This window comes from Pseudomonas sp. IT-P176 (assembly GCF_949767245.1).
GTDB lineage: Bacteria > Pseudomonadota > Gammaproteobacteria > Pseudomonadales > Pseudomonadaceae > Aquipseudomonas.
Window position 1 is genome coordinate 1 of sequence record NZ_CATKPN010000112.1, and the last position, 115,343, is coordinate 115,343.

97 protein-coding genes (1 of these 97 running past the window's edge) are annotated in these 115,343 nt (G+C 59.6%); 43 read left to right on the forward strand and 54 right to left on the reverse strand.

From position 1 onward, the window contains the following. Window positions 1-133: 133 nt before the first annotated feature. Complete coding sequence (locus ACM6IP_RS25185; protein WP_414862528.1) at window positions 134-1,384, reverse strand: aspartate aminotransferase family protein; 1,251 nt, start codon at window positions 1,382-1,384, stop codon at window positions 134-136. Window positions 1,385-1,754: 370 nt separating this feature from the next. Between ACM6IP_RS25185 and ACM6IP_RS25190 the strand changes: the two genes are divergently transcribed. The 4 genes from ACM6IP_RS25190 (at window position 1,755) to ACM6IP_RS25205 (ending at window position 4,688) form a co-directional block, all read left to right on the forward strand. Beyond that, window positions 1,755-2,543 carry an ABC transporter substrate-binding protein gene (locus tag ACM6IP_RS25190; RefSeq protein WP_095168529.1) on the forward strand — a complete coding sequence of 263 codons (789 nt, stop codon included), beginning with the start codon at window positions 1,755-1,757 and terminating at the stop codon, window positions 2,541-2,543. A 63-nt stretch (window positions 2,544-2,606) separates the two neighbouring features. Further along, window positions 2,607-3,254: an amino acid ABC transporter permease gene (locus tag ACM6IP_RS25195; protein ID WP_159995468.1), complete on the forward strand. Its 648-nt coding sequence runs from the start codon at window positions 2,607-2,609 to the stop codon at window positions 3,252-3,254. A 10-nt stretch (window positions 3,255-3,264) separates the two neighbouring features. Next, a complete protein-coding gene (locus tag ACM6IP_RS25200; RefSeq protein ID WP_095168526.1) occupies window positions 3,265-3,924 on the forward strand; it encodes an amino acid ABC transporter permease in 660 nt (219 codons plus the stop codon). Next, complete coding sequence (locus tag ACM6IP_RS25205; protein ID WP_095168525.1) at window positions 3,921-4,688, forward strand: amino acid ABC transporter ATP-binding protein; 768 nt, start codon at window positions 3,921-3,923, stop codon at window positions 4,686-4,688. The genes ACM6IP_RS25200 and ACM6IP_RS25205 overlap by 4 nt, the downstream gene beginning before the upstream one ends. Window positions 4,689-4,779: 91 nt before the next feature. Here ACM6IP_RS25205 and ACM6IP_RS25210 read toward each other — a convergent pair whose 3' ends face one another. Then, entirely contained in the window at window positions 4,780-5,430 is a 651-nt protein-coding gene (locus tag ACM6IP_RS25210) for a histidine phosphatase family protein (RefSeq protein WP_414862529.1), read from the reverse strand. Window positions 5,431-5,544: 114 nt separating this feature from the next. On the opposite strand from ACM6IP_RS25210, the gene ACM6IP_RS25215 reads away from it, so the two are divergent. Together ACM6IP_RS25215 and ACM6IP_RS25220 are read left to right on the forward strand one after the other, a co-directional pair. Then, window positions 5,545-6,285, forward strand: a complete 741-nt coding sequence (locus tag ACM6IP_RS25215) for an AzlC family ABC transporter permease (protein WP_414862530.1) — start codon at window positions 5,545-5,547, stop codon at window positions 6,283-6,285. Continuing rightward, window positions 6,282-6,608, forward strand: coding sequence for an AzlD domain-containing protein (locus ACM6IP_RS25220; protein ID WP_095168521.1), 327 nt, complete (start codon window positions 6,282-6,284; stop codon window positions 6,606-6,608). The genes ACM6IP_RS25215 and ACM6IP_RS25220 overlap by 4 nt, the downstream gene beginning before the upstream one ends. 29 nt (window positions 6,609-6,637) lie before the next feature. On the opposite strand, the gene ACM6IP_RS25225 is transcribed toward ACM6IP_RS25220, so the two are convergent. The 6 genes from ACM6IP_RS25225 to ACM6IP_RS25250 all read right to left on the reverse strand — a co-directional run bounded on the left by ACM6IP_RS25225 (window position 6,638) and on the right by ACM6IP_RS25250 (window position 12,500). Beyond that, window positions 6,638-6,847: a hypothetical protein gene (locus ACM6IP_RS25225; RefSeq protein WP_095168520.1), complete on the reverse strand. Its 210-nt coding sequence runs from the start codon at window positions 6,845-6,847 to the stop codon at window positions 6,638-6,640. Between the two features lie 141 nt (window positions 6,848-6,988). After that, window positions 6,989-8,263 carry an OprD family porin gene (locus ACM6IP_RS25230; RefSeq protein WP_320334356.1) on the reverse strand — a complete coding sequence of 425 codons (1,275 nt, stop codon included), beginning with the start codon at window positions 8,261-8,263 and terminating at the stop codon, window positions 6,989-6,991. A 113-nt stretch (window positions 8,264-8,376) separates the two neighbouring features. Next, the gene (locus ACM6IP_RS25235) at window positions 8,377-9,765 is read right to left on the reverse strand and encodes a tripartite tricarboxylate transporter permease (protein ID WP_159995476.1); all 1,389 of its coding nucleotides are present in this window, start codon (window positions 9,763-9,765) and stop codon (window positions 8,377-8,379) included. After that, window positions 9,762-10,232, reverse strand: a complete 471-nt coding sequence (locus ACM6IP_RS25240) for a hypothetical protein (RefSeq protein WP_095168515.1) — start codon at window positions 10,230-10,232, stop codon at window positions 9,762-9,764. Before ACM6IP_RS25240 ends, ACM6IP_RS25235 begins: the two co-directional genes overlap by 4 nt. A 58-nt stretch (window positions 10,233-10,290) precedes the next feature. Next, window positions 10,291-11,208: a hydroxymethylglutaryl-CoA lyase gene (locus tag ACM6IP_RS25245; RefSeq protein WP_414862531.1), complete on the reverse strand. Its 918-nt coding sequence runs from the start codon at window positions 11,206-11,208 to the stop codon at window positions 10,291-10,293. A gap of 2 nt (window positions 11,209-11,210) precedes the next feature. Beyond that, window positions 11,211-12,500, reverse strand: a complete 1,290-nt coding sequence (locus ACM6IP_RS25250; protein WP_095168513.1) for a hydroxymethylglutaryl-CoA reductase, degradative — start codon at window positions 12,498-12,500, stop codon at window positions 11,211-11,213. Between the two features lie 135 nt (window positions 12,501-12,635). On the opposite strand from ACM6IP_RS25250, the gene ACM6IP_RS25255 reads away from it, so the two are divergent. Together ACM6IP_RS25255 and ACM6IP_RS25260 are read left to right on the forward strand one after the other, a co-directional pair. Beyond that, the gene (locus ACM6IP_RS25255; RefSeq protein WP_401131057.1) at window positions 12,636-14,006 is read left to right on the forward strand and encodes a PLP-dependent aminotransferase family protein; all 1,371 of its coding nucleotides are present in this window, start codon (window positions 12,636-12,638) and stop codon (window positions 14,004-14,006) included. Window positions 14,007-14,111: 105 nt separating this feature from the next. Next, a complete protein-coding gene (locus tag ACM6IP_RS25260) occupies window positions 14,112-14,474 on the forward strand; it encodes a hypothetical protein (RefSeq protein ID WP_414862532.1) in 363 nt (120 codons plus the stop codon). Window positions 14,475-14,502: 28 nt separating this feature from the next. Here ACM6IP_RS25260 and ACM6IP_RS25265 read toward each other — a convergent pair whose 3' ends face one another. From ACM6IP_RS25265 to ACM6IP_RS25275, 3 genes are all read right to left on the reverse strand, one after another. Next, a complete protein-coding gene (locus tag ACM6IP_RS25265; protein ID WP_095168509.1) occupies window positions 14,503-14,703 on the reverse strand; it encodes a hypothetical protein in 201 nt (66 codons plus the stop codon). A gap of 285 nt (window positions 14,704-14,988) precedes the next feature. After that, window positions 14,989-15,465: a hemerythrin domain-containing protein gene (locus tag ACM6IP_RS25270; protein ID WP_414862533.1), complete on the reverse strand. Its 477-nt coding sequence runs from the start codon at window positions 15,463-15,465 to the stop codon at window positions 14,989-14,991. 236 nt (window positions 15,466-15,701) lie between these two features. Continuing rightward, window positions 15,702-17,039, reverse strand: a complete 1,338-nt coding sequence (locus ACM6IP_RS25275; RefSeq protein WP_414862534.1) for an MFS transporter — start codon at window positions 17,037-17,039, stop codon at window positions 15,702-15,704. 252 nt (window positions 17,040-17,291) lie between these two features. On the opposite strand from ACM6IP_RS25275, the gene ACM6IP_RS25280 reads away from it, so the two are divergent. The 9 genes from ACM6IP_RS25280 to ACM6IP_RS25320 all read left to right on the forward strand — a co-directional run bounded on the left by ACM6IP_RS25280 (window position 17,292) and on the right by ACM6IP_RS25320 (window position 25,742). Further along, window positions 17,292-17,597 carry a hypothetical protein gene (locus ACM6IP_RS25280; RefSeq protein WP_414862535.1) on the forward strand — a complete coding sequence of 102 codons (306 nt, stop codon included), beginning with the start codon at window positions 17,292-17,294 and terminating at the stop codon, window positions 17,595-17,597. A 180-nt stretch (window positions 17,598-17,777) separates the two neighbouring features. Then, complete coding sequence (locus ACM6IP_RS25285) at window positions 17,778-17,957, forward strand: ribbon-helix-helix protein, CopG family (RefSeq protein WP_414862536.1); 180 nt, start codon at window positions 17,778-17,780, stop codon at window positions 17,955-17,957. A 643-nt stretch (window positions 17,958-18,600) separates the two neighbouring features. Next, window positions 18,601-18,834, forward strand: a complete 234-nt coding sequence (locus ACM6IP_RS25290; RefSeq protein ID WP_095168500.1) for a hypothetical protein — start codon at window positions 18,601-18,603, stop codon at window positions 18,832-18,834. A gap of 95 nt (window positions 18,835-18,929) precedes the next feature. Continuing rightward, on the forward strand, window positions 18,930-19,163 hold the full coding sequence (locus tag ACM6IP_RS25295) for a hypothetical protein (RefSeq protein ID WP_095168498.1): 234 nt from the start codon (window positions 18,930-18,932) through the stop codon (window positions 19,161-19,163). A 14-nt stretch (window positions 19,164-19,177) separates the two neighbouring features. Continuing rightward, window positions 19,178-19,876, forward strand: a complete 699-nt coding sequence (locus ACM6IP_RS25300; RefSeq protein WP_095168497.1) for an alpha/beta hydrolase — start codon at window positions 19,178-19,180, stop codon at window positions 19,874-19,876. A gap of 279 nt (window positions 19,877-20,155) precedes the next feature. After that, window positions 20,156-22,987, forward strand: coding sequence for a xanthine dehydrogenase family protein molybdopterin-binding subunit (locus tag ACM6IP_RS25305; protein WP_414862537.1), 2,832 nt, complete (start codon window positions 20,156-20,158; stop codon window positions 22,985-22,987). After that, window positions 22,980-23,519: a (2Fe-2S)-binding protein gene (locus ACM6IP_RS25310; RefSeq protein ID WP_414862538.1), complete on the forward strand. Its 540-nt coding sequence runs from the start codon at window positions 22,980-22,982 to the stop codon at window positions 23,517-23,519. Before ACM6IP_RS25305 ends, ACM6IP_RS25310 begins: the two co-directional genes overlap by 8 nt. Before the next feature lie 2 nt (window positions 23,520-23,521). Further along, window positions 23,522-24,769 (forward strand): c-type cytochrome, encoded by a 1,248-nt coding sequence (locus ACM6IP_RS25315; protein ID WP_414862539.1) that lies wholly within the window; start codon window positions 23,522-23,524, stop codon window positions 24,767-24,769. Window position 24,770: 1 nt separating this feature from the next. After that, the gene (locus ACM6IP_RS25320; RefSeq protein WP_095168491.1) at window positions 24,771-25,742 is read left to right on the forward strand and encodes an XdhC family protein; all 972 of its coding nucleotides are present in this window, start codon (window positions 24,771-24,773) and stop codon (window positions 25,740-25,742) included. Window positions 25,743-25,787: 45 nt separating this feature from the next. Here ACM6IP_RS25320 and ACM6IP_RS25325 read toward each other — a convergent pair whose 3' ends face one another. The 7 genes from ACM6IP_RS25325 to ACM6IP_RS25355 form a co-directional block, all read right to left on the reverse strand. Then, window positions 25,788-26,018 carry a hypothetical protein gene (locus ACM6IP_RS25325; RefSeq protein ID WP_095168489.1) on the reverse strand — a complete coding sequence of 77 codons (231 nt, stop codon included), beginning with the start codon at window positions 26,016-26,018 and terminating at the stop codon, window positions 25,788-25,790. A 249-nt stretch (window positions 26,019-26,267) separates the two neighbouring features. Continuing rightward, window positions 26,268-27,920, reverse strand: coding sequence for an ABC-F family ATP-binding cassette domain-containing protein (locus tag ACM6IP_RS25330; protein ID WP_414862540.1), 1,653 nt, complete (start codon window positions 27,918-27,920; stop codon window positions 26,268-26,270). A gap of 144 nt (window positions 27,921-28,064) precedes the next feature. Continuing rightward, on the reverse strand, window positions 28,065-29,102 hold the full coding sequence (locus ACM6IP_RS25335; protein WP_095168486.1) for a DNA topoisomerase IB: 1,038 nt from the start codon (window positions 29,100-29,102) through the stop codon (window positions 28,065-28,067). Between the two features lie 67 nt (window positions 29,103-29,169). After that, complete coding sequence (modC, locus tag ACM6IP_RS25340; RefSeq protein WP_414862541.1) at window positions 29,170-30,258, reverse strand: molybdenum ABC transporter ATP-binding protein; 1,089 nt, start codon at window positions 30,256-30,258, stop codon at window positions 29,170-29,172. A gap of 3 nt (window positions 30,259-30,261) precedes the next feature. Beyond that, on the reverse strand, window positions 30,262-30,942 hold the full coding sequence (modB, locus tag ACM6IP_RS25345; RefSeq protein WP_159995503.1) for a molybdate ABC transporter permease subunit: 681 nt from the start codon (window positions 30,940-30,942) through the stop codon (window positions 30,262-30,264). Beyond that, window positions 30,943-31,710 carry a molybdate ABC transporter substrate-binding protein gene (modA, locus tag ACM6IP_RS25350; RefSeq protein ID WP_095168480.1) on the reverse strand — a complete coding sequence of 256 codons (768 nt, stop codon included), beginning with the start codon at window positions 31,708-31,710 and terminating at the stop codon, window positions 30,943-30,945. 254 nt (window positions 31,711-31,964) lie between these two features. Beyond that, on the reverse strand, window positions 31,965-33,029 hold the full coding sequence (locus ACM6IP_RS25355; RefSeq protein ID WP_095168478.1) for an NAD(P)H-dependent flavin oxidoreductase: 1,065 nt from the start codon (window positions 33,027-33,029) through the stop codon (window positions 31,965-31,967). Between the two features lie 164 nt (window positions 33,030-33,193). Here ACM6IP_RS25355 and ACM6IP_RS25360 point away from each other — a divergent pair, with 164 nt between their 5' ends. Further along, window positions 33,194-33,652 carry a GyrI-like domain-containing protein gene (locus tag ACM6IP_RS25360; protein WP_414862542.1) on the forward strand — a complete coding sequence of 153 codons (459 nt, stop codon included), beginning with the start codon at window positions 33,194-33,196 and terminating at the stop codon, window positions 33,650-33,652. Here ACM6IP_RS25360 and ada read toward each other — a convergent pair. From ada to ACM6IP_RS25385, 5 genes are all read right to left on the reverse strand, one after another. Continuing rightward, entirely contained in the window at window positions 33,649-34,710 is a 1,062-nt protein-coding gene (gene ada, locus ACM6IP_RS25365; protein WP_414862543.1) for a bifunctional DNA-binding transcriptional regulator/O6-methylguanine-DNA methyltransferase Ada, read from the reverse strand. The two genes, ACM6IP_RS25360 and ada, sit on opposite strands and share 4 nt — an antisense overlap. A gap of 85 nt (window positions 34,711-34,795) precedes the next feature. Further along, on the reverse strand, window positions 34,796-35,473 hold the full coding sequence (alkB, locus tag ACM6IP_RS25370) for a DNA oxidative demethylase AlkB (RefSeq protein ID WP_414862544.1): 678 nt from the start codon (window positions 35,471-35,473) through the stop codon (window positions 34,796-34,798). After that, on the reverse strand, window positions 35,463-36,227 hold the full coding sequence (locus ACM6IP_RS25375; protein ID WP_414862545.1) for a 2OG-Fe(II) oxygenase: 765 nt from the start codon (window positions 36,225-36,227) through the stop codon (window positions 35,463-35,465). The genes alkB and ACM6IP_RS25375 overlap by 11 nt, the downstream gene beginning before the upstream one ends. Window positions 36,228-36,337: 110 nt before the next feature. Further along, window positions 36,338-36,508, reverse strand: a complete 171-nt coding sequence (locus ACM6IP_RS25380) for a hypothetical protein (RefSeq protein WP_095168470.1) — start codon at window positions 36,506-36,508, stop codon at window positions 36,338-36,340. Window positions 36,509-36,542: 34 nt separating this feature from the next. Then, complete coding sequence (locus ACM6IP_RS25385) at window positions 36,543-36,845, reverse strand: DUF1883 domain-containing protein (RefSeq protein ID WP_095168468.1); 303 nt, start codon at window positions 36,843-36,845, stop codon at window positions 36,543-36,545. Between the two features lie 209 nt (window positions 36,846-37,054). Here ACM6IP_RS25385 and ACM6IP_RS25390 point away from each other — a divergent pair, with 209 nt between their 5' ends. The 4 genes from ACM6IP_RS25390 to ACM6IP_RS25405 all read left to right on the forward strand — a co-directional run bounded on the left by ACM6IP_RS25390 (window position 37,055) and on the right by ACM6IP_RS25405 (window position 39,535). Then, the gene (locus ACM6IP_RS25390; RefSeq protein ID WP_414862546.1) at window positions 37,055-37,405 is read left to right on the forward strand and encodes a hypothetical protein; all 351 of its coding nucleotides are present in this window, start codon (window positions 37,055-37,057) and stop codon (window positions 37,403-37,405) included. Between the two features lie 240 nt (window positions 37,406-37,645). Further along, window positions 37,646-38,293 carry a c-type cytochrome gene (locus ACM6IP_RS25395; RefSeq protein ID WP_414862547.1) on the forward strand — a complete coding sequence of 216 codons (648 nt, stop codon included), beginning with the start codon at window positions 37,646-37,648 and terminating at the stop codon, window positions 38,291-38,293. Then, window positions 38,290-39,213 (forward strand): c-type cytochrome, encoded by a 924-nt coding sequence (locus ACM6IP_RS25400; RefSeq protein WP_414862548.1) that lies wholly within the window; start codon window positions 38,290-38,292, stop codon window positions 39,211-39,213. Before ACM6IP_RS25395 ends, ACM6IP_RS25400 begins: the two co-directional genes overlap by 4 nt. Before the next feature lie 91 nt (window positions 39,214-39,304). Continuing rightward, on the forward strand, window positions 39,305-39,535 hold the full coding sequence (locus ACM6IP_RS25405; protein WP_095168462.1) for a hypothetical protein: 231 nt from the start codon (window positions 39,305-39,307) through the stop codon (window positions 39,533-39,535). An 11-nt stretch (window positions 39,536-39,546) separates the two neighbouring features. Here ACM6IP_RS25405 and ACM6IP_RS25410 read toward each other — a convergent pair whose 3' ends face one another. Continuing rightward, the gene (locus tag ACM6IP_RS25410) at window positions 39,547-39,828 is read right to left on the reverse strand and encodes a hypothetical protein (protein ID WP_095168460.1); all 282 of its coding nucleotides are present in this window, start codon (window positions 39,826-39,828) and stop codon (window positions 39,547-39,549) included. A gap of 137 nt (window positions 39,829-39,965) precedes the next feature. Further along, window positions 39,966-40,154, reverse strand: coding sequence for a hypothetical protein (locus ACM6IP_RS25415; protein ID WP_159995516.1), 189 nt, complete (start codon window positions 40,152-40,154; stop codon window positions 39,966-39,968). A gap of 211 nt (window positions 40,155-40,365) precedes the next feature. Here ACM6IP_RS25415 and galU point away from each other — a divergent pair, with 211 nt between their 5' ends. After that, on the forward strand, window positions 40,366-41,205 hold the full coding sequence (galU, locus tag ACM6IP_RS25420; RefSeq protein ID WP_095108460.1) for a UTP--glucose-1-phosphate uridylyltransferase GalU: 840 nt from the start codon (window positions 40,366-40,368) through the stop codon (window positions 41,203-41,205). A 129-nt stretch (window positions 41,206-41,334) separates the two neighbouring features. Next, complete coding sequence (gene gorA, locus ACM6IP_RS25425) at window positions 41,335-42,693, forward strand: glutathione-disulfide reductase (protein ID WP_159995518.1); 1,359 nt, start codon at window positions 41,335-41,337, stop codon at window positions 42,691-42,693. On the opposite strand, the gene ACM6IP_RS25430 is transcribed toward gorA, so the two are convergent. Then, on the reverse strand, window positions 42,690-43,742 hold the full coding sequence (locus ACM6IP_RS25430) for a DNA-binding protein (protein WP_414862549.1): 1,053 nt from the start codon (window positions 43,740-43,742) through the stop codon (window positions 42,690-42,692). The two genes, gorA and ACM6IP_RS25430, sit on opposite strands and share 4 nt — an antisense overlap. 261 nt (window positions 43,743-44,003) lie before the next feature. On the opposite strand from ACM6IP_RS25430, the gene ahpC reads away from it, so the two are divergent. Both ahpC and ahpF read left to right on the forward strand, forming a co-directional pair. Then, entirely contained in the window at window positions 44,004-44,567 is a 564-nt protein-coding gene (gene ahpC / locus ACM6IP_RS25435) for an alkyl hydroperoxide reductase subunit C (RefSeq protein ID WP_095168453.1), read from the forward strand. Between the two features lie 121 nt (window positions 44,568-44,688). After that, entirely contained in the window at window positions 44,689-46,251 is a 1,563-nt protein-coding gene (gene ahpF, locus ACM6IP_RS25440; protein ID WP_414862550.1) for an alkyl hydroperoxide reductase subunit F, read from the forward strand. 493 nt (window positions 46,252-46,744) lie between these two features. Here the strand turns inward: ahpF and gloA are convergent, their stop codons facing one another. After that, a complete protein-coding gene (gene gloA, locus ACM6IP_RS25445) occupies window positions 46,745-47,272 on the reverse strand; it encodes a lactoylglutathione lyase (RefSeq protein WP_095168449.1) in 528 nt (175 codons plus the stop codon). Window positions 47,273-47,471: 199 nt separating this feature from the next. Here gloA and ACM6IP_RS25450 point away from each other — a divergent pair, with 199 nt between their 5' ends. After that, entirely contained in the window at window positions 47,472-48,032 is a 561-nt protein-coding gene (locus tag ACM6IP_RS25450) for a DUF4946 domain-containing protein (protein WP_414862551.1), read from the forward strand. Between the two features lie 197 nt (window positions 48,033-48,229). On the opposite strand, the gene ACM6IP_RS25455 is transcribed toward ACM6IP_RS25450, so the two are convergent. The 3 genes from ACM6IP_RS25455 to ACM6IP_RS25465 form a co-directional block, all read right to left on the reverse strand. Continuing rightward, window positions 48,230-48,592: a histone-like nucleoid-structuring protein, MvaT/MvaU family gene (locus ACM6IP_RS25455; protein WP_095168446.1), complete on the reverse strand. Its 363-nt coding sequence runs from the start codon at window positions 48,590-48,592 to the stop codon at window positions 48,230-48,232. A gap of 222 nt (window positions 48,593-48,814) precedes the next feature. Continuing rightward, complete coding sequence (locus ACM6IP_RS25460) at window positions 48,815-50,374, reverse strand: cyclic diguanylate phosphodiesterase (RefSeq protein WP_095168444.1); 1,560 nt, start codon at window positions 50,372-50,374, stop codon at window positions 48,815-48,817. Between the two features lie 115 nt (window positions 50,375-50,489). Further along, complete coding sequence (locus ACM6IP_RS25465) at window positions 50,490-51,362, reverse strand: LysR family transcriptional regulator (RefSeq protein ID WP_095168442.1); 873 nt, start codon at window positions 51,360-51,362, stop codon at window positions 50,490-50,492. A 78-nt stretch (window positions 51,363-51,440) separates the two neighbouring features. On the opposite strand from ACM6IP_RS25465, the gene ACM6IP_RS25470 reads away from it, so the two are divergent. Continuing rightward, window positions 51,441-52,382, forward strand: coding sequence for a DMT family transporter (locus tag ACM6IP_RS25470; protein ID WP_414862552.1), 942 nt, complete (start codon window positions 51,441-51,443; stop codon window positions 52,380-52,382). 247 nt (window positions 52,383-52,629) lie between these two features. After that, window positions 52,630-53,706 carry a 4-hydroxyphenylpyruvate dioxygenase gene (gene hppD / locus ACM6IP_RS25475; RefSeq protein WP_414862553.1) on the forward strand — a complete coding sequence of 359 codons (1,077 nt, stop codon included), beginning with the start codon at window positions 52,630-52,632 and terminating at the stop codon, window positions 53,704-53,706. A 63-nt stretch (window positions 53,707-53,769) separates the two neighbouring features. On the opposite strand, the gene rarD is transcribed toward hppD, so the two are convergent. From rarD to ACM6IP_RS25490, 3 genes are all read right to left on the reverse strand, one after another. Next, on the reverse strand, window positions 53,770-54,651 hold the full coding sequence (rarD, locus tag ACM6IP_RS25480) for an EamA family transporter RarD (protein ID WP_401129256.1): 882 nt from the start codon (window positions 54,649-54,651) through the stop codon (window positions 53,770-53,772). A 75-nt stretch (window positions 54,652-54,726) separates the two neighbouring features. Further along, complete coding sequence (locus tag ACM6IP_RS25485; RefSeq protein WP_159995534.1) at window positions 54,727-55,740, reverse strand: aldo/keto reductase; 1,014 nt, start codon at window positions 55,738-55,740, stop codon at window positions 54,727-54,729. Window positions 55,741-55,854: 114 nt separating this feature from the next. Continuing rightward, window positions 55,855-57,165 carry an MFS transporter gene (locus ACM6IP_RS25490; protein WP_095168434.1) on the reverse strand — a complete coding sequence of 437 codons (1,311 nt, stop codon included), beginning with the start codon at window positions 57,163-57,165 and terminating at the stop codon, window positions 55,855-55,857. A 166-nt stretch (window positions 57,166-57,331) separates the two neighbouring features. Here ACM6IP_RS25490 and ACM6IP_RS25495 point away from each other — a divergent pair, with 166 nt between their 5' ends. The 5 genes from ACM6IP_RS25495 to ACM6IP_RS25515 all read left to right on the forward strand — a co-directional run bounded on the left by ACM6IP_RS25495 (window position 57,332) and on the right by ACM6IP_RS25515 (window position 66,080). Continuing rightward, window positions 57,332-58,453, forward strand: coding sequence for a sugar diacid recognition domain-containing protein (locus ACM6IP_RS25495; protein WP_414862554.1), 1,122 nt, complete (start codon window positions 57,332-57,334; stop codon window positions 58,451-58,453). A 124-nt stretch (window positions 58,454-58,577) separates the two neighbouring features. After that, window positions 58,578-59,720, forward strand: coding sequence for a glycerate kinase (locus tag ACM6IP_RS25500; RefSeq protein WP_414862555.1), 1,143 nt, complete (start codon window positions 58,578-58,580; stop codon window positions 59,718-59,720). A gap of 198 nt (window positions 59,721-59,918) precedes the next feature. Then, on the forward strand, window positions 59,919-61,913 hold the full coding sequence (locus ACM6IP_RS25505) for a hypothetical protein (RefSeq protein ID WP_414862556.1): 1,995 nt from the start codon (window positions 59,919-59,921) through the stop codon (window positions 61,911-61,913). 233 nt (window positions 61,914-62,146) lie between these two features. Then, on the forward strand, window positions 62,147-64,354 hold the full coding sequence (locus tag ACM6IP_RS25510) for an autotransporter outer membrane beta-barrel domain-containing protein (protein WP_414862557.1): 2,208 nt from the start codon (window positions 62,147-62,149) through the stop codon (window positions 64,352-64,354). 229 nt (window positions 64,355-64,583) lie between these two features. Continuing rightward, window positions 64,584-66,080, forward strand: a complete 1,497-nt coding sequence (locus tag ACM6IP_RS25515) for a hypothetical protein (RefSeq protein ID WP_414862558.1) — start codon at window positions 64,584-64,586, stop codon at window positions 66,078-66,080. A gap of 36 nt (window positions 66,081-66,116) precedes the next feature. On the opposite strand, the gene ACM6IP_RS25520 is transcribed toward ACM6IP_RS25515, so the two are convergent. The 8 genes from ACM6IP_RS25520 to ACM6IP_RS25555 all read right to left on the reverse strand — a co-directional run bounded on the left by ACM6IP_RS25520 (window position 66,117) and on the right by ACM6IP_RS25555 (window position 78,870). Then, complete coding sequence (locus tag ACM6IP_RS25520; protein WP_414862559.1) at window positions 66,117-67,199, reverse strand: fimbrial protein; 1,083 nt, start codon at window positions 67,197-67,199, stop codon at window positions 66,117-66,119. A 73-nt stretch (window positions 67,200-67,272) separates the two neighbouring features. Beyond that, a complete protein-coding gene (locus ACM6IP_RS25525) occupies window positions 67,273-69,786 on the reverse strand; it encodes a fimbria/pilus outer membrane usher protein (RefSeq protein WP_414862560.1) in 2,514 nt (837 codons plus the stop codon). Between the two features lie 37 nt (window positions 69,787-69,823). Further along, window positions 69,824-70,579: a molecular chaperone gene (locus ACM6IP_RS25530; protein ID WP_095168422.1), complete on the reverse strand. Its 756-nt coding sequence runs from the start codon at window positions 70,577-70,579 to the stop codon at window positions 69,824-69,826. A 94-nt stretch (window positions 70,580-70,673) separates the two neighbouring features. Next, window positions 70,674-71,222: a fimbrial protein gene (locus tag ACM6IP_RS25535; RefSeq protein ID WP_159995552.1), complete on the reverse strand. Its 549-nt coding sequence runs from the start codon at window positions 71,220-71,222 to the stop codon at window positions 70,674-70,676. Between the two features lie 372 nt (window positions 71,223-71,594). Then, a complete protein-coding gene (locus tag ACM6IP_RS25540) occupies window positions 71,595-76,727 on the reverse strand; it encodes an RHS repeat-associated core domain-containing protein (RefSeq protein WP_414862561.1) in 5,133 nt (1,710 codons plus the stop codon). 54 nt (window positions 76,728-76,781) lie between these two features. Then, window positions 76,782-77,321 carry a hypothetical protein gene (locus tag ACM6IP_RS25545; RefSeq protein ID WP_414862562.1) on the reverse strand — a complete coding sequence of 180 codons (540 nt, stop codon included), beginning with the start codon at window positions 77,319-77,321 and terminating at the stop codon, window positions 76,782-76,784. A 262-nt stretch (window positions 77,322-77,583) separates the two neighbouring features. Then, a complete protein-coding gene (locus ACM6IP_RS25550) occupies window positions 77,584-78,129 on the reverse strand; it encodes a hypothetical protein (protein ID WP_414862563.1) in 546 nt (181 codons plus the stop codon). A 195-nt stretch (window positions 78,130-78,324) separates the two neighbouring features. Next, a complete protein-coding gene (locus tag ACM6IP_RS25555) occupies window positions 78,325-78,870 on the reverse strand; it encodes a hypothetical protein (protein WP_414862564.1) in 546 nt (181 codons plus the stop codon). Window positions 78,871-79,204: 334 nt separating this feature from the next. Between ACM6IP_RS25555 and ACM6IP_RS25560 the strand changes: the two genes are divergently transcribed. The 6 genes from ACM6IP_RS25560 (at window position 79,205) to ACM6IP_RS25585 (ending at window position 93,750) form a co-directional block, all read left to right on the forward strand. Further along, window positions 79,205-81,013, forward strand: a complete 1,809-nt coding sequence (locus ACM6IP_RS25560) for a hypothetical protein (protein ID WP_414862565.1) — start codon at window positions 79,205-79,207, stop codon at window positions 81,011-81,013. A gap of 50 nt (window positions 81,014-81,063) precedes the next feature. Continuing rightward, the gene (locus ACM6IP_RS25565) at window positions 81,064-83,466 is read left to right on the forward strand and encodes a hypothetical protein (protein WP_414862566.1); all 2,403 of its coding nucleotides are present in this window, start codon (window positions 81,064-81,066) and stop codon (window positions 83,464-83,466) included. A gap of 16 nt (window positions 83,467-83,482) precedes the next feature. Continuing rightward, complete coding sequence (locus ACM6IP_RS25570) at window positions 83,483-83,650, forward strand: hypothetical protein (RefSeq protein ID WP_414862567.1); 168 nt, start codon at window positions 83,483-83,485, stop codon at window positions 83,648-83,650. A gap of 51 nt (window positions 83,651-83,701) precedes the next feature. Next, complete coding sequence (locus tag ACM6IP_RS25575; protein WP_414862568.1) at window positions 83,702-86,077, forward strand: hypothetical protein; 2,376 nt, start codon at window positions 83,702-83,704, stop codon at window positions 86,075-86,077. A 17-nt stretch (window positions 86,078-86,094) separates the two neighbouring features. Continuing rightward, entirely contained in the window at window positions 86,095-89,016 is a 2,922-nt protein-coding gene (locus tag ACM6IP_RS25580; protein WP_414862569.1) for a hypothetical protein, read from the forward strand. 135 nt (window positions 89,017-89,151) lie between these two features. Further along, a complete protein-coding gene (locus tag ACM6IP_RS25585) occupies window positions 89,152-93,750 on the forward strand; it encodes an RHS repeat-associated core domain-containing protein (RefSeq protein WP_414862570.1) in 4,599 nt (1,532 codons plus the stop codon). Between the two features lie 59 nt (window positions 93,751-93,809). Here the strand turns inward: ACM6IP_RS25585 and ACM6IP_RS25590 are convergent, their stop codons facing one another. The 7 genes from ACM6IP_RS25590 to ACM6IP_RS25620 form a co-directional block, all read right to left on the reverse strand. Continuing rightward, on the reverse strand, window positions 93,810-94,544 hold the full coding sequence (locus ACM6IP_RS25590) for a response regulator (RefSeq protein WP_414862571.1): 735 nt from the start codon (window positions 94,542-94,544) through the stop codon (window positions 93,810-93,812). A 52-nt stretch (window positions 94,545-94,596) separates the two neighbouring features. Next, entirely contained in the window at window positions 94,597-94,881 is a 285-nt protein-coding gene (locus ACM6IP_RS25595) for a response regulator transcription factor (RefSeq protein ID WP_095168415.1), read from the reverse strand. A gap of 345 nt (window positions 94,882-95,226) precedes the next feature. Further along, a complete protein-coding gene (locus ACM6IP_RS25600) occupies window positions 95,227-96,219 on the reverse strand; it encodes a 2-hydroxyacid dehydrogenase (protein ID WP_414862572.1) in 993 nt (330 codons plus the stop codon). Between the two features lie 20 nt (window positions 96,220-96,239). After that, window positions 96,240-97,541, reverse strand: a complete 1,302-nt coding sequence (locus ACM6IP_RS25605) for an MFS transporter (protein ID WP_159995558.1) — start codon at window positions 97,539-97,541, stop codon at window positions 96,240-96,242. Window positions 97,542-97,654: 113 nt separating this feature from the next. Continuing rightward, complete coding sequence (locus tag ACM6IP_RS25610; RefSeq protein WP_414862573.1) at window positions 97,655-98,641, reverse strand: sugar kinase; 987 nt, start codon at window positions 98,639-98,641, stop codon at window positions 97,655-97,657. Then, window positions 98,634-99,428 (reverse strand): sugar phosphate isomerase/epimerase family protein, encoded by a 795-nt coding sequence (locus tag ACM6IP_RS25615; RefSeq protein ID WP_414862574.1) that lies wholly within the window; start codon window positions 99,426-99,428, stop codon window positions 98,634-98,636. The genes ACM6IP_RS25610 and ACM6IP_RS25615 overlap by 8 nt, the downstream gene beginning before the upstream one ends. A 106-nt stretch (window positions 99,429-99,534) precedes the next feature. Next, window positions 99,535-100,572 (reverse strand): LacI family DNA-binding transcriptional regulator, encoded by a 1,038-nt coding sequence (locus ACM6IP_RS25620; RefSeq protein WP_095168406.1) that lies wholly within the window; start codon window positions 100,570-100,572, stop codon window positions 99,535-99,537. 257 nt (window positions 100,573-100,829) lie between these two features. Between ACM6IP_RS25620 and ACM6IP_RS25625 the strand changes: the two genes are divergently transcribed. Then, on the forward strand, window positions 100,830-101,657 hold the full coding sequence (locus ACM6IP_RS25625) for a fibronectin type III domain-containing protein (RefSeq protein WP_414862575.1): 828 nt from the start codon (window positions 100,830-100,832) through the stop codon (window positions 101,655-101,657). Here ACM6IP_RS25625 and ACM6IP_RS25630 read toward each other — a convergent pair. The 3 genes from ACM6IP_RS25630 to ACM6IP_RS25640 all read right to left on the reverse strand — a co-directional run bounded on the left by ACM6IP_RS25630 (window position 101,654) and on the right by ACM6IP_RS25640 (window position 106,694). After that, window positions 101,654-102,298: a DUF1345 domain-containing protein gene (locus ACM6IP_RS25630; RefSeq protein WP_095168403.1), complete on the reverse strand. Its 645-nt coding sequence runs from the start codon at window positions 102,296-102,298 to the stop codon at window positions 101,654-101,656. The two genes, ACM6IP_RS25625 and ACM6IP_RS25630, sit on opposite strands and share 4 nt — an antisense overlap. A gap of 123 nt (window positions 102,299-102,421) precedes the next feature. Beyond that, the gene (locus ACM6IP_RS25635) at window positions 102,422-105,520 is read right to left on the reverse strand and encodes a multidrug efflux RND transporter permease subunit (RefSeq protein WP_414862576.1); all 3,099 of its coding nucleotides are present in this window, start codon (window positions 105,518-105,520) and stop codon (window positions 102,422-102,424) included. A 16-nt stretch (window positions 105,521-105,536) separates the two neighbouring features. Then, the gene (locus tag ACM6IP_RS25640; protein WP_320334394.1) at window positions 105,537-106,694 is read right to left on the reverse strand and encodes an efflux RND transporter periplasmic adaptor subunit; all 1,158 of its coding nucleotides are present in this window, start codon (window positions 106,692-106,694) and stop codon (window positions 105,537-105,539) included. Window positions 106,695-106,956: 262 nt separating this feature from the next. Between ACM6IP_RS25640 and ACM6IP_RS25645 the strand changes: the two genes are divergently transcribed. Both ACM6IP_RS25645 and ACM6IP_RS25650 read left to right on the forward strand, forming a co-directional pair. Continuing rightward, window positions 106,957-107,658, forward strand: a complete 702-nt coding sequence (locus ACM6IP_RS25645; protein WP_095168397.1) for a response regulator transcription factor — start codon at window positions 106,957-106,959, stop codon at window positions 107,656-107,658. 4 nt (window positions 107,659-107,662) lie between these two features. Beyond that, complete coding sequence (locus tag ACM6IP_RS25650) at window positions 107,663-108,964, forward strand: ATP-binding protein (protein ID WP_414862577.1); 1,302 nt, start codon at window positions 107,663-107,665, stop codon at window positions 108,962-108,964. A gap of 79 nt (window positions 108,965-109,043) precedes the next feature. On the opposite strand, the gene ACM6IP_RS25655 is transcribed toward ACM6IP_RS25650, so the two are convergent. The 3 genes from ACM6IP_RS25655 to ACM6IP_RS25665 all read right to left on the reverse strand — a co-directional run. Continuing rightward, window positions 109,044-110,147: an RHS repeat-associated core domain-containing protein gene (locus ACM6IP_RS25655; protein ID WP_414862578.1), complete on the reverse strand. Its 1,104-nt coding sequence runs from the start codon at window positions 110,145-110,147 to the stop codon at window positions 109,044-109,046. 153 nt (window positions 110,148-110,300) lie between these two features. Next, a complete protein-coding gene (locus tag ACM6IP_RS25660) occupies window positions 110,301-111,518 on the reverse strand; it encodes a glycosyltransferase (protein ID WP_414862579.1) in 1,218 nt (405 codons plus the stop codon). Beyond that, window positions 111,512-115,343, reverse strand: the 3' portion of a protein-coding gene (locus tag ACM6IP_RS25665) for a hypothetical protein (RefSeq protein WP_414862580.1). The gene runs 809 nt beyond the window's last position; only the last 3,832 of its 4,641 coding nucleotides appear in the window; its start codon lies off the right edge, out of view — the gene reads right to left on this strand; the stop codon is at window positions 111,512-111,514. The genes ACM6IP_RS25660 and ACM6IP_RS25665 overlap by 7 nt, the downstream gene beginning before the upstream one ends.

A 115,343-nucleotide genomic window follows, 5' to 3' on the forward strand; every position in this document is an offset into this window, starting at 1 on the left:
GCAGAAATGGATATGTACTCGGTCTAATCCAACACCCCAGAGGCCCAGAGGTCACGACCCAAACAGGTTCTCTCTCCACAGGTGCAATGTCACACCACAGTTGTGTAGATACCTATGCAGGGCCCAGCGCGTTTTAGCGAATGGCCGCCAGGCAGCTTTCGAAAATATCCAGGCCTGCTTCCAGGACGTCTGGCTCGATCGTCAGCGGTGGCAGCAGGCGGATGATGTGCCGGGATTTTCCGCTGGGCATTAGCAAAAGTCCCTGCAGCCTGGCGCTTTCCAGTAGCTGTGCCAATACCGCAGTGGCGGGCGCGCCTTCGGGTGTGAGTAGCTCAATGCCGCGCATGGCCCCGACACCCGTCAACTTACCGAGATAGGGCGACAGCTTGTCTTGCTGCCAGGCCTGATAGCGGTTGAGGATGGCCTGTTCCTGCGACTCGCCCCAGGCCGCCAGGTTGGCATCGGTCATCTGGTCCAGGGTGGCCAGCGCCGCTGCGCAGGCAATCGGGTTGCCGGAGTAAGTGCCGCCCAGTCCGCCTTTGGGCAAGGTGTCGAGCAGTGCTTTTTTACCGACCACCGCGCCCAGCGGCAGGCCGCCGGCAATGCTTTTGCCCAGCAAGATCAAATCCGGTTCGATGCCCAGGCGAGTGAAGGCAAAACGTTGCCCGGTACGCCCGAATCCAGACTGGATTTCATCGGCGATGAGCAGGATGCCGTGGTCATCGCAAAACTTGCGCAGTGCTAGTGCAAAGGGCGGCTCGAGCGCCAGGAACCCACCTTCGCCCTGCACCGGTTCGAGAATGAAGCAGGCCACTTCATTGACGTCGACCTCGACGCTGAACAGCCGGTCCAGGGCCTTGAGTGCTTCCTCAGTCGTGACCCCGTTGTCTTTACTAGGGTAGGGCAGGTGATAGACCGGGCCTGGCAAGGTGCCGACCCGCTGTTTGTAGGGCGCGACTTTGCCGTTCAGGTTCAGGGTGGCCAAGGTCCGTCCATGGAAGCCGCCATCAAAGGCTATGACCGCCGTACGACCGGTCGCCGCGCGGACGATTTTCAGCGCGTTTTCTGCCGCCTCCGCGCCGCTGTTGGTCAACATGCCGCTGACCGCATAAGACACCGGGATGAACCTGGCCAGGCGCTCCATGAACTGCTTGTACGGTTCGTGCGGCGCGGCGTTAAAGGCGTAGTGGGTCAGCCGGCTGGCTTGCGTGCACACCGCCTCGACAATCGGTGGGTTGCAATGGCCCAGGTTGAGCACGCCGATGCCACCGACGAAGTCGATGTAGCGCTTGCCGTCCGTGTCCCAGACATGGGCATTGAGACCGTGGCTCAAGGTGATGGGGTGGACAATGGCGATGGACTCGCTGATGGATGACGCGGTCATTGGGTGGCCCCTGGCTGCATGGATTTTCTCCAATGAAAGCGAGGATCGCCTGGCTACCACAAGCGAAAAGAAATGCCGCGGTCATTCCATAAACTCTTGAAGTATTTCGGCGCCGGATTTTTCAACCCGGCGCAACGCTGCGTCGACCTCGCATTCAGCAGCCACGGCGCTGTGCCATGGCGCGCGAGGCAGAGGTTTGCAGCGAGCGTTTCGCGCTCCACCCGGCATAGTGTCGGCCAACTCCGGCAATGTGTCAGGCAGGCTGACACCTTGCCTGGTGCATTCCAAAATTGCCTATGCAAGACTTTTCGTGAAGGCTGGGTGAACAACCCCTGAAAAATAAATAATAATTCTTCGAAGGTGCCAACCGATGCTAACCAGAAAGCTCAAAGGCTTGATTGTCGCTTCCACCGTGGCGGCCGCGGCGCTACTTTCCACCTCCTCTGTTCTGGCTGACGATCTGCAGAAGATCCAGGAGGCCAAGGAGATCCGGATCGCCATGAGCGGTCAGTACTCCCCCTTCAGCTTTGCCAATGAACAGAACCAGATTGTCGGCTTCGACGCCTCCATCAGCGAGGCCCTGGCCGAGCGCATGGGGGTCAAGGTGACAATCGTCACCACGCCATTCGACGGGATCATCGCCGGTCTCCTGGCGAAGAAATACGACGCCATCATCGCCTCCATGACCATTACCCCGGAACGCCAGAAGGCCGTGGATTTTGTCGGGCCCTATTACCATGCGGGCCGCACGATCGTGGTCAAGGAAGACTCACCCATCAAGAGCCTGGATGACCTCAAGGATGTGACCGTCGGCGTCACGCTCGGCGATGCCCACGACAAGTGGGCCCGGGCGCGTGGCAACCTCAAGGTCAGGACCTACAAAGGGCTGCCGGAAATGCTGGTCGACCTCGAGGCCGGGCGGATCAACGCGCTGGTGATGGACAGTGTTCCGGTGCTGGTGGCCGTCAAGGAAACCGGGCAGAAGGTGCGCATCATTACCCCGCCCGAGAGCGACGGTGGCATTGAAGGCATGGGCATTGCGCTGCGCAAGAACAACCCTGAGCTCAAGGCGACGATGCAGCAGGCCTTGCAGGACATGCTCGCCGACGGCACCTACGAAAAGATCTCGATGAAGTGGATTGGCAACGATATCCGTTGATTCATCGCAGGCCTGGCTCGACCTCGGGTCGGGCCAGTCAATCCGACTTTTCCGAGGGTTCCCATGGATCTGACACTCATACAGCGCACATTCCCGTTTTTCCTCGAAGCGGCGTGGATTACCGTGCAAATCTCGGTGTTGGCTCTGCTCCTGGGTTTGCTGGTGGCTTTCGTGCTGGTGGCTGCGCGGTTGTCCACGGTGTTCCTGTTCCGGTGCCTGGCAAGAATCTACGTCAGCGTTTTTCGCGGCACGCCGTGCCTGGTTCAATTGTTCATCATTTACTTCGGCGGGCCGCAGATCGGCCTTGAGCTGGAGCCGTTCGCCGCAGGGGTGATTGGCCTGGGCCTGAACATTGCGGCCTACATGGCCGAGTCCATTCGCGGCGCCATCAGCAACGTCGACCCGGGCCAGGAAGAAGCCGCTCGCTCCATTGGGTTCGGGCGCCGCCAGACGTTGTGGCTGGTCACGCTGCCCCAGGCTGCCAAGTTGATGATTCGCCCGCTGGGGGTCAACGCGGTCGCACTGATCAAAGGCTCGGCCCTGGTATCGACTATTTCGGTGGTTGAGCTTTCCTATACCGCGCAACGTTTTATCAGCTCGACCTACAAACCCTTTGAAATTTTCATGGTGTCAGCGTTGCTGTACATCGTGATGGTCTACTCGGTTCGATTTGTCGTCGACTATCTCGATAATCGTTTCGCGGCAAGGTGAGTACATACCCATGCAAGGTCTGGATCTAAGCATAGTTACACCTTATTCCGAATTGCTGGCGACGGGTCTGTGGTGGACGGTCGTGATGTTCGTCAGTTCCAGCATCTTGAGTTTGCTGGCGGGGATCGCCTTCGCGCTGATCGTGCTGTATGCGCCGAAACTGATGGCGCTGCCTGTGCGTTTCATTACCTGGCTACTGATGGGCACGCCACTGCTGCTGCAGTTGTACGTGATTTATTACGGCCTGGTGCAGGTCGGTATCGACATTCCCGCATTGGGGGCGGGCATCATTGGTTTAAGCCTGCACTTTGCGGTCTACAACGCCGACGTGATTCGCGCTGGCGTGGTGTCAGTGGACCCTGGGCAGATCGAAGGGGCTCGCTCCATTGGCCTGAGCCGTGGCCAGACCCAGCGTTACGTCATCGTCCCACAAGCGCTGCGCAGCACCATTGCCCCCCTGGGCAACAACCTGATTGTCCTGCTGAAGGACACGTCGCTGGTTTCCATCATCGGTATTGCCGAGTTGGTGTATAGCGCCCAGTTGGCCGTGAGTGAAACCTACAGCCCGTTTGAGTTCTATCTGACTGTTGCGGTTATTTACTATGCAGCCAATCTGGTTCTGGAAGTCGGCCTGCACCTTCTCGAAAAAAAGGTAGAGATGTCACGATGAACAGTGAAAAATTCATGGTTGAGGTCAAGGGTGCACGTAAGGCTTACGGCGCACTCGAAGTACTCAAGGGCATCGATCTTTCGGTCTCGCGCGGACAAATCGTCGCCATCATCGGCCCCAGTGGTTCGGGTAAAAGCACGTTGTTGCGGTCAATCAATCAGTTGGAAGTGCTTAACGATGGCGAGATCTGGCTGGAGGGTGAACAAGTCAATCGACCCTTGAAAGGCCGCGCTTATGAGCAGCATATCAACGCGGTGCGCCAGCAGATGGGCATGGTGTTCCAGCACTTCAACCTGTTTCCGCACCTGACCGTGTTTGAAAACATTGCCCTTGGCCCGATCAAGCTCAAGGGCCTTTCGAAAAAAGCCTCGCGTGAACTGGCAATGGAGTATTTGTCAAAAGTGGGCTTGGCCAACAAGTTCGATGAGTATCCTTCGCGGCTGTCGGGTGGTCAGAAGCAGCGCGTGGCGATTGCCAGGGCGCTGGCGATGCAGCCTAAGGTGATGCTCTTCGATGAGGCGACATCGGCACTCGACCCCGAGCTTGTCGAGGAGGTCAACCAGGTCATGAAGCAGCTCGCTGCCGAGCATATGACCATGTTGATCGTCACCCACGAAATGCGGTTTGCCGGCGAAGTGGCGGATCGGATTGTGTTTATGGACGGAGGGGTGGTAGTGGAGGAGGGCGCGCCGCAGGACATCCTGCAAAACCCCGTCCACGAGCGGACTCGGTCATTCCTGAAAAAGCATCTGCACGATCGGTAGCGTGTACGGGTTCTCTCTGTAGGAGCGGGCGCCCGCTTGCGGCTTGCTCGCGATGGACGTAAGGACGCCGCGTTGAGTCAGGCGTGGCGGGTCATCGTTGAAGGCCATCGCGAGCAAGCTCGCTCCTACAAAATACACCTGCGCTCGACCAGCGTTGTCCATCAAAGGTGAAGCAAACCGCTTCACCATTAACGATAGGATTGACCTGGTCGTAGGCATGAAACGAGCCCATGGCAGCGGCATCGATTCGCTGCGGCGCCAGCAGAATCAGCCAGCGTACGACTTGCATGAATTGCCCATGGCCGAATACCAGTACCGAGCCGGTCTTGCCCTGCAGTTGCTGTAGCGCTGTTTGCGCGCGCAGCACCAGGCCATGGAATGACTCTGTCCCGGGCCCGTTGCTGTGATCCGGATCACCCGCCTGCCAATACGCCTGAACCCATGGACGTCTTTGCGCCGCCGTTGTATTCATGCAGTCCACGGGCGAGAGGTAGGTGAATTCCTCGACCGGCCACACCTGCACCGGGGTCGCCGGGAATTTCCGGAGGGTGGGGGCCGCGGTATCCTGGGCTCGGGTAAACGGCGACATAACGATCAAGTCCGGTGCGGCCTCAATAGACTCGGCAATGGCCTGGGCCTGGGCTCTGCCGCGCTCGGTGAGGGGAATCAGGGCCGGGTCCGATGATGCTCCGCCAGCATTGGCGGCGCTCTCGCCATGTCTTATCCACGTTACGGTCAGCACCAGGTCCCACCTCTCACTCAATAATCCATCCGCACACGATAAATCCCCCGGCAAGGCTTTGTAAGCTTTATGGTCTCGATACCTGGCGGCGCGAACACAATAGAAGGAGTCCAAATGTCTTACCGCACAGCAAGGGAAGCGTTCATGCACGGTGTGCGGGCACTCATGCCATTGAGTCCCGGGGTCGTGCCCTTTGGTTTGTTGACGGGGGTCATGGCGATCAGCCTGGGCCTGTCGCCCGGCACGACCATGGGCATGACGCTGCTGTTCTACTCGGGATCGGCGCAGATGGTCGCGCTGCAATTGCTGCATACCGGTGTCATGCCGGTGGCGATTGTGGTCACGGCCCTGGTGATCAACTTGCGCTTCATCATGTACAGCGCGTCACTGGCGCCCCATCTGCATCATTTGCCTCGACGCTGGACCTGGCCATTGTCGTACATGCTTTCCGACCAGTCTTACGCCCTCTGCAGTCTCAAGCTGGCCTCCGGTGAACTCGGGCGGTTTGCCCAGTATTACTATGCCGGCACCGCCGTCGCGATGTGGCTGGTATGGCAGCTGTCGGTATTGGCGGGCATTTACCTGGGCGCCAATATCCCTGAAAGCTGGTCGCTGAGTTTTGCCATACCGCTGTCGTTTCTCGCGCTGCTGGTTCCCGGTATACGCAGTGCACCGAGTCTGGGTGCCGCCACGGTGGGCGGATTGATCGCGGTGTTTGCGGTGGATATGCCCTACAACCTGGGGCTGGTCAGTGCATCCATTGGTGGTGTGGTGGCGGGTGTGTTGCTCGAGAGTATGCGCAAGCGGTCATCGAGCGAAGCGCCGGTCGCTGATGCCGAGAGGCAACCACGATGAGCGACCTGAGCTTGTGGGGGCTGTTCCTGGCGGTTGGGCTGGGCACGTTCGTGATGCGTCTTTCCTTTGTCGAACTGTATGGCCGTTTGCGCATCCCGGCGCTGCTCAGGCGAGCCTTGCTCTACGTGCCGGCGAGTGTGCTGGCGGCCCTGGTGCTGCCCGCCGTGGTGTACCCCGGTGGCCAGGGTGAATTTGTCCTGGCTAATGCGCAGATCCCCGCGGCCATCCTGGCGGCCTGGGTCGCCTGGAAGACGCGCAACACGCTCCTGACATTGGCGGTCGGGATGGGGGCGTTGTGGTTGTTGAAGTATTTTGCCGGGTAGCGGCACCTGTGCCGGGGGCAGGCACTGGGTCACTCGGGCGTCATCAGCACCGCCAGCGTCAGGCTGATGAATTCCTCGTTGTGGTCGATGGTGTCCAGGGCGCTGCGCACGTGGTCGGCGACTTCGGCCGAACCGCTCAGTTCGACCCAGTTCGACAGCTCGAGGATGGCCGCTTCGAGGGCGAGCTGGTTTTCGTTGAGTTTGAAGAGCAAGGAAGGCAGCAGGTCGGAATTGGGCATGGTGAATCCTCCGTGGTGGTTTCAGCGTAGCAGCCACATCAGCGGGAGGAGGCCGGACGCGTGTGCGTCGGCAGGGGCGCAGCGCAATTTTTTGCGCTGCGCCGATTGCAGGCGTTGGCTTGCCGACGCAGGGGCCCGCGACTACAGGAACTTGATGGGGTAGTTGAAGATCAGGCGGTTCTCATCTATGTCGTAGTTGCTGAAGTCCCGGCGCAGGGTTGAATTGCGCCAGCGCACGGAGAGGTCCTTGAGCGGGCCGCTCTGGATGACATAGGCCAGCTCGGACTCTCTGCCCCATTCCTTGCCTTGGCGGGTGTTGGCGGTCTGGACATGGTCGCCGGACAGGTAGCGATTCATCATCGTCAGCCCTGGTACCCCCAGCGCCGCGAAATCGAAGTCGTGACGCAGTTGCCAGGAGCGCTCCCGGGCATTGTCATAGCTTGAGTTGTAGGTGTCGTTGGCCAAGGGGTAGCCGGCGGTGCCGTTGACCCGCATCCAGCCGGTCTCGCCGTAGACGCGCTGCAGGCCCAGGTAAAAGGTGTTGGCGCCGGTCTTGGCGGACAGCAGCAGTGACACGGTCTTGTTGTCCATCTCGCCGGCCTTGGCCGCGCCATCCTCGTCGCCCAGGAACAGCCCCAGGTTGCCCCCCAGTTTCCAACTTCCCAGCACCTGGCTATGCAGCACATTCAGGTATTGCTGCTGGTAGATATCCTCCAGTTGGGCATGCCACAGGCCCACCTGGGTGGCCTTGTCATTGAATTGGTATTCACCCCCGGCGAAGTTGAAGCGATCCGAGGTCGCGCTGGGCCGCCCGGCCATGAACATGCGCTCCATGCTGGCGTCGTTGCGCGGGCTGTTGCCGCGAAACTGCCCGGTGTAGAGGGTCAGGTCGGTAATTTCCCTTGAAGTCAGCTGTGCGCCGCGAAAGGTCTGGGGCAAGGAGCGGCCATCATCGGAGCGCAGGATCGGCAGCAGGGGCATCCATTCTCCGACCTTCAGTTCGGTGGCGGAGAACCTGGCTTTGAGCGCCACGCCGAGGCGGCCGAAATCGTCTGCGGGCCTGCCGCTGTCATGGGTCGGCAGCAATTGGGTGCCGGCAGTCCCGCGCCCGCCATCGAGCTTGAGCGAGTACAGGCCCAACACATCGACCCCAAGGCCGACTGCGCCGGCGGTATAGCCTGAGCGCATGTCGAGGATGAAACTTTGCGTCCACTCTTCGGCTTTGCCTTGCGGATAGGTCGGGTCGACAAAGTTGCGGTTGTGGTAGAAGTTGCGCAGGTTGAGGGTGGCGCTGGCGTCGTCGACAAAACCTTCGGCCGATGCCCCGGCCGCAGCGGTCGAGCACACAATCCCCAACGCTGCAGGTCGCAAGAGGGTGGCCAGGCGGGGTGCGCTTGAGCGTGCAAGGATCTTCATTATTGTTATTTCCTTTTTTTAAAGCGCAGGACTCCCCCGCAGGGCGAGGCCTGCGAAAAAACTGCGCTGTTTGAGTAGTGGTGGCTTACGACGGGACGAGGTGCCGCCAAGCCCTAGCTGTGCAACAGGGCAACCAGGGCCGGGACAGTGAGCACGGCGGTGTAGTAGCCCATGAACTGCACCCCGATGTTGAAGCCCAGGAAGCGTGAGAGAAAACCGCCCAGCAGGCCGATGGTGACGATCACCGCCAAGCCCAGGAGGCCGCCTTCCCAGATGCCGATCACCAGGATCAGGCCGACGAAGGTCGAGATCACTGCTTCGTGGCTGATCTTGCGCGACACATAGGACGCCGCCCTGTGGGCGTAATTCATGGTGAACGGGTAAGCGATCAGGATCGCCACCACCACCGCCAACATGCCGTAGCCGAGGAACTCCCAGGTGTTGAGCAGGGTGTGCAGGTTGTTGACCTGGCCCGTTGCGGTGTCGACGCTAAAACGCGGAGGCGCATTGAACAATGGCGCAGCCGGGCCCGCAGCGACGGGACTCAGGGGCAGTCCAAAGGCGATCAGCGGGATCAGTGCCTCGGCAAGGTAGGTGGATTCGGTCACCCCGTTGCGCGCGGTAATGACCGTGGTCAGGCGATGGTAGACGTGCTTGATCCGCGAGCCGACGACCTCGCCCATGATCACGGTCATGGCCACCGGGCTGAACACAAAGGTGGCGCTGGAGACGACCGCGGTAATCGCCGTCCACATGCTCTGTTTGCTGTCCAGCACCTTGAGGGGATTGGGGAAGAACCCGCCCCAGCTTTTGACGTCGGGCGACAGCGAGAACGTGCGCACTTCCTCACGGCGCATGGTCGCCCGCTCGGCCGGTGCGAGCATGGAGAACAGCGCGGCGATCAGCGGCCCGATGGCTATGCCCAGGAAGTAACTGACGCTGAGCTTGACCCCGTACTGCCCGGTAATGCTTTGCAGGCCGACAATCACCATGACGAAGGGGATCAGCGTCAGCACGGCCGCCAGGCGACCTTTGGAGAACCAGGCGATGGCGATTGCCGCCAGCAGGAACACCCAGGGGGCGGCATGCTTGATCATGTCACCGAAGGGCGCGAGCATCAGGGCGAACAGCACGGCCATCGGCACCGCGATCAACGCCGCAATCACTGCACCGGAAATCATCTTGCGCAGGGCAATGTGCGGAACGCCCAGGTTACGCAGGAAGTTGGCTTCGCGCATCAGTGGCGTGGCCATGGTGTCGCCCGGAATCCCCAGCAGCGCCGTGGGCACGGCATGGGTCATGTGCTTGGCCACCGCTCCCGCGAGGAAGAAGGTCAGCACCCCGGCGGCGGGCACGCCCAGCAGCACCACCAGCAAGGTCAAGGGGGCGAGGGTAGTGGTTTCATCGCTGCCGGAGATGAGTCCGATCCCGGCAAAAATCACTGCGCCGAGGATGCCCATGCCCAAGGCGATGAGAATCTGATCCAACAGGGGAGCGATCATGACCGACCCCCATGGCTGCGTACTGCGCTGATGGATGCGCCGGGGGCTGCCGGGACATCTGGCGCGGCAAGGCCTTTCTCGTAATCGGCAAACAACTCGTAGAGGTCCATTTCCCGCAGTTCCGCGATCGTCGCCGGCGGCAGGTCGGACAGGCGGCCGAGGGGGCCGTACTCGTTCTGCAATTCAATGAGGATTTTTGCTCGCCATGCCGGATCCGCCACGTGCTCGATCACATGCCGCTTGGGCTTGAACAGCCGCGCGCTGATAGCGCCACCGGCCAGGCAGCCAAGGATCCCCACCAGCATCGCGTAGGCGCGGGCCATCTGTGCCGACTCGACCCAGCCCACCAGCAGGTGTTGCGCGATGAAGAAGGTGCCGAGGCTGACGGTGGCGCCAATGCCAATGGCGTAGACCAGGTGACGGGCGTCGACCGTGTCGCCCCAGACTTCGTAGAGCTCTTGTTTCATGGAGGTTCTCCCACTGCCCTTGCGGGCTTTTATTGTTATGAACGTGAAGAGATGCGGCTTACTGGATGTGCAACCTGCCACGCTTCGCCAGCAGCGCGCGGGACACACGGGATGCGGTCTCCCGGCCGAGCTCGGCATTGATGAATTCACCGACTTCGATCAGCGCATCCAGATCGACGCCATGGCTCATGCCCAGGCCGTCCAGCAGGTAAATCACGTCCTCGGTCGCCACATTGCCGGTGGCCCCTGGCGAATACGGACAGCCACCCAGGCCGGCAACCGAGCTGTCGAATGTCCGGACTCCGCTTGCCAGTGCCGCATGGATATTGGCGATCGCCATGCCATAGGTGTCATGAAAGTGCCCGGCCAGCGCGCTGACCGGCACCACCTGGCTACAGGCTTCGATCAAGCGAGTTGTCGCCGCGGGCGTGCCGGTACCGATAGTGTCGCCCAGGCTGATCTCATAACAGCCCATGCCAAACAGTGCCGCGCTGACGGCCGCGACAGCCTCGGGTTTGACCTGGCCAGTGAAAGGGCAGCCCATGACACACGACACGTAGCCGCGGACCCGGATGCCGGCATCCCGGGCACGCACGATCACTTCCTGATAACGGCGCAGGCTTTGCTCGATAGAACAGTTGATGTTCTGCTGCGAGAACGCCTCTGAAGCCGCAGCAAACACTGCGACTTCGCGACAGCCTGCGGCGATGGCGGCTTCCAGCCCCTGGACGTTGGGCACCAGCGCGGTCCAGCTGACACCGGCGCGCGAAGGCAGGGCCTTGAGCACCTGGTCGGTGCCCGCCATCTGCGGTACCCAGCGCGTTGATACAAACGCGCCGGCTTCCAGGGTCCGCAAACCAGCGTCGGCCAGGCGCTCCAGCAACTGCACCCGGACCGACGCCGGCAAAGTGCGTCGCTCATTCTGCAGGCCGTCCCTGGCGCCGACTTCCACCAGGCGTACATGATCCAAGGGCATGCTCAGCACTGCCCACGCTTTTGTTCGAGCAGGCGCGCCGCGTTGTCGGCACGCACATCGCGGGACTCGACCATTTGCTTGACCAGCCAGCCGACTTCCTCGCCCTTGGCGCCTGCCGAGAGTGCAATGTTGCGGGCATGCAGGGCCATGTGGCCGCGTTGAATGCCCTCGGTGGACAACGCCCGCAACGCTCCCAGATTTTGCGCCAGGCCAACGGCGACGGCGATCTCTGCCAGCTCCTGGGCGGTCTTCACACCGAGGATGCGCAGCGACAGTTGTGCCAGCGGGTGAGTCTTCGTGGCGCCGCCGACCAGTCCGACCGGCATTGGCATTTCCAGGGTCCCGACCAGATGGCCCTGGCGGTCTTTTTCCCAGGTGGTCAGGGAGCCGTAATGGCCGTTACGGCACGCATAGGCGTGAGCCCCGGCTTCCACGGCGCGCCAGTCGTTGCCGGTGGCGACGATCAGCGGGTCGATGCCATTCATGATGCCTTTATTGTGGGTGGCGGCGCGGTAGGGATCGATCACGGCGAAGTTGTAGGCGTCGAGAATGCCTTCGATGACTTCCTCGCCCTGATAGGCGGCGGTTGTCAGCAGTTCGGGGGCAATGCGCACCTGAGCCCGGGCCAGGCGCAGGTCCGCCAGGTTGGAGAGAATCCGCAGGCGCACCTTGCCGCCGGTGATTTCTTCCAGCAATGGCGCCACCGCCTCGGCCATGGTGTTGACGGTGTTGGCCCCCATGGCATCGCGCACGTCGACAATCAGGTGTGCCACCAGCATCGGCCCGCGTGGGCTCTGGGCGAAGGTGTGCACTTCAATGTCGCGGCAGCCGCCACCGAGTTGGTTGAGCAGTTGGTCCTTGCGGTTGGCCAGCTCGATGATTTGCTCTTTGTGGCGCAACAGGCTCAGGCGGGCGTTGAACGGATCGGCGATGTCGACGATCTGCACCTGGGCGCGCATCAGCGGCAGCGAACTGGAGGTCTGGAATCCACCGGCCTCGCGGGCCAGCTTGGCCATGAACGATGCGGCGGCGACCACCGAAGGCTCTTCCACCACCAGCGGCACTATCACGTCGCGGCCATTGATCTGGAAATTGCTCGCCACGGCGTAGGGCAGTTCGAACTTGCCGATCACGTTTTCGATCATGCCGTCGGCGATGTCCAGGGGCAGGGCGCCGGCATCGCGCAGCAGGGTCACATCATCCTCGCCAAGCCCGAGCAGCTCTTGCAAATGCTCCAGGCGCGCGGCCGGCGACATGCTGCGGAACATGGGGAGACGGGAGTCGATACTCATGGAGGAGGCCTCTTGCAGTTATTGTTTTTAAGTTGCCGTCACCCTAAGCGCATGTGTTCCGGTAAAAAAGGTACAGTTTGGACAGACAGTACCTAAGCTGTACCCTCGGTGATCATTGATGGCGGATGAGCGACTATGGCGCGACTGACACTGGCCGAACAACTGAGCGCATCGCTGGTCGAGCAGATCGGCAATGGCACCTACCGCGAGGGGGATCGCTTGCCTTCGCTGCGCGAGTGCATGCGCTTGTTCGGTCATTCGAAAAATACGGTGATCAACGCCTATGAAGCGCTGGCCTCGCAAGGCTTGGTCGAGGCCCGGCATGGCCAGGGGTTTTTCGTCAAACAGGGCGCAACCAGCAGCAGCGAGCCGGAAGAACCCCTGCCGTTCACGCGGGCGATGGACACCATCTGGCTGATGCGCCAGCAGTTCGTGCGGGAACCGGGACACTCACCGCTGGGTGAGGGGTTTCCACCGGTGGAGTGGTTGATGGACATGCGCCTGGACAAGTTCACCCGGCAAATCATGCGCACCGGAGTCACCACGCTGTTTCGCTATGGCAACCGCCTGGGTAATGCCAGTCTGCGCCAGCACCTGGTGCAGAAGCTGGCGAGCTATTCGATCGGCGCCAGTGCGCGGCAGATTGTCACCACCCACGGCGCCAATCACGCACTGGACCTGATCATCCGCCGCTTCATTGCCCCGGGCGATGGCGTGCTGGTCGAGGACCCAGGCTACTACCCGCTGTTCGGCAAGCTGCAGTTGCAAGGCGCGCGGATGTTATCGGTGCCCAGGTTGGCGGATGGGCCGGACATGGACGTGCTGGAGCAACACCTGCTCCTGCACAAGCCCAAGTTGTTTTTCATCCAGTCGCTTGGGCACAACCCAACTGGCTCCGATATTTCCCCTGGCAAGGCTCATCGGCTGGTGCAGCTGGCGCAACAACACCAGTTTATTCTGGTGGACGACGACGCCCTGGCCGACTTCAAACCGGCGTCGGCGATCCGGGTGTCTGCGCTGGATCAGTTGCAACGCTCGTTGTACGTGGGCAGCTTTTCCAAGTCGGTATCGGCGGCATTGAGGGTTGGCTTTATCGCCGGCAGCAAAGAGATGATCGACGAACTGGGCGACCTGAAAATGCTCCTGCACACCAGCACTTCGGAGCTGTGTGAGCGCACCGTCGACGTGATCCTGACGGAAGGGCATTTCCTGCGGCATCTGATTCGACTCCAGGAACGCTTGAAAAACGCCACCGCTGCGGGCTTGCAGATGCTGGAGGAGATCGGCGCCGAGGTCTTCGTCTGCCCAGAGCAGAGCCTGTATCTGTGGGTCAGGTTCCCCCACATCGAGGACGCCCGGGAGTTGACTCGGCAACTGCTGCCCAAGGGCTTCATGATCGCCCCGGGGCACATTTTTTCCGCAGAGCAGTCGCGCATCAATCCATGGACCCGATTGAACGTTGCGTATCTGAATGATCCGTTGCTCAAGGCGGTGTTGCGGGGCTGAGTGCGGGCGGGCAGGTTTTTTTGTCGAGGGTGATGGCGTATTGATATTGCTGTCGGCATACTCTCGGGCGGCACTTCAGCGTGCCACCACGCCGTCGGGACAGGGATGTTTGCACTTGATAAAACAAAAAATCTTCGCGGCATTGATCTTGATGGCTGCCACGGCCTATACGGTTTTCAATCTATTCAGCATGCTGACTTTCGGCTAGTCGCGACCGGTACAGGCAATTTAGGGGAGCCTATGAAAGATGACCTGAGGAACCAGGCGCTGACCAATTGGCGCAGGTTGTTCCTGATGCCGCCAAGCCTGATCAACGCCGAGGATCGTTACGACAAACTGCTGCTCGCCGCCGACCACATGGAGCGCACCCAACTGATCAGCAGTGATGAGTGGCGCGCTTTAGTCCAGCAGGCGGGCACTTCCTTTGCCAGCACCGCGCAATGCATGGGGGGGTCGGATCAGGACTGAAAAGCACCTGATTGCTGACGCCTGTGCGTCAGTAGCTGGCGGCCTGGCCGAGCGTGTTGTCCTGTGCGCCGGCCATGAGGTGCAGCGGCATCGGTGGTTGCTCATCGGTGCAGGTAATTTCCAGATTGCCCACCACCTGGGGCGCGCGCTCACTCAGTCGGGTCGACTCTTGTTCCAGTTCCTTGGCCATTTTCGCGTGGTTCGCTGCGATTTCAGAAAGAGTTGACACGATACATCTCCGATGACTGACCAAGCGTTTCGCTGGTGTCCTTGAACGTTAGATTGAATTAGCCCTGCGCGTCAGAATTTCGACGTTGTGCGGCGCTAGTGCGGGCCTGTGCAATCCCTAAGCCAGACAGTATAGGGCTAACCCCATGACTTATCGCTACGCGACGAATGGTGGGGGAGTTGCGTTAAACAATTGTGACTGAATTGCATGCGACCCTATTAACTGTTCGCGCACAGAGGGGCAGTCTGGCCCAGCGCATGACGGCTGGGCCAGCACTGCCGGCGGTCAGGCGGCGATTTTGCCGGCGCTTAGGTCTTTTTTGTACTGGGCCTTCATGGCTTCCATCTGTTTACCCAGTTCTTCGAGTGTGGCCTTGCCCAAGAGCTTTTTCGCCTGGGGAAACATCTCGGTTTCTTCTTCCTCGATGTGATGCTCCAGCAGTTCCTTGACTACCTTGGCCCGACCGGCGAATTCCGGGGTGGTGGGGTCGGTCAGCTTGAGGTCGGGCAATACCAGGGAATCGACTGTGCGGTGTTCTTCCTTGGCTTCGTAGTACATTTCGTCCTGCTCCTTGCCCCCGGCTTTCTTGAACGCGGGGTACAGGATGTCCTCTTCCAGGCGGGTGTGGATGGCGATCTCCATTTCCAGCTTGGCCACCAGTTCGGTGCGTTTTTTCACGGCGCGATCGGTCGACTCACTGAGTTGGGTGAGAATGGCTTTGACGCGTTCGTGGTCAGCTTGCAACAGGTCAATGGCGTTCATGCAGGTCACCTCTTTGGTCACGGGGGCATTGCGGTAGGTCTGTGCCTAGCGCGCAAACTCCCAATAGAGGTTGCAGGGCCTGTGCCAGCGGGATGATTTAATTAGTCATGTAAAATCAAAGGTATATGTGTCGGCTGGGCGCGTGATGCCATGCAGCTTGCACGAAATAGTGGGTTTCGCCATGCAAATAGCCCACCTGTCGTCTGGGACTGGATGTTCGACACGCCCTACGTCAGTCAGTGTGACACTGGCGAGTGCGCGGGCACGGCCTGGGGTTGGCTGCGGATGATCAGCAACCCGGCGGTTGCGATCACCAGTGGCACGATCAGCGCACTGTAGTAGCCCGATGGGCCGCCATGTTCGAGAAACCAGCCGCCACTCGCCGAGCCAATGATGGCGCCGACCCGACCCAAGGCAATCGCCCAGCCGGTGGCGGTGGCCCGCAAGGCGGTGGGGTAGGCCTGGGCGACCATGTAGTTGAGCACGATCTGCTGCCCGCCGATGCCCAGGCCTGCGGCGCCGGCGAGGATGAACACCAGCGACCAGTTGGTGCCGCTGTTGGCCATGCCCCAACTGATGGCGATGCCGAACAGGAACAGCGCCAGCAGCAACAGGCGAGCGTTGATTTTCGGCAGGATGATAGCCAGCGGAATCGCGCAGACCACGAACACCGTGTTCACCGCCACAGTGCCCATGGGCGCCTGTTCGGCGGGGAGTCCGGTGGCCTTGAGCACGGTCGGCAACCAGGACAGGAACATGAACCAGGCGACCCAGTTGAACAGGTAGATGGTCCAGATGCCGCAGGTGGTGCGCGCCAGGCCGCCGCTGAACAATGAGTTGACGCTGGTCTTGACCTCGACTTCGGGCACGCTGAAGGTGCTGTCTGCCGGCGTTTGACGTCCGCTGATGGTGGCGACAATACGTTCGATCCGCGCGCGCTGGCTGCCAAGGCGATGGCGGGTGAGAAAGTGCAGCGACTCCGGCAGCCAGATCATCAGCACCGCCAGCAGCACCAGCGGGGTGATTCCACCGACCAGGAAAATCCCCTGCCAGCCAATCACCGGGAGCATTTTGGCCGCGAGCAATCCACCGAGAATCGCGCCGGCAGGCAGGCCGAGCAGGACGGTGGTCATGATGGTGCCGCGGTTTTTCGCCGGCCCGTATTCCGCCGCCAGCGACAGCACCACTGGGGTCGCACCGCCCATGCCGAGACCGGCGATAAAGCGCAGAACCAGGATCTGCTCGGTGGTTTGCGCGAATGCGGTTGCCAGGGTGGCGCAGCCAAAGAGCGCCACGGCGCCGATGATGGTCGGGCGCCGGCCCAGCTTGTCGCCGAGCAGCCCCAGCGACATGGCGCCCAGCACCATGCCGACGATGCCCGCGGTGAGAATCGGCGCCAGAGCCCCGGGACCTAGCCCAAAGGCCTGGATAATCGACGGCCCGGTGAAGGCAATGGCCTGGGTATCAAATCCATCGAGGATCGCCACCAGGAAGCACAGGGTGAAAATCCGCCACTGAAAGGCGCTGAGGCGCGAGTCATCGATCAGTTCGGGTATTGAGTAGTGACTGCTCATGGGGGGCTCCGAGTGCTTTCTAGTTGTAGTTTTTTCAGGCGCACCTGCTGAGCGTCACGCTAAAGCCCGAGGGGGCGGGCGTCTAATATCAAATGGGTGCAGTACCATACCCTGTGGGTATGATGCTGTTTTGGTTGAATAATGCCTGGTTACTCTACTTTGTCAGTTAGTAGCAAAGTTAGTGGGTGGAAATTAACCGCGAAGTCGCGCTACTGTTGGCAACTAGTGGGTGCTTGAGCCAGGAGTTGTTAGATGTATATAAGATCCAATGTGTACCAGGTGTTCATGCAGCAATACCCGGATGCGCATTTTGTGACGGTTTACCATGAAAACGGCCGTGTTTCGGAAATTGCCTCTGGCAAGCGCGAGGGCAAAGTCGAGGTGGTTTTTGTCGGGACCTACGAAGCCACTGGCTGCCTGGTGGTCGAAAGCCGTATCACTGAAGACCCTTGGGGCCTGCCGGAAACGCTCTGCAGCGCAGGTCCCATGCATTACTACAGCATGGGTGCCGAACGCGCGATGACTCACGCCAACAGTCCGATCTGCACCAAGCGTTGAAGCCACAGCGCGTCTGAGGGTGCGGGCACCGGTCCGGTGTTTCGCGCAGAAAGTTGGGCAATACCCGAGGTTTGGACTATGGTCCACTGGGCTTAAGAATATTGTATTTATCATTTAAACCAGGAACTGGAATTCCGCTCGCAGCCTTCACATCGCTGCGCAGGTCACAAGGATCGTAAAATGCCCAATAGAACTGCACGCCTGACCATATTGATTGACCAGCCGACCAAGAAAGAACTTGAAGATCTTGCTGCGCTCTCTGACCTGACCACTTCGCAAGTTATTCGTAAGCTCATAAAAGACTATCTGGAAGCGTCCAGCAGCCAGCAGGTAATAACACCTGGACATTCTATCCAGTAGTTCGTTGGGTTCGGCGTACAGCCGTGGCCGCGGTCTTGTCTTGACCGCCGAGCCGCTGCCCGGCGTTGCGTGTCCCTGGCATTTTTGACGATCGGCAATCCGTCTTTTACGTAAAAAAAGTGTGGTTATTTAAGCACTTAGCTAAAAATTATTTCATTTTTCTACATGTAAATATCTTGTTACAAGTCGTCAGGTCGGGTTAATATCGCCCCGCGTTCACCACCACGGTTTATGCATTTTTAAGCCCCAAGTTTCCATCAGCTACTTGGGCTTTTTTTTGCCTGAAATTTGACCTTCAAACCCGGTGGTTGATATTCCCAGGCTCCATAAGGCCAGGACAAAAGGTTATTAGACCGTCCCATGGGCCTCTGCTAAAAAAGTAGCTGCACGGCAGTCGCCCCGCACACAGTAGGTCGACTCGCGACGTGCACTGCATGTCCATTTGCTCAAATGGAAATCGCCCAACATTGTGCTGGGCAACGATCAATGAGTCCGATGCCACCCTTCGGGTCAATTGCTGCGCCTCTGGCCAACTGCTCGCGCAACGCGCAAAGGGCTCATTGATCACTTTCTCTCCCGTCGCCCTTCCTCAGCCAGCTCTCCCGTTAGAATGACCGCACTTGAACAGGTGGATGGGTCATTGATGCGCAGAGAAATTGGCTATTGGCACCGGGAAGGGCGCGAGCTGTTCTATTACCTGGAATTCGACCCGCAGACTGCGCAGTTCTTCCTTACCTGCGAGCACAGGCCCGCCGGTGCTGAGATGAGCATCAGGCGCGTACCCTTGAGCGAAGCCCGCGGCGAGCGGTACTACGAGGATGCCCTGTTGATCATCAAGGAAGAGTTGTTCCGCGATTTCCGAATCCAAGCGCAATGACACGCGTATCCAGCCGCGATCAAGTCGGGCGATTAAGGTGCTACAGTTTTCCCGTGCACCTTATCCAGTCGTACCCAGAGACGGAGGTCATTGTCATGTTACTCAACAAGCCGGAACAGCAACTGCGGCGCGACCTGCAAGGCATTGCATCGGACCTGCGCTGGTCAGCGGTGGACATCAAGGCCATTGCCGAGCGACTGCACCAGGCCGGCAACCCGGTGGATGCGCAGGCGTTGCTGAGGATGTGCGAGGTATTCGAGAAAACCGAGGCGCGGCTCGTCAGCTACGCCAATGAAGTCAAGGCTCACAAAATCAATCTGAGCACCTGAGCGGGGGTTACCTGATGAGCGCTAAACCGACGATTGTGCTGGTCCATGGTTTTTGGGGTGGTGCGGCACATTGGAACAAAGTCATTGGCGAGCTGTTGCGCCTGGGGCATACGCGGATTCGCGCGGTGGAACTGCCGCTGACGTCACTGGCCGACGATGCCGAGCGCACTCGCAAGATGATCGCGCAGGAGCCGGGACCGGTGTTGCTGGTGGGTCACTCCTACGGCGGCGCAGTGATTTCCCAGGCGGGCAACCAGCCGAATGTCGCCGGCCTGGTGTTTATCGCCGCCTTTGCCCCGCAGGCGGGTGAGAGCCCCGGCGGCATCACCCAGGAACACTTGCCAGAGGCTGCTGCCAACCTGGCCCCCGACAGCGATGGCTACCTGTGGGTCAAGCCCGAGCTGTATCACCAGAGCTTTTGCCAGGACCTACCGGCCAGCGAAGGCCTGGTCATGGGCATCACGCAGAAGGCCCCGTTGGCCAGTACCTTCGGCGACACCGTCACTGATCCGGCCTGGCAACACAAACCCTCGTGGTATCAGATTTCCAGCGAGGACCGGATGATCTCGCCGCAAAACCAGACGCGCATGGCGGCGCGTTTGAACGCCAAGGCAGTGATCACCCTCAAGGCCAGTCACGCCTCGCTGGCCTCGATGCCAGTCGAAGTAGCCGCGTTGATCGACCAGGCCGCCAGCACCATCAGTCAAGACTGAGACTTCCCCCGCAGGAGTGGTCCTCCGCTTGCGGTGCCTGCTTGCGGTGCCCGCTTGCGGCGGCCGACTGCTCCCCCATGTCCCACGCCCGGACAAATTTCAGCTTGCAACTACTATTACTTTTGCCCAGGCCGGACAAATTCGATAAAGTTAACCATTAGGTCAACTTTTTCGGTTTGTCGGCCCTTCGCATCTTCAGGAAGGGTTTCTGTATGACCTGAATTTTCCAGAACACCATAACGACATGGACGGATTTCATAGCCGTCCAGAGGATGATCCATGTCCAACCGTGACATATCCCGGCGCTCCTTCCTGCAGGGCGGGTTGATCGCTGGCGTCAGCGTGACGCTGACACCGCTCAGCTCCCAGGCGCTGGCTGCCTTGATGGAAAACAGCGTGACCGTGCCGTCCGAGCAATGGCTTGGCAATAACGGCAAGGCCCGCATGCGCAACGACTCGCTGTCCAAGGTCTGCGGCAGCAAGGTTTTTGCCCGCGACATCCGTGCCAAGGACATGCCGGGCTGGCCCCAGCAGCAGGGCCACGCGATGCTGCTCAAGACCATTCGTGCCGACCGCATCTATGAAGGGTTCGACCTGGCGCTGCTGGGCGCAGACCTGCAACCCGATCGCATCGTCACCGCCCAGGACCTGGAGCAGGACGGCATTGTCTTCCCGGAAGACCACGCCCCCGATCCGTTGCTGCCGACCGGCAAGGTACCGATGTTCATCGGCCACCCGGTGGCGATCCTGATCTGGAACGACTTCGAGCGTTTCCGCCAGGCCAAGAACAAGCTCAAGTTCAATGACAAAGCAATCCGCTACGGTGCCCAGGCGCCGCTTTATACCCGCGACCCCTATGGCAGCTTCCGCTACGTGCGGGTGGGCGGTGCGACTTCGGCCGACGAAGACGAATTCGCCAGCCTCAAGGACTCGATCCTGTTCCCGATGATTCGCGAACGCCGCCCGGTATGGAATGCCCAGCCCAACGTGCACGGCAACCTGACCGAGCGCGGGCTGTTTTATGCCGAACGCATGCAGCAGCAACTGCAAACCCCGCCGGACGGCTGGATGGTCTTTGACGAGCGCTACAAGACGCCGTCCATCGAGCCTGCGGCCCTGGAACCGGACAACGGCAACGGCTGGTACGACCCGGCGACCAAGACCCTGCATTTTGTGGTCGCGACCCAGTGCCCACTGGAAGCCGCCTCGGAAACCGCGAAGATGATCGCGCCGTCGCGTTTCGGCCTTGCCGCGCTGAACATGCACCCCGGTTACACCGTGGGTTATGGCTCCAAGGACCACAACATCTTTGTCTACTACGCGGCCCTGGCAGCGTTGTATGGCAACGGTGTGCCGGTGCGCCTGGCAAACGACCGCTACGAGCAGTTCCAGAGCGGGATCAAGCGCCACCCGTTCGACATCCGCTACCAACTGGCGGTCGACAAGCAGGATCACAGCTTCAAGATTTTCCGCGCCGACATGACCGTCGACGGTGGCGGTCGGATCAACTACAGCCCTTCAGTGGCGGCAGTCGGTGCCACGGCGGCGCAGTCGATCTATTACATGCCACAGAACGACCTGCAAGTGACTGCCTACCACTCGCGCGGCGTTGAAGCCGGTTCCATGCGCGGCTACGGCACCTTGCAGAGCATGGCCGCGACCGAAATGATGGTCGACGAAATCGCCGATCGCCTCGGCATCGATGCCATCGACCTGCGCAAGAAAAACGTGTTGCTCTCGGGCATGAAAAACACCCAGGGCGCAGTGCCGGCCGGGGCCTTGCGCCTGCACGAGATTCTCGAGAAGGCTGCCGGTTTCGACCTGTGGAAAAACCGCAAGGCCTTGAAACTGGCCGAAGACGCCAAGGACCCTGACAACTGGTACGGGATCGGCTTTGCCATCTGCCAGAAAGACTTCGGCACCGGTTCGGAAGCGCCGATGGCCAGCATCGAGTTCACCGCCCAAGGGCATATCACCCTGCGCCACATCGGCATCGAGATCGGCACTGGCATGTCCACCTCCCAGGCCCTGGTGGTCGCCGACTTCCTCGGCAGCCCGGCCAGCGAAGTGAAGACCGGTGAAACCGAGTGGGACGAGCTGCAGCTGACCAGCAGCGGCAACCCCTACATCATGAGCCAGGCCGAGCAGGATAGCGTGCTGCGCAACCCACGCTGGGTCGGCAAGATTGCCTCGGCATCGTCGGCCACCAACTCGGCCTACTACTTCAGCCACGCCACCCGCGAAGCGGCGCGCGTGCTGTTCAACCACGGCCTGTGGCCTGCCGCTGTGGAAATCTGGCGCCAGGGACCGTTTGGCGGCCAGGCCAACCCCTACGTGGTACGCCGTGAAGATGCCCATTGGGTCGACGGCAAGCTGACGGCCAACGGCATGGAACCGCTGCCATTGGCAGTACTGGCCAAGCGTGCCCATGAACGTGGGCTGGTGACGGGCGCCACGGTGCATGGTTTCAACCGCTGGAGCTGGGCCGAGGCCGAGTACAACATCAACGGTGTGCGCGAACGCCTGCCGCTCGATGCGCTGGCCGTGAAGTATGGCGATGGTGCGCCGCAGGCGATCAAGGCGCAGATGAAGACCGCTGGTTTCCACCTGCTGGACCGCCAGAACGTGGTGTACCCGGCCACGCAATTGAACAACGCCGCCGTTACCTATTACAGCCCGGTGGCGACCATCGTCGAGCTGAAAGTCAACAAAGGTTCGGGCGAGGTGCAAGTGCTCAACCATCACTCCTGGCTGGAATGCGGCCGGGTGCTGGTGCCGGAACTGGTCAAGGGCCAGCTCGAGGGCGGGATCGCCATGGGCATCGGCCACGCGTTGCTGGAAGAAATGCCGTTGTACGAAGGTGGGCCAGGGGAGGGTGACTGGAACTTCAACCGTTACCGTCTGCCGCGGGCCAAGGATGTCGCGGTGTGGAAACAGACCTCGGAGATCCTCCCGCCGTTGTCGCCGAGCGACCCCTCCAAGGGCATCGCCGAGGTGGTGATGATCCCGGTAGTGGGCGCCATCGCCAACGCCGTGGCCCACGCCATCGGCAAACGGGTCCGTGACCTGCCTATCACTCCAGCGCGCATCAAGGAGGCCCTCAATGGCTAACCGTCCGCTCCAAATGACCCTCAACGGTCAAACCGTCGGTCCCGTCGAGGTCCCTGATGATCTGCCGATGATCGACTACCTGCACGAATACCGAAACCTTACCGGCTCGCGCCTGGGTTGCGGCCAGGGCATCTGCCACGCCTGTGTGGTGATCGTCGACAACCCCGACGGCACCAGCGAGGAAGTGCGCACCTGCATCACCGGCGCGCACTACTTCGAGGGTAAGAAGATCCGCACTATCGAGGGCCATGCGAGCCGCGACGAGGCGGGCAAGGTCACTGAGCTGAACCCGATCCAGCAGCGCTTCGTCGACGAATTCGCGTTCCAGTGCAGCTACTGCGCGCCGGGGTTCGTCAACGCCGCGACAGTGCTGGTGGAGAAACTGCAGCGCCAGCCGATCAAGCAAAGCCAGCTGGAAGCGGTGATCGAGGACAGCCTCGGCCACCACATCTGCCGCTGCACCGGCTACGTGCGCTATTACAGCGCCACGCGCAACGTGCTCAACGATCTTGGCCTGGTCAAGGAGGGTTGAGCATGAACCGACTACTTAGCGGCGTTGCCAGTGCCGTGAGCCTAGCGGTTGCGCTGCTGGCCAGCCAAGCGGTCCTGGCAGCGGACCCACAGCAGGTCAAGCAGGGCGAATACCTGGCGCGGGCGGCCGACTGCATGGCCTGCCACACCGCACCCGGTGGCGCACCTTATGCCGGCGGCCTGCCAATCGTCTCGCCGTTCGGCACCATTTATGGCACCAACATCACGCCGGACAAGGAGCACGGCATCGGCCTGTACAGCGATGACGAGTTCTTCGCCGCCTTGACCGAAGGCAAGCGACGCGACGGTGCCAACCTGTACCCGGCGATGCCGTACACCTCCTATCACCTGATGCCCCGTGCCGATTCCGACGCGATCCACGCGTACCTCAAGACCATCGCACCGATCAATCGCGCGGCACCGGTTACCAGCCTGAGCTTCCCATTCAACGTGCGCCTGGGCCTGATGGGCTGGAACATGCTCTACGGCAAGGACGTCAAGCTGGCCCCGGCCGAAGGCAAGGGCGAGGCGTGGCAGCGCGGCCAGTACATGGTCGACGTGCTCGGTCACTGTGGCGAATGCCACACCCCGCGCGGCTTGCCCGGCGCCATGCAGCAGGACAAACGCATGACCGGCGGCCTGCTCAACGGCTACCTGGCGCCGAGCCTGCTGGCCGATGACCTGGCGGCTCGCGGCTGGAACCACCAGGACCTGAGCTCGTTCCTCAAGCATGGCATGAGCGCCCAGGGCACGATGTTCAACGAGATGTTCCCGGTGTTCCACAACAGCACCCAGCACCTCAGCGACCCGGACCTGAAGGCCATGGCCACCTTCCTGCTGGGCGAGTTGCCACCGCAACCCAAGGTGCTCAGCGAGGTCACGCCGGACCAGCTCACTGCCAGCGCCCAGCGCGGTCGCCAGGACTACCTGAACGTCTGCGCCGGCTGCCACGGCGGCAATGGTGAAGGTAAACCGCACATCGCCGTGGCGATGCAAGGCAACACCACCTTGCGCCTGGAAGATCCACGCAACCTGTTGCGGGTGATCGAGGATGGGATTGGCGAGCAGCAGTTCTCGGGTTTCGAGCGCATGCAGCCGATGCCGGGCTTTGCCGACAAGTTGAGCACGCAGCAATCCACCGACCTGATCAACTACCTGCGTCAGGCCTGGGGCGGGCAACCGGCTGACCTGCTGATCAGTCAGATCGAACAACTGAAGGCAGAGGCTCCCGCGGAGCACAAGGCGCACTGACATGCAGCATCTTGACCTGCAAGTGATACGGCGCGCGCTGGCCTGGTCCAGCGCGGGCCAGCGTGTGTGGTTGTGCAGCGTGCTCAGCACCTACGGTTCGGCGCCTCGCGCGCCGGGCTCGATGCTGGCGGTCAACGACAGCGGGCACTGGATCGGTTCGCTGTCCGGTGGCTGCGTCGAGGACGATTTTCTCGAGCGCATGGCCGAAGGCTTGTTTGCCGAGGCCGTGAGCGTGGTGCGCTACGGCGAGGGCGATGATCCGCGCTCCCAGGTCAAACTGCCCTGTGGCGGACTGCTGGATGTACTGGTGGAAAGGCTCGAACCCGATTGCGAAGTCCAGGCGCACCTGCGTGAACTGGAATCCGCGCTATTGGGCCAGCGCCGGCTGATCCGTGAAGTCGACCTGCAAAGTGGTGCCCGCGGCCTGTTGGTCGACCGCGAGCACGGGCCACGCATCGAGCGCGAAATCGATCGGGTGCGGTTGCGTGTCGGGGCGGCTCAACGGCTGTTGCTCGCCGGTTACTCGAGCGTGGCGCATGCGTGCGCCGAGTTCGGGGTCGGCCTGGGGTTCGAGGTGATCCTCTGTGATCCGCGCGAGGAAGTGCTGGAGGGAGTGGTGCTGGAGCATGTGGAGATTCGCCGTCAGTTGCCATCGGTGTTCATTGCCCAGGGCGGTTGCCACAGCGACACGGCGGTGGTCGCCTTGACCCATGATCCGCGTATCGACGACCTGGCCATGATGGAAGCCGTACGCACCGAGGCGTTTTACATCGGGGTCATGGGTTCCCTGCAAACCTCGCAGAAACGCTTCGAGCGCCTGCGCCGGATCGGTGGTCTGGGGGAGGCCGAGTTGGCGCGGATTCACGCACCCATCGGCCTGAACCTGGGCAGCAAGACTCCGGCGGAGATCGCCTTGGCGGTGCTGGCCGACATTCTGCGGATTCGCAGCGGTATTGCCCGCGATCAACTCTGATCAAGGGCAGTCAGCCAACGACACACGGCCCTCAAAGCGCTCGGCTCAGCGGAAGCGTGGCAGGGGCCGATCCAGCGGTTTGAGCGAGGTCAGCGCGTTCTGGATCAGCGGCGCGTCCTTCTCGATATCTTGCAGGCGGTCGCGGATTTTCATCGCCGTCGGATGGCCGTCATGTTTGTCGACCCAATCGGCGATTTCCTTGCACGCCGCCGTCAGGCGCGTTTGGCGCGAGTCGAGCAACGTCAGCAGGGTGGTGATGGACTCTTTTTCGGACATGGAAAACACCTCCATTAGTCGAGAAACGTGGCAAAGGACAACACAACGCTCGCCAGGTGCATAACCTTGTGGGAGCGAGCCTGCTCGCGATGGACGTCAACGATAACGCGCGGGGCTTGATCAACCGCGTTGTTCTCGGGCTCATCGCTGCAAGTATAGACCCCGCCACAGAATGGGATTGTTGCCCCCATCAACTATAGATCCCGTTGCCAAACCTGCAAAAACCCCACGTGCTGTTCGTCGCCTGATTCAGCCCGGCGGCACCGGGCCGCCGTCTTGCAACTGCCAGCCGTGCGCGGTCCAGTGCAGGTGGTGGGTGGGTTGCAGGGCCTGGAGAAACTCGGCGTCATGGGAGGCGGCGATGAGCGCCCCGACAAAACCGCGCAAGGCCTGTTCCAGGGCCTGCACGGAGTCCAGGTCGAGGTGATTGGTGGGTTCGTCGAGCAGCAGCAATTGCGCGGGGGTATTGCCCCACGACGCGATCGCCAGGGCGGCCTTGAGGCGCTCGCCACCGCTGAGCTGGCCCGTGGGCAGGTGCACGCGTCGGGCATCCAGCTGCAAGTGAGCCAGGCGGCTGCGCACCGCCCCTTCGGACAGCGGGGTGTCCAGCAGATTCAACTGCTCGACCACCGAGCGCTCGGGGTCCAGCAACGCCAGGTGTTGATCCAGGTAGGCGCTGGGTACGTGGGTCTGGCACTGGCCGCTGACGGCGGCGCAGTGCCCGGCGAGCATTTTCAGCAGGGTCGATTTGCCGCAACCATTGGGGCCACTGAGCGCCACCCGCACCGGCCCTGCCAGCGTCAGGTCGAGCCGGCTGCCCGGCGTTTGCCGGGATAGCCATGGCAACTGCGCAGCCACCAGGGTAATGACTCGCCGGCTGTTGGGCAGCGCGGTGCCGGGCAAGGGGATCAGCACTGGCTCATCGTGAATCACTCGGGCATGGGCCTCGCGGACCTGCGCGTTGAGCTCGGTTTTGCAGGCTTGGTGGGCCTGTCGCACATGGCCCATGATCTCGCTGGCACGGCCTTTCATGGTGGCCCGTTCGAAGCGTGAGACATTGGCGGTCTGCGCGTGTTTGCGCGACCCGGCGGCGTGCCGCGAAATCGTGTCGTGTTCGCGCTGCAGGCGTTGCAGTTCTCGACGGCGCTGGTTGCGACTGTGCTCCAGTGCCGCGTGCGCCGCCGCTTGCACCACCGTGCGCTGTTGCAGGTAGGCCGTGTAGTTGCCACTGAATACCTGTACCCCCAAGGGCGACAGTTCGACGATGCGTTGCACGCTGTCGAGCAGGCTTCGGTCGTGACTGACCAGGATCAGGCCGCCGCGCCAGGCCGCCAGTTGCGCCATCAACCAGCGCCGTCCGGAAGCGTCCAGGTGGTTGCTCGGTTCATCCAGCACCAGCAACTCGGCCTGGCTGACCAAGGCGCCGATCAGGGCGATCCGTGCACGTTGACCACCACTGAGGGCGGCCATCGGCTGTTGCGCAGTCAGCCCGGTGAGGCCGGCCTGGGCGAGCATGGAGGCAAAGCGTTCGGCCAGGTCCCAGCGCTCGGCGACGTCGTCCAGGTCCTGGGCGCAGGCATTGCCGGCAGCCAGGCGGGCCAGCGCATCGAGTGTACTGGCTATGCCTGCTGCTTGGGCGACGGTCTGGCCGTCGACGCACAGGGGTTCCTGCGCCACATAGGCGACGCTGGCGTGGCAGTTCAAGGTTCCGGCGCTGGGTTGCAGCAGGCCGCTGATTAATCGGGCGAGTACCGATTTGCCGCTGCCGTTACGGCCGACAATGGCCGTCGGGCGTTGGTCGAGGGATAAATCCAGGGCGTCGAACAGGTGCTCGCCATCGGCGAACTGGAAGCTGAGTTGGTTCAGGGTAACGAGTGCAGGCAGACGCGTGACGTGAGTCATAGCACCTCCAAAAAATGTCGAAAAAGGCCAACAAGTGCCCGAGGCGGCTTGTTGCGCATACATTTTTGAAAGGCTTAGTTGTTCACGGCGAACGATCGTCCTGCTGCAGGAAAGGTGGCCAGCCTAGCGTAGATCGGCAAGGCCTTACAAGTCTTGTGGCTTTTGCGAGAGAGTTTGCAGGAACATCATCAGCCCGACCTCTTCGCGGCTCAGACGCTTGCGTTGGCGCGGCTTGGGCAGTTGCGCCAGGGTGCCGAGCAGGAAACTGTCGAGCACGGCGGGGTGGATGTAGCACTTGCGGCACACGGCTGGGGTGTTGCCCAGCTCCTTGGCGATGCGCTTGACCATCTCGACGATGTGTTGCTTGGCGTCGGTCGCCGACTCCCAGGGCAACTCGCGCAGCGCTGACAGGGCCAGGCTGCTGCCGGCCCAGGTGCGGTAATCCTTGGCGGTGAAGTCGCCCGCTGTCAGTTGATGCAGGTAGGCGTTGATGTCCGAGGAGGTCACGGTGCGCCGTTGCCCCTGTTCGTCCAGGTACTGGAACAGGTCTTGCCCGGGGAGTTCCAGGCAGCGCTTGATGATCCGTGCCAGGCGCCGGTCCTTGACGGTGATCTGGTGTTCGATGCCGCTCTTGCCGCGAAACTGGAAGGCGATCGCGCTGCCGTTCAGCGACACGTGGCGGGTGCGCATGGTGGTCAGGCCGTAGGAGCGGTTCTGCCGGGCATATTGGCTGTTGCCGACGCGGATCAGGGTGGTGTCGAGCAGGCTGATGACCGTGGCCATGACCTTGTCGCGGCCATGGCCGGGGCTTGCCAGTTGCGCCTCCAGCTGGCGGCGCAGCTTGGGCAGTGCCAGGCCGAACTCCAGCAGGCGCGAATACTTGTCGCCATCGCGCACTTCGCGCCAGCGCGGGTGATAGCGGTATTGCTTGCGCCCCCGGGCATCGCGGCCGGTGGCCTGCAGATGGCCCTGGGGATCGGCACAGATCCACACGTCGGTGTAGGCGGGAGGCACGGCGAGGGCGTTGAGGCGCTTGATTTGCGCGGGGTCGGTAATGCGCTGGCCAGCCACATCGAGATAACAGAACTTGCCGCGCAGGATTTTGCGGCGGATGCCCGGCTGCGTGTCATCGACATAGTGCAGGTCCGGTGGCAGCGAGTCGGCTGGGGTGAGATCCGGCATGGCGCAGGGTCCTTGGGCGGGCTGGTATAGCCATTGACCGCAGGCGTCGGCGGTCGTGCCAAAGGGTTTACGCCAGTACGGCCACGGCCTTGATCTGCGCCCACAACGCCTGGCCCGGATGCAGCTGCAGGTGGTCCCGGGAAAAGCGTGTGATGCGCGCCAGCAGGGGTGTGCCGGCGACGTCCAGGCGCACCAGCACATGGGCGGCGTTGTCGGCGGCAATTTCGCTGACCACCGTCACCGGCAGGCGATTGAGGATGCTGCTCTGTTCGCCGGCGTGCAGGCTCAGGCTGACGTCGCGGGCCTGGACCTTGAAGCGCAGTTGCTTGCCCAGGGCCAGCGGTAGATGGGCCACGCGCACGCTCAATTGACTGTTGGGCAGTTGCAGGGTCAGCAGTTGATAGTCGAGGTTGTAATCGCTGACCTGGCCGTCGATCACCACGCCGGCATCGTCGCCCAGGGCCAGCGGCAGGTCGAGCCGAGCCAGGGTTTCGCCCACAGGGCCACTGGCCAGGGCCTTGCCGGCACTGAGCAGGACGATATGGTCGGCCAGGCGCGCGACCTCATCCTGGGAATGGCTGACGTAGAGCACCGGGATTTCCAGTTCGTCGTGCAGCCGTTCGAGGTACGGCAGGATTTCGCTTTTGCGCTGGGAATCCAGGGCCGCCAGGGGCTCGTCCATCAGCAACAACCGTGGGCTGGTGAGCAACGCCCGGGCGATGCCGACGCGCTGGCGCTCACCGCCGGAGAGGTGTTGCGGATGGCGATCGAGCAGGTGGCCGATCCCCAGCAACTCAGTGGCGTGGGCCATGTCGACCCGGCGTTGCGCACGAGGAATGCGCCGCCAGCCGAACTCCAGGTTGGCCAGCACCGACAGGTGGGGAAACAGGCTGGCTTCCTGGAACACATAACCCAGCGCCCGCTTGTGGGGAGGCACGAACCGTTTGTGGTGGCTGTCTTGCCAGACTTCGTCGTTGATCTGCACAAAGCCCTGTTCGGCGCGTTCCAGCCCGGCGATGCAACGCAGGCAGGTGGTCTTGCCGGAACCCGAGTGGCCATACAGTGCAGTCACGCCGCGCCCGGGCAGGTCGAGGTCGACATCCAGGGAAAAGTCCGGGTAGTGCAGTTGCAGGCGTACGTGAATCGCGTCGCTCATCGGTCAGCTCCAGCCGGCTTTGGTCTTGCGACTGGAATACAGCGCCAGCAACACCAGGAACGAGAACACCAGCATTGCCCCGGCGAGCCAATGGGCCTGGGCATACTCCATGGCCTCGACGTGGTCGTAGATCTGCACCGACACCACTCGGGTCTTGTCCGGGATGTTGCCGCCGATCATCAGCACCACGCCGAACTCACCCACGGTGTGGGCAAAACCGAGAATTGCGGCGGTGATGAAGCCGGGGCGCGCCAGGGGCAGGATCACCGTGAAAAAGGTGTCCCAAGGGTTGGCGCGCAAGGTCGCCGCCACCTCCAGCGGGCGAGTGCCGATCGCTGAAAAGGCATTTTGCAGCGGCTGGACCACGAAGGGCATGGAATAGATCACGGAGCCGATCACCAGGCCGGTAAAGCTGAAGGTAAGTGTGCCCAGGCCCAGGGCCTGGGTGAACTGGCCGAGAAAGCCGTTGGGGCCCAGGGTCAGCAGCAGGTAGAAGCCGATGACGGTGGGGGGCAGCACCAGGGGCAGGGCGACGATTGCCCCGACCGGGCCGCGCAACCAGGAGCGGGTGCGCGACAGCCATAACGCGATGGGAGTGCCGATGATCAGCAAAATCACGGTCGTCAGGGACGCCAGCTTGAAGGTCAGCCAGATGGCGGCGAAATCGGCACTCGATAAGGTCATTTAGAGCTGGTAACCATAGGACTGGATGATGGCCGCGGCTTTAGGGCCCTTGAGGTAGTCAACCAGGGCCTTGGCGGCCGGGTTGTCCTTGCCTTTGTTGAGGATGACTGCGTCCTGCTTGATCGGATCATGCATCTCGGCCGGCACGATCCACGCCGAACCGCCGGTGACTTTGCCGTCTTTATAGATCTGCGACAAGGCGACGAAGCCGATTTGTGCATTGCCGGTGGAGACGAACTGGTAGGCCTGGGTGATGTTCTGGCCTTCGACGATCTTGGCCTTGACCTTGTCGGTCAGGCCCAGTTTGGCCAGGACCTGGGTCGCGGCCAGGCCGTAGGGCGCGGCTTTCGGGTTGGCGATGGACAGGTGCTGGTACTGGTTGTCGGCGAGCACCTGGCCCTTGGCGTCGACGTAACCCGCTTTGGCTGACCACAGCGCCAGGGTGCCGATGGCGTAGGTGAAACGCGAGCCCTTGACGATGTCGCCTTCGTTTTCGAGTTTTTGCGCAGTGCTGTCGTCCGCCGCCAGGAACACCTCAAACGGCGCGCCGTTCTTGATCTGGGTATAGAACTGGCCCGTGGCGCCATAAGCGGCCACCAGCTTGTGCCCGGTGTCTTTCTCGAAGTCGGCGGCAATTGCCTGGATCGGCGCGGTGAAGTTGGCCGCCACCGCCACCTGGACCTCATCGGCGTGTGCCGAACCCAGGGCCAACACGGCGATCAGGGACGCCAGGCAAGTAGGTGCGAAACGTGAGACACGAATAGTCATGAAGCGGCTCCGAGAGGGGGTGGTGAAACGCTGTATAGCTGAATATATAGCGAATCAGCGACGAACGGAACTCTCCCAGGCGCGATGGTCACGAAGTTGTATACAATTTTCTTGCCGCGCCGCGCCTTTGTAGCAGCTGCCGAGCCCGCGAGGCTGCGTTAACGGCCGCAGGCCGTTCATTGGACTTGGCAATACCCACTGGGGGTCGCTGCGCAACCCAACCCAACGCAGCCTGCGGCAGCTGCTACGGGACCTTAGCGGCGGGTCAGCAGGGCCAACGCTTCTTCGGCCAGGCGCCGGGTCAGTTCGCCGGTGGGCAGTTCGATGCCCAGGTGCACGGCTTGGCCGGCCCACAGGTTGCTGAAGTCCGCTTCGCCCTGGGCGCGCAACGGCAGCAACGCGCCACCGGCCAGCGGGAAGGCCGGGGCTTGGGCGCAGATCGGGCCGAGTTCGCGCATGACCCGATTGATAATGCCGCGGGCCGGGCGCCCGGTGAAAATGTTGGTGAGCGCGGTGTCGCTGTCCTTGGCGGTCCGCAAGGCGCGGTAGTGCGAGGCGCTGACCTTGGCTTGCGGGGTGAACAGGTAGGCGGTGCCCAGTTGCACGGCCGAGGCGCCGAGGGCGAACGCCGCCGCAATCGCGCGGGCATCGCCAATGCCGCCGGCAGCGATCACCGGCACGCTGACCGCGTCGACCACCTGCGGCACCAGGGCCAAGGTACCGACCTGGCTGCTCAGGTCCTCGCTGAGGAACATCCCGCGATGGCCGCCGGCCTCGTAGCCCATGGCGATGATCGCATCACAGCCATGCTGTTGCAGCCAGATTGCCTCATCGACCGTGGTCGCCGACGACAGCACTTTGGCGCCGGTGGCCTTGACCCGTTCGAGCAGGGATTTTTCCGGCAGGCCGAAGTGAAAGCTCACCACTTTCGGGCGAAATTCCTCGACCACCGCACACGCGGCAGCGTCGAAGGGCGCGCGGTTGGAGACCGGCGTCGGCGCCTCGAAATCCACCCCGAGTTCACGGTAGTAGGGTTCCAGCAGCTGTTTCCATTGCTGCGCGCGTAACTCGTCGGCTACCGGCGGTTGATGACAGAAGAAGTTCACATTGAACGGGCGCTGGCTGTGCTGGCCAATGATCGTCAGTTCTTCGCGCAACTGCTCGACACTCAGCATCGCTGCCGGCATCGAGCCCAGACCGCCGGCGTTGCTGGCCTCGATGACCATGGCCGAGCCGGTCGCGCCGGCCATGGGGGCCTGGATGATCGGCAACTCGATGCCGAGCAGGTCAAGAATGCGAGTGTCTGGCCATTGGCTCATCAGCAGTGCGCTCCGGTTGAAAATCGGGTGGGAGGGCTTGGCATCTTCAACTGCCAGCCATTGGCGGTCTTTGGGTCGAAGCCGTCGCCGAGGGCGAAAATCATAAACTTCTCGTGTAACGTCGGTGATGAATTTTTAACTGTTTGATCAAGGAGGATGGGTTCATGAGCATCAAACAACTGGAAGTGCTGCCGTTTAATGTGTCGGGTTTGCGTGTGCGCACGCTCAACGCGGCCGAGCAACAGACGGCTACTGCGCGTATCGGACCGATGTGGGGGCGTTTTTTTAGCGAAGGCCTGTACGAAAAAATACCGGGTAAAACCCCCGACTCCCTGGTGTATGGCGTGTACAGCAACTATGAGTCGGACGCGAGCGGCTCGTTTGATGTGCTGGCCGGGGTCAGGGTCAGTGAGCCCGCGACTGAATACCCAAGCATCGAGGTGCAAGGCGGGCAATACCTGGTGTTCGATGCCCAGGGTGCGATGCCGGGCGCAGTGATCGAGGCCTGGGGCCGGGTGTGGGAGTACTTTGAGGCGCATCCACAGATCAAGCGCCGCTTCGCCACTGATTTCGAGGCCTACACCGGTCCCGACAGCGTGGCGGTGCACATCGGGATTTTCTAGGGCTGGTTTTCCCGCGCGAGCAATTGCCGCTTGCGCTCCACTCCCCAGCGGTAGCCCGAGAGCTCGCCGTCGCTGCGTACCACCCGGTGGCAGGGAATCGCCACCGCCAGGTGGTTGGCGCCGCAGGCCTGGGCCACCGCGCGAAAGGCCTTGGGCGCTCCGATCCGCTGGGCGATTTCGGCGTAGCTGGCGGTACTGCCCGGCGGAATCTCGCGCAGGGCCATCCATACTCGCTCCTGAAAGGCCGTGCCACGCACATCCAGCGGCAAGTCCAGGCCGAGGGCGGGCGCTTCGATAAACCCGACGACTTGGGCCACCCAATGCTCGAAGTCCGGCTCGGCGCCGATCAACGTTGCCTGGCTAAAGCGCTGCTGCAGGTCTTCGACCAGTGCGTTGGGGTCGTCGCCGAGGAGAATCGCACACACCCCACGTTCACTGCGCGCCACCAGGATTGCTCCCAGGGAGCATTGGCCGACGGCAAAGCGGATCTCGGTGTTCTGCCCCGAGGCGCGGTAGTCGCTGGGTTTCATGCCGAGCAAATGGTCGGCAGATTCATAAAAGCGGCTGTTGGAGTTGAAGCCGGCGTCGTATAGCGCCGCGGTCACGGAGTCGGCGGACTCCAGCCGTTCACGCACCCGCCGCGAACGCTGGGCGGTGGCGTAGCCCTTGGGCGTGAGACCGGTGACGGCCTTGAACACCCGATGAAAATGAAACGGGCTCAGGTTTGCGCTGGCCGCCAGCTCGCCGAGGCTGGGTGGGCTCTCGGCCTGCTCGATCTGCCGGCACGCAGCAGCCACCAGGGTCGCATGCTGGGTGGCGACCAGGGACTGGTCCGCCGCGGCCCGCTTGCTGGCGCGAAAACCCGCGGCCAGGGCTTGCTCCTCAGTGTCGAAGAACACCACGTTCTGTGGTTTGGGCAGGCGTGCCAGGCTGCTGGGGCGGCAGTAGATCCCGGTGGTCTTGACCCCGTAGACGAACTGCCCGTCGGCGCGCGGGTCGCGGGCCACTACCGCTGCCCAGCGCGGGTCTTGTTCGATACTGTGTTTGGCTTGGGACATGACACGCCACCCCGTGAAGATTTGCCTCAGGGTAACCGCTGCAACGGCGCAGGGCACTCGGTGGCTTGCGCTTGAATTCGCAGTTTCAGCCGGCAGTGCGCAGGGTGAAATTAATGCGCTGGGCACCCAATTGCGGATGCAGGCCGTCCTTGAGCGGCAACACCCCGTGATAGCGCAAACGATCGACGCCGCCCCAGACCACAATGTCGCCGTGAAACAACGGCACTCGCTGGCTCTTGTCGCTGCGTTGACTGCCGCCGAACAGGAACATCGCCGGCAGGCCCAGGGAGATCGAGACGATGGGCGGCTCGTAGGAACCTTCGTTGCGATCCTGATGCAATGACATCTTCGCCCCGGGCAGGTAGCGGTTGATCAGGCAGGCATCCGGGACAAAATCGACGAAACCGGCCTCGCTCGCGGCGCATTGCGCCAACTCCCGGAACACCTCCGGCATCGGCGGCCAGGGCAGGCCGCTGACGGGGTCGAGCGGGGTGTAGCGGTAGCCGCTGCGATCAGTGGTCCAGCCCAGCGCACCGCAATTGCTCAAGCCCACCGACATGGTGAAGCCGCCGGGGGTGACCATGTTGCGAAACGGCGCCGCCTTCAGCGTTTGCTCCAGTGCCGCGAGCAGCCGCGGCACCCAGGGCAGGGCGAAGCCGCGCAGCACGAATGCCTGGAGGCCGAGCTGTTCGGTTCGCGCCGGTTGCTGGTCGGCGTCGGCAAACAGGTCGAGGGTGGTCGGGCCCAAGGGCTCACTGCGCATCGTGGAAGATCACTCCCAAGGTATGTCGTTGACCGCTGTGCAGGCGACTGACGCCATGGCGCAGGTTGACCCGGTAGTCGCCGCGCACCCCGGCCACCGGGCGCTGATGCACCGCAAAAATCAGCGCATCGCCTTGTTCCAGGTGCATCACCATGGGGCGTGACTGCATCCGCGGGCGTTGTTCAGTGAGCACCAACTCACCTCCCGTGAAGTCTAACTCGGGCGCTGACAGCAGAATCGCCACTTGCAGGGGAAATACATGCTCGCCGTACAGGTCCTGGTGCAAACAGTTGTAGTCCCCCGCTGCGTATTGCAGCAACAGCGGTGTCGGGCGCTGTTGGCCGGCGTCATGGCAGCGTTGCAGGAAGGCCGGATGTGCCTGGGGAAAGCGGCCGGGCAAGCCCATGCGCGCCTGCCAGCGATTGGCCAAAGGCACCAGTCGCGCATACAGGGCGCTGCGCAATGGCTGCACCGGCTCGGGCAACGGGTAGTCGAAGTATTGATACTCGCCACGGCCGAAACCGTGCCTGGCCATCACCACCCGGGAGCGAAACAACCCGGGCTTGTCGTACATCGCCCGCAGGTCCTGGCATTCCCGGGTACCCAGCAGGCCGGGGACGATGGCACAGCCGTCCTGATCGAGGTGGTGCTCCAGTGAGGGCCAGGGCAGGTTGTCGATACGTTCGAGCAGCGACGGTTGGTGCGCTGCGGCGAGGTCGTTGAGCAAAGGGGGATGCAGGGAAGAGGCGCGCATTGCCGGCTCCAGGGCCTAGGTCGAGGAGGGCCAGTCTGGGCCGCTCGACACGAGGCAACACTCCGCAGCTTGCGGTCAAATTGTGCAGGTATTGCCGAGCGCCGGGCGGCTTACAGCGCCTTGCTCACGCTGATATCGCTGATCACGTCCGGGCTGTCGCCATGGATCGCGGCCAGCGCGGCCTTGGCCTCGTCTTCGGTGCCATTTACCAGTTGGGCGAACTCGAAGCGACGCTCGCCGTTGAGTTTGTACTTGATGACGTACTTGGTCGTTGGAGTCACGGGTGTACCTGTCTGTCGCGGAGCGGGCGGGGTGTCAGCTGAACTTGGAGCTGGACCGGCGAACGATCTTGATCGAGTGGGTCAGCGTTGGCTTACGGGTCACGCTGATCGCCCGGCTGGTGACCGTGTCGATGGTGATGTTCCAGAAACCGGTGCTGGGTGCGGTGATTCTCGCCGGGAAGGTGTCGAATGCGCCGCCGTGGTAAGAGTGACGACCGCCGTTCTTGAAGCTGCGGAAGTTGGCGTCGCTCATCAGGCGGATGTTGCAGGTTTGCGAGCATTGAATGACGACGATGTCATCTTCGTTGAGGTGCTCGCGCTGGTGGATAAATTTCATGGGCGCCTCCAGAAGGGCTTTTTCTAGCAAATCAAAACGATAGCATGGACGATGGCCCAGTTTATCAGCGAAGGCTGTGCAAAAGCGGACCGCTGAGAGCCGGTTTGACAATTAAAAACAGTTATCCGCAATTATTTGCGCCATAAAGCACGGCAGGCCGGAGAAAAAGCGCATTTGCGCTGTCCGAGGGTCTTTATTGGAGGATTTGTATGAAGCAGGGCGTTTTGTTGCTGGCATTGGCGATGAGTGGATGTGCGACAGTCTCGGACATCAATCAGACCCCGCCCACCATGAACGTGATTTCAGGGAAGAAGCCGCAGGAATATGCCAACTGTGTCGCCGAGAAGCTGGCCAAGAGCCGGGGCGCGGTGCAAATGGAACCGCACAAGGATGGGGTGCGGGTGATCGTACCCGGCAAGCTGTCAACCGACCCGGCAGCGGTGTTCGACATCGAAGAGCGTTCCGGCGGCAGCAGCATCAAGTTGCACGAGAGTCTGTCCAATGTGCCGATGCGTCCGGGTGACATCGGGGTTGCCGCCAACGAGTGCATTTCCGGCTAAGGCCGGACAGCCAGCGGCCATGCCACCCACAAGCCCGACCCGGACCCTCCCGGCTCGGGCTTTTTTATGCCCGGACATAATTGACGGACACCGAACACCCTGTGGAATGAGGCTGCTCACGATGATCGTCAACGATGACGCACATTGCCTGGGCGGTTGAGATAGCCGTCACAATCACTTACTCTTTATATGCTTATGCAAACTAAGTCTAAGCTTATAACTAGAAAAAGAGGGTTAGAGATGGATTTCAAACCGACCGTATTGAGCAGCCTGATGCTCATTGCTGTCAGCGTCGTGAATGCCGACGACGGACAGAAAATCTATACCCAGGGTGGTGCGTTGCCTGCCGCTACTGCCTGCTTTGCCTGCCATGGTGCCGATGGCATGGGCATGCCGGCCGCCGGATTTCCCCGGCTGGCCGGTTTGTCGGCGGGGTACCTGAGTAAACAACTGGCGGACTTTCGCAGTGGCTCGCGGGTCAGCCCGGTGATGCAGCCGCTGGCCAAGGCGCTGAGCGAAGGCGAGATCCAGGCGGTTACCAGCACCCTGGCGGCCATGCCCGCGCCGGCCACCCCGCAAGTGACACGCAACACCACGCCGACAGAACCGGGCGCGCGGCTGGCCTTGCGCGGTGCCTGGGACCGGCAGATTCCCGAGTGCGTGATGTGTCACGGCCCCGGTGGGGTGGGCGTGGGCACGGCGTTTCCGCCACTGGCCGGGCAGTCGGCCAGTTACCTGGTCGGGCAATTGAACGCCTGGCGTGACGGCACCCGGCACAACGACCCCAATGATCTGATGGGGCACATCGCCAAATCCCTGACCCCGGACGAAATCAAGGCGGTCGCCGACTACTTTGCGACACTGGGCAGCCAGGAGGCCAAGCCATGAAATTCCTATCCTTCGCCCCATTGGCCCTGGCACTGGCCAGTCTCAACGGGTATGCCGCCCAGACCGTGATGGACGATCAGTCCGAACTGAAGATCCCGGCAGCCACTAGCGCAAAAGTCGAGTATTTCCAGGCACCGGCCGAGCATGAGTTGCCGGACAACGCGTTTGGCAAGCTGGTGCGCCAGGGCCACAGCCTGTTTGTCGACACCAAGCGCCAGGCCCCGGCGTATGTCGGCAATGGCCTCAATTGCAGCAACTGCCACTTGGACCAGGGCCGGTTACCCAACTCTGCGCCGTTGTGGGGGGCTTACCCGATGTACCCGGCGTATCGCAAGAAAAACGACAAGGTCAATACCTTCGCCGAGCGCCTGCAAGGCTGTTTCGAGTTCAGCATGAACGGCAAGCCGCCAGCGGCCGACGGCCCGGAAATCAGCGCGTTGTCGGCTTATGCCTACTGGCTGGCGACCAAGGCACCGATTGGCGTCGAACTGCCCGGGCGCGGTTATCCGGAGGTCAAGCAACCGGCCAAGGGCTACGACATCGCCCAGGGCGCACAGGTCTACAACGCCCAATGTGCGGTGTGCCACGGCGACAGCGGCCAGGGACAGAAAGTCGGCCAGGACTACGTGATGCCGCCGCTCTGGGGTAAGGACTCCTACAACTGGGGAGCGGGCATGCACCGCATCAATACCGCGGCGTCGTTCATTCAATACAACATGCCCCTGGGCAAGGCGCAGAGCCTCAGCGATCAGCAGGCGTGGGACGTGGCGGCGTTCATCAACAGCCATGAACGGCCTCAGGACCCACGGCTGATCGACGGCTCCGTAGAGAAGACCCGAGTGAAGTTCCATGCCAACGATGGGGTCAATCTGTATGGGCAAACCGTTGATGGCGTGCTGATTGGCCAAGGCATCCGGTAAACTGTCGTCCAACGACACAATGCCGTCCTGGGCGCGATGCCGGTTGAGCAGCATCGGGCCCTGGGCGGCATTGGCATCAATGGAGCAGGCAATGAAGCGTGAGCAAGTCCGAGAGCGGCATGCAGAGGGTCACATCTCTGCCACCCATGTGATCCAGAATCCGGCGACCCCGGGGGAATGGATCGTGTTTTTCAAGAAAAGTGCAGGACGCAGTTTTTTCCTGGTGGACGACAACGACGAGGTCGAGTCCTTCACCCATCTGGATGACCTGGTCGAGACCGTACGCGGCCTGGGCATCAAGTTCGCGGAAATTCACATGTAACGGCCCAGAGCCTAGTTACACACCACCACTACGCTGCGACTCTTGAAGTTGCCAACATCCGCGCCCAGGGTCTTGTCGCTTTCCTTGAGCGCTGGCGTACCCTCGGTGCCGACAATCTTGTAGCCAGTACCGGCGCAGGACGCATCGGCTTTTTCGTAGCAGGTGGCCCAGGAATTGGCTTCGCCCGAACAATCGATCGACAAGCCTTGCTGGCCATCGTCCAGATACGTCTTGGACGCCGTGGCACAACCACTCAAGACCAGTACCGCCATCACAGCCAGGGTTATTTTCATCGGATCGTTGCCATCAGGGGGGGAGGGGCGTCAGGCGCAGAGAAGGCCTGGTAGCGAGAGGTTATAGCGAATGGCCATTTCGGTACAGGCAAACACAAAAAAGCCCTGCACAGGGCAGGGCTGTTTGACCAGGCACCTTACTCGGGCTTGGCCCCTCGACGCTTGGGAGCGGGCGGGGTGTCTTGCAGCACCGACGCCACTTCAATAGCCATGGCTTCAGTGGGGAAAGGCCCGGCGATGTTTTCGCCACCGGCACTGTCGACCCACCATTGACCGTCTTTGGCCTTGTTGATCAGGTAACCGTTCACGCTTTTTGCTGCCGACATCTATCTGCCTCGTTGGCTGGTTCAATTGCTTAATGATAGCGGTAAATGTGCCTGAGGGTCTTCCCTGGTCTAAAGTGAAGCCTTTGCGGAACTATCCTCAAGATTATTTCTCTATGATGGCATCGGTTAGCCAGTGCGGGGCATTGTAAGGTGCACGCCGCCTGATTAGACTGCGCCGAAACTCGTACACACAGCCCTTTCAAGGACTTTTATGATCAAGAAATGCTTGTTCCCAGCAGCCGGTTACGGTACTCGCTTCCTGCCAGCGACGAAGGCCATGCCTAAAGAAATGCTGCCGGTGGTGAACAAGCCACTGATCCAGTACGGCGTCGAAGAAGCACTGGACGCTGGCCTGACCGAAATCTCGATCGTCACCGGTCGCGGCAAACGCGCCCTGGAAGACCACTTCGACATCAGCTACGAGCTGGAAAACCAGATCAAGGGCACCGACAAAGAGAAGTACCTGGTCGGTATCCGTAAACTGCTAGACGAATGTTCGTTCTCCTACACCCGTCAGACCGAAATGAAGGGCCTGGGCCACGCGATCCTTACCGGTCGTCCATTGATCGGCGACGAACCCTTCGCCGTAGTGCTGGCGGACGACTTGTGCGTCAACCTGGAAGGTGACGGCGTCCTGACCCAGATGGTCAAGCTGTACAAGCAGTACCGCTGCACCATCGTCGCGATCCAGGAAGTCGACCCGCAGGAAACCCACAAGTACGGGGTGATCGCCGGTGACCTGATCGGTGACGACCTGTACCGCGTGCGCAACATGGTGGAAAAACCAAAACCTGAAGATGCGCCGTCGAACCTGGCCATCATCGGTCGTTACATCCTGACCCCGGACATCTTCAAGCTGATCGAAGAAACCGAGCCGGGCAAGGGTGGCGAGATCCAGATCACCGACGCCCTGATGAAACAGGCGCAAGACGGTTGCGTGATTGCCTACAAGTTCAAGGGCACCCGTTTTGACTGCGGCGGCGCCGAAGGCTACATCGAAGCGACCAACTTCTGCTTCGAGCACTTCTACAAGACGGGCAAGGCGTACTGATAACGTCTGGGCGTCCCGTTCTGAAAAGCCACCTTCTGGTGGCTTTTTCATTTTTCAAGCGCGTATTGTTCGCGGCGCTGACCCGCACTGCGCCAGCAGGTATGCTGGTGCCCTGCCGAGGAGATAGAAATGGCCTACGATTTTGACCTGTATGTGATTGGCGCCGGTTCCGGCGGTGTACGCGCGGCACGCTTCGCCGCCGGTTTTGGCGCGAAAGTCGGCGTGGCCGAGAGCCGCTATCTGGGCGGCACCTGTGTCAACGTGGGGTGCGTGCCGAAGAAATTGCTGGTGTACGGCGCACACTTTGCCGAAGACTTCGAGCAGGCTGCGGGCTTCGGCTGGAGTCTGGACCAGGCGCAGTTCGACTGGGCGACGCTGATCGCCAACAAGGACCGCGAGATCAACCGTCTCAACGGTATCTATCGCAATCTGCTGGTCAACAGCGGCGTGACCCTGCATGAAGGCCACGCCCGGATCGTCGCGCCCCATACCGTAGAGATCAATGGTGAGCGCTTCAGTGCCAAGCATATCCTGATCGCGACCGGCGGCTGGCCGCAGATCCCGCAGATCCCCGGGGCCGAGCACGCCATCAGTTCCAACGAGGCGTTTTTCCTCAAGACCCTGCCCAAGCGTGTGCTGGTGGTGGGTGGCGGTTACATCGCCGTCGAGTTCGCCGGGATCTTCCACGGCCTGGGCGCGTCGACTTCCTTGCTGTATCGCGGTGACCTGTTTCTGCGCGGCTTCGACGGTGCGGTGCGCAAGCACCTGCAAGAGGAGCTGACCAAGCGTGGCATGGACCTGCAGTTCAATGCCGACATCGAGCGCATCGACCGGCAAGCCGATGGCAGCCTGAGCGTGACCCTCAAGGATGGCCGCAAGCTGGAAACCGATTGCGTGTTCTATGCGACCGGACGGCGGCCGATGCTGGATAACCTGGGGCTGGAAAATACCGCGGTCAAGCTCGACCAGAAAGGCTTCGTCGAGGTCGACGAGCTGTACCAGACCGCTGAGCCGTCGATCCTGGCGATTGGCGATGTCATCGGTCGCGTGCAACTGACGCCGGTGGCCCTGGCCGAGGGCATGGCTGTTGCGCGTCGTCTGTTCAAGCCCGAGCAGTATCGCCTGGTGGATTACCAGATGATCCCGACCGCCGTGTTCAGCTTGCCGAACATCGGGACTGTTGGCCTCACGGAAGAACAGGCCCGCGAGGCAGGCCATGAGGTGCAGATTTTTGAAAGCCGGTTCCGGCCGATGAAGCTGACCCTGACCGAGTGTCAGGAGCGCACGCTGATGAAGCTGGTGGTCGACGCCAAGACCGACAAGGTCCTGGGTTGCCATATGGTCGGTCCGGAGGCGGGCGAAATCGTCCAGGGCCTGGCGATTGCCTTGAAGGCCGGCGCCACCAAGCGCGACTTCGACGAAACCATCGGCGTGCACCCGACGGCCGCCGAAGAGTTCGTCACCATGCGCACGCCAGTGGCCGGTTAAGGTTTTTTCGACTGCTTAGAAGCCGGGCCTGGAACCGGAACCGGGACCGGCGCCGGCTCCAGCGCAGCTTGCGTGGCCACCGCCAGATGCAGTGCCTGCAGGCTGGCTTCGGCGCTAGCGGCTCGCAGTTCCAGCTCCGCGTTGGCGTGCAGTTGCTCGGCGGCTGCCTGCTTGGCACTGGTGCTTTCCAGCACTGCGACCCGCAGGCGTTCCTGCAACAGGGTGGCTTCGGCTTCGTGGCGGCGGATCTGTTCCTGGGCTTGGGCCTGGCGGGTCTCGTTGTGCTTGAGTTGATCCTGCAACAGGTGCAACTCACGCACGGTGCCGCGGTTCTCGGTCAGCAGGCGTTCGTTATCGCGGTTGAGCTGGGTGATCTCGTCCTGGCGGACCATGGCGCTTTGCTGGGCCTGGCGCAGTTCCATCTGGATCTGCTGCACTTGGCCTTCATGGCGCCGCTGTTCCTGCTCGCGCTGGTCCTTGATAGCCTCGCGATAGTGCTCCAGGGCGTCGCGAGCGTGCAGGTGTTTTTCTTCCAGTGAGCGGATCTGCTCATCCTTGTCATTCAAGCGCAGTTCAAAATCGCTGAGGGCCTGGCTCAAGCTGGCATTGCGAGTCTGTTCGCCCTGTAGCGACGCACGGGTGTCTTGCAAGGCTGCGGACTCACTGGCCAGGGTCGCGCCTTGGGTCTCCAATTGGCGAGTCAGTTGTGCCTGCAGTTGCAGGGCTTCGGCCAATTGGCTTTCGAGCGCCTTGCGCGCTTGCTCGAAACCTTCCTGGGCGTGATCGATGCGCTCCTGGCCCTGTTCCCTCAGGCGTTGCGCCAGGCGTGCTACCAGCCCGGTCAGTTCGTCATCGATCTGTTCCTGTGGCTCGCTCTGGCGGGCCGCAACCTCGTCATCCAGCTCCTTGAGGTAGCGATGAATAGTGGTTTTCGAACCGGTATTGCCCATCTCGATACGTACTGCATCAATGCTGGGGTTGTCGCCGCGCGCCAGGATCGCCAAGCGTGCCGCCTGCACTACAGCCTTGTTTATACCGCCCCGAGCCATGTTTTCTCCTGCTATTGCGTAATGTAGTACGTACTTTGTATGGGGGCGGAGTGTATCACGCGGCTCGGCACCGATTGGCGGCGCCGGATCTCGGTGTGGCGGGTCGAGGGCATTTCGTCGCTGAGACGGTTTTCTTCTATTAAGAGTGGTGGCTAATAGCGAAAACCAATGAGCGGCATCAGGTTTGCCAATGAGCCATCAGGCGATCGGTTGGGTAGGATTCACCTCATCAACTTTTCAACCCCTGACGGAGAGTCAACGATGCCTATCATCAACAGCCAAGTTAAACCCTTCACCGCTACCGCTTACAAAAATGGTGATTTCGTACAAGTGTCGGACGCCGATCTGAAAGGCAAATGGTCTGTCGTATTCTTCTACCCGGCTGACTTCACCTTCGTTTGCCCAACCGAGCTGGAAGACCTGGCCGACAACTACGCCGAATTCCAGAAGCTGGGAGTCGAGATCTACAGCGTGTCCACCGACACCCACTTTGCCCACGCAGCCTGGCACAACACTTCGCCAGCCATCGGCAAGATCCAGTACACCATGATCGGCGACCCGACCCACGTCATCTCCCGCAACTTTGACGTGCTGATCGAAGAAGCTGGCCTGGCAGACCGTGGCACCTTCGTGATCAACCCTGAAGGCCAGATCAAAATCGTCGAGCTCAACGATGGCGGTGTAGGTCGTGACGCTTCCGAGTTGCTGCGCAAAATCAAGGCTGCCCAGTACGTCGCCGCTCACCCGGGCCAAGTCTGCCCAGCCAAGTGGAAAGAAGGCGAGGCCACCCTGGCACCGTCCCTGGACCTGGTCGGCAAGATCTGAGTCAGTGACTCGCGATACCCGGGCGGTACGCCGCACCTAAGTCAGCTGCACCGCCCTCAAGACGCCCGGGCGAGATTCGCTCGGGCGTTTTTTTTAGAATTGAACAAAGGAGATCGCCCGTATGTTGGACGCCAATCTTAAAGCCCAGTTGAAGTCATACCTGGAACGGGTCACCCAGCCGATCGAGATCGTTGCCTCCCTCGATGACGGTGCGAAATCCCAGGAAATGCTCGCATTGCTGCAAGACGTTGCCAGTCTTTCCAGCCAAATTACCTTGCTCGACAACGGTGCCGATGCACGCACGCCATCGTTCTCGATCAACCGCCCAGGGGCCGATATCAGCCTGCGTTTTGCCGGCATCCCGATGGGCCACGAATTCACCTCGCTGGTGCTGGCCCTGCTGCAAGTCGGCGGCCACCCTTCGAAGGCCAGTGCCGAAGTGATCGAACAGATCCGCTCGCTCAAGGGTGAGTTCCACTTCGAGACCTACTTTTCGCTGTCCTGCCAGAACTGCCCGGACGTGGTCCAGGCGTTGAACCTGATGGCAGTGCTCAACCCCAATATTCATCACGTCGCCATCGACGGCGCGCTGTTCCAGGCCGAAGTCGACGAGCGCCAGATCATGGCCGTGCCCAGCGTTTACCTCAATGGTGTGAATTTCGGCCAGGGCCGCATGGGCCTGGAAGAAATCCTCGCGAAAATCGACACCAGCGGCATCGAGCGCCAGGCCGAGAAAATCAGCGCCAAGCCAGCCTTTGATGTGTTGGTGGTGGGCGGTGGCCCAGCCGGTGCGTCGGCCGCGATCTACGCGGCCCGTAAAGGCATTCGCACCGGCGTTGCCGCCGAGCGTTTCGGCGGTCAGGTGCTGGACACCATGGCGATTGAAAACTTCATTTCCGTACAGGAAACCGAAGGACCAAAACTGGCGGTGGCCCTGGAAGAACACGTCAAGCAGTACGACGTCGACATCATGAACCTGCAGCGGGCCGATGCCCTGGTGCCAGGCCAGAACGGCGAACCGCACCAGGTCAAATTCGCCAGTGGCGCTACCCTCAAGGCCAAGACGGTCATTCTGGCCACCGGCGCCCGTTGGCGCGAAATGAACGTGCCGGGTGAACAGCAATACCGCAACAAGGGCGTGGCCTACTGCCCGCACTGCGACGGCCCCTTGTTCAAGGGCAAGCGCGTGGCCGTGATCGGCGGCGGCAACTCCGGGGTCGAGGCAGCCATTGACCTGGCAGGGATCGTTGCCCACGTGACTCTGCTGGAATTCGACGTGCAGTTGCGCGCCGATGCGGTCTTGCAACGCAAGTTGCACAGCCTGCCGAACGTCACCGTGATCACCAGTGCGCAAACCACTGAAGTCACTGGCGACGGCCAGAAGGTCAACGGCTTGCGTTACAAGGATCGTCAGTCCGGTGAGACCCTGAGCGTCGAGCTCGAAGGCATCTTCGTGCAGATTGGCCTGCTGCCGAACACTGATTGGCTCAAAGGCACTGTCGAGCTGTCGCCACGAGGCGAGATCATCGTCGATAACCGCGGTGAAACCTCGATTCCCGGGGTGTTTGCCGCCGGTGACGTGACCACCGTGCCGTACAAGCAGATCGTGATTGCAGTAGGCGAGGGCGCCAAGGCTTCGTTGAGCGCCTTCGACCACCTGATCCGCACCTCGGCCCCGGCTTAAACCACAGCGGTGCCCCTCTGTCTTTTGCGAGTGAGCCCGTCCAAAATCGATGTTTCCTGACCCACTGCCATAGCGGGCAAGCCCGCTCCCACACAGGTTGTGTGGGCAGCCAAAACCACTGTGGGAGCGGGCTAGCCAACATCGATGTTGCCTGACACACCGCCATCGCGGGCGAGCCCGCTCCCACAGGTTTGGTGTGGTGTATACAGAATCTGTGAACAGCCAAAATCACTGTGGGAGCGAGCGCCCGCTTGCGGCTTGCTCGCGATGAGGTCAGCACAGCCAACATTGATGTTGCCTGACCCACTGCCATCGCGGGCAAGCCCGCTCCCACAGGTTTGATGTGGTGTATACAGAATCTGTGAACAGCCAAAATCATTGTGGGAGCGAGCGCCCGCTTGCGGCTTGCTCGCGATGGCGGCGGCATCGATGTTGGATGTACCGACCTCCATCGCGAGCAGACTTCCCTTACACCCCATGCTTGAGCTTGTTCCTACGCCAGCAGTGGGGCTGGCTGGATGATTTCGACCCAATAGGCATCCGGGTCCTTGATGAAGGCCAGGCTCTTCATGCGGCCGTCATTCAGGCGTTTCTGGAAATCACAGCCCAGGGCTTCGAAGCGCTCGCAGGCGGCGCGGATGTCCGGTACCGAAATGCAGATGTGGCCAAAACCGCGCGGGTCGGTGTTGCCATTGTGGTAGGCGAAATCCGGGTCGTTCTCAGTACCGTGGTTGTGGGTCAACTCGAGAATCCCCGGGATCGACTTCATCCACTCGGTACGAGCCGCCGCGTCGGCCGGGATCTGGTTTTTGTCGACCAGGGCCAGGAAGTACAGGCTGAACTCGGCTTCCGGGAAATCGCGTTTTTCCACCAGGCTGAAGCCGAGGATACGGGTGTAGAAGTCCAGGGACTTGGTGATGTCCTTGACCCGCAGCATGGTGTGGTTGAACACGAATTGCTGGGTGGCAGTGTCAGGTTGGGCAGTGACGCCGGGGAAGGTGTTCAGGTCGTGCAGGCTCATGGGCCCTCCGGAAAATAAGTGGGGCAAACGACGCTCCAGCAGATGGAGCTGTCCTTGGGCTTGCGGTGCTCGAGGCTTCCATGCAGTGGGCCAATGATACGCAAGGGGCGGTGCCGGGCCAATGCACAAAGCTCCGGCTATTGCCTGCGGGCCCGGTCGGGGTCAGACTTTGGGCCTTTCCTCGCCAGTGTCTTGCCTGATGATCCGAACCATTCGATCCCTGTTGCTGTTAACCGGTCTGTTTGCCGCCGCTGCTGCTGCGCAACCCCAGCTCGCCGAGATCACCTGGCCTGATGGATGGCAGGTCCAGGCCCTGGAGCCAGAAACCGCGCTGGAACCCGCACTGGAAACCGTGCCGAGCGAGGCGCCGGCGAAGGTTTCACGCCAGCGCGCAGTGAAAAACGATGAGAACGGTGACACGATACTGGTCATGGAGTTGACCATGACCCAGGTTGAGGCCGGGCATGTGGTCAACTTGCAGGGGGTGTTGCTGGAAATGCGCAAGTCGATCCAGAAGGACTTCTTTCAGGGCGGCTACCAGAGTGTGTGCAACAAGATTCATCCGGCTACATTGAGTCGCCTGGCTGCCCTGGAAACCACCTGTACCATTACCCAGAACGGGCGTCATGTATTGTCGCAAACACTAGTGGCCGCGGTAGAGGCAGATAAAGCCTATGTTTTTTCCTACGCCGGACAAGCCGATGCGTACGCAGCAAGTCAGAAAGAAATACAGGCGCTGCGTGAAAGTTTGAAACTTTAGTTCCAGATTGCAGTGTTCACGACGCAATGGCGGGCTTCCAGTTCTTTGGCCGGAAGGACTAACTACAAAGTTAATTGTGCCGACCCATGGTAGTTAGCGGATTTTTCCGCTAGATCGGCGAGCATCGTTACTTAAAATCCGAGTGGCATAAAAAAGCCCTGCGTTGGCAGGGCTTTTCAGGGTGAGGTTCATGGCCCTCAAGCACGCAGCCAGGAATCAACGGTGCTGGCGCCGTATTGTTCCTTCCAGGCTTTCAGGCCGCGGTGATTGCCGCCTTTGGTTTCGATCAGTTCGCCAGTGTGCGGGTTTTGGTACACCTTGACCACGCGGGCGCGGCGGGTCTTGGGTGCCGCGGCTGGCTGCAGGCTAGCCTTGGCGTTGGGGTCGAGGATGGCGATAATGTCGCGCAGGCTCTTGCCATAGGTTTTCATCAAGCCCTGGAGCTTCTCTTCGAATTCGATTTCTTTCTTCAGCCCGGCGTCGTTCTTCAGTGATTCCAGCTGCGCAAGCTGCTCTTGAAGGGCCTTTTCAGCTGCACGAAATTCAGCGAGTCTGGACAATATCTTTACTCCAATAGTGTGTTTGGCTGAGACCAACCGCAAACAAAGCTATAAGCCAAGAGCCTTGAAGCGACTCGGTGAGAGTGGCGCACCTGGCAATCTTGCGCAGGCAGGAAAAATTGTAGTAGTTAATTCACTCCGAGTAAATCATGTCTTTTTATTTATGTAACGCAGCTCCGCTGTTTGATGCCATTTGGTGCGCCGACCGCTCAGTAATGGTTTTTACAGGGCGTTTTGCTCAACCGCCAAGTGTTTGTTCAGTTCGATAATGAATTCGCCAGCGGGCATCGGTCGGCCATACAGGTAGCCCTGCAGGAAGTTCACCCCATGACCTGCAAGATATTCACTCTGTTCTAGTGTTTCGACCCCTTCGGCGACTATCCCCAAGTCGAGTTTGCCGGAGAGTTCGATGATGCTGTCCAGAATATGCCGCGACAGCGCGTCCACGCCGATCATTGCGACAAAACTCTGGTCGATTTTCAGGAAGTCCACATTGAACTGGCGCAAGTAACCCAGGCTGGAGTGGCCGGTACCAAAATCATCAATGGCGATCATCACGCCCAGTCCATGCAACTGTTCGAACAGTTGGTGGGTGATGGCCGTGGGTTCGATCAGCTCGCGTTCGGTGAGCTCCAGGACCAGCGCGACCTTGCCGGGCGGGAAAGCCGCCAGGAACTCGCGGCAGTCAGCCACCAGGTCAAGGTCCTGGCAATGGCTGGCGGTGATGTTGATGCCGATATGAAAGCGTTCGCCGAAATGACTGGCCTGCGGGCCGAGCACTGCGGCGGTCTGCTGCATCAACGAGCGCGTCATCGGCACGATCAGCCCCGAGTGCTCGGCAAAGGGAATAAACAGGTCTGGACGTACCAGGCCATCCTTGGGGTGGTTCCAGCGCATCAGCACCTCGGTGCCGGCCCAACCCTTGCTGTCACCATGCACCACCGGTTGAAAGTACGGCACAAACTCCTTGGCCTCCATGGCCCGCTGCAACTCCAGGCTGGGTGATGTCGAGCGTTTTTGCAGCCAGTGGGCGAGGGTGCCGGCGATGGCGCCAAAAAATATCAGCAGGCTGAACAGTGGTGGGTACTCGCTGACCATGTAGCGCCAGGTTTCCCCCTCGGGGAATCCGGCCTCCACTTTAAAGGCATAGCGTGACGATTCCAGGTAATTACGTGCCACCGGCAGTTCGGGCAGGGCGCCCTCATGGACCTGGCCATCGGCGGACAACCAATTGTCACCGACCTGCAGCAACAACAGGGTCTGGCGCCCGATCAGGCGCAGCACGTTGCTCAGGTGGTAGCCATCGAGCGTGGTCAGTGCGCCTTGTCGGCCCTCGCTCTGGCGGTACACCAACAGGGCGGTGTTGGGCGTTACCGGATTGCCGTTCATCAACCACAACTTGCCGTGGGTGTACTCGCCCGGGTCGACCTTCTCCTCGAACTCGCCAAACAACGAGCTGCAGTACAGATTGTTGTCCCACACCAGGTTGGTGGAGCGCACGAAGGGCCGGCGGGTCACTTGCTCACGCAGGGCCAGCTTGACGTCCGCACAGGGCTGCCCAGCCAGCGGCAGCAGGAGCTGGGCCGCGTGGGCGGTGTTGTCGAGCATCAGGTCAAACTGGCGAACGGCTTCCTCGGCGGTCTGGTGCGTGCTCTGGCTCAGTCGGCTTTCGGCTTGCATGTACAAAATGGCGCCGCCCAGCACCACGGGCACCAGGGCCACCAGCACGGTGATGGCGTTACGGTAGGCGCTTTTACGCCGGCGCTTTAAGGTCAATGGCATTGGGCAAACCTGGGACTGCGGGGATGGGCTCTCAAATGCAGGTGCGGCAACGCCTTGCCTTCCATGAAGAGATTGCATAGCGGGGATGATAGATGGCACTGGGCGATTGTGTTGTTCAACTCAAGGACAATCCCGTTGCCAGTTTGATGAACGCCAGGGTGGCGGGCGAGCATTGGCGTTGATCCAGCACCGCCAGACCCACCTGGCGCTTGACCATCGGAGACAGCGGCCGCTTCACGTAATGCGCCTGCGGGGTGTCGGGTAGCGAGCGTTCGGCAACCAGGGTCAGTGCTTCACCCCGACTCACGGTTGCCAGGGTGCTGAGCAATTGCGAACAGCGATAACGGATGTCGGGGCTCAGCCGTGCCGCGCTGAACAGGCGTGTCACCAGTTCTGCAGAACCGGCCTCGGTGAGGATGAACGGATCGTCGCACAGCTCGCGCAGCGTCAGGCTGTCACTGTTGGCCAGGGCATGTCCGACGGGGATAAGCGCGACCATCTGGTCCTCGACCAAGGGGAAGGTGTCGAAACGCTCTTCGGGCAGCACCACGAAACCGACATCGATCCGCCGCTCATCCAGCCACTGCAACACCTGCCGGTCGGGGCCTTCATCGATGTGCACCTCGATGCCGGGATAGGCCGCCCGGTACTGCGGCAGGATTTTCGGCAGCAGGCCGATCGACGCCGTGGGGCCAAAAGAACCGATGCGCAGCGTGCCACTTTTCATTCCGCGGGCGTCGGCGGCCTCCTGGCGCAGAGTGCTGGCGAGGCCGAGCATGGCGCGGGCACGCACCAGTAACTGCTGGCCGATGTCGCTGAGTTCGACCTGGGACTGCTGGCGCCTGAGCAGCTCGACACCCAGTTCCTGCTCCAGGGCCTTGATAGCATGGGACACCGCCGACTGGCTGATGCCCAGGCGGTGGGCTGCGCTGGTGAAGCCTTGCAGCTCGGCGACCAGGGAAAAGATCTCGAGTTGGCTCAGGGTCATGAGTAAAGACTCATTTTACGATGATCGATCATGACGGGAAGAATAAGCCATCAACCCTGTCATGTCCCAGGAGCCTGCATGAAAAGTCTTGTCCAGAGTGGTTGGCATGGTGCGGATGTCCCGGTGTACCTGAAGCTCGCCAGCGTCACCATGCTCTGGGGCGGAACTTTCGTCGCCGGGCGCTACCTGGCGGGTTCGCTGAGCCCATTGTTTGCCGCGAGTTTGCGCTTTGCGCTGGCGAGCCTGGCGCTGCTGCTGTTCATGGGGTTGGCCCGCATCCCCCTGGCTCGGCCGAGCGGCCGGCAATGGCTGCAATTGGGGCTGTTGGGATTTTTCGGCATCTACGTCTACAACCTGTGTTTCTTTTACGGTCTGCAGTATATCCACGCGTCCCGCGCATCGCTGATTGTCGCCTTGAACCCGGCAGTGATCGGGCTGGCGTCCTGGTTGCTGTTCAAGGAGCGCCTTAGTGCCAGCAAGGTCGTCGGCATCCTCCTGTGTCTCGGCGGAGCGGGGCTGGTGATCGTCAGTGGCGATCAGTCGGTGTTCACCGGCGGGGCTTGGCTTGGCGACCTGCTGCTGCTCGGCTGCGTGCTGGGCTGGGGTGTCTATTCGTTGTTCTCCAGGGGGCTGAACCAAGCGCTGGGCCCGCTGCACACCGTGACTTACTCGGTGGTCCTGGGCACCTTGATGTTATGGCTGACCTGCGCGGTGCGCGGCGAAGTCCAGTGGCAGGTCCTTGCGCAGTTGCCCCCGGGGCAAGTGATCAGCCTGCTGTACTTGGGTGTGCTGGGTTCGGCGCTGGCCTATATCTGGTATTACGACGGCATTCGCCGGATTGGCGCCACCCGCAGTGGCGCGTTTATCGCGTTGAACCCACTGACCGCGGTGATCCTCGGCGCGCTGCTGCTCGGCGAACCGATGACGGGCGCGATGTACCTGGGCGGGGCGGTCATCCTGCTGGGTATCTACCTGTGCAACAAAGCCTTTGCAGCGACGGCAAAAAGGCGGATTTTATAGAGAAGGCGGACAAATTGTTTTACGCTGTGTAGAATCGGTTTACGCATATAAGAATAAGTCTTCTGACAGCAGAAGCCTCGCCCACAAAAGCCTTGGGTCGACAATGAAGATATTTGGGTTCCAATTGATCTACGGTGATTTTCTCGCCCGCAGTGTGCGAGGCATCTCCTGCGCGCCACCCGCGCGTCTCAGCAGTGCTCACGACTAACGATCAGTTAATTATTAAAAGCATGATGAGGCGTCAACCATGGCAGATTTATACGAAAACCCAATGGGCCTGATGGGCTTCGAGTTCATCGAATTCGCATCGCCAACCCCGAACACCCTTGAGCCGATCTTCGAGATCATGGGCTTCACCAAGGTCGCGACCCACCGCTCCAAGAACGTGCACCTGTATCGCCAGGGCGCGATCAACCTGATCCTCAACAACGAACCCAACAGCGTCGCCTCGTACTTCGCCGCCGAACACGGTCCGTCCGTGTGTGGCATGGCGTTCCGCGTCAAGGATTCGCAACTGGCCTACAACCGGGCCCTGGAACTCGGCGCCCAGCCGATCCACATCGAGACCGGCCCGATGGAGCTGAACCTGCCGGCCATCAAGGGCATCGGCGGCGCGCCGCTGTACCTGATCGACCGTTTTGGTGAAGGCAGCTCGATCTACGACATCGACTTCGTGTTCATCGAAGGTGTCGACCGCAACCCGGTCGGTGCCGGCCTGAAGATCATCGACCACCTGACTCACAACGTGTACCGCGGCCGCATGGCCTACTGGGCGAACTTCTATGAGAAGCTGTTCAACTTCCGCGAGATCCGCTACTTCGACATCAAGGGCGAATACACCGGCCTGACCTCCAAGGCCATGACCGCTCCCGATGGCATGATCCGCATCCCGCTGAACGAAGAGTCCTCCAAGGGTGCCGGGCAGATCGAAGAGTTCCTGATGCAGTTCAACGGCGAAGGCATCCAGCACGTTGCTTTCCTGGCCGATGACCTGCTCAAGACCTGGGATCACCTGAAAAGCATCGGCATGCGCTTCATGACTGCGCCGCCAGATACCTACTACGAAATGCTCGAAGGCCGTCTGCCGAACCACGGCGAACCGGTCGGCGAGTTGCAGGCCCGCGGGATCCTGCTGGACGGTTCGTCCGAGGCCGGCGACAAGCGCCTGCTGTTGCAGATCTTCTCGGAAACCCTGATGGGCCCGGTGTTCTTCGAATTCATCCAGCGCAAAGGCGACGATGGTTTTGGTGAAGGCAACTTCAAGGCGCTGTTCGAGTCGATCGAACGTGACCAGGTGCGCCGTGGTGTTCTCTCCACGGACTAAGCCCTTACACCGATAAAACTGTGGGAGCGAGCAAGCTCGCTCCCACATTTGTTTCAGGTGTGCTTAAGGCCTGCGTTGGCGCACCAGGTGCTTGAAGCCCTCGAACACCAGGACCAGCACCGCCAGCCAGATCGGGATGTAGGTCAGCCATTCCCCCGCCTTGATGCTTTCTCCCAGCAGCAGTGCCACCCCCAGCAACAGCACCGGCTCGACATAGCTGAGCAGCCCGAACAGGCTGAACGGCAGCAGGCGGCTGGCGATGATGTAGACCACCAGGGCCGAGGCACTGATGATCCCGAGCACGGGAATCAGCAGCGTTAGCCAAGGGTACTGGTCGAACACGCCGAAGCCTTGTGCGCCGTTGTGCACGAACCAGTACGCCACCGGCAGCAACAGCGCCATGTCCAGCCACAGGCCGCCGAGGTTGTCAGCCGCCAGGCGTCGGCGCAACACGAAGTAAGTCGGGTAACCGATGGCCACCAGCATGGTCGCCCAGGAAAAGCTGCCCACCTGGTACAACTCATTGAGCACGCCCAGGGTCGCCAGGCTCGCGGCAATCTTCTGCAGGTACGACAGGCGCTCGCCGTAGACGATGCGGCCGGTCAGCACCATGGTCAGTGGCAGCAGGAAATACCCCAGGGACACATCCAGGCTATGGCCGTTCAACGGTGCCCACATGAATAGCCACAGTTGCACGCCGAGCAGGGCAGAGGACACCAGCAAGCCACCGACCAGCAGCGGTTTGACTGCCAGCCGCCGCAGGATCTCCACGACCCGTTGCCACTCACCGGATACCAGCATGAACACCGTCATGCACGGCACAGTCAGCAGCATGCGCCAGCCGAAAATTTCCACACCGTCGAGCGGCGATAGCAGTGAGGTGTAGAAATACATGACGGCAAACAGCACCGAGGCCGACACCGATAGAGCAATTCCTTTAGACAAGCTGTCCTCGCGACACTGAACATAAACAGAGGGGAAGGATACGTGGTTTGAGCGACGAATATCGTTGCAATGGCCTCAGCTACTCAGTGCCTTGCGCCCCGAGACAAAATGGCTCACATCATTGAACCCCGGTGTCGAGGCATGCCCTGGGGTCACCAGTGAATCGATGAAGGCTTCGTCCTCGGCGCTGATCTTCACGTCCTGGGCCTTGGTGTAGGCGTCCCACTGTTCTTCGGTGCGCGGGCCGACGATGGCCGAGGTCACCGCGGCGTTGTTCAGGACCCAGGCAATGGCGAACTCGACCATGCCGACGCCACGTTGCTCGGTGTAGGCCTGGATCTGCTGGGCGATGCGCAGCGACTCGACCCGCCATTCGGTCTCCAGGATACGTTTGTCCTGGCGGCCGGCGCGGCTGTTGGCGTCGGGGCGAATGTCGGGGGCGTACTTGCCGCTGAGCACGCCACGGGCCAGCGGGCTGTAGGGCACGACACCAAGGCCGTAGGCGTTGGCGGCGGTGATCTGTTCGGTTTCGGCCTGGCGGTTGACGATGTTGTACAGCGGCTGGCTGATCACCGGCCGGTCGACGCCCAGTTGCTCGGCCACGCGAATCACCTCGGCGATGCGCCAGCCACGATAATTGGACAGGCCCCAATAGCGGATCTTGCCCTGGCGAATCAGGTCGCCAATGGCCGACACCGTGACGTGCAGCGGGGTGTTGTGGTCTTCGCGGTGCAGGTAATAGATGTCCAGGTAGTCGGTGTCCAGGCGGGTCAGGCTGGCATCGATCCCGTTGAAAATGTGCTTGCGGCTCAGGCCGCTGCGATTCGGCAGGCCGTCCACCGGGCCAAAGCCGACCTTGGACGCCACCACCCACTCATGCCGGTTGCCGGCAATCGCCTCGCCGACGATTTCCTCGGAGCGACCATTGGTGTAGACGTCGGCGGTGTCGATGAAATTGATGCCTTGATCCCAGGCTTTGTCGATGATTCGCAGCGAGTCTTCGGTGCTGGTCTGCTCGCCAAACATCATGGTGCCCAGGGTCAGCGTAGACACTTGCAGTCCGGAATGGCCCAGTGTGCGGTAGCTCATGACGAATTCCTTTTACCGGTGGGAAAGGCTCAATCAAATACCAGAAGGGCGATGTGGGCAACCGCAATTATCCAATGGTGGGGGCGGGCGACCCCGCTCCCACCGTGGCTGGGGTCAGACGCGCAGGGTGCGGGTCATGCGTAAGGCCAGCAGGCTACCGCCGACAATCACCGCTGCCAGCACATACAGCGCGGCATCGGTGGAGCCACTGGTGTCCTTGACCCAGCCCACCAGGTACGGGCTGAGGAAGCCGGCCATCTGGCCCATGGAGTTGATCAGCGCCAGACCACCGGCGGCGGCACCGGCGCTGAGCATGGCGGTTGGCACCGGCCAGAACATTGGCAGGCCGGTGAGGGCGCCCATGGTGGCGATGGTCAGGCCGAGAATCGCGATGGCCGGGTGAGCGGCAAAGTTGACCGCGATCAGCAAGCCCAGCGCGCCCATCAGCATCGGCACCACCAGGTGCCAGCGGCGCTCCTTGTGCAGGTCCGCCGAGCGTCCGACCAGCAGCATGAACACCGCGGCCAGCAGGTAGGGAATCGCACTGAGCCAACCGATCACCAGGTTGTCGCTGAAACCGAGGTTCTTGATGATCGACGGCAGCCAGAAGTTGATCGCGTAAACGCCGCTCTGGATGCAGAAGTAGATCAGGCCGAACGCCCAGATCGCCGGATTCTTGAACACTGCCAGCAGCGAGTCGGTGGCCGTCTTCGGCTTGTTGGCGCGGTCGATTGCCTGGTCCGCCTCAAGCACCGCACGCTCGTGCGGCTTGAGCCATTTGGCGCTGGCGAAGTCGTCACTGAGCAGAAAGTACGCCAGTGCACCGAGGATCACCGTCGGAATGCCCTGCAGCAGGAACATCCACTGCCAGCCGGCGAGGCCACCCTGGCCCGCGGCGAAGTGGTTGAGGATCCAGCCGGAGAACGGGCTGCCGAGCAGACCCGAGACCGGGATCGCCGACATGAACAGCGCCATGATGCGGCCACGACGGAAGGTCGGGAACCACTGCGAGAGGTACAACACCACGCCGGGGAAGAACCCGGCTTCGGCGGCACCGGTGAACAGGCGCAGGGTATAGAACTCGGTGGGCGTGGTGACGAACAGCAGGCAGGTGGACAACGTGCCCCAGGTGATCATCATCAGCGCAATCCAGCGCCGTGGGCCGAAGCGGGTCAGCGCCAGGTTGCTCGGTACGCCGCACAGCACGTAACCGATGAAAAAAATCCCGGCCCCAAGGCCGTACACGGTTTCGCTGAATTTCAGCGCATCGAGCATCTGCAACTTGGCGAAGCCAACGTTGACCCGGTCCAGGTAGTTGAACAGGTAGCAAATGAAGATGAAGGGGATCAGGCGCAGGGTAATGCGCTTGTAGACGGCGTTTTTATCGTCATCGGTGGCCAGGGTGGCAGCGGCGCTCTGTGACATGGCGGGTCTCTCTTTATTATGATTTTTTGCGGTGCGAGGGTAACGTGACCGCATGCAGAGTCTCGGTCACCCATTGGCGGATGTCTTTGTGCCTGAGCACAGCGATTACGCCAAGCGCCTGTGCGGGTGAACAACCAAAGCCCCAGCTTTTCCAGGAATACGCCTCATGTTCGAACTTGATCACGACCTGGCCCAGGATATCGTCGACCGGGCGATGGCCATTCTGCCCTACAACGTCAACGTCATGGACAGCCAGGGGCTGATCCTGGGCAGTGGCGAGCCGGAGCGGGTCAACACCCGGCATGAAGGCGCGCAGTTGGTGCTGGCCAATGGTCGGGTGGTGGAAATCGACGCCCAGACGGCAGTGCACCTCAAGGGCGTGCAGCCGGGGATCAACCTGCCGTTGCTGCTCGATCAGCGCCTGATCGGCGTACTCGGCATCACCGGTGAACCCGAGCAACTGCGCACCTACGCCGAGTTGGTGCGCATGACCGCCGAAATGCTGGTGGCCCAGCGCAACCAGCAGGCCGAGCAGCAATGGCGCCGCCAGCGCTGCGATGATCTGTTGGCGCTATTGCTCAGTGAGGCCGGGGACTCGCCGCGGTTGATCGACGAAGCCCAGCAAATGGGCCTCAAGCCGCAATTGTCACGTACCCCCTATTTGTTTGAATTGGGCCTGGAACACGGCAACGGCCAGACCGCCGAAGCCTTGAGTGCCTGGCTGAGTTCGCGCTACCCCGATAGCTGGTGCGTAAGTTCGGCCAAGTCCTCGTTGCTGTGGTGCCGACCAACGACCCAGGCCGTGGACAACGAGCGCTTGCTGGAAAAACTCCAGGGCCTGGGCTGGAACATCCTGCGCATTGCGGTCGGTGGCCAGGCCGACGGTCTGCAGGGCTTGCGCCGCTGCTATCGGCGGGTCGGCGATTTGCTGGCCTACGGTCGCGATGTATTGCCGCAAAGTCGTTTGTTGACCCTCAACCGCTACCGCCTGCCGGTGATGCTCTGGCGCCATCGCAACGATGATGCGCTGGATGAGCTACTCAGCCCCTTGCGCAAGGTCATCGCCAAGGATAGCAACGGGCAGTTGCTGGCGACCTTGCGCAGTTGGTGCGAGCACGATGGCCAAAGCCAGGCCTGTGCCGATGCCCTGGGGATCCACCGCAACAGCCTGCGCTATCGCATGGAGCGGGTGGCCGAGCTCAGCGGAGTCGATCCGCTGCGGCTGGACGGCATGCTGGCGCTGTACCTCGGTGTGCAGCTATTACCCCAGCCCTGTGCAGACGTGTAGGAGCAGGGCTTGAGTTGGGTTTTGTAGAAATGAACAATAAACCCCCTCCACCCTTGTGCAGCGGACTGGCGTCATCGTCTGGGGCAACTGGCAGCATGCTCTGCATAACAACCGGAGAAATCACATGAAGATCGTCATCGCCCCCGACTCGTTCAAGGACAGCCTGAGTGCTATTGGTGTGGCGGATGCCATTGCCCAGGGGCTGGCCGAGGTCTGGCCGGATGCGCAGTTGGTCAAATGTCCGATGGCCGACGGCGGTGAAGGCACGGTCGAGGCGATTCTCGCGGCCTGCGCTGGCGAGTTGCGCAGTACCCGGGTGCAAGGGCCATTGGGCGAACCGGTCGAGGCCCGTTGGGGCTGGTTGCCCGACAGCCACACTGCAATCATCGAGATGGCCGAAGCCAGCGGTCTGCAATTGGTGCCGCTGGAGCAGCGTGACGCGTGCATCAGCAGCACCTTTGGCACCGGCGAGTTGATTCGTGCGGCGCTGGATGCGGGTGCCCGACGTATCATCCTGGCCATTGGCGGCAGTGCCACCAATGACGGTGGAGCGGGCGCGATGCAGGCGTTGGGCGTGCGCTTGAACGATGCCCAGGGGCAAGCGATCCGTCACGGTGGCCTGGCGCTCGAAGACCTGGCCCGTATTGAACTCAAGGGCATCGACTCGCGCCTGGCCGAGGTCCGTTTCGAGATCGCCGCCGACGTCGACAATCCACTCTGCGGCCCCCATGGCGCCTCAGCGATTTTCGGCCCACAGAAAGGTGCTTCGCCTGAGCAGGTGCACCAACTCGATCTTGCCCTGGGGCACTTTGCCGATCATTGTGCGCACGTGCTAGGCAAGGACCTGCGTGACGAACCCGGCAGCGGTGCGGCGGGGGGCCTGGGGTTTGCGGCCAAGGCGTTTTTGAACGCGCAATTTCGTCCGGGCGTGGAAGTCGTGGCTGAACTGGTCGGGTTGGCGGACGCCGTGCGGGGAGCCGATCTGGTGATCACCGGTGAAGGTTGCTTTGATGCGCAGACGTTAAGGGGCAAGACCCCCTTCGGGGTGGCGCGTATCGCCCGCCAAAACCGTGTACCGGTGATCGTGATCGCCGGCACCCTGGGCGAAGGTTACGAGCAGATGTATGAACAGGGGGTCGATGCCGCTTTTGCGTTACCTTCCGGGCCAACAAGCCTGGCTCGGGCGTGTGCCAATGCCGCGCAACTATTGCGTGAGCGGGCACGGGATATTGCCCGGGTCTGGCGGTTGGCGTTGCGCCAGGCATGACCCTCCACACAGCGGGTACCTGTCAACTCTGACAGCTATCGGCAGATAAAAAACTAGTGCCTAATTTGCTCCGGGTCGCTCAGGTCCGGCAGAACGATAAGGCGTAGTGTGCAGTGCTTTCGAAGTTCGAACTGCCAGACAGGTTTCATCGCCTTGGCTCAGGTCACGGTTGACTATGAACAGTACTGGAGAAAGCACATGGCACGTTCAGACAAGCAGCTAAATGCCGAGCAGGTGCGCTGGGCCAATCGCGAACGGTTGGCCCAGCGAGACGCTCCAACTGCGGGGCCGCTCGACCCCCTTACCGTGAACGGCTTGATGCCGGGAGATACCGAGGGACTACGACCGGCGGTGAGCAATGACCAGCCGCTGGTGGTGAATATTCCGGCTTGGGATAATCTTGTGCCGATCCCCGGCCAGGCTGACACGGTTCGTATTGAAATGGCCAGGGTTGGCAGCGGCGTCTGGGAAGTGCTCAAGGAGCAACCGTTTCCCTACCCGCAAAACCGTCCGGATTTCCCCAAGGCGGTCACGCTCGATGTTTTCGATAAGGAGATTGAAGGCAAATTCAATCTTCGATGGAGGTTGAAAATCTGGAGTGCTCCGGGGTTCGTCGAAGAGTCAACGACCACGCCGCTGAGAATTGACCGCACGCCTCCGCACGACCTGCAAAATCCGCCGGAATTCATACTCGCTACCAATGAAATCAACGATGTCTACCTGGCTGCCAATGGCAACAAGGTGATCGTCGAGTTACCCGCTTATGGGGATTATGAGCCGGGCGACACCATTTCCTACGGCTGGCAAAAAGTCGAACCGATCAACCCGGAAGATATCGTGCCGATTACCCCGGTTCCGGTCGATATTCCTGATCATCGTACGTTCGAAATTCCTTTGACGTGGATTCAGGATGCCGGCGATGGCCCGGTCTTCTGCGCATACCGCTTGTTCGACAAAGCCGGCAACCCGAGCCGGTTGTCCCGGATGCGTCTACGCAACGTCGCGCTCGGAGCGCTACCCATTGCTCCTCTGGATCCTGCCAGCGTACCGCTGGCAGACGACGACGGCTTGATCGATCAACTCGACGCCGCCACTCGAGAGGTCACCGTGGTGATTCCTGCAGTGACCAACGGCAAGAGCTCCGACAAAATTCATCTCATCTGGGGGACTCAGGAACTCGAGCCCCATCCTCTCGTGCCGCGTGCGCAAACGTTGGTCAAGGTTCCGCTGGCGGTGTTGCTGGCTCAATACACCCAGACTACAGGCGAGCAAACCACCCCGGTCAAGTATGAGGTTCGCCGGGGGTTGCGGCCGTTCGACGCACCAGGCATTACCGTCCAGGTGGATTTTTCCAGGATCGGCCCCATTAACCCAGATTGGCCGGACATTACCAACCCGAACCTGCACGAAGTTGAAGTCTGGGGTGAATCGGACCTTAAGGATGAACTGAATCTGTCGGATGCGACTTTCGACGCCGAGGCCAGGTTTACGTTGTACGACTCGCCGACGGCCGGTGATGAAATCCACTTGATGTGGGACAACCTGCCTGTGCTACCCGTGCACGTCATCACAACTGAGGTTGCGGGTGAGGCGATGGTCCTTCCAATCCTGTGGGATGTGATTGATGAACGCAGTAACAGTACGGCTCCTGGGTTGCCAGTGTTTTACTGGCTGCGTCGTGCTGGCTATATCAATGCCGAGCATTCCAAGCCAAAACCGGTGAAAGTGGAAGTCCATACCATTGTCCCGGATGTCGTGCAATTTCCCGGGAGTTCGGCTGGCTTCATGTTCTGTCACCTGTTGGACTGGGACCCGGTCGAAGGCCTTGGGATCAAGGTGCATATCCCGGCCAATCCTCGCTACTTGAAAGAAAAGGTGGTGGTTACCATCAAGTGGCAGGGGCATAAAGGCTTTGATCCTTCGGGCCCGCTTCCTGCCGACCCCATCGCGGGCACTGATTTGCAACATACCTTTGCACCCCTGACTGCGGCGCAAGTGATCAACGGTCTTGACTGGATTGTTCGGCCGTACGCGACAAAAATCCTGCCCTTGTATGGCGGCGAGTCGGACCAGATTGGTCGGGGGATCGTCAGCTATACGGTTAGCGGCGTAACGCCACCTTCGCCGGACGCCACGCTGAATGTCGCGTTGGGCACGGGTACAGGCACCTGCCCGATACCCCCAAGACCGTAATGGGGTAGATGAGTCGTTATGTCGATGCAAGAGGGGCGTGCAGCCCCTTTTTTGCATCTGAACGGCTGGATGTCTGGTTCTGTGGATGACTCCGCTCCATTACAGGATTAGTCCTACATTCGGTGGGGCTGTATCTCGATATTGTTCGCCGCCTTTGTAAGTACAAGCCGAGTTCGTCGCGAGAAGCAATGAACTAATTCTACTGGCGACTCTAATTTCGTGGTGATCCTTTCATGTTTTCGATAACTCCTTTTGCTGTGCGCCAACTGGCTGGCGCGATCAAACTATTGTCCATTGCACCGTTGTTATGGGTCAGTCCGCACGCGCTTGCGCGGGATATGAACAATGAAAATGCAACGATTGGTGCAGGTAACTCTCCGGACAATTATCTACTTCGCAACCAGTCCAGCCTGACCGCAATCGATGCGCGCACCTTCGATATCCAGGTTCGCAGTGGCTCGACCTTGAACCTTGATCGCAGTCAGGTCACGGCGAGTGGCTTCAACGATGGTGTCGGAGTCCATGGCAGTACGGCGAGCATTACCTCCAGCACGATCGTTGCCGGTGTCGATGCTACGGGAGTGTCCGCCGGCGACAATGGCGCGGTCAGTTCAACGGTGAGCGTGGTTGATAGTGCGATCTCGGGCGGGCGCAATGGTGGCCTGGTCAACGGGCGTAGTCAGTTGAATCTGACTCGATCTTCCCTCAGCGGTACTAACGCGGACGGCTTTGGCCTATTGATGTCCAGTGGCAATGTCACGGCCAACGGCAGTTCAATCAGTGGTGGCAAAAACGGGGTGCTGATGGTGTTCGACCCGCAAGTCTCGGCCCCCGGCACACTGATACTGGACAACCAGTCGAGCGTCACCGGACAAAACGGTTCGGCAATCCTCGTCGATGGTTTCGATATCAGTACGCCCACCGCCAATATCGAAATTCGCAACAACTCCACCCTGGCTGCCAGTAACGACACCTTGCTTGAAGTCAAGGGTGGGGGGCTGGCCAACCTGCTCGTGAGTAACAGCCAGCTGGAGGGCAATGTGGTCGTCGAGGCTGGCAGCGCCGCCACGGTGCAGCTGGAAAATTTTGCGACATTCACCGGGCACCTGGAGAATGTCGAGCGCCTGACGGTCAATAGCGATGCCACCTGGGCCATGGTGGGTGATGGTGATATCGCGACGCTGTCGATGAATGGGGGGGCAATCAAGTTCGGTGATGTGAGTGAGTTCTACACCTTGTCGGTCGGCAACCTGTCCGGCAACGGTACGTTCATCATGGGTGCCGATTTCGCCACCGGCAGTGTCGACTTCCTCGACGTGACGGGCTCTGCCAGTGGAAATCACAGCATCGCCGTCAGCAGTAGCGGTGCAGATCCTTCCGACACCAGCAATCTGCACATGGTGCGCATCGGCAGCGGCGACGCCGATTTTACGTTGCAGGGCGGTCCGGTCGACCTGGGCGCGTTCTCTTACGATCTGGTTCAACGAGACAGCAACAACTGGTATCTGGACACCACGACACGCGTCGTCAGCCCTGGTACTCAATCGGTCATGGCACTGTTCAATGCAGCGCCAACCGTCTGGTACGGCGAACTCAGCACGTTGCGCAGCCGCATGGGCGAATTGCGGATGGACGCAGGCAAGGCGGGTGGGTGGATGCGCGGCTACGGCAACAAATTTGAGGTCGATGCCAGTGCAGGCGTCGGTTACCAACAAATTCAGCAGGGTATTTCGTTCGGTGCCGACGCACCGCTGCCGATCGGCGACGGGCAATGGTTGGTTGGCCTGCTCGGCGGTTACAGCAAGTCCGATCTGGACCTGGGCCGCGGCACCAGCGGTAAGGTCGACAGTTTTTATGTCGGTGCCTACACCACCTGGCTGGATGACGAGAGCGGTTACTACGTTGACGGCGTCCTCAAGTACAACCGCTTCCAGAACTCTTCCGATGTACAGTTGAGCGATGGTAAAAAAACCAAGGGTGATTACGACAACAGCGGCATTGGTGCCTCTGTGGAGTTCGGCCGGCACATCACCCTGGACGACGGCTATTTTATTGAGCCGTATACCCAGCTGTCGGGCGTGATGGTTCAAGGCAAGGATTACGATCTGGACAACGGTTTGGCTGCCGAGGGCGATAGCACTCGCTCCTTGCTGGGCAAGGTAGGTGCCACCGCCGGACGTAATTTCAATCTGGGTGCAGGCAAGGCTGTGCAGCCGTATGTACGTGCGGCTTATGTACATGAATTCTCCGAGAACAACGAAGTCAAGGTCAACAGCAATGTGTTCAACAACGACCTTTCTGGTTCCCGCGGTGAGCTGGGTGTCGGGGTCGCGATGACAGTGACCGACAAGGTGTCGATCCATGCCGACTTCGATTACAGCCAGGGTGACAAGATCGATCAGCCGTGGGGGGCTAACATCGGCGTGCGCTACAGCTGGTAATCGCCTGGCATCAGCCTGTGCCCCTCTGGTTTGATTGTGTGTCCGAGCGCAGTCAAGCCTTAGGGGAGGGTGATAGGTTCGTTTGCATTTTTATCCTGCCTACCTGTCAACTCTGACAGTATCAGACAGCGTCAAACTGTCGTCTAATCCCGGTTTATATAGTTCATGTGAAGAAGAGCCTGCCGGGTAGGCATTGCGTCCCTTCGCGTCTATGTAAGGGAGAGCGACAATGTCCGGATCCAGATCTGATGCAGAGGAAAAACTTGGCGCCCCCAGCGTGCCGGATGTGCTTCCAGACATAGAGGGCGGGGAAAAGAATCTTGTTCCCGTTGATCCTGGGCGTCAGCACCTGAAGGTCACTTTCCCTCTCTGGAAAAATTCCTTGCCCTCGATTGCGTTTCCGGAAAGCGTACGGATGTTTCTGGACGGTGCTGAAGTTGCATACAAAGTGTGGACCGCAGGGCCTATCGAAAGCAGTGATTTGTTCGTCGAGATTCCTCTCGACAAAGTGCTGAATGTTCACGGTGTGCGGGTTTTGCATTACGAGGCGCTGAACTGGTCCGGTGATCCAGATAATCCGGACCCGTCGGACACCGAGATTATCACCGTCGACATTCGTGCGCCGTTGTTGGCCAGCCCAGACAGCAGGTTGAGCATACCGAGTGCTGTTCTCCCGCCCAATCAACTCACGGCCTATTACCTTGATCGTAACGAGGATCGACTCCGGGTCACTGTCCCGGTTTTCGCGACGCCAGCGCCAGGGGATCGTATTGTCTGGTATTGGGGGCGCAGTCCCGGGGATCTGGACGAGGGTGGTTTTCTCGAGCTGGACGAGCAAAACTACACCGACCTGCTAGTGCTCAGTATTCCTGGCGAGTTGATTCGCGGGCGTGGGGATGGCTTGCGCTCTGTGAGTTACCGGGTATTGGATCGTGCGGGTAATCCAAGTGCATATTCCGACTATGTCGAACTGGATGTCGCCGCAACACCGATTCCGCGTTCATTGCCCTGGCCTTCAACTGACAAGGCAACGGGGGTGGGTGAGCAACAGGTTCTGGACCCCTTGCAGGCAAGTTCCGGAGTCGTTGTCGAGATTCCGCAAGCTGCGGTTATCTACCCACCAGAGCGGGCTTGGGTGCAATGGGGGGAGCCCGGCCAGGTGGGTGCGCATCGGGTTGACCAGCCTATCAGTCCAGGGCAACGGCGCTATCAGATTCCCATGCGGCCGGTGGCTGCCCATATAGGTAGATCCCTGTGGGTGCAGTACTACGTCATTGATGAGGATGGTAATGAAATACCCTCTGTACCGCGTAAACTGCGGGTTCAAACCCTGCCCGTGAACCGATTGCCGACGGTTCAATGCAATAAACTCAGCGGTGGTAACTTGAGTTACCGGACCGTTGCGCCTGAGGGCGCAATTCTCATGATGAATACATGGCCCTTAATGACAACCGACCATTGGATCATGATTACGATGACGGGTGTCGGTTCCAATGGACAGGACTCTGTTCTTCCTGTGATCGCCAAGCGCGCGGTCACAGAACAGGAAGCCATCGGGGGGATCGGCCAGGGTAATCAGGTTCGAGTATCAAAAGCATTTCTCAATACGCTGCGGCGTAACGATTCCCTGACTGGGAAGGTTTACGTGAGTTTTGACGGCGGGCGGACATGGCCCTCTTTATTGGCCCCCAACTTCCCGATGTTATTGCTGACACTGATCGATTGAAGCGTTCGCCGGCCCTGGCTAAAGGGCCGGGTCTGGCTATCTGTATGTGAGTGTGAAATTCAGGGCGCCTTTGGCAATGCCGGGATGGACGTCGCTGCTCGGATCGGTCTGGTAGAAGCGCGCGGTAAAGTCCAGAACAGTGCCGCTGGTACTGATGGGCTTGAGTGGAACTTCCGTATTGAGTTCCACCGGCGTTGAACCATCACTTTTCAGGATCTGTATCCCGATACCCTTGGCGGTGGAATCAGGCGTCAGGCCGAAGACGCCAGGAGCCGACTCCACGAAGGGGAGCGCACTGGCGTCCTCGAAGCGGATGTTGGCCGTGGCGATATTGACATCCGAGCCATCCGCTTCGCAGTCGCTGAGGGTGATGCTGAAAGGAATTGCGGCGGTGGTGTAGCCGGTATGGGTAAAGTCCTTCTGGTCCCAGTCTCCGAGTTGTACTGGATCGGCGCTGACGGTGTTACTGCCACAATGGGCCTGGATCACGGTGCCGCTGAGTCCGGCACTGAAGGCCTTGCCGGGGATTCCCGAGAATCTGCCGCTGAACAACTCTGTCCTGTCGAATGTCTGCGGCCCGGGGGCGATCGGCCCGGTTTTTATCAGGGTGACGTGACTTTCCAGGACGGAAAAATTCATCTGTGCCGATCCCATGCCCTGCTGGTGATGCGCACTGAAGGGAACCGTGCTGTCTCCATGGTCGGGGGTGAATGCGTTGGAGGCCGAATCATCGAACGGGAAACCCAGCGAGATCCGGACGCCCACCCCCGGGATATTGGTCTGCCAGACGGTGAACCCCGGTATGCCATTGAGTATCCCATCCAGGGGAGGCGCGGTACTTTGGGCATCGAACGTCAGCCTGACATTGCCATTGTTGTCACAGAGTATGGATAGCCCCTCACGATTGTCGGTTCTTTTGAACTGTCGTTCCCTGCCAATGACGCTTCCGACAGGCGCGTCCCGCGGAACGTAGACGCTGCCCATATCCTGGGTAAATGTCATGGGCCCGCTGCCGGTCCGCCAGTCACATGTATTGGTGACGTCTGCCATGACCCACGGCGCCTGACAACTGGCGGCCAGCCCCAGGGCGGTGGTCAGGCAGCGGATGGATGGTTTCATGTGGTCTCTCCGAAATGGGCCGGGTGGGTGTAGACGGCTGCGGCTCTTCTTGAGTGCTCAGGCGTGGTCGCAGTCACCGACATGTCAGCTCCTGCAAGCGGTAGCCTTGCGCTTGTTCCATGGCCTGGGGGTCGATGAGCAACTGACATTGCGGCTCGGCCTGTTCTCCCCAGTGCACATCGAGTATTTGTGGCTCTATGCCAGTTGACAGCATGACCTGGCCGGCTTGACCGACAATGCCGATTACGCCGTGTTCGGTATTGCTCAGCTGTGCACCGAAGGGGAGCGGTTGGCCCGTTGCGGTTCGGGCGGTGATAACCAGACGGGTGACGGAGCGGGCAGGGAATGTGGCCTTGACCACAGCGCCGCGTCGAGGCACGAGCTGGGTCGTGGCGTTGTCGATTTCCACCTCGGGACCCAGGTCGTCGGTTTTCAGCACCACATGATTGACCCGGTACGGTCGCAGGTAAGGCGCCAACGCATAGCCGCGTTCATTGGTCTTTACTCCAGTGGCATTCTGTATGCCGACGCCGGCAATGTTCGGAACTTCCACCAGGGCCGTGGTTTCCCCCAGATAAGGCCCCAACTCAATGCCGCCGGCATGCAGCAGTAGTGCTCCGTTGGCGTTGAGTGACAGGTTGTGGTAGTCGGTGCCTTGGGTAAGTCCTGCGCCGACGCTGCCGAAGGCCGCCTGATAACCGAGAGAAAGCGCCCCCGTTCGCTGCTTTTGGTTATCGTTGCTGACAGACGCCTGATAATTCAGCCGAGTCTCATCGACGTTGCCGCTCATGCTCGCGCGTTGACTGAAATGCTCGCCGCTCTTCTGGATATCGAAGGTCGCGTTGGCCGAATGCCCGAAATCCAGGGGCATGGTCATGCTCAGGCCAAGTTGTCGATCATTACCACGCGTGTCGTTCAACGATTGCGACGCAAACAGGTTGTATCCCACGCCTTTGTAGTGAGTACTGACATTGAACTGGAATTGACGCTGCACTTCGTTGTTTTGCCAGTAGTCCTGATGAGACATTGTCAAGCTCAACGAACTGCGCGCGCCGATATTCTGGTAGACCGAAGCCTCCAGTCGGCTGCGTCGACTGCCGTGCCAGCTCGAGTCGTGGCTGCGTTGGCGGACGGCTTCATCGAAGTCGCGATAGCCTTCGGTGGAGTAGCGATAGCCGGCGAAGCGCAGATTGGTGTTAGTGGCAAACGACTTGCCGTACTTCAGTGCATAGCTCATGCCCTGCAGGCTCTGGGTGTCTCGACTATCGATGTCGGCGCTGGAGTGGGTCAGGTCCAGGGACAACGCACCGAAGGGGCCCAGATCCTTGGACGCTCCCATGTTGCCGGCGCGGTAGAAGTCACTGGCGATCAGGCCACCGTACAAGGTTGAGTTCCACGCGGTGCCGACTGCCAGGGTGCCCTGCCAGAGCAGGGGATCCTCAAGCCCATGTGCGCCGTTGTAGCGACCCAAGGCGGCGCTGTAACGCCATACCCCCTCACGCAACAGATTACTGAGGGTGGCGAAGGATTGGCTAAATCGCCGGACCTGGCCGTCAGCCTCGGTCAGGACGATGTCCAGTTCACCGCTGCCACCGTTGGTGCTCAGGTCGTCGATCTCGTATGGGCCAGCACTGACATAAGTGGAGTAGATCGGGTAACCGTTCTGAAAAATTTCGAGTTTCGCTCGGGTTTGCGCGACGCCACGGACAATCGGTGCATAGGCCTGCAGAACATCGGGCAGCATGCCAAGGTCGGTAGCAATGAGCGCGCCCCTGATCGGCAGGCTTCTGAACACATCGCCGCTGGTGAATGTTTCACCCAGCGTCAGATTGGCCTGAGTACCCGGCAGGTCGCGCTGGGCATAGGTATAAGCACTGGTCCATTGACGATCGCCCTCTGCGTCCTGGCGCAGTGACTGGTTACTGCGCAAGCGCCAGGCGCCCAGGTTGATCCCGCTGTTGAGGTACAGGTCATCGCTGTTCTGGCGGCCGCGATAGCGGTTGCTCCCCTGCTGCGTGGACGCCTGGTAGCTGACAAAGGCGGCATTGATGCCGTGGTCCCAGCGCTCTGGGTCGACTTGACCGAGTACGTCGCGACGCATGGCGATTTGTGGAATGGAAAGGCTCAGTAACAGCTTGCTGCTATCGAAATCGAGGATGGCCCCCGGGATCAGCGTCAACAGATCGACACAGGAGGCCTGCATGAGTGCAGGCTCCGCCAGGCTGTCGAGTCGCACGCCCATCTGGTTCAACAGGTCGGCGGACAGGCAAGGCAGCAGTCGATCATCTTCGGGGCTGAGCACGAACTCGATTTCACGCTGGCCGAAATACACCTGATTGACCTGGATATCGACCTGATAGCGTCCGGGTCCCACGTCGTTACCCTGGGTCAGCGCACTGAGGGCCAACACCCCCGCGTCGCTGGCATGGTCTGTGCTCTGGCGCATGAAACTGGATTGAAATTCCACGGTGGGCGCCGCCATAACGAGCCGGGTTTCAACCAGGGCGGCACCGCTTACGCCGGTCACGAACAAATGGGCAAGGCGGAGTCGAAAAGGCGCCCATGGGCGCCCGGGCAATAAAGTCATGGGCATATTCCTGGCCGTGAACGCAGTCGGCACTGTTTCAAGGGGCCGTCTGAATCGGCAGGGTCAACGCCAGGGTGTAGCCGCCGTAGTCGTTGATGGCCGAGAACTCCACCTGCAATCCTGCTTGCGGCTTGATGCCGTCCAGTGCATAGGTCTGACTGGACAGGGGAGCGAGCATTTCGGCGTTATGCAGGGCAAGCTGCTGGCCATTGCCCTTCACTTCGATGCGGGCGAAGGACACATGGAAAGGTGTTGGGTTGTTCACCCGCAATTGCGGTTTACCGTTGGCCAGTTCGATCGACCACTGCAGTTGCTTCAGGCTTGTGACGGGGTTGTCCTTGAGTTGGGCGGGCCGATAAAACAGTTTGATGCGAGTGCGCAACGCGATGTTCAGGACATTGCCTTCGTTGGCATTGGCCTGGGGGATTTCCTGGACATTGAAGTAAAACAACGACTCTCGATCCGTGGGCAGCGTATTGGGCAGTCCATTGATCTGGATGTGCTGCTCTTTGCCTGGATTGAGACGGAACAAGGGGGGGGACGGGATGAATGGCACTGCGGTGGTCGTATCATCGGCGGCCGTGTTGACCCAGGTTTGTACGGCGAAAGTCCGGTCGCTGGGGTTGGCGACGATCAGTGAAGCACTGCGCTTGTCGCTGTCGAATACCACGCGGGTACCATTGAGCGTCAAGGCTGCCTGGCTGGCTGGCAGGTAGGATGTCAGCATGAGCGCAGTCATGCAGGCAGCAAGGGTCGGGCGGGAAGTGGCCGCCTGCTTGATCAAGCCGAACATAGGTCTTTACCTTTTGCCCAGGAGAAAATGCAGACCTGGACTGTCGTGAGCAGCCCCTTGTTCACGACCGTGAGCAAGGGGCCGGGAGCGGGTATCAGTTGATGGCGACAATGAACTGGACATCGGCCGAAGCCGCGCCAGCAGTGACAGCGGCGGCGGTCGACCGGTAGTAGGCGTTGAACTCCAGGTCGGTCGTTGTGCCGACGTTCAGGTCATAGTCGGCCGAGGCGGCCCCTGGTGCGATCGAGGCACCGAGTTTGTCCCTGAGGGAAATGACCACGTTTTTCGCGCCGTCCAGTCCCGGCGTTACCGCAAAATAGGAGCCGGTTGGGTCGGCGGTACCGTTAAAGGTGGTATTGGCCACGCTGCCAGCTGTGATGTTGCAGCCTGGATCGCCGCTGACGCGAAGCGCAAAACGTTTACCGCCATGCTCCTGGCCCGCGGCGGTAAAGCGACTGGAATCGACACTGCCCATTTTCACCAGGTCGCCGACCTGGCCATCTTCCGGGTTGACGATTTGAATCGGGCAGGTACTGCTGGTGATCTTGCCCTCGAACTTGATGGTACCGGTGTTGGCGAATACCGAAGTGCCGATCAAACCGGCAGTCAGGCCTAACGAAAGTGCGAGTAGAGACTTTTTCAATGTGTAAATCCTTTTAGGTCAAATGGCGCCCGGCGTTGAAGGGTCGAGACAATGCCGTGGCATCGCTGTTTGAGAAGTGAGGTGTGAGGAACACCGGGTGTCTCGATGGGGGGCGATTCTAGAAAGCGCGGAGGAGGGTGGATATGAGAGAACTCTCAGTCTGGGGCTGCTTGTGTAAGTGATTGCGAATGGTCCAATCGGCCGTTCTCCCCGAGAGGGGGATGACTGCGTGGCGCCCTTGGATACAGGCCAAAATGAAAAATGCCCCGCATCTTGCGATACGGAGCATTTTCATCAATGGCCTGGTAACTGCCGGGTTTCAGATTGTCTGCTCAGGTGCGAATTTCAATGCGTCTGAGCAACTGTTTACGATCAACCCCACGGAGAGAGCGGATTTTTCCCCCACGGATTTAGTTGCGGATGAGCAATGTTGGTTGCCGTTTCCCCTTGCACTCCTTTATGCCAACCAAAAAACTTTATGATCCAGTGTTTGCGTTCCGGTTTGCTTGGCTCGGGAGCGACAGTTCCCCCAGAACTCTCATTGCCACTTCTGGACGCCGTCGTGCTTGTGCGCCTGATTGGATTGTTTTGATTACCGGACGAGGATGGTAAAACGTCCCAATCTTGTAGGGAGCCTCCATCAGATCCACTAGGTCCCCCGCCGCCAGATTGCGACCCCACCGTTCCAGAGCCGGCACCAACCGATCGAAACGACCCCACCGATCCAGAGCCGGCACCAGCAGATCGAGTCGACTTTATCGAGCCCGCGGTGACAGCAATACCTACACCCGCCCCCCCGATACTTGCCGACGAGGCGATCAAAGCTCCGACCGCAGATCCCCTCCCCCCGGCATTGGCAATCGTAGCGGCCACCGCCTTGGCCGCCGCCTTGGCCGCTGCTACCATCGCCACATGCGCCACCACTCTCGTAACCAGCCCCGCTCCGATGGTTACGGCGCTGCCCCCGAGGCCCGCCCACATGGCGATACTCATCATGTCGTCGTTCTCCTCGACAGTGGCATAGATCGCAACGGCCAATGCGCCGGCGCTGAGGACTATCCCGGCTACTCCGGCAACCAGCCCCAGGGACAGGCCGCCGGTAAACGGGGTAAACGCAACCGCGACCAGCGCAGCGACGACCATGCCCGCAACAGGGAGCCACTTCTGCCACCATTTTTGTTTAGGTTCTTCGATCGGGTCCACATACCCGGGGCCACCCGGACGACGAGAGTTGTCCGTTCGGTGCCCGCTGGGGTCACGGAAGGTGATGGGGTTGCCCAGGCAATAGGTGTACGGGTTGAGCCCGCCACTGCCGAACGGACTGAGTGAATCGGGACTATGGAAACGCATCAGGCCAGGGTTGTACGCTCGGTAGCCACGGCCCAGCAGGTACCAGCCGCTGGTTGCTTCCCGGACCTCGCCGTTGAACGCCAGCAAGGTTGTCAATTCATCGGCAGAGCTGCGTTCGCCATAGGCACTGTAGACGACCGTGTGCAGCTTGCCTTGCAGGCTTTCGCCAATGACACTGGGGCTGGCATCGGTCAGTAACAGTATTGTGCGCTCGTGGGTGTGGAGTTGTTGTTCACCCAGTGGCAGGTCGCCATGGAAGAAGTACTGGGTGTGGGTGCTGCCTTGAAGGGTATGACTCAGGGTGTAACCCTCGTAGTAACGCAGGGTTTCTTCCTGCTGACCCTCGCGCACGCTGATCAGATGGTTATGCCCGTCGTAACGGTAACGGCTGACAAGCTGTTCGCTGTCTGCTTCCTTGACGGTGAGCAGGCGTCCCTGACTGTCGTAGCTCAGTTGTCTGCCCTGTTCGTCATTGAGCATATGGCCGTCGGCGTCGTATTTGAATGTCTGATGCTCCTTGTAGCCGCCCTCCATGTAGGTATGGGTCACCTCCTTCAACTGGCAGGAATCGTCGTCGGCATAGGTGAATTTCGCCGTATCTTTGTGTCCGTTGGCGAATGTTGTAATGCACTGCTGGATATTATCCAGCGCATCGAATGTGAAGGTCTGGCGGGTGATTGTATTGCCATGGGCGTCCTTGGGCCGGATTTCGCCGGAGCAGGTGTGTCGTATGAGCCGTTTGCGCAGGTCATACATGAACTCCTCCTTGAGCAGGCTGCGTCCGTCAATGTGCAGGTGTCGGCTTTTGAGCTGGTCGTCGTCTTGCCAGGTCTGGGTGATGGTGCGCGTTGGCTGACCACTCAGGCTCAGGGTCCGCTCGATCTCCCGGCCGAGGGTGTCGTGTTTGAGCTCGGTTACCAGCGAAGCGTTACTCTGCAGATTGCTCGTGGTGATACGGTGACCTTGACCGAGCGCGTTGTACTCGAACTCGGCGTGCAGTGAGCCCTGGGTGGCACTTTTGGGGCGCCCATGGTCATCATAGTCATAGCGGGTATCCAGACCGTCGGTGTGGCTGCTGCTTAATGGCCGTCCTTGTAAAGAGCTGGTATGCAAGACGTCCTTTGATGCGTTGTCATTGTCTGTCCAGGTTTCTTTGAACAGGTCGCCGGTACCGGTGTAGGCGTACTGATACTTACCCTGGTCATTTGCCGCGGTGGAAAGGGCCGCGGTTTTTTGATCATAGCTGTAGCACGCCTCGCCGTCGGGTGTCTTGATGCTGGTGGGTTGCTCTGTCAGGTTCAAGTTGTATTCATAGTCGATGTGCTTGCTGGCCGGCGTGATTCGCCGACAGACCTGCATCTGCCCGGGCTTGTATTCGTAACGCTCCAGGCGTGGGCCGACCTTCAGTTCGGTTTGTCGCAACAGCCCGTCAAACGCCTGTTCGCCAGTTGTTACCGCAGGGAGCTGTTGATTGGCGGGTTGGATTTTCAGGCTGGTCGGCAATTCGCCGGTGAAATGCTCGGCAAAGGTTCGGCTGACGATTGTCTTGTCGGCCAGTGTTGTGCGGTAAATCCGCTCCCAGGCATCGTATTCGTAGGCGGTCGTACGTTCCAGGCCATCCATGTGTTCCTTTTGCTGGATGCAATTCCCATAGCCGTCATAGAGATACTCGACCGAACCGGCCGTCGGTAGTTCCTGGCTTGCAAGCAGCGCATTCAAGTGTGGCGTCACACTGCACTGATCGTCCTGGCCGCGACTCGCCAGAAGCCTCTCGTTCAAGCGCTCAGCGTCGAACCGCTGGACCTGGTCCGGTTTGCCAAAGCGGTTGAATTCACTTTGGCTCAATTGACTGACCTGCGGCGGGTCTTCCGCACTTTCGCGCCAGGTGCGTTCTATCGGTCCGGCGTTTCCGAACGGCGACAGATCGCTGACAGTCGCGGTGCCGTCCGGACCCGTCACCCGGGACTGATCGCCCCATGAGCTGTATTCAAAGTAGTTGTCCAGCGCCAGTGGTTGATCTACGAGCCAGTCCTGGGTGGTTTGTCGTATCAGATTGCCCAGCTCATCGTACTCGGCGGCATAGGTCTGGCGGAACTCATCCGGTTGCAGGCTGTTGGCGGTATTCTTGCGGCCTTCGTAGACGGACCGACCGACGCCGTCGAAGCGTGTACGGGTAGTCACGCCCTTGACATCGTCGACCTCCTGGCTGGCTTGTTGTCCGTCAAGCGAGGTCAGGTAGTATCGGTAGTGGCGCGAGGCCGCGAACTGGGGAGAATCCGGCGCGACGGTTTGCGTGATGACCCGATTCAACGCGTCGTAAACCGTTAGTGTGTATATGCCATTCGTATCCGCCTTCAATACGGGCAAACCAAAGAGCAGTGACTGCTGCTGGCGTAGGACTTTGCGCATATCGTTGCTGTTTTCTACGTGATCGAAGCCGGTTAAGGTTTCGACGATTTCCAGCACGTTCTCATTGGCCAGGGTGCTGTTGAATACATCGTACTTATAGGTAGTGGTGCTGCTCTTCTCGTTCAGGGTTTCGCTCTGACTGAATGGACGTCCATGCAGGAAGGGTTTTTGGGGCTCGTCGTAGCATGTGCGCAGCGTGTGCTTCAAGGTGGTTTCGTTGCTGCCTTGCACCTCTACCAACGACTCGCTGTCGTTCGTCAGCCACTGATTGAGTCCACTTCCATCCAGTGGATCCAGCGCTGTGTAGCAAAAGCGGGTGCGTAGCGTTGGTGCGGTTTTGCCGTCGTTTGGCATGGGCGAGGGGAAAATTGTGCTGTCCTTGCGGTTGCGGATAAAACCTTCCGGGTCGGCCGGGCAGCCGTCGCTGGCCTCTTTGGGGTAGTACGTATGAACAGTCTTGACGCCGCTGGGGTCGACTTCCTCAATCAGGTTACCGTTTTCGTCAAATGCGCTGGACGCGACTTCTGCACGGTATCGGGTCGAGTCGTTGTCCATCTCCCAACTGGTCGTGGTCGCTTTGGGCATCTGAAATTGGGGTACCTGACGCTCGAAGGGAATGTCTTGGGCGTAATAGGTGGTCGCCTCCCGTTTGACACAATGGTCCTGGGTGGTTTTTTCTTCGATCAATAAATGAAACCGGTTGTAGGTGCGATCGACCCAACGCACGTCTTTGCCGCCAGCAGTCAGGGTGGCGGTACTGCCGTATTCATAAGTATGGGGAACGTTGTAGAGAGGGTCCATTCCTTCTTCCCAACTGACCGTCTCCCCCGCCCCCAGGAAGTTTTTCGCCGAATACGTGTAGTTGACCTCCATCATTGGCTGTTCGAAGTCTGGGTAGGTGCGATGGCAGGTCACGCGCGGCAGGTTGGGCCGGCTAACGCTACCTGGATAGGGGTGCCCCCCGTCCCCGTACTCAATGGTGTCGAGGCCTCCCAGAGGTGTGTTGACTTTGTGCAGGCAGAGAATCCCGCGGATCGGCCCAGAGCCATAATCAAAACGCCAGGCAGCAGCGTCGGCGGTGGGCAATACGATGGCGGTGACCCAGCCGCTGCCATTCAATGTCATTTGATAACGTGCCAGCGGTTTGCCGCTGCCATCGTTGTCGGGTTTTATCAGTATCTCGACGGAATAATCTTCGCGATTGATCCGCAGCAATTCGCCTTGGGCATCACTGACCGACTGCAAGCGCTGGCCGCCCCGAAAGTCCGCGTACGTCAAACTGATGCTGTGGCCGGAGGGCGCGTAGATCCGGGTGGGCAATGCCACCCGATCATCGCTGCTGCCGCCGACGGTGAGGTCCTCGATCAACCCGGACTTGTGCACCACGCGGTAGGTGCCGTCCTGGTTGTTATAGAAATGGAAACTGTCGAGTTTCTTTTCCTTGATGGCCGGTTCGGTGCCGCTGCCGGTGACCTTGAAGGTCTCGCCGGTGCTCAGGGCCAGGATGCTGTTGTGGGGGGTGAACTGACTCAGGTTGAGGTTCCAGCCAAGACCAAAACCGGAATCCAGGATATTGATCGGATTGAAGCTCAGGCTCAATGCCGCGGCAGGGCCGCAGAGCCAGTTACTCTTGAGCTCGGGAAGACTGACGGACACCGTGTATTGTCCGGTGCGCGGGTCAACACCGTTTTGCAGGAAACTCATGAAACTGAACGCTTGTGAATGCACAGAACTGGACGTGGTCATGTTGTTTGGTCTCCGGAATAAACAGTGCCCGAGATTCGAGCAGGGTTCAGGGCATCAAGGTTGTGCAGGTACTGCGGAGGTTTCTGTCACCGATGAGGGCGGTGCTGCGGATGTCGTGATTCGTACGCAAGAAAGCCTATCTCGTATTATTCCTTCGCTGTTAACAAATCTGAGGATGAGTTGTAATCCCGGTCGGACGATGGCTCCGCGGACATAGCTTTTGAAGTATTCAAGTTCTATGTAGTCTGTAGTTGTTGATTTTTTAGTTGTTTTAAATTGGAAAATAAAACTTTCGCCGTTGTTGACGCAGGTAGGGCTGTCGGTAAGCGTTATTACAGTTGCGGAAGGGATTTCATTGAATTCGATATCCCGGGCAGTGTCGTTTTTGCAGGGCGATTTTGAGTCCATGAAGTTATAAGCTATGGTGTTTCCCGCTTCTGGAACGGGAAGAGCGCACTGAAATTTGTCTTTGTCCATGATCACAATCGTACCCCTGCGATCGCTGGGGGGGGGCGTTTCAGCTAATGTAAATCCCGCATAGGTAAGTTGGCTACAGATCAGCAGTCCATAGGCAGTTGCTTTGAAGTGGTCCATTGATCTTTACCTCATGTAAGGTCGCGCCAGAGAAAGAGTCCCGAATTAAATGTTATCAGTTGAATGTCGAGTGCAAAACTAGCAGATCTGTTAGTGGACAGGTGTGGGTATTGGGCATAGGGTTGGAGGATTTCTCATGGTGCATAGATCGCAAGTGTAATACCGGCCCAAGCAGAAAGCCCATGAACCAGAACTTCAATGCAGTGGCAGTGTCGCAGAGCCAGTTACTCTTGAGCTCGAGATTCGAACAGGGTTCAGGGCATCAAGGCTGTGCAGGTACTGCGGAGGTTTCTGTCACCGATGAGGGTGGGGCTGCGGATGTGCTGATGGCAATGCATGAAAGTCTATCTCTCACTATCTCGTGTCCCGGTTTAAGCCAGCGGTCTGTGAGTACTAATCCCGGCCGGACGATGGATCCGGGGACATAGCTTTTGAAGTACTCAAGCTCTATGTAGTCTGTGGTTGTTGATTTTTTAATTGTTTTGAACCTGAACCAGAAGTTTTCCTCCAGGTCGTTGGTGTTACAGAACGGACTGTCTGTAAGCAGTATTGTCGTTGCGGAAGGGATTTCATTAAATTCGATATCCCGGGCAGTGTTGCTTTCGCAAGGCGAGGTTATGGACAAGGGATAAACTACGGTCTGTCCCGCTTCGGGAACGGGAATGAAACACTGATGCTTGTCTTTGTCCATGATCCCGATCGTACCTCTACGATCGCTGGCGGTGGGTGTTTCGGCTAATGTAAATCCAGCATAGGTAAGTTGGCTACAGATCGCCAGTCCATAGGCAGCTACTTTGAAGTAGTCCATTGATCTTTACCTCATGTAAAGTCGCGGCAGAGGAAGAGTCCCGAATTAAATGTTATCAGTTGAATGTCGAGCGCAAAACTAGCAGAACTGTTAGTGGACAGGCGTGGGTATTGGGCATAGGGTTGGAGAATTTCTCATGGCGCATAGATCACAAGTGCAATACCGGCTCAAGCAGAAAGCCCATGAACTAGAATTTCAATGCAGTGGCGCTGCGGAGGTTTCTGTCACCGATGAGGGTGGTGCCGCGGATGTGCTGATCCTAACGCATGAAAGTCTATCTCGCACTATCTCGTGTCCCGGTTTAAGCCAGCGGTCTGTGAGTAGTAATCCAGGCCGGACGATAGCGCCGCTGACGTAACTTTTGAAGTACTCAAGCTCTATGTAGGCTGTAGTTGTTGATTTTTTAATTGTTTTGAGCGTGAACCAGAAGTTTTCCCGCGGGTCCCTGATGTTGCAGGAGGGGCTGTCTGCAAGCACTATTGTCGTTGCGGAAGGGATTTCATTGAATTCGATATCCCGGGCAGTGTCGTTTGCGCAAGGCGAGTTTGAGGCGGTAAAGTCATATAGTACGAACTTTCCCGCTGCGGGAACGGGAATGAAACACTGATGCTTGTCTTTGTCCATGATCCCGATCGTACCTCTACGATCGCTGGCGGTGGGTGTTTCGGCTAATGTAAATCCAACATAGGTAAGTTGGCTACAGATCAGCAGTCCATAGGCAGCTACTTTGAAGTAGTCCATTGATCTTTACCTCATGTAAGGATGTGGCAGAGAAAGAGTCCCGGATTAAATGTTATCAGTTGAATGTCGAGTGCAAAACTAGCAGATCTGCTAGTGGACAGAAGTGGGTGTTGGGCATAGGTTTGGAAGATTTCTCATGTTGCATAGATCGCCAGTGCAATGCCGGCCCAAGCAGAAAACCCATTAACCCTATCAGTGATTATGCATTTGGCAACCTAGCAGTTCTGCTAGTGGTCGGGGGCGTGGTCCTGGCGTAAAAGTACTCCATCACTAAATTCGTTTTTAGCTCAGATCAGAGCAGACGGATTATCAACTATCAGACGGGGTTAAAAAAATGGCAGATTTAAACCCTTTTCCGACGATCCCCGACCTTAAGGATGGCGACTGGATCGATCTGGATGAGTTGGGAGACAACGCCCTGCGCACGTACGTAAAGTACCCCGGTATTGCAGTCGGTCGGCATGTGATTTGGCCCAACTGGCTAGGATGTGGCGCCCTGGGCGAAACGGCTGACCACATTAACGCGAGAGTGGATGTGACGGAGGGGGGGGGGTATACCGTCGAGCGCGGGATGCCGGTGGACATCCCCAGCTATGTGCTCGCGATGTTGAATCAAGGCTGGGCATTCCTTTCCTACTCAGTCGCCAATATCAATGACCCGAACATTCGAGGGCCAGAGTCGCGGCGCAAATTCTGCTATGTCGGTAAACGACCTGCGCGCCTTGAAACGTTGCCCGTGGCGCAGATCAAGGAATCACATGGGCTTGCGCTTGATCCCGATGCCATTGGCAATGCCGGTGCCACTGCGGTCGTGCCGCCCTATGGGGCCATGAGCGTCGGTGACCGGGTCACCTTCACCTGGCAGGGGTACTACGCGGGTACACCTGAGTTTCCACACAGTGAAACGATAATACTCACAGCCGAACACCTGGGGCAGCCATTAAAATTCATGGTGCCTCAAATCGAAGTGATCATCATCGAGGGCGGGCACGCCGACGTCAGCTACAGCATTCGGTATGCCAATGGCGTGGGTGATCCTGGTGAGTCCGAGCGCCAGACCCTGCGGATCGAAAAGCCCGACTCCGTTCGGTTGCCGGCTATCGAGATCAACGACTATTCCGGTGGCCCGATAAATCCGGGGTATTACCCCGATGGCCTCACTCTGCGCATCGACCCTTCGTATGCAGGTATACAGCAAGGCGACTGGTTGATCGTTTATTGGACAGGCAGTCGGGCAGACAGAAGTGTCATCAAGTCGTTGAGAATCGATCGTTCGATCCTCGACCGTGGCCTGATCGAGCTTCATGTTGAATCCCAATGGCTGCTGGCCAATAACGGCGCTCGGGTGGCGCTCAGTTATCAGTACGCACGGGCCGGTACCGCGGAGTCAAGCGAGTCATTGTCATTGGACATCAGCAAGCCGTTGAATTTGCCAGCGCCCAGTGTCGAGAACGCCACCGCCAGCGGAGCGTTGCGCGGTGACCTGCTGGCCGATATCTATGGTGCCTACGTCAATGTTCCGTCAGAGGCCGAGACGGGCTCCGGCAAGGTTGAGATGCATTGGTTTGGTCATCCCAACAGTGGGCAGCACATCGCGCCGAGCCCCGTGGGCGGGACGGGCAGGCGTTATTTCATTCCTCACACGGCGATTGCCGCGAACATGTCGGACAGCGAAAGCGCGCGTTTTACAGTGTTCTATCGCGTGACGCAACCGGGGCAGGAAAAGGGCGAGGACTCCATCAAGTTCAACCTGTTGATCAAGCCGTTACCGAAAGAGAGATACCCAGACACGCAATGCAGCCAGGCTAAGGGTACTGAAACACTGCGATTGGTCAACGTGCCGGCAGCGGGAGCGGAACTGACGGTGGGCCGGTGGCCATTCAAGGCTGTAGGGCAGTTGCTGAAAATCGTCGCCAGGGGGACGAAAGCTGCAGGCGGTGGCTCGACTTCGATAATAGTGCGTAATGCGCTACCTGTTACGCCGGCCGAATTTATCAGCGATCCGATCAAGGCGAACTTGCCTAAAAGTTTTTTGCAGACACTAAGACTCAATGAGAACTTCACCCTTGAGGCCAGTGTTAGTTTCGATGGCGGTGAGACTTACTGGCCGTTTAAGGATGGCAATCTCAAGCTTACTACGTGAATCGATACTGGGCATGGGTGCCTATCAAACCAATTGGACGGATATCTACCATGAGCAATAACTCGCTGGATGACATGTATAAATGGTTGGCTGTCGAGCCGCGTACCCGTGGCTGGAACGCTATTTTGGCCTTTGACCGGACGAAGACCAACACGGTGCTGTTGCAGGAATATATCAATCGGTTCAGCACGGGTGACTATCTAAAGCCCATTACCGAATTGCTCGCGGATAATGAGACGCCGACGCATCGAGAGTACCTGGTCGATTACGTGATGGATGCTCCGCGCCTGTCGTTTATTGATTCAAACCTGGAAGACTCCAAGGCGCGCTCACGCCAGAAAGTCATGGGAGGCACGCACATGGTCTTTGAACGGCCAATGGGTGCGCCGGCCTGGAGAGTGACTAAAGTGGCATTGTGGGGGCCGATAGATGGGCCAACCCTGGAATATGATATTGATCTCAAGGCCACTCAGGGGGACGTCGGTAGGCAGGGTACGGTCTCGCTGAATATTGCGGAGGGGAGGAACTATCGGATGACTTACGCGGAAACCGAGCACTTGGCGACGGTTACCGGTGAGCGCTTGTGTGCATACTTCAGTAAGTTGCCAGAGTCGCAAAAAAACTTTGTATTGAATGAAATCACGATTGATCAGGATCAGTTATTAAAACCCGTGCGCTTTTTAGTCAGGACCCATAATAAAAAGGGCAGCGGAGCCACGCTGGCCGCCAATGAAAACGAAGAAGAAGGCGCTGTGCTGTTGTTTGTGACAATGGAAGGGCAAAGTGATGGTGAGCGGCCTGCGATCAACAGTGACTTGAAGTATTTACTACCGGATGGGCTTTCGGCCACTCTGTTGCTGGGGCATCGTTATTTCTACGATAAGGTAATTGTTTCCGGAATGAGGAGGTTGTTGAATCAGGATTCTTTTCAGTATGAGTATGAGATGGAGGTCGGGGGGAAGTCAATTCGTGCTGCTTACGCAACTACCGGGGCGCGAACTGTTCATAGCACTAAAAGATTGAAAATTGATAATCGCAACTATATAAGCACGGGCTTCAATTTTTCTCTCGATCCTCCAGGTGGTACAAGTTGGTTTAAAGGTTTTCAGGTTGTAGATCCAACTCATGGTGTTCGCAGGCGTTTAGTCGTTCAATGGATGAAAAAGAGACAGCTTCAATTTATTGAAGTGTCTGAGTCCGGTGATGGTGTGTATAGTATACATGCTTATACAGGCTTTCACTTTCAGACGGCGTTAGATTTGGCGGTTGATCCTGCAACAATGGATCTGGTGTTCACGTATCCCGAGGGAGCGCAAACGTTAGAGTTGGATTTTGATCTTTCGAATCAGTCACTGATACCGCCTGCGCATTTGTCACGAGTAACGTCTGCATATGCTTCGTGGCTTGAAAATTACTTCGCTGATGCCGTCAAAGATTATACGACAGTCACAGGCAACATCAATGTGTTGATGCTCAATAGCTTGTTGTTCCGTGGAAAAAATCGAGTTCAACCACAACACGTCAATTTTCTCCATGATCTCGCCATTTTCGGCCAAGTCGGCCCCACCCTGACCGCCTTCACCCTGAACAACCTGGAACCTGTTCTCGGCCGCAATGACACCTTCTACTTCGAGACCCTGCCTAAACTCACTACTAATGTGGATTGGAAGGTGGAGAGTGTTCCCGGCAGTAACGGCAAGCTCGGCAGTATCAACCCTAAAGGCGTCTACACGGCACCCGGAGCCGGTGATTTCGAGGGCGACTACATGCGAGTCAGGGTGATTGCAACGGCCGGTGGCAACAGCAGCTCCGCGCTGGTCACCGTGCTGCGCTATGACATGGCGATCAACCCGCTGGTGCAGGTCGTTGGTGCTGGGGATGCTGCCGGTCGCGAGGTGTCGGCCGGAGCATTGAACAGCAATGTGCTGGATTGGTCTGTCGGGGATCCGAGCACGGGGGCGGAGGTAAAGCCGAGCATCAAGGAGGGGGGCGATCACACCTATTATCCCGGGCCCAGGTCTGATGACAGGAATCTGGTGTTCAGCCTGGATCAGATCATCGTGACCAATCCGCGCAACCAGAAAACTGAACAATCCGTTGCGCTGGTGTTGCACCAACAGCCGAACATGACAATCACCATCCTGCCAGGATCGGGCGGGCCGGCGAATCAGGTCAGGCTTCAGGCGGCCATTGGCGATTATGTGATTGATCCCGAGGAGGAAGACCTGAGTTGGGCCGTGTTCGCAGGTTCAGGTCGTGTGGACCCCAAGACCGGTGTGTTCACGGTCGACCCTTTCGGTGCGCACAAGTTTGCTGTAGTCACCGCCCACATTCCGGGGGTAAGAGGGCGGCCATCGGATGACGGTTTTATCATCTTGCCCATCCCGCTGTACGCCGTGCCGGATGCGATTGGCATGTTAACCACGGATCAAATGGCGCTCAGCGCCGAGTAATTCTTGGAGCAACATCATGTCGAGTTCCTTATTTAACAGCGATCCGATCAAGGCGCTCTTGTCTCGAAGTTTTTTGCAGACACTAAGACTCAATGAGAACTTCACCCTTGAGACCAGCGTTAGTTTCGATGGCGGTGAGACGTACTGGCCGTTTAAAGATGGCAATCTCAAGCTTGCCGCTTGAATTGATAGTTGAGGTAAGTGATTCGTTAACTGATCAAGAAGGATATTTGTCATGAGTAATAACTCAGTAAAAGATATGGTGGAATGGCTGCGAGCTGAACCCCAGACGCGCGGTTGGAGCGCCATCCTGGCCTACGATAGGGAGAAGACCAATACGGTGCTTTTGCAGGAATACATCAGTCGGTTCAGTACCAATAACTATATGATGCCGATTACCGAACTGCTCGAGGATAATCAGACTTCGACCCATAGAGAGTACCTGGCCAATTATGTAATGGATTCTCCGCGCCTATCATTCATTAATTCAAACTTGGAGAATTCTTGGGTGAGGTTGCGTATGAAAGTCTTAGGGGGAACGCATCTGACGTTCGAAAAGCCCACGGGTGCACCGGCTTGGACTGTTACAAAAGTTGCTCTGTGGGGGCCGATGGATGGACCGACACTTCATACTGATATCGACCTAAAGGCCACCCCTGGAACAGTCGATAAGCAGGGGGGCGTCTCGCTGAATTTGGCGGATGGTCAGAACTACCGAATGACTTACGCTGAAACCGAGCACTTGGGCAAGCTCACCGGCGAGCGTTTCAAAGCGCGATTCAATCAGTTGCCAGCCTCACAAAAAACGTACGTCTTGAATGAATTAGTAATTGATAAAGATCATTTGCTTAAGCCAGTGCGCTTCTTGGTTCGTACCCATAATAAAAGAGGCGCCGGAGCGACGCTTGGTCCAAACGAAGACAATGAAGAAGGGGCGGTTGTATTATTTGTTGCGATGGAAGGGGAGCTTAATGGGGAACTACCTGCGAGGAATAGTGATCTAAGGTATTTGCTACCGGATGGGCACTCGGCGACCCTGCTGTTAGGGCATAGATTTTTTCACAAAAGTGTAATTGTTGCTGGGCTGGGAAAAATATCCAACAGTGCGCTGTTAGAGTATTTTGTTGAGATGGACGGGCCTGGCAGTACAGTTGTTCGCGGGATTCATGTTGCCTCTGGGCGTCGGGTCGTGAGTAAAGAGTATAGTAAAACGATTGAAGGAGTCTCCTATGTTTGCCCTGAAATTAGTGCGGACATTCCGGGGCGGGGCTCCAGTTCTTTAACCTCTCGCACATATGTTCAGCCAGTTGGTGGGGACAGATTTATATATTTTATCTGGTCCTCAGAAAACCAATCACAACCCTTAATAATCTCAGGTAAAGCTTATTCGGTACCCACCACTTGGCAAGCTTCAGGTATGTATACCGTAGGAGTCAACCCTAAGTCATTCGAAATTGAATTTTCAATGAATCCGCAAGGAGTAGGAGAATCTACTGTCGAATTACGGCAAATTCCGATGCCGGCTCACCATAGAAACTTAATGGAGCTTGAGTACAGGCGCTGGGTGGATGACTTTTTAAAAGATATGGTGAAGGATTTTGCCCTTCCTGTAAGCGACATCAATGTGCTAATGCTCAACAGTTTATTGTTTCGTGGCAAAAACTCAGTGCAACCAACCAGTGCGCATTTTGTCTATGATTTCGCAATATTTGGCCATGTCGGTCCAACGCTGACGGGTTTCACCCTCAACAACCTGGAACCTGTTCTCGGCCGCAGTGACACCTTCTACTTCGAGACCCTGCCTAAACTCACTACTAATGTGGTTTGGAAGGTGGAGAGTGTTCCCGGCAGTAACGGCAAGCTCGGCAGTATCAACGAAACATCAGGCGTCTACACGGCACCCAGAGCCGGTGATTTCGAGGGCGACTACATACGAGTCAGGGTGATTGCAACGGCCGGTGGCCAAACCAGTTCCGCATTGGTCACCGTACTGCGCTACGACCTGGCTATCAATCCGCTGGTTCAGGTTGTCGGCGCGGGTGATCCGGGCGGTCGCGAGGTCTCGGGCGGTAGCAGGGGATATGAGGTACTGCAATGGAATATCGCCGACCCGAGTTCGGGTGCCGTGGTGGTGCCAAGCACCAAAGAGGGCGGCGATCACACTTACTATCCCGGGCCCAGGGTGGTGGACCAGGTGTTCAGCCTCGATCACATCATCGTGACCAATCCACGTGACCAGAAGACGGAAACCTCCACGGTCCTGGTGCTGCACGAGCAGGCGAGCTTGAACGTATTGATCGATACCAGCGCTGGCCTGCCGCCGAACCAGGTCCAACTCAAGGCCTACTTTGGCAACACGCCCGTTGACCCCGATGAAGGCATTAGATGGTCGTTGCTGGACGGTTCAGGTCGGGTTGACCCGGCGACGGGGGTGTACACCATCGACCCCATGGGGTTGCACAAGTTTGCCATTGTCATCGCCCACATTCCCCCGCTCAGACCCGGTCGACCCTCGGATGACGGTTTTATCCTCTTGCCAATACCGCTGGTGAGTGTGTCAGAGGCTATGCAGATGTTAAGCGCGGATGACGAGCCGGTCTTCGCTCACTAACAGTTGGGAGTTCCATCATGTCAGGTCATTCTCTGGAAAGTTTGTTGCAACGTATGAGAGGAGGGTCAGTGGTCCTTGGCTGGGGGGCGGTGGCGGCATTCGGCCGCACCCAACTCAATCGGCTGCTCGAAGAGCAGTACCTTTCCTGGTTGAACGAGTCTCGCTTCATACCACCAATGAGCGGTCTGTTGTACGTGACCCCGGATCAAACCGAATCCGTGGCGCTGGATTCGCTGTTACTGGGCAAGCCGGTGCTGTCGTTTGCTTCGGCATCGCTGGATATGTCCAGGGTCACCTTGACCATGAACCTGGTGGGCGGAACCTACACCGCCATGAGTTATCCGGTGACCGGGGTGCCCCATTTATTGTCCAGCTTCAGCATTGCCGAAGACATGGGCTTCAAGGTCGAGATGCAGATTGATCTGACTTCGGTTGAAGGCGAAGTCGATAAGCGCGGCAGGGTGACGCTTGACCTGGCCAGCGACCCCAATCTGAAATGCAATCTGGGTAGCCTGCCTGGGGTCCAGAAGAAGGTCGCGGAATTCATTCAAACCTACCTGGCCGCACTGCCAGATGACCGACGGCTATTCGAACTGGGTCTGTTTGACTTCAGTGGTTACAACCCCCTGAGTCCAACAGGTTTCTACATCCGGACGCAAAAAGCGCCTGGCTCTGGCGAGCCGGGGGCGAGCAATCAGGGTGATGGCGCTGTACTGGTGTTCATCCGGGTGAAAGCCCGTGATGAGAATGGGCAGGGTCTGCCGACTGAGGGCAGTAATTTTCCCTATCTGATTCCGGACGACAAGGCTGCGGGCCAGGCACTCTACTCAGCGTCACTGGTGGTGAACAAACAGTGGGTTGAGCTGGTCGATGAGACACAACTGGATGTGCTCAAGAACCTGCTGTTTCCGGGTGAAAATATTTTTATCGAGACTACGGGAGGGCGGCATGTTCCCTCGGACATGCTGGTGTTGGGCAACATCAAGCCAGCAGAAGATCATGTCGCGATCGAGCCAGCGTTCGTCAGTATCAGGGGCGGCAGGACTCAACCATTCACCGCGCGCAAGAGCAACGGTACAACGGTCAGGGCCAACTGGAGTGTCAGTAACCCCATCAGTCCGCTTTCGGTGGGCAGTATTACGCCAACCGGAGGTGTGTACACAGCCCTGAGCCAATCAAAGATGGGTAAGGAGCGCCAGCCAGTGATTGTGACGGCGTCCTATACCCTGGAGGGGCGTCAGCATACGAGCTCGGCGATGGTGCTTGGGATTTTCGAAAGCATGAGCATCTCCCCGAGGGTCTGTGCGAGCGGGGTGGGCCCCAATGTTGAAAAGATTTCACTGAGGGTGACCACCGTGACCGGGGCGGAGCTGATCTGGCCCACTCTGTCGCCGTCTCAAGGCACTCTGGCCGTCATTGACAATAACCACGCGGTTTACACCCCACCGGCGACACAGACTGAACCCCTTCAAGTGCTCAGAATCAACGTCCGGGATAAAAGCAATAATGAGGTGATTGAAGCGACGATTGTCTTGCTGGGTACGGGGCACATTCTCAACGTTGACCCACCGTTTTTCACTACAGCCAGCCTGTCGGATTCGGTTCAACTGCGGGCTGAGGATTATGTGCCTGAGGATTGTCAGTGGAGCGTTATCGGTGGGGGAACGGTGAGCGCTGAGGGGTTGTTCACTCCCCCGGAGACGTTGACTTCGCGGATCAGCGTGGTCAAGTGTGACATTGTTTACGATGGCGTCGGGCCTGTCCGGCGCCGTGGTTACAGCATCATCCAGCTCTCTGAACGAGAGGAAGATGAGTTGCGTTGGGTAGAGCTTGGTAAGTTTACCATCGCCGTAAATGGTGAAGTGGACAGGTGCTACGCTAACGGGCGTCAACAAATCCCCTTGGTTGTCACGGTCCAGACAAACCCGATCAGGATCGATGGGCGTGACTTTTATGTTCCGGTCAGTGATGCGGACCTGGCGACGTTGAGGTTGGTTGACAAGCTGACGGGGGCAGAGGTTCCATTCATTCCTGTTGCTCAGGAAGGCATCGAACACGGGAGCATTATTCAGTGGGCGGCGAACAAAAAAAGGAACCGATTCAGGTTCTATTCCCCCTCGGCAGCACATACGCCTGTGTTGCCATTGCCCGAAGCGATGAACAACGGAACACGCTATCGCGAACTCTATGTGCATATGGCCTTTGACAGCAGCCGGACTTTTTTCGCTCGATTTCGCAGCAATGGTTCGACCTGGAGTTCGAATGACAAGCCTATCGAAAACTTCGAAGTCACGGTACATGGGGTTCGACCTACTGCGCCGACGGCAGCGGATTACCGGCTTGAGCGTGAGCGTGTTTACCAGGATGAGTATGGTCATGATGAGCCAGACGACCCGAACAACCCGAATCGGGATGTGTTCAGTTACTATCGGCAATCCACTGATTATTGGCGTCTGAGTTATCGGCGGCTGAGCACTTACCCCGTAGAGTTTGCCACGCTGCTGATTGAGAAAAATGTCTCGTCGATGCAGTGGGAAAGTGAACTTCTGGATGAAACATATTTCAGCTATACCGGTTATTCGTTCAACCCCGCGAACTACCTGAATAGTGACTCTCTCGCTCCGGAAGGTTTGTCTTTCGATCTCTATTTAAGAAATCTTTTCAAGGAGGTCGGCAAGGTGCTGAAGTCCTCCTTTGAAGGAGGTGCCAAACCTTCTCCGGGTGAGTTGATCGTCAGTTTGCATCGTACCGATGATATGAAGTTTTGGTATGACGGTATGGCAGGGGGGGATGTACATCGGCTTTATCGGAAGCTCCTGGATCCTGGGGTTATCTTCGTGCTGTTGGATGTTGACGGTAATCGCCATCGACTGCAAGTTAGATTCGATGCATCTCACCTTGCGGACAGCCGCAATAGGCTGGTGTTTTCGCCTCAATAACATCGCTCATTGAAATGGCAGGCACTGAGATGAATGTCGTGCAGTTTTTTAGTGCCTGCTATTACCGTGCTCAACTATAGATAGGTGTAAGAAATGACCACGTCCAGGGCTGTGCATTCTCAAGCATTTACTTTCATGAGTTACTTGCAAGGGGGCGTTGATCCTCGTACCGGGCAATATACGGTCTCCCTCGATTTTCCCGAGATTAAGAGCAACTGGCTTTGCGGGCCGGATTTTCTGTTCAACCTGAACTTCAATCCGATCAATATCCTGGATTCCGGTTTTGGTCTTGGCTGGAACCTCAACCTGAGTCAGTTCACCCCCCACAACAGCATCCTGGCCCTGAGCACCGGGGAGACTTTCAAGGTCACTGGCAGCGGCCCCGAGCCGGCCATCAAGGAAAAGAAACTCGACAGTTTCCATTTCTACAACAACCAGGACGGCACCTACCGCGTGGTGCACAAGTCCGGGTTGATCGAGGAACTCACCGTCGGCGGCAGCAGCGATGATCGGGTGGCATTGCCCACCCGAATCTACGCACCTTCAGGCCACAGCATCAGTTTGACGTATGCGGCCTTTCGGGGCGGCCAGCGCTTGCAGTCGGTCAGTGATGCCCAAGGCGAATTGCTGCGGATCAATCGCGAAGATTATTCCGTCGAGATACTGATAAAACCCGACAACGATGGCAGCGGCAAACCGCTGGCACGTTATCAAATGACATTGAATGGCAGCGGCTGGGTCACCGCCATCGTATTGCCCACCGCCGACGCCGCTTCCTGGCGTTTTGATTACGGCACTGGGCCGATCCGCGGGATTCTCTGCCTGCACGGGGTCAAGACCCCCGTCGGTGGCAGTGAAACCATTGTGTACGAGGACGGGGGGCACCCCTATCCAGGGGGCGTTACCCGGCCCAACCTGCCACGGGTGACCCGCCACCGCACCTACCCAGGCTCCGAACAGCCGATGGTGGAGGTCAACTACACGTATACGGCGAAAAACTTCCTGGGGGCGGGGGAGACGGTCAGTTGGGAAGAGGGGATGGACCCCTTGTATACGGTCGCTCACACCTACGAGTACGGCAGTACCTCCACCCAGACTGTCAGCGATAAAGCCGTGCGTTGGGTCGATCGCACCTACAACCGTTTTCATTTATTGACCGAAGAAAAAACCACCCAGGATCTTTGTGTGATTCGGGAGGCGACCACCTATTACGCCGAAGACATTCCCTTCGAGCGCCAGGTACCCCAGTTTCAGATGCCCAAAGCGACCAAGACCAGTTGGGAGATAGAAGGAGACTCGACCCGATACCGTGCAGAAGTCGCGTCCAGCGCATTTGACGAAAACGGTAACCTGATTGAGGAAGTCGACCCCAGCGGCGTCAAGACTGTTCACACCTACTACCCCAAAGAGGCCAGCGATGGCTGCCCGGCCGACCCGCAAGGTTTTATCCGCAACCGCAAGGACAGCACCGTAGTCCCCTCACCACAAGGCCAGGCAGGTGCACTGACACTGCGCACCCACGTTCGCTACACAGCGCTGGATCCACTGGATGGCAGTGGACTCAAACAGTGGTTGACCAGCGAAAGCGAGACGCTGCAGCAGGTTGACGGCAGCAGCGAAGTCGAGTTGCTACAGACGCTGTTCACCTACAACAATCAGCCGAAAGACCCGTTCCAGCACGGCCGTCCTGCAAGTCAGTGCATGATGCTCAATGGCAAAGGCACTACCACCGAGTACACCTATGGCACGCTCAAAAGCGCGCTCGCCGGTGAACAGGTGCTGGAAACCGTCGAAACCCTCACCGGCTTCGATCATAGTGACACCGAGCATGTACAGAAGGTAACTACCCGAGAAGACTCATTGATCCACGGCCAGTCGTTGGTGAGTTACGACGATAACGGTGTGAAAATTCGCAGTGAGTACGACCAGTTGCAGCGGGTCATCAGTGAAACGGTTTCTCCGGATAATGAAGAGTTTAAAGCCACACGGACTTACACCTACTACCTGACATCGCTGGATGGACAGAAAGCCCAGCAGGAGGTCACGGATGTCAAGAAGGTCACGACCCGCACATTCTTCGACGGGCTCAATCGGGCGATCAAAGAAGAACGGCAGAATGCCGACAGCCCCATTCGGGCCGATGAATACCGTCCAACCTGGTCGGCGAGCTATGACGCGCTGGGGCACCTGACTGAGGAAACCGAGTTGGAGTGGAGGGGCGAGGAGCAAATGCCCTTGATCAGTAAGTTTGACTATGACTCTTGGGGCTCGCAGTGTTGCGTGACCGGCCCGGACGGCGTGCAAGTCCATGAGCAGACTGACCCGATTGGTACTGCTGATTGGAAGGGGCCGATCCAGCGCAGCTGGCGGCAAGGGACCGGCACAGAGTCGCTGAAGACTGGCGTGATCGTTACTTACTTGAATCTTTTCGAAAAACCGGCGCACATCGAGCGTTTCGATGCCGCGGGTACCGCCATAAGCCTGCATCAATTTGGCTACGACGGTCTTGGGCAGACCGTCCTGGAAGTCGATGCTCGTGCAGCCAAGACTCAATACACCTACGATGGTTTTGGCCGGATGACCAGCAACACGCTTCCCGGCGGGGCGGTAGTTCGACGTAGCTATTTCCAGCACAGCGCCGAAGACTTGCCGATTGAAATCAGTGTCAATGGTGCCGTACTAGGCACGCAGGCGTTTGATGGCATAGGGCGGATGAAAGAGGCCACCACGGGTGGGCGGACTCAAGTCTTCAGTTATCTTCCCGGCCTGACTCAGCCCGACACGGTGACTACGGCTAGCCAGCAACTGATCAGCTATAAGTACAACCCTCAGTTGAGCGAGGAGCCGATGCGCCGACAGTTGCCCGGCGCAGTCACCGCGGATTATGTCTATGACAAGCAAAATGCTCGCCTAGTCAGTTGCGAGGAACAGGGCCTGAAGCTCAAGCGCCAATACTTCTCCACGGGCGAGCTGAAGAGCGAGCAGCGTGACCAGAGTGGTAAGCCCTATACCATGCACTACGACTACAGCCGCCAGGGCCGGCTGTTGAGTTATACCGATGTGCTTGAGCAGGTCCAGCGTTACGAATATGACGATGCGGGGCGACTGACGTTTACGCAGTTGGGCGAGACCCGCTCGGACTTTACTTACGACGATCTGGGACAGGTCGCGACAATATGCACCGAGGACACTGCCAGCGGACAGCAGGTAACGATCAGCCTGCAGTACGACGAATTTGGTCGCGAGATCAAACGGATCTTTGATCTCAATGGTACCGAGCAACAGCTGACCCAGGTTTACAACGCAGTCGACGCACTGGTCCAGAGGACGTTAAGCGAGGGCGATGTACCGTTGCGCGACGAGACATATGGTTATGACCCACGTGGTCGGCTCATACTCTACACGTGCAAGGGCAGCCAACCGCCGGTCGATCCTTATGGCAAGGCCATCGCGCGGCAGGTATTCAGATTCGATGCCCTGGACAACCTCCTCTCGGTGACCACGACCTCGGCGGATGGTGTAATCAATCGCGCGACTTACAGCTACGAAAATAAACAGGACCCTGCGCAGTTGACCAAGGTCGAGAATGACGCGGGTAGCCCTTACCCTGCCGTGATCCTGCTTGCGTATGACGCCGATGGACATTTGATCTGTGACGAAGAGCAGCGCGTCCTGAAGTACGACGCCCTGGGTCGCTTGACCGAAATCAGCGGCCTGCCGGGTGAGCCGCCCAGCGGCCTCGGATACGATCCGCTGGACACCCTCACCAGCCTGGAGGGTGGAGAAGGACCAGAGCAACGTTTTTACCGCGACGGCGAACTGGCGAACCGGATTCAAGGTGCCAAGAGCAGCACCTTCGTGCGAGCGGATGGAGTCGTGCTCGCCGAGCACCAGGCAGGTGCTGACCCAAAGTCCCTATTGCTGGCCAGTGATTTCAAAAGCACGGTATTCAATGAAGTCAGCGCTGGCACAACCAATACCCTCGCGTATTCGGCCTATGGAAACCAAAGTGCCGAACAGCCAGTGGCAACAGCATTGGCGTACAACGGAGTATTACGGGAAACGCAAAACGGGGTGTATCTGTTGGGCAATGGTTATCGCGCGTACAGCCCGAGTTTGATGCGGTTTCATTGCCCGGATAGTTGGAGTCCGTTTGGGGCGGGGGGGCTGAATCCGTATGCGTATTGTGGCGGGGAGCCAATTATGAATGCAGATGACAGTGGGCATATGTATCGTCGTCCGGCACCTACGCCTTGGATTCCTCGGGCATCTTTGGCTCCCCGTCAGGTTCAGCCTTCGTCGGCACCTGTGACAAAAGAGCCGAATACATTCCAACGCAAGATTGCGGCGGATCAAGGACGTTGGGATCGCCGCGCCGCCGCCAACGCAAAAATTGAGCAGGGGGCAACGTCCGCAGAAGCGCCTGGTAGCAGTTCGCGAAGCGCTGCACCCGGGCACGCGGTCATGCAACAGCAGCAGAGCAGCGCCCGACGTCACCCAGAGCAGCAGGCCCCACGAAGCGCTCCACAACAGGTTGCGGCGCAGGCCCAGTCAAGGCCGACACCAGAGCCCCCGGAACCAGTTTCCACAAAGGAATGGAGGAAAATGAATGTATTTCAAAGAGAGGATTACCAGAAACGCGGAGGGGTTGAACCCACCACTGTGAGCGTTGGGAAGGTTAGAAGTAATGTTTTTGACTCAAAGAAAAACAGTAAAAAAGCAGACTGGTCGTGATTAAGTGAGCCTTGCTGCAACCCATGAGTCAAACGGTGGGGAAATACGTCCGTGATCATTCACGGACGTAATCCACTCACCCGCGCAAACTCCACCAACCCACCGTCATGCACAAGTCCCAACTTGTCCATGGCGGTGCGTTTTTGTCGGCTGATGGTTTTTTCGCTGCGGTTCAACTGTGCGGCGATCTGCCGGCCGGACAGGCCTTGAACAAACAAGCGCACCACTTCCAGTTCCCGTTCTGACAGGCTCACCAACGGTGCGTCGGTAGTGGATGCCGGCAAGGCCTGGGCCTCGAGAATCCTGGCGAACGTCGGGCAGAGATGGCGACGCCCCCTGGCCACGCTCTGTACCGCGTGCCTGAGTTCACTCAACGGGCTACGTTTATCGAACAGTGCGCAGGCGCCCTGGTTGAGCAACGCCTGCAATAGGGACGGATTGCGCAGCATGGTCATGACGATCAAGCGCACATGTCCGAAGTGGCGTCTCACATAACCCATCAACGCCAGGCCATCGGGAAAGTCCCCATAGGGCATTGCGTAGTCGCTGATCAGGATGTCACAGGGTGTGCGTTGCAGGCGGTCAATCAGCTCATCGGCGCTGTTGGCCTGGGCGACAACCGCGAACCCCTGGCTGGAGGGGTGGCACAGGGCCATTTCAGCGCCCATCAGCACCACGGGATGGTCGTCGGCGAGAATGATGCGTGGTGTGTTCAGTGTGCGCTGTACAGGTGTTTCAGGTGTCTCACCGCAGCGGTTTGGGGCAGTTTGGGACAACGATTGCGCAGGGTTCATGCGGTGTCTCGACAGGGGCCAACGGCGCGCCGTACACCGCAGTCAGCCAGGTTCAAGACAGTTGAATCAAACCTTGCTCCAGTGCCTTGAACACTGCGGTCCAGCGTGAACTCACGCCGAATTTCCGGCGGATATTGCCAAAGTGATAATTCACCCCGGATTCGCTGCAATTGACGATCTGGCCGATTTCCCAGGACGACTTGCCTCTGGCACTCCATAGCAGCACTTCTTTTTCTCGGTTGGTCAGCGTGATACCCAACGGCTGTCCGGTTGCTTGCCGCTCAAGCCCGGGCTGGAGGTTGCGAGCGCGAATGGCGATTGGGGCTGAATGGTTCATGACAGGCACTCCCATTTATCAATCAATGAGGTGGGCGAAGGATCCTTCCTGAATCTGGGCGTGGTTCCTGCGTCCTGCTGACAGACGCCGCTCAGGGCGCTGTAGGTTCGGCTCAGTTATAACGCGGATCCAACGCCTTGAAACCTGTAAGAACTAACAGGTGCTGCACCTTAATGCAGGGGAGTGAGAAATTTCTGTCTGTTGTTTCTCAAAATTGTGTAGGTGGATTCTCTGGTTTGGTCCGATTCTAGGCCCTCGCGAGCCCTTGTACGGGGCAGACCCTTGCGGATCTGCCGTTCATCACATTTTCAACGCTTGGAGCGATCGGTCGAAGCGCGCCCGATCTCAGACCCTTTCCAGCCTCTGGCGCCATACCACCTCGTTCACCAGATTTGCTGGCCGCTCACCCGCCAGCGCCGCCAGCAAGTTGTCCACCGCGCATCGCGCCATCGCTTCACGCGTTTCATGGGTGGCCGAGCCGATATGTGGGGTCGCCAGCACATTGTCCAAATGCAGCAACGGTGAATCGTGCTGCAGCGGTTCACGCTCGAATACATCCAGACCGGCGGCGCGAATCTGCCGCTGCTGCAGGGCTGCGATCATGGCGTTTTCGTCGACCACCTTGCCCCGGGAAATATTGATGAAAATACTCTCGGGGCGCATCAGGGCAAACTCTTCGGCACCGATCAGGCCTTGGGTCTGGGCGGTCAGGGGCAGGGTCAGGCAGATGAAGTCGGCTTGCTGCAACAGCTGCGACAGGCTGCGGTATTGGGCATTGAAGCGTTTCTCCACCGCCGGTTTCGGGTTGTTACTGTGATAGATGATCGGCATGCCAAAGCCGAAATGCCCGCGTTGCGCCAGTGCCTCGCCGATTCGCCCCATGCCGATGATGCCGAGGGTCTTGCCGTGCACGTCGCTGCCAAAATGCAGCGGCCCGATGTTGTGGTTCCATTGTCCGGCGCGGACCAGATTGGCGAGCTCCACCACCCGCCGCGCCGTGGCCAGGATCAGCGCGAAACCGGTATCGGCGGTGGTTTCGGTCAACACGTCCGGGGTGTTGCTGAGCAGGATATTGCGGCCGCTCAGGTAGTCGATGTCGTAGTTGTCGACTCCCACCGAGACACTGGAGACGGCTTCCAGTCGGGGTGCCAGGTCCAGCAGTTCGGCGTCCAGGCGCAGGCTGGCGCCCAACAGGCCGTGGGCACTCGGCAGGGCTGCGCGCAGGCGCTGCAGGCCGTCGCTGTCGAGCGTGTCGATCAGGGTCACCTGTGCCCGTTCCTGCAAGCGGATCATCAGCGCGGGCGACAGTTTTTTGTAGAGCACGATGTGCTTGTTCATGGGTATACCTTCCATTCAATTCAGGAGTGGGTCGCCAGCAGCGGTTGGTTCGCGGTCTGCTTGGAGGGTGCGCGGTCGCTGGCGCCGGGCTTGAGGCAGAGGGTCAACAGCACCGACAGCAGCAACGCACCGCTCATCAACAGGTACGAAGCGCCGGGCGAGCCAGTGGAGCTGTTCAGGTAGCCGACCAGATAAGAGCCGCCGAACGAACCCAGCGCGCCCATGCTGTTGATCAACGCCATGGCACCACCAGCGACGTTGGCCGGGAGGATTTCCGGGACGATGGCGAAAAAGGGTCCGTAGGGCGCGTACATGCACGCGCCGGCAATCACCAGCAAGGTGTAGGACCACCAGAAGTGTTCGGCGCCGAGGGCGTAGGAGCCGTAGAACGCCACCGAGGCAATCAGCAGCGGTGGCCAGACGAAACGTTTGCGCTTTTGCAGTTTGTCCGAGCCCCAGGACACCAGCAGCATGCCGATAACGGCCGCCAGATACGGCAGGGCAGACAGCCAGCCGGCTTCGATCATGTCCATCTGCGCGCCTTGCTTGAGGATCGACGGCAGCCACAATACGAAGCCGTAGACCCCAATGCTCCAGCAAAAGAACTGCAGGGCGAGGATGATCACTTTTGGCGAACGGAAGGCTTCGGCGTAGTTCTTCACCGCCTTGATGCCCACCTGTTCGGCGGCCAGGGCGCTTTCCAGGTCGTGTTTCTCCTGGTCGTTGAGCCACTTGGCCTGGGACGGACGATCATCGGCCAGGCGCCACCAGATAAACGCCCAGAGCACGGCCGGCAGGCCTTCGATGATGAACATCCAGCGCCAGCTGTAGTGCTGCACCAGGTAACCGGAGACCACCGACATCCAGAGCATGGTCACCGGGTTGCCGAGGATCAGGAAGGTGTTGGCGCGCGAGCGTTCGGCGCGGGTGAACCAGTGGCACAGGTACACCAGCATCGCTGGCATCACGGCGGCCTCGACCACCCCGAGCATGAAGCGGATGACGATCAGCCAGTAGGCGTTGGAGACGACCCCGGTCAAGGTCGCCAGGCTGCCCCAGAGGATCAGGCTGACGAAAATCAGCTTCTTCACGCTGTTTTTCTGCGCGTAGATCGCGCCGGGGATCTGGAAGAAAAAGTAACCGAGGAAGAACAGTGCGCCGAGCAACGACGACAACCCGGGGGTGATCATCAGGTCGGCGGCCATTCCGGAGGCGGCGGCGAAGCCATAGTTGGCGCGGTCCAGATACGCCAGGCTATAGGTGATGAACACGATGGGCATGATGTACCACCAGCGGCGGGTGGCGAGTTTGGGCGTTTGCATGGCAGTGCTCCTGAGCTTGTTGTTTTTGTCGCAGCAGGTATCGGAATCTTCAGTGATCGGGTTGGCCTCATCGCGAGCAAGCGGAGCGCCGCCGGCTCGCTCCCACAGGGGAATTACATTGGAATACGATCCAGTGTGGGAGCGAGCCTGCTCGCGATGGCGGCCTCAAATTCAGCAGACATCTCAAGCCGGGTCGGTAAACCCTCCATGTCGCCACGGCTCTGCACCGCGCGGCTACCAATCCAGTTGGCGCGTCGTACCGCGTCGTTGACGCTGTGGCATTCAAGCAATGCGCTGATCAGGCCGACGGCAAAACCATCGCCGGCGCCGACGGTATCGACCACCTGCGCCACTGGCACGGCGGCGACAAAGCCCTGGTCCAGCGCCGTGCGGTAGTAGGCACCGTGGGCACCGAGCTTGATCGCCACGACCTGGGCGCCTTGATCCAGGTAGAACGCGGCAATGTCCGCCGGGTCGTCGAAACCAGTCAGCAGGCGGCCTTCGCCCAAGCCCGGCAACACCCAATGGGCGAGGGCGGCGAGGCGGTTGATCTCGGTGATCATCTGCTGCTCGCTGGCCCACAGCGCCGGGCGCAGGTTGGGGTCGAACGACACGGTGCGGCCGGCGGCGCGCATTTGCGTCATCAGTTGCAAAGACAGCTCGCGAGCCGTGGCCGACAGCGCGGGCGGAATGCCGGTGGCATGCAGGTGCCGGGCTTGCAGCAACTGCGGCTGGATCGCCTGGGTCGACAGATGACTGGCGGCCGAACCTCGACGGAAGTACTCCACCTGGGGATCGGCGCCGGCTTCCTCGCGGGACTTGAATTGAAAGCCGGTTGGGTGCAACGGATCGACGTCGACATGGGAGCAGTCCAGGCCTTCATGTTGCAAAGCGTCGAGGACAAAGCGCCCCAGGGAGTCAGCGCCGACCCGGCTCAGCCAGGCCACCTTGAAGCCCAATCGCGACAGACCGATGGCGACATTGCTGTCGGCCCCGGCAATGCGTTTGTGAAAGTTCGCGACCTGCGCCAGATCACCGGTCTGCTCGGCGACCAGCATGGTCATGGTTTCGCCAAACGACAGGATATCGACTTCAGACATGGGCGTGCTCCAGGCGTGGTTGACCCAGGCGGGCGAGGACGGCCACGTGTTCGGTGGTCAGTTGCTGCAGGTCATCGGCCTGCAATGGGTATTCCGCGGCACGCGAGATGCCCGGTGCCATGTGCCGTAGCATCTGTTCCCACTGCAGCAGGTCGTCGGCGGCCGGCGGGATCGCCACCAGCTTGCTGTCGGCGCGGCGGGTCACCGCCTTGCAATGTACGTAGGCGACATGCCGGCCCAACAGGCGCGCAGCGGTGGTGGCGCTCTGGTCCTGCCATGACCAGTTGCCGATATCGAAGGTCATCCGCACCGCCAACGCGTGTTGCTCCACCTGCGCGAAAAAACGCTGGAACGGCTCGATGCGTCCGCCGTGCAGGGTCTGGTCGTTTTCCACCAGCAACTGCACCGGATGCTCGGCCAGGCACGCGGCCAGGCACGCGGCCAGGCTGTGCAGGTCGTTGTTGTCGGTGAAGTAACCCAGCGACACCTTGAGCCACCGGGCACCGAAGCTCGCGGCGCGCTTGAGGGTCGCCGCCAGCAATGGGTTGGGCTGCGAGCGACCGGCCACCCACAATTCCAGCGGCGAGGAAAACACCGCCTCAAGCCCCTGTTGTTCGATGGCGTGGGCCAGTTCCCGCGGGTCCTCGCTGGTCAGCAATTCTTCGCGCCACTCGATTCGCTGGGCCCCGGCCTTGGCCAGGATCTCGACGAATGCCAGTTGGCCAACCTGGCGAACCAGGTCGGCGCCGTAGCTGGACAAGCTGATGGAAACAGGTGATTTACTCATTGTTATTGACCTCTGAAACCGGTTTCATTTTTGTTCAAAAAAATCTGCACACATCTGTAGCAACTGCGCAGGCTGCGTTTGGTTGCCTAGCAAGTGCCTGTGCGGATTAGCCGTTAGTGCTGGAGGATCGTGGGTGCGTCGACCCGCGCACAATCAATTGCGCCGGGTAATCCAGGGTTCGCACGGGCCCATCGTCGCCGCGCAAGCGCTTGAGCAGGCAGTCGAACGCACTGGCGCCAATGGCTTCGGTCGGCTGGGCGAGGGCGGTGATGCCGCTGCCCACCAGCGGGTACCAGTCCAGATCATCGAGGGCGATCAGGCCGACGTCGGCGAACAAGTCGCATCTAAGTTCACGCAGCGCACGGGTTGCCGCCAGGGCGGCAATGCCGTTGGCACAGAACAGGGCTTTAGGCACATCGGGGGCGTCAGAGAGGAAGGCCTGGATACGTGCAGTCAGCTCGCTGCCGGTCTCCACCACCGCCCCCGACAAGGCCGGGCGTTGGGCGATTTGCGCGGTGAAGCTGCTGACCCGCTCGATCCGCGAACTGGTGCCGTCATAGGGCTCGCTGACCAGCAGCACCTGGCGATAACCCTGCTCCTGCAGATGGCTCAGGGCGGTGTGGACGGCAGCGGGGTTGTCCAGGCCGACCAGGTCGCTGTGCAGGTGCTCGACCTTGCGATCCACCAGTACCATGGGCATTTCCCGGTGCAGCTCACGCAGTTGTTCTGGATGATGGCCGAGGGTATTCACGATCAGGCCTTCGATGTTGTACGAGCGCAACGCTGCCAGGTGCTGGCTTTCCTGCTCGTCATCGCGGTCGGTGTTGCACACCACCAGGCTGTAGCCGTGCTGGCGGCAGGCGGTCTCCACGCCATGCATCACGGCAATCGAATAGGGGTTGCGGATATCGGCCACCAGCATGCCGATCAGGCGGGTGCGCCCGCGTTTCAGACCGCGAGCCATCTGATTCGGGCGATAACCCAGCTCGTCGATCGCCTGCGCGATGCGCAAGGCGATGGCATCGGACAGCAAGGCGCGGTCCTCGCCGATGAAGCGTGACACGCTGGCTTTGGACACCCCGGCACGTTCGGCGACATCGAGCATGGTCACGCGGCTGCGTTGGGCGGCGGAAAAACTGTTCACGGCGACGACCTTATTTTTGGAATTATCGGCAGCAGCGTAGGTTAACTATCGCTGAAACCGGTTTCAGAAGATACCAAAAGCCCTTGGGCCGTCAAGCTCGAAAATGCCCGTATCGAAAAAAATTGATCAAGCGCGTGCGCCATCGTCCGGATCACGACGTGGGCACAAAGGCAACTGGCAGATCTGTCAGGTGCGCGACAGGTTGGTTTCGCCTGACACTGTGTGACACAAGGTTAACGTGCGCAGGAGCTTCAATCATGATTTGCAGTCCCGGTGGAATTCGAGGAGAAAGAACCAGCGCGACAACCGCGCTCCTGACGTGGGATGAGCCCTACACCCGGTGCGTCTATTGCCCGTATAACGCCTCGGGTTATGAGGTCATGGCCGAGGGGATTGCCACCATTACCGTGAGCCGACCACCGTGCGTCATCAACGGATTGAACCCTAATCAGGAGTACTTTTTTTATCTCTATGCCAAGGCGGCGGGCAACATCCGCTCCAACCCGAGTCGGGCTCGCATAGGGCGGTATGTGCCGGATCGGATGCCACCGAGCAAGCCAACGGGCTTACGCACTGAAAGTGTGGTTGGTAATAGAGTCAACCTGGCGTGGGTGGCGTCGGTCGACAATGGTGGGGTGGTTGGGTATCAGATTTTCTGCGACGGGAAACTGATCGGCAATACAGATAGTACTCGTTATGCGGTCGCCGATCTGAATGATGCGACGACTTATATTTTCATGGTGCGGGCGCAGGATCCCGATGGAAACCATGCCGATTCCGACCCCTTGATGGTATCAATTCCGGATCTGGGGGGGCCTACGATTCCGGGTAACTTCAGGGTCATTGCGGCCATCACCCGTGACACCATCAGCGTCGGATGGCTTCCCTCTTATGGCGACGTCCGTATTGAAGGTTATGAAATTTTTGTAGATACGGTGTACCGGGCTACAGCCGCCGGCACCTACCGACGCATTGAAGGGTTAAGTCCTGGCACGACTTACAGTTTTTCGGTGCGTGCAGTGGACGTTCTGGGCAAGCGCTCGGGCTCGACGACCATACAGGCGACGACGACTGCTGCGCGTTAGCTACCGACCAACCCCGCCGCAATATTGATCGAAAAGCCCAGTATTGCGGTGTTGAACACAAAGCCGATCAGTGATTGTGCCAGCACGATCTTGCGAATGTCCCGGGTGGCCACGCCGACGTCGGCGGTTTGTACCGCGACACCGATGGTGAAGGAGAAGTACAGGAAGTCCCAGTAGTCGGGGTGCTTCAGGCCCTCGGCGAAGCGCAGCGCCGGTTCCTTGCCATCCCAGGTGTAGAACAGTCGCGCGTAGTGCACGCTGAAAATCATCCCGATCAGTAGCCAGGAACCGATCACCGTCACCCCGGTAAAACCGTAGCGCACAAGCTTTTGCGAGGTGCCGAGATCGCCGGTGCCTGCCAACTCGACAGTGATCGCGACCAGGCTGGCGATGGCGGCAATGCTGACGATGAACAGCACCAGCCCGGCGTTTTCATCCTCGACCTCAGCGATACGCTTGACCTGATCGGCACGCGAACGGACGGTGAGCCACAGCATCAGGGCCAGGTAGGTCCAGACGCCGGCATTCCAGCCAATGAGGATTTTGCTGACGAGTGAGTCGGCGGGCGCCAGAATACCTGCCGCGACGCCAATCAGGGTGGCAGCGGTGAGGCGTGGGTGAGTGCGGACGAGGTGGGGCATGGGGGCTCACTGCAATGGGACTTCAAAGAACCATAGCGCAGCGCGGTCTAGTGTGGCCACACCGGTGAGCCTGATGAGGTCCGGTGTGGGAGCTGGCCGGCCAGCTCCCACCAGTGACGTTGGTCAGATGTCCTTGTGACGCTTGCGTACCAGCTTCATCACCACCACAAAAAACACCGGCACAAACACCACGGCCAGGGTCGCGGTGATCATCCCGCCGATGACCCCGGTGCCAATGGCTTGCTGGCTCGCCGAGCTGGCGCCGGTGGCGATCGCCAACGGCACCACGCCGAGGATGAATGCCAGCGAGGTCATGATGATCGGCCGCAGGCGCAGGCGCGCGGCTTGCAGGGTGGCGTCGAGCAGGTCGTGGCCTTCGTCGTACAGGCTCTTGGCGAACTCGATGATCAGGATCGCGTTCTTCGCCGACAGGCCGATGATGGTGATCAGTCCTACCTTGAAGAACACGTCGTTGGGCATGCCGCGCAAGGTCACCGCCAGTACCGCACCGAGTACTCCCAGCGGCACCACCAGCAATACCGACGTCGGGATCGACCAGCTTTCGTACAGCGCCGCCAGGCACAGGAACACGATCAGCAACGACAAACCGAGCAGGATCGGCGCCTGGCTGCCCGACAAGCGTTCCTGCAATGACAGCCCCGTCCATTCCTGGCCCAGCCCCGCCGGCCCCTGGGCCACCAGGCGTTCGATTTCCGCCATGGCTTGTCCGGTGCTGTAGCCAGGGGCCGGCTCACCGGAAATGCTCACGGCCGGGTAGCCGTTGTAGCGGGTCAACTGGGTCGGCCCCTGGGTCCATTCGGCCCGGGTGAAGGCCGACAGCGGGACCATATTCGCGTTGCTGTTGCGTACGTGGATCTTCAGCAGGTCTTCGACCTGGCTGCGTCGATCACCCTCGGCCTGCACCACCACCCGCTGCATCCGTCCCTGGTTGGGGAAGTCGTTGATGTAGCTGGAGCCGACCGCGGTGGACAATACGCTGCCGATGTCGGCAAACGACACGCCCAAGGCATTGGCCTGCTTGCGGTCGACGATCAATTGCACTTGCGGCGCTTCAGCCAGGGCGCTTTCGCGCACATTGGCCAGGATCGGACTTTTTTCAGCGGCGTCCAGCAAGGCCGTACGCGCCTGCATCAACGCGCTGTGCCCCAGGCCGCCACGGTCTTGCAGGCGGAACTCAAAACCGCTGGAAGTGCCCAGGCCATCGACTGGCGGCGGCAGCACCGAGTAGGCAACCGCGTCCTTGATCTGGCTGAAGGCGATATTGGCGCGCTCGGCAATCGAGGCCGCGGAGTCATCGCTGCCGCGCTGCGACCAATCCTTGAGGGTAGTGAAGGCCAGCGCCGCATTCTGCCCACTGCCGGAGAAGCTGAAGCCGAGGATCACCGTACTGTCGCCGATTCCCGCTTCGCTGGCGTTGTGCGCCTCGATCTGTTGCGCCACCTGCACCGTGCGGTTCTTGCTGGCGCCCGGCGGCAGTTGAATGTCGGTGATGGTGTAGCCCTGGTCTTCGGTCGGCAGGAACGAGGAGGGCAGGCGACTGAACAGCACGCCGAGCGCCACCAGCAACACGCCGTAGATCAGCAGGTAGCGGCCGCTGCGTTTCAGCGCATAGGCCACCCAGCCTTGGTAGCGATCCGTGAACTGCTCGAAGCGTCGGTTGAACCAGCCGAAGAATCCGCTCCTGGCATGCAGCTCGCCCTTGGCCACCGGCTTGAGCAGGGTCGCGCAGAGCGCCGGGGTCAGGGTCAGCGCGAGGAACGCCGAGAACAGGATCGAGGTGGCCATCGACAGCGAGAACTGCTGGTAGATCACCCCCACCGAACCCTGCATGAACGCCATCGGGATAAACACCGCCACCAGTACCAGGGTGATGCCGATGATCGCCCCGGTGATCTGGGTCATGGCCTTGCGGGTCGCTTCCTTGGGCGACAGGCCTTCTTCGGCCATGATCCGCTCGACGTTCTCCACCACCACGATGGCGTCGTCCACCAGGATGCCGATGGCCAGCACCATGCCGAACATGGTCAGCACGTTGATCGAAAAGCCCAGCGCCAGCATGGTCGCGAAGGTGCCCATCAGCGCCACCGGCACCACCAGGGTCGGGATCAGCGTGTAGCGGATGTTCTGCAGGAACAGGTACATCACCGCGAACACCAGCAGCATTGCCTCGCCCAGGGTGTAGACCACCTTGGTAATCGAGACTTTGACGAAGGGCGAGGTGTCGTAGGGGATCTTGTATTCGACGCCAGCCGGGAAGTAGCGGGCCAGTTCGTCCATCTTCTCGCGCACCAGGGTGGCGGTGTTCAGCGCGTTGGCGCCAGGTGCCAGCTGCACGGCGACCGCGGTGGACGGCTTGCCGTTGAGGCGGGTGCCGAACTGGTATTCCTGGCTGCCGATCTCGACCCGCGCCACATCGCCGATGCGCACGATGGAGCCGTCGGGGTTGGCCTTGAGCACGATGTCGGCGAACTCTTCGGGCGTCGACAATTGCCCCTTGACCAGCACGGTGGCGGTGATTTCCTGGCTGTTGTGGGTCGGCAAATCACCGATGCTGCCAGCGGAAACCTGGGCGTTCTGCGCGACGATCGCGGCGTTGACGTCGGCCGGGGTCAGGTTGAAGCCAATCAGTTTCTGCGGGTCGATCCAGATCCGCATCGCCCGTTCAGCGCCGTACAACGAAGCCTTGCCGACCCCATCCAGGCGCTTGATCTCGTTCATCACGTTGCGCGCCAGGTAATCGCTGAGCGCCACTTCATCGAGCTTGCCGTCGCTGGAAGTCAAGGTGATCATCAGCAGGAAGCCGGAAGACACTTTCTCCACCGACAAGCCCTGCTGGATCACTGCTTGCGGCAGGCGCGACTCCACCACTTTGAGGCGGTTCTGCACATCGACCTGGGCCAGCTCCGGGTTGGTGCCCGGCTTGAAGGTGGCCGTGATGGTGGCCGAAGCGAGGCTGCTCTGGGATTCGAAATACAGCAGATGGTCGGCGCCGTTGAGCTCTTCCTCGATCAGGCTGACCACACTTTCATCGACGGTTTGTGCCGAGGCACCCGGGTACGCCGCGTAGATTTCGATCTGTGGCGGCGCCACATCCGGGTACTGGGCCACCGGCAGTTGCGGGATGGCCAGGGCGCCGGCCAACAGGATGAACAGTGCAACCACCCAGGCGAACACCGGGCGGTCAATAAAGAAATGCGGCATAAAATCTGCGTCCTGCCTACTGCCCGGTGACCAGGGCGTGCTCAAGAGGGGTGGCGTCGATGGCTACTTTGTCGCCGGGACGGGCGTGCTGCAGGCCTTCGATGACAATGCGGTCGCCGGGCTTGAGGCCGGCGCTGACGATCCAGCGGTCCTGTTGCACCTGGCCCAGTTGCACGGCTTGCTGGCTGACCCGGTCCTCGCTGTCGAGCAGCAACACCTGGGCAATGCCGGCGCTGTCGCGCTGGATCGCCCGTTGCGGCACGCTGATGCCTTGCTGGTTGACCGCTTGCTCCAGGCGCACACGAATGAAGCTGCCGGGGAGCAGGTCGAGGTCGGGGTTGGGGAACTCGCTGCGCACAATGATCTGGCCGGTGCCGGGGTCGACACTGATTTCCGAGAACAACAGCTTGCCCGGCAACGGATAGTGGCTGCCGTCGTCCTGGATCAGCGTGGCCTTGGCCTGGTCCTGGCCAACCTGCTGCATCTGCCCGGCACGGAAGGCGCGGCGCAACTCGTTGAGCTCGCGGGTCGACTGGGTCAGGTCGGCGTGGATCGGGTCCAGTTGCTGGATCAGCGCCAGGGGCGTGCTTTCGTTCTGTCCGACCAGTGCGCCTTCGGTGACCAGCGCGCGGCCGATGCGCCCGGAAATCGGCGCGGTGACCGTGGCGTAACCCAGGTTCAGCCGGGCACGGGCCACGGCGGCCTGGTTGGCGGCGACGTCGGCATTGGCCTGCAGCGTGGCTGCACGAGCATTGTCGTAATCCTGGGCACTGACGGCCTGGTCCTTGATCAACTGGGCGTAGCGTTTTTCCTGCAGGCGCGCCTGGAACGCATTGGCCTGCGCCTTGCGCAGCGCCGCGTCGGCGCTGTCGAGGTCGGCCTTGAACGGCGCCGGGTCGATGCGAAACAACACCTGGCCCTGTTTCACGTCGCTGCCTTCGCGAAAGGTGCGCTGCAGCACTACCCCGGCGACCCGGGCGCGCACTTCGGCGATGCGTGGCGCGGCGATCCGCCCGCTCAGCTCGCTGCTGATCGACAGGGGGCGAGCTTCGATGGTTTCGATGCGCACGCTGGCCAGCGGCGCGGCCTCCTCGACGCTGGAAGACTTGTCACAGGCGCTCAGCATCAATGCCAGTGCTATCAGGCTGAGCGGTGCAAGCAGGTTCTTGGACATGTAAATACCCCAATAATGACCCAGGCATGCTACGGGCAGCCGACCAGGGTAGCGGTGAAGCTTTGTAGTGGCTGTGTGAAATTGTGTGAAGGTTTTGCTCCTGCATGCGTGAGGGCGTATATCCTTGGTTTCTTTTGTGTCTGTTCAGCCGCTTTCGCGGGCAAGCCCGCTCCCACATGATCTGTGGTGCGCAATCCCCTGTGGGAACGGGCTCGCCCGCGATGGACCCGTCCAGACGCCATCGCTATTTCTGGAAACACCCATGCCCAACATCCTCCTGGTCGAAGACGACTCTGCGCTCTCCGAGCTGATTGCCAGCTACCTCGAACGTAATGGCTATCAGGTCAATGTGATCAGCCGTGGCGATCAGGTGCGTGAACGAGCGCGGGTCAACCCGCCGGACCTGGTGATTCTCGACCTGATGCTGCCCGGGCTCGATGGCCTGCAGGTGTGCCGGCTGTTGCGCGCCGATTCGGCGAGCCTGCCGATCCTGATGCTGACCGCTCGTGATGACAGCCACGACCAGGTGCTGGGCCTGGAAATGGGCGCCGACGACTACGTCACCAAACCCTGCGAGCCCCGGGTCCTGCTGGCGCGGGTGCGCACCCTGCTGCGCCGCAGCAGCCTCAACGAACCGCAAAGCGCCAGCGACCGGATCCTCATGGGCAACCTGTGCATCGACCTGTCGGAGCGCACCGTGACCTGGCGCGAGCAGCCGGTGGAGCTGTCCAGCGGCGAGTACAACCTGCTGGTGGTCCTGGCCCGGCATGCCGGCGAAGTGCTGAGCCGCGACCAGATCCTGCAGCGCTTGCGCGGCATCGAGTTCAATGGCACCGATCGCTCGGTGGACGTGGCGATTTCCAAGCTGCGGCGCAAGTTCGACGACCACGCCGGCGAAGCGCGCAAGATCAAGACGGTGTGGGGCAAGGGCTATCTGTTCAGCCGTTCCGAGTGGGAATGCTGACGCCATGCTGCGCATCCTGATCCGCCTGTACCTGATCACCATCGTCACCTTCAGTGCGGCGATCTACCTGGTGCCAGACCTGGTGGTCAAGGTCTTTCACGAGCGCTTTTCCAGCTATAACCTGGACCACTCCCGGGGCGTGCAGAACCTGCTGGTCAAGCAGTTTCAAGGCGTGCCGAGCACTCAATGGCCGGCCCTCGCCGCTGAGTTGGATCAACAATTTAGTCCGTTGCAGATCGCCGTGGTTCCGATCAGCGATGAGGGTTTCACCGCCCATGAACGCGAGCGTTTGCAGCGCGGTGAAATGGCCGTGCGCACCGGTGACTGGGGCTGGCGCACGTTGGCCGCGGCGCCATTGAATGAATCGCAGGCGGTCAAGCTGGTGGTGCCGCCGGACCCGCTGGACGTCAGCCTGCTGTACTGGGGCATCAATGTGCTGATCGGTGCGGCGCTGCTCGCCTGCCTGCTGATCTGGCTGCGCCCGCACTGGCGCGATCTGGAGCGCCTGCGCAACACCGCCGAACGTTTCGGCAAAGGTCACCTGGGCGAACGCACGCAGATCGCTGCCAGCTCCAACATCGGCAGCCTGGCCCACGTCTTCGACACCATGGCCGGCGACATCGAGAACTTGCTGAACCAGCAGCGCGACCTACTCAACGCGGTATCCCATGAGCTGCGCACGCCCTTGACTCGCCTGGATTTCGGCCTGGCCCTGGCGCTGTCTGATGACTTGCCGGCCGCCAGCCGTGAGCGTTTGCAAGGCCTGGTGGCGCACATTCGTGAGCTGGACGAGTTGGTCCTCGAGTTGCTGTCCTACAGCCGCCTGCAAAACCCGGCACGTTTGCCGGAGCAGGTCGAGGTGGCACTGGACGAGTTCATCGACAGCATCCTGGGCAGTGTCGACGAAGAGCTGGAGTCGCCGGAAATCGTGATCGACGTGCTGCTGCACGGCCATCTCGAACGCTTCAGCCTCGACCCGCGCCTGACCGCCCGGGCTATCCAGAATTTGCTGCGCAACGCCATGCGCTATTGCGAGAAGCGCATCCAGATTGGTGTGCAAGTGCGGCCCGAAGGTTGCGAGATCTGGGTCGACGATGACGGCATCGGTATCCCCGACGACGAGCGCGAGCGGATTTTCGAACCGTTCTACCGCCTCGACCGCAGCCGCGACCGCGCCACGGGCGGCTTCGGCCTGGGCCTGGCCATCAGCCGCCGGGCCCTGGAAGCCCAGGGCGGCACCCTCACCGTCGAGGCGTCGCCGCTGGGCGGGGCGCGATTTCGGTTGTGGTTGCCAATACTGCCTTGATCGTTGGGGGTATGGTTATCGTGATATCAGATCCAATTCGGGGGTGTAATAGAGGTACATCCTTATCTAAAATTCATAATCAGGTGGTCTTTCTGATTTGATATGCATTTGGTTTTGGTCGCCGACGCCCGATGACGCGATAGTCCGATACCCAAGCTGGATTATCAAAATACTGTAGTTTGATTTTGTCATAAACCCCGGTTGGGAATACGAGCGTAGAGCGCTCTTGTATGTACTCCAGGATGCCACTTTTTATTCTGAAATTGGTGAAAACGTCATTCTCATCATATTTCATTGATTTAAAGGTGTGGAAGTCTTTGACGTAGACCTTGAGAACAACAGGCGGTGAATTGTCGGCCTGCGCAGCAATACGTGCATATCTCACAGCAATATCGAATTCATCTGTTGTGTAAAATCCAATCCCAAGTGCTTGATTTCCATTTGCCCCTGAGTGTCGCGGGTCGAGTCCCTGTGTAAGTGAAGGGACATTTTTACTTGAGGTTCCGTGGTAAGAAACATGCTTGAATTCACTCATCTCTGTTGGTCCTGAAAGTGACTTTGGAAGACTTCCAGGATTCTGTGCGGAAATGGTTTTCCGCGCACGACTGAGCCAGGAGAGCATTTTATTTGTAATGTTTGAATTGAATGAAGCATTGCCAGTGGGATCCATGCGGTTAACCGGATCTCCTAAGCAATACGCATAGGCGTTCAGTCCTCCCTTTCCAAACGGACTCAGACTGTCCGGACCATGAAACCGCATCAACACCGGGTTGAAGGCGCGATAGCCATTTCCCAATAAATAATGTCCGGTCTGCGGGTCCGGTTGTTCGCCGTTGAACATCAGCAGGCTGAAAACCCCGTTTGCCGGGAGGGGTTGACCATAGGGGGTGTAGACGAGGGCGTGAGTCTGTGTCGCGTCGAGCGCCCTGAGGACCGAACATTGTTGATCGGTTGCCAGTAACGTAGTGTCGACCTGCATGTTGTGGCATTGCTGTTGTGCTAGCAAATAGTAGTCATGCCGAACGATGCGATGACCCATCGCACCTTGTATTTCAGTGGCGAGACGGTTTTTGCAGTAAAAACGTAGCACGTTGGGGACTGATGGCTGCGTATAGCTATCCAGACGATCGAGAGGATCGTAGCGATAGCTACACAGTAGCGTTTGACCAGAGGTCGTAGGCATCGATTCAGCTCCTTGCAAAGTTCCGTTACTGGGCCTTTATCATCGGTGCCCTTTCTTTTGATGCCTACTGGCAGAACTACTAGGATTTATCGATCCCTGACCTCCGGCAGCGATCGGAGCATTACCTGCTGATTGCGCAACAGGTTCAAACACTCACGTATTGAACCAGGAGTGTTCATGTCCGATATCGACCACGGCTCGGCGATTGAACGGAAAGTAGTGATCGATCAGGGCCATTTGCTGGTCGACATAAGTCTGATCCCACAGGTGATGAGTGTTTGAAATGTTGGCGCCCGGCTCGGCATTGAAGCAAAGCCGATAGTAGTCGGCGCGCTCGACGGCGACCACGTCGTTGAGCACACCGGGGCCTGTCAGGCGGAACAGTTCACGTGCGTAGGTCGGCATGTCCATGGCCGCCTCCCTGGGGTTGCCGAGGATACCCAGGGCATCGACATAGGGCCGGACCTGGGTAAAAAAGCCTGGGCTTTGCACAAAGCGCAGCTGCATCTCCTTGGAAATTTCCTGCAATACGGGATTGTTGGGATGGGACGCGAAAATGCTGCTGTTGTAGCCTGAAAACCCTGCCATCTGCTCAGTGACCTTGGGCCCAAGCAGCAAATCGTTAGGTGCGGCCAGCAATTCGATATCGTTGATATCCACCCGAAAGGTGTCATCGACATCCATGTAGATACCACCATGATGGTCGGTCAAGGGATAGCGCAACACATCGGAGGCTGCCGAGTAATTACGCCCGGGCCCGTGCATGACGGTGGTGTACTGCTGGTAGTTGTCCGATTGCGAGAACATGCCAAAAAACGCGGTGTCCCGTAAGGGCGCTATCACCAGCGAGGGCGCGGCCCGTTGCAGTTGCTCCCGAATTTGTGCCAGTACCTCGGCGTCCTGTATATCGACATGCAGGGTCGAGACATAACGGCTGCTGAGCCGGCAGTTATGGGCGATGTTCTCGATCAGTCGAGGCGACGGCACGGCATGCCCCAGCCATAGGTAGTGAATGTTCGCAGGGATAGGCGCAAGGTTGCTCGCAAACACCGGGAGCCTGGGCAGTTGCACCGTCTGCATTCTTGCAGGCGCCGGCAGGCTGTCCTTGACCGCGCGCCATTGCGCGACAGGACCGGTGACCCATTGGCCCTGGGCATTGCGCCAGGCGGGTGTAGTCGGTTGCCCCCGAAAATCGATCAACCACCAGCAACCTTGCTGCACCATGAAAATCGCTTGGCAATCCTGCTCTGGCCCCAGGTGAACCCAACCGGTGACGGACATGCCATCGACCGGGATGGTGACCTCATGCGCTGGTGCCAGCTGTTGTTGCGGCGTGCGTGGCAGGCGGCACAGGCCGCTGACGCTCAGCATGTGACCTCCCAGGCCTGGCGCGAGGCGTTGAAGGTGACTACCGGCCCCTGCACCTCAGCGCTGTGGACCCGCCATTGCGTGGTATCGGGCAGCGGGCTTACAGCGTAGGGATGGCCCTGCATGAGGATGTAAGTGTGCCGGTTTATCGTGTAAAGGTTCATGACGGGGGGGACGTCCGAAAGATCAATGCCGTGGGCGACCAATTGGCGCTGTTGAGGGATAGTCAGAGCGTTGCGGGTGACAGACAGGTTTGGCTTGAAGAAAGCCAGCGCGTCGGCCTGCCTGAATGCGGCCAGGGTGGTCAGGTCCTGTGAGCGCAACAAGTCACCGGAGGCGGCCCCCAGGGGCGGCAGGTTCAGGCCGTTGGCAAGCTGCGATGCATGGAGTTGTCCGCGAACGAAGCGCGAGCCGGCGCGTACCAGCGCCACGCCTTTGATACCCCCTTGAAACAGGAATATCGCCGGCCCCAGCGGGTTGGCCGCCTGAGCAAAACCTTTGGCCAACACTGCACCGAACTCCCGGGCACCCTGGGCGGTTTGCGCCGCCTTGAGCGCCAACCGGGAAATCCCGAAGGCGGTCGAACGCACTACCAGGCGTCCCACCTGGACGTAAGCCCTCACGGCATGCAATACGGCATTGCCAAAAGGCACCAGGTAGCTCAGCACTTCCAACCCGGCGAACAGGAAGGTACCGGGGGTTACGGTGCCGCGGCTGATGTCCAGGTACACCGAATAGCCGGGCACAAAGAAACTCGCCAGGCGCTCGTTGCTCGCCAGCAGACTCTCGCGGTAGCGTTCATAGGGGGTCGGCTCACGCAAGACGTCGTACGCCTGGTCGACGGCTTTGCCAAAGACTTCGTCGACCATCTTCTGGCTGAGAAAGCGGATTTTTCCATCACGATCCAGTGCGCTGATCTGGCGAGCTACTGTGTAGAAACCAACGTCCAGTTCGGGTTCCGCGAGAACCTTGCCGGGACGCCCTTGAAGGTAGGCGTCCTGGTCCAGATCCGGCACTGCGCTCATGTAGGGCGACTCGTGATAAATGGCGTCGGCCGTAGGGGGTGAAAACCTGTAGTTGACGCGAATTCTTCGCGTGCCGTTGCGTCCCAGCAGGCGAATCGTGCCCGATGCAGAAAAGATTTCGTAGGCGTACTCCTGGTCATCCTTCTTGTAGAGTGCGATCAACCCGTGGCAGGCGGTCTGGCGTTGCCCCTGGGGATCCTTGAAGGACACCTTGATGAATTTGTAGGCCCCAAGGATCCTGTCACGGTCCAGCGCCGGCAAGTCGTGCAAGGCCAGGACCATGCGCTCTACCTGGCCTTGCAGGTAATTTTGCTTGAAGTCCTGGTAGCGCTCCTCGAACGCTGCTTGAAGCGCACAGCCGCCGTCGATATCAGGGATAAAACCCAATTCGCTGACACCGAATGCACGCTCTACACCACAGGTCATATAGCGTTCGAGCGCGGTCATGCGCATCGAGCGACCAAGCTCGTGATAACCCTTCACAAAAAATCGCAGTACCTGGCTTTCAGTGAATGATGACCGGCGTTGCAGGTTCAGTTCCGGTTGCGACTTCAGACGTTCCAGGGCCATGGATTTGCGCACGGGAGGTACTTGTGCCAGCTGGGTAAAGGTTCTTGCCTCAAGCATTTGTTGCTGTTGCAAATGCAGCAAGGCTGCCAATGACTGATCCGGCCCGACCTGGTCAGCGCTAGTCTGCGCAATGACGCCCCGGCACATCGCAAAGTGCAAGGTGGCGACTTGACCACTGACGGCAATCGCCAGTTGTGCTGGCTCAGGCAATTGCTCGAACGGGCATTGGCTGTAGAAGCTCATCAGCTCCTGATAACGGTGAATCAGCGAAGAACCGGGGCGAAGCTGTTCTGCCAGGTTGACCGCATGACGGAACTGGATGGCGCTCAGGCTCTGGCCGAACAGCAGAGTGTCAGGCACATTGCGGACCAGCAACTCCGGAGCATGCTCACGACACAGCAAGGTAAAGGTCAACGCACCTGCCCCACGGGCGCTGCTTTGCTTAAACGTGGCCTGCAGGTGCTGGCGCAGGTGTAGACGTACCTGCTCATGGGTACGCTCTCCCAGCGCCACGGTTAACAGGTTCAGCCCGCAGACATGCCCCAGGGAGCGGCTGGGCACCGGCTCGAGATAGTTGGTCAACGCCTCGAGCGCCATGGCCCTGCGCAGTGGGGGCGATTGGCGGTGCTGGGGATCCATTGCCCGTTCGAGCCGGTGAAAGCCCGGAAAGTCACACAGTAAGTCGAGGAACAGCCCGTGGGTCAGCAGGTAAGGATCCGTGTGGGAAGGGGCGGTTGCTGCTGGGTACACAAGGCTGACCTGCAAGTAATCGCACAGGGCATCGACGTCGGGAGGCGTGCTCCTGGCGCCGATGATTGAATCAATCCTGAAACTGCCGGCCCGTATGCGGGCCTGGGCTTCGTCCAGCACGGTGGCGCTGTAGCTGAGGTCCAGGCGCTCGGAGGCGGCGGGATTCAGGCCGAGCAAGCCTGGAGTCACCAGGTCGGCGGTATGTCGTGCCTGTTCGCGGGTCGCGTCGCGAGCAAGTAGTTGCTCCATGACGAAACACTTGTAGCCGCGGCTATCGGGAACCTCCCACTGCGCATTCAGCCGATGCAATTGATAGCGGTAGATCTTTTCGATGACGCTGAAGGCGAGCGCTGGAGTGATGGCGCCCTGGGCAAAATAATACGGCGTTCGGTTCAGCACTTGGCCAACACGCTCGATCGTTTGCGGGCTGGCCAGTGCTTCAAGCATCAGCTGACGACGTTCGGCGTCTGTCAGTGCCCCAGTCCTGAGGGGCGGCATGTCGAAAAACGTCAAGGCCAGGGCATTGCCGTCGCGACCGGCTTCGTTGCGGTGGGCCGTCCAGGCATTGAACAACTGTTGGTCGGCGATCTTTTCGACGAGCCGCAGGTTACGTTCGGCCACCCATGGGGCCAGATCCTGGACGCGGGATGTCTCAAGGGCGGCATCCAAATGTCCGAGGAATGCGAGCAGGCCTTGGTCCAGTACCGACCCCTTGCCGGTTTCAACGGCAAAGTTGAGGTTTTTATCTTGCATTGCCAGCGTGGCGGCTATCAGTTCGCCGACCAGGTCCGAGGCAAGCGGGTACGCGTGAAGGGATACTCGCTCGATGCTGTCACGCAGCGCGCTGGCCAGATGCAGGGCGTCGTGCCTGGTCAGGCACCCCAGTAATGGACCTGCTCCTGGCGCCTGAGCCAATTGCTCAGTGACGTCGCGGTTCAGCGCTGTCCACCCGGTAAATACCTGCAGCCCTCTGGTCGGCGTCACACAGATGATCGGGCCTTGCAGTTGCTCGACGTCTGGCGCATCCGCCAGAGCGGGCGTGATGAGGAAGCAGCGATTGAGTACGCAGGTACGAAAGCTCGCGCGGTCTTGCAAGGCCAGGGTATGGATGCGCGCGGTGGTCGGGTCTTGAAGCGTTGTGCAGAGGAGTTGATAGTGCGCAGTTTCCAGCGTGCCATCCAGTACGCCCAGGCGTGCAGCATCCTGCAAGCGTGCCGTCAGTTGGCTACCCCATGCCTGTTTGCGCGGTATACCCGGGCTGGGGGTATCCCAGTAGTGCTTGAGGTCGTCTAGCCACCTTGCCGTCCAGTTGCGCAGGAACTCGAGGAGACCATCGAACAGGGTGCGGCTGACGGGCAGGAAGGCGTGGAGTTTGAAATTGCTGTAGTTGACCGGTGCTTCCCTGAGCAAGTCCGCGCTGCTGACTGGGCTCGACGGGCCGTCCTGCTGCTGGACGTGAAGGTCCTGATACAGGGATATCCAG

Excerpts from the sequence above, each read along its gene's own strand:
- ACM6IP_RS25185 (WP_414862528.1), bottom strand. The coding sequence starts at position 1,384 with ATGACCGCGTCATCCATCAGCGAGTCCATCGCCATTGTCCACCCCATC.
- ACM6IP_RS25190 (WP_095168529.1), top strand. The coding sequence starts at position 1,755 with ATGCTAACCAGAAAGCTCAAAGGCTTGATTGTCGCTTCCACCGTGGCG.
- ACM6IP_RS25195 (WP_159995468.1), top strand. The coding sequence starts at position 2,607 with ATGGATCTGACACTCATACAGCGCACATTCCCGTTTTTCCTCGAAGCG.
- ACM6IP_RS25200 (WP_095168526.1), top strand. The coding sequence starts at position 3,265 with ATGCAAGGTCTGGATCTAAGCATAGTTACACCTTATTCCGAATTGCTG.
- ACM6IP_RS25205 (WP_095168525.1), top strand. The coding sequence starts at position 3,921 with ATGAACAGTGAAAAATTCATGGTTGAGGTCAAGGGTGCACGTAAGGCT.
- ACM6IP_RS25215 (WP_414862530.1), top strand. The coding sequence starts at position 5,545 with ATGTCTTACCGCACAGCAAGGGAAGCGTTCATGCACGGTGTGCGGGCA.
- ACM6IP_RS25220 (WP_095168521.1), top strand. The coding sequence starts at position 6,282 with ATGAGCGACCTGAGCTTGTGGGGGCTGTTCCTGGCGGTTGGGCTGGGC.
- ACM6IP_RS25225 (WP_095168520.1), bottom strand. The coding sequence starts at position 6,847 with ATGCCCAATTCCGACCTGCTGCCTTCCTTGCTCTTCAAACTCAACGAA.
- ACM6IP_RS25230 (WP_320334356.1), bottom strand. The coding sequence starts at position 8,263 with ATGAAGATCCTTGCACGCTCAAGCGCACCCCGCCTGGCCACCCTCTTG.
- ACM6IP_RS25235 (WP_159995476.1), bottom strand. The coding sequence starts at position 9,765 with ATGATCGCTCCCCTGTTGGATCAGATTCTCATCGCCTTGGGCATGGGC.
- ACM6IP_RS25240 (WP_095168515.1), bottom strand. The coding sequence starts at position 10,232 with ATGAAACAAGAGCTCTACGAAGTCTGGGGCGACACGGTCGACGCCCGT.
- ACM6IP_RS25245 (WP_414862531.1), bottom strand. The coding sequence starts at position 11,208 with ATGCCCTTGGATCATGTACGCCTGGTGGAAGTCGGCGCCAGGGACGGC.
- ACM6IP_RS25250 (WP_095168513.1), bottom strand. The coding sequence starts at position 12,500 with ATGAGTATCGACTCCCGTCTCCCCATGTTCCGCAGCATGTCGCCGGCC.
- ACM6IP_RS25255 (WP_401131057.1), top strand. The coding sequence starts at position 12,636 with ATGGCGCGACTGACACTGGCCGAACAACTGAGCGCATCGCTGGTCGAG.
- ACM6IP_RS25260 (WP_414862532.1), top strand. The coding sequence starts at position 14,112 with ATGTTTGCACTTGATAAAACAAAAAATCTTCGCGGCATTGATCTTGAT.
- ACM6IP_RS25270 (WP_414862533.1), bottom strand. The coding sequence starts at position 15,465 with ATGAACGCCATTGACCTGTTGCAAGCTGACCACGAACGCGTCAAAGCC.
- ACM6IP_RS25275 (WP_414862534.1), bottom strand. The coding sequence starts at position 17,039 with ATGAGCAGTCACTACTCAATACCCGAACTGATCGATGACTCGCGCCTC.
- ACM6IP_RS25280 (WP_414862535.1), top strand. The coding sequence starts at position 17,292 with ATGTATATAAGATCCAATGTGTACCAGGTGTTCATGCAGCAATACCCG.
- ACM6IP_RS25285 (WP_414862536.1), top strand. The coding sequence starts at position 17,778 with ATGCCCAATAGAACTGCACGCCTGACCATATTGATTGACCAGCCGACC.
- ACM6IP_RS25290 (WP_095168500.1), top strand. The coding sequence starts at position 18,601 with ATGCGCAGAGAAATTGGCTATTGGCACCGGGAAGGGCGCGAGCTGTTC.
- ACM6IP_RS25295 (WP_095168498.1), top strand. The coding sequence starts at position 18,930 with ATGTTACTCAACAAGCCGGAACAGCAACTGCGGCGCGACCTGCAAGGC.
- ACM6IP_RS25300 (WP_095168497.1), top strand. The coding sequence starts at position 19,178 with ATGAGCGCTAAACCGACGATTGTGCTGGTCCATGGTTTTTGGGGTGGT.
- ACM6IP_RS25305 (WP_414862537.1), top strand. The coding sequence starts at position 20,156 with ATGTCCAACCGTGACATATCCCGGCGCTCCTTCCTGCAGGGCGGGTTG.
- ACM6IP_RS25310 (WP_414862538.1), top strand. The coding sequence starts at position 22,980 with ATGGCTAACCGTCCGCTCCAAATGACCCTCAACGGTCAAACCGTCGGT.
- ACM6IP_RS25315 (WP_414862539.1), top strand. The coding sequence starts at position 23,522 with ATGAACCGACTACTTAGCGGCGTTGCCAGTGCCGTGAGCCTAGCGGTT.
- ACM6IP_RS25320 (WP_095168491.1), top strand. The coding sequence starts at position 24,771 with ATGCAGCATCTTGACCTGCAAGTGATACGGCGCGCGCTGGCCTGGTCC.
- ACM6IP_RS25325 (WP_095168489.1), bottom strand. The coding sequence starts at position 26,018 with ATGTCCGAAAAAGAGTCCATCACCACCCTGCTGACGTTGCTCGACTCG.
- ACM6IP_RS25330 (WP_414862540.1), bottom strand. The coding sequence starts at position 27,920 with ATGACTCACGTCACGCGTCTGCCTGCACTCGTTACCCTGAACCAACTC.
- ACM6IP_RS25335 (WP_095168486.1), bottom strand. The coding sequence starts at position 29,102 with ATGCCGGATCTCACCCCAGCCGACTCGCTGCCACCGGACCTGCACTAT.
- modC (WP_414862541.1), bottom strand. The coding sequence starts at position 30,258 with ATGAGCGACGCGATTCACGTACGCCTGCAACTGCACTACCCGGACTTT.
- modB (WP_159995503.1), bottom strand. The coding sequence starts at position 30,942 with ATGACCTTATCGAGTGCCGATTTCGCCGCCATCTGGCTGACCTTCAAG.
- modA (WP_095168480.1), bottom strand. The coding sequence starts at position 31,710 with ATGACTATTCGTGTCTCACGTTTCGCACCTACTTGCCTGGCGTCCCTG.
- ACM6IP_RS25355 (WP_095168478.1), bottom strand. The coding sequence starts at position 33,029 with ATGAGCCAATGGCCAGACACTCGCATTCTTGACCTGCTCGGCATCGAG.
- ACM6IP_RS25360 (WP_414862542.1), top strand. The coding sequence starts at position 33,194 with ATGAGCATCAAACAACTGGAAGTGCTGCCGTTTAATGTGTCGGGTTTG.
- ada (WP_414862543.1), bottom strand. The coding sequence starts at position 34,710 with ATGTCCCAAGCCAAACACAGTATCGAACAAGACCCGCGCTGGGCAGCG.
- alkB (WP_414862544.1), bottom strand. The coding sequence starts at position 35,473 with ATGCGCAGTGAGCCCTTGGGCCCGACCACCCTCGACCTGTTTGCCGAC.
- ACM6IP_RS25375 (WP_414862545.1), bottom strand. The coding sequence starts at position 36,227 with ATGCGCGCCTCTTCCCTGCATCCCCCTTTGCTCAACGACCTCGCCGCA.
- ACM6IP_RS25385 (WP_095168468.1), bottom strand. The coding sequence starts at position 36,845 with ATGAAATTTATCCACCAGCGCGAGCACCTCAACGAAGATGACATCGTC.
- ACM6IP_RS25390 (WP_414862546.1), top strand. The coding sequence starts at position 37,055 with ATGAAGCAGGGCGTTTTGTTGCTGGCATTGGCGATGAGTGGATGTGCG.
- ACM6IP_RS25395 (WP_414862547.1), top strand. The coding sequence starts at position 37,646 with ATGGATTTCAAACCGACCGTATTGAGCAGCCTGATGCTCATTGCTGTC.
- ACM6IP_RS25400 (WP_414862548.1), top strand. The coding sequence starts at position 38,290 with ATGAAATTCCTATCCTTCGCCCCATTGGCCCTGGCACTGGCCAGTCTC.
- ACM6IP_RS25405 (WP_095168462.1), top strand. The coding sequence starts at position 39,305 with ATGAAGCGTGAGCAAGTCCGAGAGCGGCATGCAGAGGGTCACATCTCT.
- ACM6IP_RS25410 (WP_095168460.1), bottom strand. The coding sequence starts at position 39,828 with ATGAAAATAACCCTGGCTGTGATGGCGGTACTGGTCTTGAGTGGTTGT.
- ACM6IP_RS25415 (WP_159995516.1), bottom strand. The coding sequence starts at position 40,154 with ATGTCGGCAGCAAAAAGCGTGAACGGTTACCTGATCAACAAGGCCAAA.
- galU (WP_095108460.1), top strand. The coding sequence starts at position 40,366 with ATGATCAAGAAATGCTTGTTCCCAGCAGCCGGTTACGGTACTCGCTTC.
- gorA (WP_159995518.1), top strand. The coding sequence starts at position 41,335 with ATGGCCTACGATTTTGACCTGTATGTGATTGGCGCCGGTTCCGGCGGT.
- ACM6IP_RS25430 (WP_414862549.1), bottom strand. The coding sequence starts at position 43,742 with ATGGCTCGGGGCGGTATAAACAAGGCTGTAGTGCAGGCGGCACGCTTG.
- ahpC (WP_095168453.1), top strand. The coding sequence starts at position 44,004 with ATGCCTATCATCAACAGCCAAGTTAAACCCTTCACCGCTACCGCTTAC.
- ahpF (WP_414862550.1), top strand. The coding sequence starts at position 44,689 with ATGTTGGACGCCAATCTTAAAGCCCAGTTGAAGTCATACCTGGAACGG.
- gloA (WP_095168449.1), bottom strand. The coding sequence starts at position 47,272 with ATGAGCCTGCACGACCTGAACACCTTCCCCGGCGTCACTGCCCAACCT.
- ACM6IP_RS25450 (WP_414862551.1), top strand. The coding sequence starts at position 47,472 with ATGATCCGAACCATTCGATCCCTGTTGCTGTTAACCGGTCTGTTTGCC.
- ACM6IP_RS25460 (WP_095168444.1), bottom strand. The coding sequence starts at position 50,374 with ATGCCATTGACCTTAAAGCGCCGGCGTAAAAGCGCCTACCGTAACGCC.
- ACM6IP_RS25465 (WP_095168442.1), bottom strand. The coding sequence starts at position 51,362 with ATGACCCTGAGCCAACTCGAGATCTTTTCCCTGGTCGCCGAGCTGCAA.
- ACM6IP_RS25470 (WP_414862552.1), top strand. The coding sequence starts at position 51,441 with ATGAAAAGTCTTGTCCAGAGTGGTTGGCATGGTGCGGATGTCCCGGTG.
- hppD (WP_414862553.1), top strand. The coding sequence starts at position 52,630 with ATGGCAGATTTATACGAAAACCCAATGGGCCTGATGGGCTTCGAGTTC.
- ACM6IP_RS25485 (WP_159995534.1), bottom strand. The coding sequence starts at position 55,740 with ATGAGCTACCGCACACTGGGCCATTCCGGACTGCAAGTGTCTACGCTG.
- ACM6IP_RS25490 (WP_095168434.1), bottom strand. The coding sequence starts at position 57,165 with ATGTCACAGAGCGCCGCTGCCACCCTGGCCACCGATGACGATAAAAAC.
- ACM6IP_RS25495 (WP_414862554.1), top strand. The coding sequence starts at position 57,332 with ATGTTCGAACTTGATCACGACCTGGCCCAGGATATCGTCGACCGGGCG.
- ACM6IP_RS25500 (WP_414862555.1), top strand. The coding sequence starts at position 58,578 with ATGAAGATCGTCATCGCCCCCGACTCGTTCAAGGACAGCCTGAGTGCT.
- ACM6IP_RS25505 (WP_414862556.1), top strand. The coding sequence starts at position 59,919 with ATGGCACGTTCAGACAAGCAGCTAAATGCCGAGCAGGTGCGCTGGGCC.
- ACM6IP_RS25510 (WP_414862557.1), top strand. The coding sequence starts at position 62,147 with ATGTTTTCGATAACTCCTTTTGCTGTGCGCCAACTGGCTGGCGCGATC.
- ACM6IP_RS25515 (WP_414862558.1), top strand. The coding sequence starts at position 64,584 with ATGTCCGGATCCAGATCTGATGCAGAGGAAAAACTTGGCGCCCCCAGC.
- ACM6IP_RS25520 (WP_414862559.1), bottom strand. The coding sequence starts at position 67,199 with ATGAAACCATCCATCCGCTGCCTGACCACCGCCCTGGGGCTGGCCGCC.
- ACM6IP_RS25525 (WP_414862560.1), bottom strand. The coding sequence starts at position 69,786 with ATGACTTTATTGCCCGGGCGCCCATGGGCGCCTTTTCGACTCCGCCTT.
- ACM6IP_RS25530 (WP_095168422.1), bottom strand. The coding sequence starts at position 70,579 with ATGTTCGGCTTGATCAAGCAGGCGGCCACTTCCCGCCCGACCCTTGCT.
- ACM6IP_RS25540 (WP_414862561.1), bottom strand. The coding sequence starts at position 76,727 with ATGACCACGTCCAGTTCTGTGCATTCACAAGCGTTCAGTTTCATGAGT.
- ACM6IP_RS25545 (WP_414862562.1), bottom strand. The coding sequence starts at position 77,321 with ATGGACCACTTCAAAGCAACTGCCTATGGACTGCTGATCTGTAGCCAA.
- ACM6IP_RS25550 (WP_414862563.1), bottom strand. The coding sequence starts at position 78,129 with ATGGACTACTTCAAAGTAGCTGCCTATGGACTGGCGATCTGTAGCCAA.
- ACM6IP_RS25555 (WP_414862564.1), bottom strand. The coding sequence starts at position 78,870 with ATGGACTACTTCAAAGTAGCTGCCTATGGACTGCTGATCTGTAGCCAA.
- ACM6IP_RS25560 (WP_414862565.1), top strand. The coding sequence starts at position 79,205 with ATGGCAGATTTAAACCCTTTTCCGACGATCCCCGACCTTAAGGATGGC.
- ACM6IP_RS25565 (WP_414862566.1), top strand. The coding sequence starts at position 81,064 with ATGAGCAATAACTCGCTGGATGACATGTATAAATGGTTGGCTGTCGAG.
- ACM6IP_RS25570 (WP_414862567.1), top strand. The coding sequence starts at position 83,483 with ATGTCGAGTTCCTTATTTAACAGCGATCCGATCAAGGCGCTCTTGTCT.
- ACM6IP_RS25575 (WP_414862568.1), top strand. The coding sequence starts at position 83,702 with ATGAGTAATAACTCAGTAAAAGATATGGTGGAATGGCTGCGAGCTGAA.
- ACM6IP_RS25580 (WP_414862569.1), top strand. The coding sequence starts at position 86,095 with ATGTCAGGTCATTCTCTGGAAAGTTTGTTGCAACGTATGAGAGGAGGG.
- ACM6IP_RS25585 (WP_414862570.1), top strand. The coding sequence starts at position 89,152 with ATGAGTTACTTGCAAGGGGGCGTTGATCCTCGTACCGGGCAATATACG.
- ACM6IP_RS25590 (WP_414862571.1), bottom strand. The coding sequence starts at position 94,544 with ATGAACCCTGCGCAATCGTTGTCCCAAACTGCCCCAAACCGCTGCGGT.
- ACM6IP_RS25595 (WP_095168415.1), bottom strand. The coding sequence starts at position 94,881 with ATGAACCATTCAGCCCCAATCGCCATTCGCGCTCGCAACCTCCAGCCC.
- ACM6IP_RS25600 (WP_414862572.1), bottom strand. The coding sequence starts at position 96,219 with ATGAACAAGCACATCGTGCTCTACAAAAAACTGTCGCCCGCGCTGATG.
- ACM6IP_RS25605 (WP_159995558.1), bottom strand. The coding sequence starts at position 97,541 with ATGCAAACGCCCAAACTCGCCACCCGCCGCTGGTGGTACATCATGCCC.
- ACM6IP_RS25610 (WP_414862573.1), bottom strand. The coding sequence starts at position 98,641 with ATGTCTGAAGTCGATATCCTGTCGTTTGGCGAAACCATGACCATGCTG.
- ACM6IP_RS25615 (WP_414862574.1), bottom strand. The coding sequence starts at position 99,428 with ATGAGTAAATCACCTGTTTCCATCAGCTTGTCCAGCTACGGCGCCGAC.
- ACM6IP_RS25625 (WP_414862575.1), top strand. The coding sequence starts at position 100,830 with ATGATTTGCAGTCCCGGTGGAATTCGAGGAGAAAGAACCAGCGCGACA.
- ACM6IP_RS25630 (WP_095168403.1), bottom strand. The coding sequence starts at position 102,298 with ATGCCCCACCTCGTCCGCACTCACCCACGCCTCACCGCTGCCACCCTG.
- ACM6IP_RS25635 (WP_414862576.1), bottom strand. The coding sequence starts at position 105,520 with ATGCCGCATTTCTTTATTGACCGCCCGGTGTTCGCCTGGGTGGTTGCA.
- ACM6IP_RS25640 (WP_320334394.1), bottom strand. The coding sequence starts at position 106,694 with ATGTCCAAGAACCTGCTTGCACCGCTCAGCCTGATAGCACTGGCATTG.
- ACM6IP_RS25645 (WP_095168397.1), top strand. The coding sequence starts at position 106,957 with ATGCCCAACATCCTCCTGGTCGAAGACGACTCTGCGCTCTCCGAGCTG.
- ACM6IP_RS25650 (WP_414862577.1), top strand. The coding sequence starts at position 107,663 with ATGCTGCGCATCCTGATCCGCCTGTACCTGATCACCATCGTCACCTTC.
- ACM6IP_RS25655 (WP_414862578.1), bottom strand. The coding sequence starts at position 110,147 with ATGCCTACGACCTCTGGTCAAACGCTACTGTGTAGCTATCGCTACGAT.
- ACM6IP_RS25660 (WP_414862579.1), bottom strand. The coding sequence starts at position 111,518 with ATGCTGAGCGTCAGCGGCCTGTGCCGCCTGCCACGCACGCCGCAACAA.